Source organism: Novipirellula caenicola, assembly GCF_039545035.1.
Taxonomy (GTDB): domain Bacteria; phylum Planctomycetota; class Planctomycetia; order Pirellulales; family Pirellulaceae; genus Novipirellula; species Novipirellula caenicola.
This window is the reverse complement of the sequence record NZ_BAABRO010000002.1, coordinates 1-115,343: the sequence shown is the minus strand read 5'-3', so window position 1 is coordinate 115,343 and position 115,343 is coordinate 1. Positions and strand designations below refer to the sequence as shown.

At 54.7% G+C, this 115,343-nt stretch carries 90 protein-coding genes (1 of these 90 running past the window's edge); 42 read left to right on the top strand and 48 right to left on the bottom strand.

Annotated elements, in window-relative coordinates; genetic code table 11:
* The 20 genes from ABEA92_RS04590 to ABEA92_RS04495 form a co-directional block, all read right to left on the bottom strand.
* Window positions 1-507, bottom strand: the 5' portion of a protein-coding gene (locus ABEA92_RS04590; protein ID WP_345682626.1) for a hypothetical protein. Its footprint begins 276 nt before the window's first position; only the first 507 of its 783 coding nucleotides appear in the window; the start codon lies at window positions 505-507; the stop codon falls past the left edge of the window.
* Window positions 508-693: 186 nt separating this feature from the next.
* Window positions 694-1,416, bottom strand: a complete 723-nt coding sequence (locus ABEA92_RS04585) for a hypothetical protein (protein WP_345682625.1) — start codon at window positions 1,414-1,416, stop codon at window positions 694-696.
* Window positions 1,417-1,715: 299 nt separating this feature from the next.
* Window positions 1,716-2,204 (bottom strand): hypothetical protein, encoded by a 489-nt coding sequence (locus ABEA92_RS04580; protein ID WP_345682624.1) that lies wholly within the window; start codon window positions 2,202-2,204, stop codon window positions 1,716-1,718.
* Between the two features lie 846 nt (window positions 2,205-3,050).
* Window positions 3,051-3,605 carry a hypothetical protein gene (locus ABEA92_RS04575; protein ID WP_345682623.1) on the bottom strand — a complete coding sequence of 185 codons (555 nt, stop codon included), beginning with the start codon at window positions 3,603-3,605 and terminating at the stop codon, window positions 3,051-3,053.
* A gap of 493 nt (window positions 3,606-4,098) precedes the next feature.
* A complete protein-coding gene (locus ABEA92_RS04570) occupies window positions 4,099-4,524 on the bottom strand; it encodes a hypothetical protein (protein WP_345682622.1) in 426 nt (141 codons plus the stop codon).
* A 1,662-nt stretch (window positions 4,525-6,186) separates the two neighbouring features.
* Window positions 6,187-6,681, bottom strand: a complete 495-nt coding sequence (locus ABEA92_RS04565) for a DinB family protein (RefSeq protein ID WP_345682621.1) — start codon at window positions 6,679-6,681, stop codon at window positions 6,187-6,189.
* A 133-nt stretch (window positions 6,682-6,814) separates the two neighbouring features.
* Entirely contained in the window at window positions 6,815-7,306 is a 492-nt protein-coding gene (locus tag ABEA92_RS04560; RefSeq protein WP_345682620.1) for a DUF1569 domain-containing protein, read from the bottom strand.
* Window positions 7,307-8,056: 750 nt separating this feature from the next.
* Window positions 8,057-8,488, bottom strand: coding sequence for a four helix bundle protein (locus tag ABEA92_RS04555; RefSeq protein WP_345682619.1), 432 nt, complete (start codon window positions 8,486-8,488; stop codon window positions 8,057-8,059).
* 1,297 nt (window positions 8,489-9,785) lie between these two features.
* Window positions 9,786-10,280 carry a hypothetical protein gene (locus ABEA92_RS04550; RefSeq protein ID WP_345682618.1) on the bottom strand — a complete coding sequence of 165 codons (495 nt, stop codon included), beginning with the start codon at window positions 10,278-10,280 and terminating at the stop codon, window positions 9,786-9,788.
* A gap of 113 nt (window positions 10,281-10,393) precedes the next feature.
* Window positions 10,394-10,888: a hypothetical protein gene (locus tag ABEA92_RS04545; protein ID WP_345682617.1), complete on the bottom strand. Its 495-nt coding sequence runs from the start codon at window positions 10,886-10,888 to the stop codon at window positions 10,394-10,396.
* A gap of 103 nt (window positions 10,889-10,991) precedes the next feature.
* The gene (locus ABEA92_RS04540; protein WP_345682616.1) at window positions 10,992-11,378 is read right to left on the bottom strand and encodes a hypothetical protein; all 387 of its coding nucleotides are present in this window, start codon (window positions 11,376-11,378) and stop codon (window positions 10,992-10,994) included.
* A 127-nt stretch (window positions 11,379-11,505) separates the two neighbouring features.
* The gene (locus tag ABEA92_RS04535; RefSeq protein ID WP_345682615.1) at window positions 11,506-11,973 is read right to left on the bottom strand and encodes a hypothetical protein; all 468 of its coding nucleotides are present in this window, start codon (window positions 11,971-11,973) and stop codon (window positions 11,506-11,508) included.
* Between the two features lie 106 nt (window positions 11,974-12,079).
* Window positions 12,080-12,592, bottom strand: a complete 513-nt coding sequence (locus tag ABEA92_RS04530) for a hypothetical protein (protein WP_345682614.1) — start codon at window positions 12,590-12,592, stop codon at window positions 12,080-12,082.
* Between the two features lie 78 nt (window positions 12,593-12,670).
* Window positions 12,671-13,324, bottom strand: coding sequence for a hypothetical protein (locus ABEA92_RS04525; protein WP_345682613.1), 654 nt, complete (start codon window positions 13,322-13,324; stop codon window positions 12,671-12,673).
* Between the two features lie 118 nt (window positions 13,325-13,442).
* The gene (locus ABEA92_RS04520; RefSeq protein ID WP_345682612.1) at window positions 13,443-13,781 is read right to left on the bottom strand and encodes a hypothetical protein; all 339 of its coding nucleotides are present in this window, start codon (window positions 13,779-13,781) and stop codon (window positions 13,443-13,445) included.
* A 113-nt stretch (window positions 13,782-13,894) separates the two neighbouring features.
* Entirely contained in the window at window positions 13,895-14,776 is an 882-nt protein-coding gene (locus ABEA92_RS04515) for a hypothetical protein (protein WP_345682611.1), read from the bottom strand.
* Between the two features lie 105 nt (window positions 14,777-14,881).
* Complete coding sequence (locus ABEA92_RS04510) at window positions 14,882-15,424, bottom strand: hypothetical protein (protein WP_345682610.1); 543 nt, start codon at window positions 15,422-15,424, stop codon at window positions 14,882-14,884.
* A gap of 2,608 nt (window positions 15,425-18,032) precedes the next feature.
* Window positions 18,033-19,523 carry a dicarboxylate/amino acid:cation symporter gene (locus ABEA92_RS04505; protein WP_345682609.1) on the bottom strand — a complete coding sequence of 497 codons (1,491 nt, stop codon included), beginning with the start codon at window positions 19,521-19,523 and terminating at the stop codon, window positions 18,033-18,035.
* A gap of 6 nt (window positions 19,524-19,529) precedes the next feature.
* Window positions 19,530-19,916, bottom strand: coding sequence for a holo-ACP synthase (gene acpS / locus ABEA92_RS04500; RefSeq protein WP_008689740.1), 387 nt, complete (start codon window positions 19,914-19,916; stop codon window positions 19,530-19,532).
* Window positions 19,917-19,974: 58 nt separating this feature from the next.
* On the bottom strand, window positions 19,975-20,790 hold the full coding sequence (locus tag ABEA92_RS04495; RefSeq protein ID WP_345682608.1) for a Dabb family protein: 816 nt from the start codon (window positions 20,788-20,790) through the stop codon (window positions 19,975-19,977).
* A gap of 229 nt (window positions 20,791-21,019) precedes the next feature.
* Here ABEA92_RS04495 and pyrF point away from each other — a divergent pair, with 229 nt between their 5' ends.
* The 4 genes from pyrF to pheS all read left to right on the top strand — a co-directional run bounded on the left by pyrF (window position 21,020) and on the right by pheS (window position 24,053).
* A complete protein-coding gene (gene pyrF, locus ABEA92_RS04490; protein ID WP_345682607.1) occupies window positions 21,020-21,958 on the top strand; it encodes an orotidine-5'-phosphate decarboxylase in 939 nt (312 codons plus the stop codon).
* 120 nt (window positions 21,959-22,078) lie between these two features.
* Window positions 22,079-22,285, top strand: a complete 207-nt coding sequence (rpmI, locus tag ABEA92_RS04485) for a 50S ribosomal protein L35 (RefSeq protein WP_339946387.1) — start codon at window positions 22,079-22,081, stop codon at window positions 22,283-22,285.
* A gap of 214 nt (window positions 22,286-22,499) precedes the next feature.
* Window positions 22,500-22,856 (top strand): 50S ribosomal protein L20, encoded by a 357-nt coding sequence (gene rplT, locus ABEA92_RS04480; RefSeq protein ID WP_008704621.1) that lies wholly within the window; start codon window positions 22,500-22,502, stop codon window positions 22,854-22,856.
* Window positions 22,857-23,027: 171 nt separating this feature from the next.
* Window positions 23,028-24,053, top strand: coding sequence for a phenylalanine--tRNA ligase subunit alpha (gene pheS / locus ABEA92_RS04475; protein WP_345682606.1), 1,026 nt, complete (start codon window positions 23,028-23,030; stop codon window positions 24,051-24,053).
* A gap of 442 nt (window positions 24,054-24,495) precedes the next feature.
* Here pheS and serB read toward each other — a convergent pair whose 3' ends face one another.
* Window positions 24,496-25,707 (bottom strand): phosphoserine phosphatase SerB, encoded by a 1,212-nt coding sequence (gene serB / locus ABEA92_RS04470; RefSeq protein ID WP_345682605.1) that lies wholly within the window; start codon window positions 25,705-25,707, stop codon window positions 24,496-24,498.
* Window positions 25,708-26,568: 861 nt separating this feature from the next.
* Here serB and rimO point away from each other — a divergent pair.
* From rimO to ABEA92_RS04455, 3 genes are all read left to right on the top strand, one after another.
* Window positions 26,569-27,990 (top strand): 30S ribosomal protein S12 methylthiotransferase RimO, encoded by a 1,422-nt coding sequence (gene rimO / locus ABEA92_RS04465; RefSeq protein WP_345682604.1) that lies wholly within the window; start codon window positions 26,569-26,571, stop codon window positions 27,988-27,990.
* A gap of 201 nt (window positions 27,991-28,191) precedes the next feature.
* Complete coding sequence (gene pgsA, locus ABEA92_RS04460) at window positions 28,192-28,773, top strand: CDP-diacylglycerol--glycerol-3-phosphate 3-phosphatidyltransferase (RefSeq protein ID WP_345682603.1); 582 nt, start codon at window positions 28,192-28,194, stop codon at window positions 28,771-28,773.
* Window positions 28,774-28,789: 16 nt separating this feature from the next.
* Window positions 28,790-29,716, top strand: coding sequence for a CPBP family intramembrane glutamic endopeptidase (locus ABEA92_RS04455; RefSeq protein WP_345682602.1), 927 nt, complete (start codon window positions 28,790-28,792; stop codon window positions 29,714-29,716).
* A gap of 333 nt (window positions 29,717-30,049) precedes the next feature.
* On the opposite strand, the gene ABEA92_RS04450 is transcribed toward ABEA92_RS04455, so the two are convergent.
* The 3 genes from ABEA92_RS04450 to ABEA92_RS04440 form a co-directional block, all read right to left on the bottom strand.
* On the bottom strand, window positions 30,050-30,988 hold the full coding sequence (locus ABEA92_RS04450; RefSeq protein ID WP_345682601.1) for a DUF1559 family PulG-like putative transporter: 939 nt from the start codon (window positions 30,986-30,988) through the stop codon (window positions 30,050-30,052).
* A 168-nt stretch (window positions 30,989-31,156) separates the two neighbouring features.
* Window positions 31,157-31,672 (bottom strand): hypothetical protein, encoded by a 516-nt coding sequence (locus tag ABEA92_RS04445; protein WP_345682600.1) that lies wholly within the window; start codon window positions 31,670-31,672, stop codon window positions 31,157-31,159.
* Between the two features lie 149 nt (window positions 31,673-31,821).
* Window positions 31,822-32,430, bottom strand: coding sequence for a lysophospholipid acyltransferase family protein (locus ABEA92_RS04440; protein WP_345682599.1), 609 nt, complete (start codon window positions 32,428-32,430; stop codon window positions 31,822-31,824).
* A 150-nt stretch (window positions 32,431-32,580) separates the two neighbouring features.
* On the opposite strand from ABEA92_RS04440, the gene ABEA92_RS04435 reads away from it, so the two are divergent.
* Both ABEA92_RS04435 and ABEA92_RS04430 read left to right on the top strand, forming a co-directional pair.
* Window positions 32,581-34,473, top strand: a complete 1,893-nt coding sequence (locus tag ABEA92_RS04435; RefSeq protein WP_345682598.1) for a protein kinase domain-containing protein — start codon at window positions 32,581-32,583, stop codon at window positions 34,471-34,473.
* 281 nt (window positions 34,474-34,754) lie between these two features.
* Window positions 34,755-35,234: a hypothetical protein gene (locus ABEA92_RS04430; protein ID WP_345682597.1), complete on the top strand. Its 480-nt coding sequence runs from the start codon at window positions 34,755-34,757 to the stop codon at window positions 35,232-35,234.
* A 485-nt stretch (window positions 35,235-35,719) separates the two neighbouring features.
* Here ABEA92_RS04430 and ABEA92_RS04425 read toward each other — a convergent pair whose 3' ends face one another.
* A complete protein-coding gene (locus ABEA92_RS04425) occupies window positions 35,720-36,877 on the bottom strand; it encodes a hypothetical protein (protein WP_345682596.1) in 1,158 nt (385 codons plus the stop codon).
* Between the two features lie 354 nt (window positions 36,878-37,231).
* Here ABEA92_RS04425 and ABEA92_RS04420 point away from each other — a divergent pair, with 354 nt between their 5' ends.
* Window positions 37,232-38,044 carry an EcsC family protein gene (locus ABEA92_RS04420; RefSeq protein ID WP_345682595.1) on the top strand — a complete coding sequence of 271 codons (813 nt, stop codon included), beginning with the start codon at window positions 37,232-37,234 and terminating at the stop codon, window positions 38,042-38,044.
* Window positions 38,045-38,148: 104 nt separating this feature from the next.
* Here ABEA92_RS04420 and ABEA92_RS04415 read toward each other — a convergent pair whose 3' ends face one another.
* Entirely contained in the window at window positions 38,149-38,415 is a 267-nt protein-coding gene (locus tag ABEA92_RS04415) for a putative signal transducing protein (protein WP_345682594.1), read from the bottom strand.
* Between the two features lie 640 nt (window positions 38,416-39,055).
* Here ABEA92_RS04415 and ABEA92_RS04410 point away from each other — a divergent pair.
* The gene (locus ABEA92_RS04410) at window positions 39,056-39,862 is read left to right on the top strand and encodes an MBL fold metallo-hydrolase (RefSeq protein ID WP_345682593.1); all 807 of its coding nucleotides are present in this window, start codon (window positions 39,056-39,058) and stop codon (window positions 39,860-39,862) included.
* 177 nt (window positions 39,863-40,039) lie between these two features.
* On the opposite strand, the gene ABEA92_RS04405 is transcribed toward ABEA92_RS04410, so the two are convergent.
* Both ABEA92_RS04405 and ABEA92_RS04400 read right to left on the bottom strand, forming a co-directional pair.
* On the bottom strand, window positions 40,040-40,996 hold the full coding sequence (locus tag ABEA92_RS04405; RefSeq protein WP_345682592.1) for an ion transporter: 957 nt from the start codon (window positions 40,994-40,996) through the stop codon (window positions 40,040-40,042).
* A 445-nt stretch (window positions 40,997-41,441) separates the two neighbouring features.
* Window positions 41,442-42,785, bottom strand: coding sequence for a Gfo/Idh/MocA family protein (locus ABEA92_RS04400; RefSeq protein ID WP_345682591.1), 1,344 nt, complete (start codon window positions 42,783-42,785; stop codon window positions 41,442-41,444).
* 348 nt (window positions 42,786-43,133) lie between these two features.
* Here ABEA92_RS04400 and ABEA92_RS04395 point away from each other — a divergent pair, with 348 nt between their 5' ends.
* The 8 genes from ABEA92_RS04395 to ABEA92_RS04360 all read left to right on the top strand — a co-directional run bounded on the left by ABEA92_RS04395 (window position 43,134) and on the right by ABEA92_RS04360 (window position 52,674).
* Complete coding sequence (locus ABEA92_RS04395) at window positions 43,134-44,081, top strand: polysaccharide deacetylase family protein (RefSeq protein ID WP_345682590.1); 948 nt, start codon at window positions 43,134-43,136, stop codon at window positions 44,079-44,081.
* 364 nt (window positions 44,082-44,445) lie between these two features.
* Entirely contained in the window at window positions 44,446-45,633 is a 1,188-nt protein-coding gene (locus tag ABEA92_RS04390) for a glycosyltransferase family 4 protein (protein WP_345683193.1), read from the top strand.
* Window positions 45,634-46,044: 411 nt separating this feature from the next.
* Window positions 46,045-47,073: a DUF1573 domain-containing protein gene (locus tag ABEA92_RS04385; protein WP_345682589.1), complete on the top strand. Its 1,029-nt coding sequence runs from the start codon at window positions 46,045-46,047 to the stop codon at window positions 47,071-47,073.
* 84 nt (window positions 47,074-47,157) lie between these two features.
* Entirely contained in the window at window positions 47,158-47,463 is a 306-nt protein-coding gene (locus ABEA92_RS04380) for a hypothetical protein (protein ID WP_345682588.1), read from the top strand.
* Between the two features lie 385 nt (window positions 47,464-47,848).
* Window positions 47,849-49,618 carry a BBP7 family outer membrane beta-barrel protein gene (locus ABEA92_RS04375; RefSeq protein ID WP_345682587.1) on the top strand — a complete coding sequence of 590 codons (1,770 nt, stop codon included), beginning with the start codon at window positions 47,849-47,851 and terminating at the stop codon, window positions 49,616-49,618.
* 249 nt (window positions 49,619-49,867) lie between these two features.
* Window positions 49,868-50,533 carry a DOMON domain-containing protein gene (locus tag ABEA92_RS04370; RefSeq protein ID WP_345683192.1) on the top strand — a complete coding sequence of 222 codons (666 nt, stop codon included), beginning with the start codon at window positions 49,868-49,870 and terminating at the stop codon, window positions 50,531-50,533.
* A gap of 76 nt (window positions 50,534-50,609) precedes the next feature.
* Window positions 50,610-51,713 carry an alanine racemase gene (locus tag ABEA92_RS04365; RefSeq protein WP_345682586.1) on the top strand — a complete coding sequence of 368 codons (1,104 nt, stop codon included), beginning with the start codon at window positions 50,610-50,612 and terminating at the stop codon, window positions 51,711-51,713.
* A 262-nt stretch (window positions 51,714-51,975) separates the two neighbouring features.
* A complete protein-coding gene (locus tag ABEA92_RS04360; RefSeq protein WP_345682585.1) occupies window positions 51,976-52,674 on the top strand; it encodes an AIM24 family protein in 699 nt (232 codons plus the stop codon).
* A gap of 285 nt (window positions 52,675-52,959) precedes the next feature.
* Here ABEA92_RS04360 and ABEA92_RS04355 read toward each other — a convergent pair whose 3' ends face one another.
* The 3 genes from ABEA92_RS04355 to ABEA92_RS04345 all read right to left on the bottom strand — a co-directional run bounded on the left by ABEA92_RS04355 (window position 52,960) and on the right by ABEA92_RS04345 (window position 61,295).
* Window positions 52,960-54,483 (bottom strand): Gfo/Idh/MocA family protein, encoded by a 1,524-nt coding sequence (locus ABEA92_RS04355; RefSeq protein ID WP_345682584.1) that lies wholly within the window; start codon window positions 54,481-54,483, stop codon window positions 52,960-52,962.
* 370 nt (window positions 54,484-54,853) lie between these two features.
* Complete coding sequence (locus ABEA92_RS04350; protein WP_345682583.1) at window positions 54,854-58,411, bottom strand: PPi-type phosphoenolpyruvate carboxykinase family protein; 3,558 nt, start codon at window positions 58,409-58,411, stop codon at window positions 54,854-54,856.
* Window positions 58,412-58,652: 241 nt separating this feature from the next.
* On the bottom strand, window positions 58,653-61,295 hold the full coding sequence (locus tag ABEA92_RS04345) for a PspC-like choline-binding domain-containing protein (protein WP_345682582.1): 2,643 nt from the start codon (window positions 61,293-61,295) through the stop codon (window positions 58,653-58,655).
* Window positions 61,296-61,663: 368 nt separating this feature from the next.
* On the opposite strand from ABEA92_RS04345, the gene topA reads away from it, so the two are divergent.
* On the top strand, window positions 61,664-64,387 hold the full coding sequence (gene topA / locus ABEA92_RS04340) for a type I DNA topoisomerase (RefSeq protein ID WP_345682581.1): 2,724 nt from the start codon (window positions 61,664-61,666) through the stop codon (window positions 64,385-64,387).
* 268 nt (window positions 64,388-64,655) lie between these two features.
* Here the strand turns inward: topA and ABEA92_RS04335 are convergent, their stop codons facing one another.
* Together ABEA92_RS04335 and ABEA92_RS04330 are read right to left on the bottom strand one after the other, a co-directional pair.
* Complete coding sequence (locus ABEA92_RS04335; protein WP_345682580.1) at window positions 64,656-65,264, bottom strand: hypothetical protein; 609 nt, start codon at window positions 65,262-65,264, stop codon at window positions 64,656-64,658.
* Window positions 65,265-65,412: 148 nt separating this feature from the next.
* Complete coding sequence (locus ABEA92_RS04330; protein WP_345682579.1) at window positions 65,413-65,643, bottom strand: hypothetical protein; 231 nt, start codon at window positions 65,641-65,643, stop codon at window positions 65,413-65,415.
* Window positions 65,644-66,126: 483 nt separating this feature from the next.
* Here ABEA92_RS04330 and ABEA92_RS04325 point away from each other — a divergent pair, with 483 nt between their 5' ends.
* Window positions 66,127-67,599, top strand: coding sequence for an oligosaccharide flippase family protein (locus ABEA92_RS04325; RefSeq protein ID WP_345682578.1), 1,473 nt, complete (start codon window positions 66,127-66,129; stop codon window positions 67,597-67,599).
* Between the two features lie 195 nt (window positions 67,600-67,794).
* Window positions 67,795-67,977 carry a DUF6800 family protein gene (locus ABEA92_RS04320; protein ID WP_008693550.1) on the top strand — a complete coding sequence of 61 codons (183 nt, stop codon included), beginning with the start codon at window positions 67,795-67,797 and terminating at the stop codon, window positions 67,975-67,977.
* 298 nt (window positions 67,978-68,275) lie between these two features.
* Here the strand turns inward: ABEA92_RS04320 and ABEA92_RS04315 are convergent, their stop codons facing one another.
* Entirely contained in the window at window positions 68,276-69,466 is a 1,191-nt protein-coding gene (locus ABEA92_RS04315) for a beta-ketoacyl-ACP synthase III (protein WP_345682577.1), read from the bottom strand.
* 261 nt (window positions 69,467-69,727) lie between these two features.
* Here ABEA92_RS04315 and ABEA92_RS04310 point away from each other — a divergent pair, with 261 nt between their 5' ends.
* From ABEA92_RS04310 to ilvA, 4 genes are all read left to right on the top strand, one after another.
* Window positions 69,728-70,879 carry a S26 family signal peptidase gene (locus ABEA92_RS04310; RefSeq protein WP_345682576.1) on the top strand — a complete coding sequence of 384 codons (1,152 nt, stop codon included), beginning with the start codon at window positions 69,728-69,730 and terminating at the stop codon, window positions 70,877-70,879.
* 170 nt (window positions 70,880-71,049) lie between these two features.
* Window positions 71,050-71,550 carry an FxsA family protein gene (locus ABEA92_RS04305; RefSeq protein WP_345682575.1) on the top strand — a complete coding sequence of 167 codons (501 nt, stop codon included), beginning with the start codon at window positions 71,050-71,052 and terminating at the stop codon, window positions 71,548-71,550.
* A gap of 82 nt (window positions 71,551-71,632) precedes the next feature.
* The gene (locus ABEA92_RS04300) at window positions 71,633-71,863 is read left to right on the top strand and encodes a DUF3565 domain-containing protein (protein WP_345682574.1); all 231 of its coding nucleotides are present in this window, start codon (window positions 71,633-71,635) and stop codon (window positions 71,861-71,863) included.
* 75 nt (window positions 71,864-71,938) lie between these two features.
* Window positions 71,939-73,198, top strand: coding sequence for a threonine ammonia-lyase (gene ilvA, locus ABEA92_RS04295; RefSeq protein ID WP_345682573.1), 1,260 nt, complete (start codon window positions 71,939-71,941; stop codon window positions 73,196-73,198).
* Window positions 73,199-74,435: 1,237 nt separating this feature from the next.
* On the opposite strand, the gene ABEA92_RS04290 is transcribed toward ilvA, so the two are convergent.
* From ABEA92_RS04290 to ABEA92_RS04280, 3 genes are all read right to left on the bottom strand, one after another.
* Window positions 74,436-75,701, bottom strand: coding sequence for a M48 family metallopeptidase (locus tag ABEA92_RS04290; RefSeq protein WP_345682572.1), 1,266 nt, complete (start codon window positions 75,699-75,701; stop codon window positions 74,436-74,438).
* A complete protein-coding gene (locus ABEA92_RS04285; protein ID WP_345682571.1) occupies window positions 75,701-76,474 on the bottom strand; it encodes a TIGR00266 family protein in 774 nt (257 codons plus the stop codon). Before ABEA92_RS04285 ends, ABEA92_RS04290 begins: the two co-directional genes overlap by 1 nt.
* Before the next feature lie 91 nt (window positions 76,475-76,565).
* Window positions 76,566-76,799 (bottom strand): hypothetical protein, encoded by a 234-nt coding sequence (locus tag ABEA92_RS04280; RefSeq protein ID WP_345682570.1) that lies wholly within the window; start codon window positions 76,797-76,799, stop codon window positions 76,566-76,568.
* A gap of 468 nt (window positions 76,800-77,267) precedes the next feature.
* Here ABEA92_RS04280 and ABEA92_RS04275 point away from each other — a divergent pair, with 468 nt between their 5' ends.
* From ABEA92_RS04275 to ABEA92_RS04260, 4 genes are all read left to right on the top strand, one after another.
* Window positions 77,268-77,777, top strand: a complete 510-nt coding sequence (locus ABEA92_RS04275; RefSeq protein ID WP_345682569.1) for a fasciclin domain-containing protein — start codon at window positions 77,268-77,270, stop codon at window positions 77,775-77,777.
* Between the two features lie 299 nt (window positions 77,778-78,076).
* The gene (locus tag ABEA92_RS04270; RefSeq protein ID WP_345682568.1) at window positions 78,077-78,508 is read left to right on the top strand and encodes a hypothetical protein; all 432 of its coding nucleotides are present in this window, start codon (window positions 78,077-78,079) and stop codon (window positions 78,506-78,508) included.
* A 314-nt stretch (window positions 78,509-78,822) separates the two neighbouring features.
* The gene (locus ABEA92_RS04265; RefSeq protein ID WP_345682567.1) at window positions 78,823-81,651 is read left to right on the top strand and encodes a tetratricopeptide repeat protein; all 2,829 of its coding nucleotides are present in this window, start codon (window positions 78,823-78,825) and stop codon (window positions 81,649-81,651) included.
* Window positions 81,652-81,747: 96 nt separating this feature from the next.
* Window positions 81,748-83,628, top strand: coding sequence for a CRTAC1 family protein (locus tag ABEA92_RS04260; RefSeq protein WP_345682566.1), 1,881 nt, complete (start codon window positions 81,748-81,750; stop codon window positions 83,626-83,628).
* A 170-nt stretch (window positions 83,629-83,798) separates the two neighbouring features.
* Here the strand turns inward: ABEA92_RS04260 and ABEA92_RS04255 are convergent, their stop codons facing one another.
* The 6 genes from ABEA92_RS04255 to ABEA92_RS04230 form a co-directional block, all read right to left on the bottom strand.
* Window positions 83,799-84,692, bottom strand: a complete 894-nt coding sequence (locus ABEA92_RS04255) for a PSP1 domain-containing protein (protein ID WP_345682565.1) — start codon at window positions 84,690-84,692, stop codon at window positions 83,799-83,801.
* 394 nt (window positions 84,693-85,086) lie between these two features.
* Window positions 85,087-86,298 (bottom strand): WD40 repeat domain-containing protein, encoded by a 1,212-nt coding sequence (locus tag ABEA92_RS04250; protein ID WP_345682564.1) that lies wholly within the window; start codon window positions 86,296-86,298, stop codon window positions 85,087-85,089.
* A gap of 99 nt (window positions 86,299-86,397) precedes the next feature.
* On the bottom strand, window positions 86,398-87,402 hold the full coding sequence (locus ABEA92_RS04245) for an AAA family ATPase (RefSeq protein ID WP_345682563.1): 1,005 nt from the start codon (window positions 87,400-87,402) through the stop codon (window positions 86,398-86,400).
* A gap of 192 nt (window positions 87,403-87,594) precedes the next feature.
* Entirely contained in the window at window positions 87,595-87,801 is a 207-nt protein-coding gene (locus ABEA92_RS04240) for a hypothetical protein (RefSeq protein ID WP_345682562.1), read from the bottom strand.
* 16 nt (window positions 87,802-87,817) lie between these two features.
* Entirely contained in the window at window positions 87,818-90,193 is a 2,376-nt protein-coding gene (feoB, locus tag ABEA92_RS04235) for a ferrous iron transport protein B (protein WP_345682561.1), read from the bottom strand.
* A 137-nt stretch (window positions 90,194-90,330) separates the two neighbouring features.
* Window positions 90,331-90,579 (bottom strand): FeoA family protein, encoded by a 249-nt coding sequence (locus ABEA92_RS04230; protein WP_345682560.1) that lies wholly within the window; start codon window positions 90,577-90,579, stop codon window positions 90,331-90,333.
* Between the two features lie 408 nt (window positions 90,580-90,987).
* Here ABEA92_RS04230 and ABEA92_RS04225 point away from each other — a divergent pair, with 408 nt between their 5' ends.
* The 3 genes from ABEA92_RS04225 (at window position 90,988) to ABEA92_RS04215 (ending at window position 92,932) form a co-directional block, all read left to right on the top strand.
* A complete protein-coding gene (locus ABEA92_RS04225) occupies window positions 90,988-91,734 on the top strand; it encodes an RluA family pseudouridine synthase (protein WP_345682559.1) in 747 nt (248 codons plus the stop codon).
* A 288-nt stretch (window positions 91,735-92,022) separates the two neighbouring features.
* Window positions 92,023-92,529, top strand: a complete 507-nt coding sequence (locus ABEA92_RS04220) for a putative molybdenum carrier protein (protein WP_345682558.1) — start codon at window positions 92,023-92,025, stop codon at window positions 92,527-92,529.
* Entirely contained in the window at window positions 92,516-92,932 is a 417-nt protein-coding gene (locus ABEA92_RS04215) for a hypothetical protein (protein ID WP_345682557.1), read from the top strand. The genes ABEA92_RS04220 and ABEA92_RS04215 overlap by 14 nt, the downstream gene beginning before the upstream one ends.
* A gap of 242 nt (window positions 92,933-93,174) precedes the next feature.
* Here ABEA92_RS04215 and ABEA92_RS04210 read toward each other — a convergent pair whose 3' ends face one another.
* Complete coding sequence (locus tag ABEA92_RS04210) at window positions 93,175-94,455, bottom strand: outer membrane protein assembly factor BamB family protein (RefSeq protein ID WP_345682556.1); 1,281 nt, start codon at window positions 94,453-94,455, stop codon at window positions 93,175-93,177.
* 214 nt (window positions 94,456-94,669) lie between these two features.
* Between ABEA92_RS04210 and ABEA92_RS04205 the strand changes: the two genes are divergently transcribed.
* Window positions 94,670-95,869 carry a tRNA-uridine aminocarboxypropyltransferase gene (locus ABEA92_RS04205; protein ID WP_345682555.1) on the top strand — a complete coding sequence of 400 codons (1,200 nt, stop codon included), beginning with the start codon at window positions 94,670-94,672 and terminating at the stop codon, window positions 95,867-95,869.
* 155 nt (window positions 95,870-96,024) lie between these two features.
* Here the strand turns inward: ABEA92_RS04205 and tnpA are convergent, their stop codons facing one another.
* Window positions 96,025-96,489, bottom strand: a complete 465-nt coding sequence (tnpA, locus tag ABEA92_RS04200; RefSeq protein ID WP_345682554.1) for an IS200/IS605 family transposase — start codon at window positions 96,487-96,489, stop codon at window positions 96,025-96,027.
* 839 nt (window positions 96,490-97,328) lie between these two features.
* On the opposite strand from tnpA, the gene ABEA92_RS04195 reads away from it, so the two are divergent.
* From ABEA92_RS04195 to ABEA92_RS04175, 5 genes are all read left to right on the top strand, one after another.
* Entirely contained in the window at window positions 97,329-98,456 is a 1,128-nt protein-coding gene (locus ABEA92_RS04195) for a type I restriction endonuclease (protein ID WP_345682553.1), read from the top strand.
* Between the two features lie 445 nt (window positions 98,457-98,901).
* Window positions 98,902-100,173: a serine hydrolase domain-containing protein gene (locus tag ABEA92_RS04190; RefSeq protein ID WP_345682552.1), complete on the top strand. Its 1,272-nt coding sequence runs from the start codon at window positions 98,902-98,904 to the stop codon at window positions 100,171-100,173.
* A gap of 890 nt (window positions 100,174-101,063) precedes the next feature.
* Window positions 101,064-101,852 carry an SDR family oxidoreductase gene (locus ABEA92_RS04185; protein ID WP_345682551.1) on the top strand — a complete coding sequence of 263 codons (789 nt, stop codon included), beginning with the start codon at window positions 101,064-101,066 and terminating at the stop codon, window positions 101,850-101,852.
* Between the two features lie 143 nt (window positions 101,853-101,995).
* On the top strand, window positions 101,996-102,121 hold the full coding sequence (locus tag ABEA92_RS04180; protein ID WP_345682550.1) for a hypothetical protein: 126 nt from the start codon (window positions 101,996-101,998) through the stop codon (window positions 102,119-102,121).
* A gap of 64 nt (window positions 102,122-102,185) precedes the next feature.
* Window positions 102,186-102,587, top strand: coding sequence for a hypothetical protein (locus ABEA92_RS04175; protein ID WP_345682549.1), 402 nt, complete (start codon window positions 102,186-102,188; stop codon window positions 102,585-102,587).
* A gap of 152 nt (window positions 102,588-102,739) precedes the next feature.
* On the opposite strand, the gene ABEA92_RS04170 is transcribed toward ABEA92_RS04175, so the two are convergent.
* The 3 genes from ABEA92_RS04170 to ybiA all read right to left on the bottom strand — a co-directional run bounded on the left by ABEA92_RS04170 (window position 102,740) and on the right by ybiA (window position 107,686).
* Window positions 102,740-104,164: an autotransporter domain-containing protein gene (locus ABEA92_RS04170; RefSeq protein ID WP_345682548.1), complete on the bottom strand. Its 1,425-nt coding sequence runs from the start codon at window positions 104,162-104,164 to the stop codon at window positions 102,740-102,742.
* A 449-nt stretch (window positions 104,165-104,613) separates the two neighbouring features.
* Window positions 104,614-107,085, bottom strand: a complete 2,472-nt coding sequence (locus ABEA92_RS04165) for an ankyrin repeat domain-containing protein (protein WP_345682547.1) — start codon at window positions 107,083-107,085, stop codon at window positions 104,614-104,616.
* Between the two features lie 151 nt (window positions 107,086-107,236).
* A complete protein-coding gene (gene ybiA / locus ABEA92_RS04160; RefSeq protein ID WP_345682546.1) occupies window positions 107,237-107,686 on the bottom strand; it encodes a riboflavin biosynthesis intermediates N-glycosidase in 450 nt (149 codons plus the stop codon).
* A 3,629-nt stretch (window positions 107,687-111,315) separates the two neighbouring features.
* Between ybiA and ABEA92_RS04155 the strand changes: the two genes are divergently transcribed.
* The 3 genes from ABEA92_RS04155 (at window position 111,316) to ABEA92_RS04145 (ending at window position 114,688) form a co-directional block, all read left to right on the top strand.
* Window positions 111,316-112,191, top strand: a complete 876-nt coding sequence (locus ABEA92_RS04155) for an MYG1 family protein (protein WP_345682545.1) — start codon at window positions 111,316-111,318, stop codon at window positions 112,189-112,191.
* Window positions 112,192-112,594: 403 nt separating this feature from the next.
* Window positions 112,595-113,476 carry a family 16 glycosylhydrolase gene (locus ABEA92_RS04150; protein WP_345683191.1) on the top strand — a complete coding sequence of 294 codons (882 nt, stop codon included), beginning with the start codon at window positions 112,595-112,597 and terminating at the stop codon, window positions 113,474-113,476.
* A 714-nt stretch (window positions 113,477-114,190) separates the two neighbouring features.
* Window positions 114,191-114,688 (top strand): hypothetical protein, encoded by a 498-nt coding sequence (locus tag ABEA92_RS04145; RefSeq protein WP_345682544.1) that lies wholly within the window; start codon window positions 114,191-114,193, stop codon window positions 114,686-114,688.
* Window positions 114,689-115,343 lie beyond the last annotated feature (655 nt).

Sequence of the window (115,343 nt, the reverse complement as noted above, 5' to 3'; positions counted from 1 at the left end):
TCTATCCATGATCATTTCGACGATCGAGTTCTGTATTCCGACACAAATGTAGGTAAGTGTCGTATCTGGCGAATAATCATGAACCACGTTTACATTCTCTTCGACAGGCTTGCCGAGCGAAGCAAACCAATCGGATGCGTTAAGTGTTTCAAGGTATAGAAAGACCGAGGGGCTCAATTCGGGCGACAAAAATGGGCTGTTGATTTCGATCCAAGAATCCAAATCAGTAAGTCGAATTTCTAATCCAGTTTCAGCGTCAGACATTTTGGATTGAATATCATGTTCATGAAGTTCGTTGGCCACGTCCCTGACAGCGATCAAGTTAGCCACATAATCCTCGATTGAGGATGAGGCTAGTAACCAGTTGGCAACCGGAGAGAAATCATTGCTACACTGTCGAATCTCAGGCAGTGTAATGTTCGGGTTCAAGTTCCGAACGATCTTAAATGCTCGAGCGATTTTCGCATCTGCCAAGTCGGCAAGCGAAAGAGTCAAATTCCGCGTCATGACGTTCAATTAAGGTAGATGAAGATACCAATCACGCGGCGGCGACGATGGATTGTCCATTTCAAAAACGCCCGACCTCGCCGCTCGGGTGCACGGGCGTGTAGTCCGTGGTTATGTATGCCGTCTCCGTTTCCGCGGTGCCAAATCGCAGCCCAACAGCTTTTTTTGCCCGGTGGACGGGATTGTTCAACGATTCTCAGCGTGCAGGAAATTGCGAATCTCTGGTGTTGTCGCAAGGTATTGATCGACAAGTTTGCTGGACTTTTCGTCTGTCAGAGAGATCATCCCGACGACTCTGCCATTGATCAATTCAGCGAGGCCCAGCGGCGGTGGCAATTCTCTTCCCTCAAAATAGTGAGAGAGATCAGGTTGCACAATGACTTTCATTGTATCCAAATCAAATAGAAACAAGCCGTCATCGGGGGCCCCCTCGGAAAATGTTCCGGCTGACAACGTTCCCTTGTAAAGACCTCCATGCGCCATCCATTGAAACTCCCCATTGCCTGAATAGCCTAAATAGCACATCGGGACCTTGTTGAAAGCCATTCCATCAGGATAGCGAACGAACCCGACTGTTCGGTCACTTGAAGAATCGACTATTACTTCAAATACTCCTTCTTTGTACTTAGCTGGTACATTGCCCTCGATAGGTGGGACCGAACCCATAACACGCGCCTCTAGAGGAAGTGCTTCAATTCCGTCCATTCCGATCGAGTAAGGGTGATAAAGCCATTGCGCAGAAACAGATTCATGAATGAACGGATCGCGTTGGGCACCGTTTTTTTCCACATCCATCCCGCCTACAAACAAATAGAAAAATAGATAGAGCAAAACAGCAATAGCAAAAGATGCGGATACAACGAGCCATTTGTCTCGTGGCGAATCCGTTCCTCGATTTTGTTCAATCAAAACATGTTGCGTGGTTCGAGAAGGCCGTTTTTCAGGAATACTGCATGTGTGAGCCCCGAAAAGGTCCCGGAGTTTCGAATTGGCGACCTCAGAAAACTCAAAGCACTGATTCGGCCAATCGGGTATCCGACACGCTCGTTTTGCCTTTGGATTTCATTTATCGCTTCAGTTGCGATAACGTCCGCGATGTTCGGGCGGCGAACGGTGGTTGAACCACTTTGAAAAAACGATGCCGCCACTCCGTCACCATCGCATCGTTACCCGACATGTTAGAGCCTTAGGGACCGGAGCAACATTGCCTAGCCACCATAGAATGAAATACTGCGAGACATGGAATAGGTAGTTGATCCATCATCACTTGCCGTTTCAACGGTATCGACGACCTTCCCGTTAGTGTCGATTTCAAATTCCTCACAGCACCCATGGGGCGACTCCCCGGTTTCACCGGTTTTGCTGTTGATCCACGGATCGAGCAGAAAAGTGTCGATGCATAAGATGGTTTGCGAGCCTTGATGTTGCTGACTCACGGTGTAGTGTGTGTAGGGGCCAACCGTCAAATGTGCATTGACCCATCGCGCAAGACCCGCGGTAAATCCGGCTCGGATCAACACGGCCTCCAAGTCAGGTTCAGGCAGGCGTCCAGAGACAGCAAGTGACAGTGAAGCCATATGAGTAAGCTCAGCAGTGGTTCTCGATTGCGTCTCAGACCGGTAACGTCGAGCATCACCGAGTACCGCGAGGCGATGCTTCATTTGAAAAAGCCCGGTGCCGCGCTGCGGCGAACGCAATGGTACGCCGCTTCTTAATCTGAGTAAGCAAGATTGTAGCTCGTTCCGTCATCCCGCTGCACTACCAGTGACTCGCCCATGCGCTTGCGCAGTCGCACTCTGCGAGCGTCGGCCATGTCGTCAGACGTTGCAACCAAAAGGTAACCATCTGAGTCAATTGTCCAGTACATCAGCGGAGCAACAGGTGGCTGCCCCTCAGTCAGTATTGTAATCGCAACGGTCCCGTTGGAATGATAACGTGATTTATCGACGCCATCAGGACGCTGGTAAACGAGGCATCGATTCTCGACGTCGGCTCGCATCCATCCACCTGGACCGGGTTGCGTAGTATATTGTGAACGACTGCACCCGGTCGCGAACACGATTGTGAAGACGGTGGCGGCTGAGAATAATAGTTTTGTCATATGTTGACGAACGACGACGACCAACCCAGTCGCCACCATTTTCGTTTGTGTTCACGAGACGATCTCGCCGGCGAATCGGGGGCTACATATTGTTACCCGTTGTTTTGCCGCTGGCCGCCCGTTGATTGTAGCGAGTTGATTGACGCGATCAAAATCCTCGTTCTTCGCCTCGCCTGCCCTCTGTTTATTTATCTTCACAGCACAGAAAACTGGCAACGAATGAAACCGCAGATGAACGCCGATGAACACAGATTACCTCCTGCCGCATCTGCGTGAATCCAAGTTCATCTGTGGTTCCCACTTCTCAAGTTCCTCGTTTTGCAATCCGACACTCGTTGCGTTTGCAGCACAAAAAGCATCTTCGGCCTTCATCCGCCAGACCACCGCAGACCGCCAAGTCTAATTCATCAAATACCAATTTCCCATCGGGTAATGTTACTAATCACCGAGAACCGGCATGAGATTTTTCATCGTCAATAGGCAACGCCCGGTCCTTAGGTGCATCGGATGGTTCGCCCCACGGGTGGCTGGTTCCGGGATCAAAGTCTTTGATCTCAAGCACGATTGCGACAACGTGCCCGTTAAGACCATGAGGTATTTCGGTGTTTGGGAACGTAAGTGAGCGTTCAGTATCAACGGCGGAAACGAACAAAAGCATTTGCTCGTTGTCACGAAGTGCTACCCGATCGTTCCATCCCCATGTCGCAGACAGTTTCCGCTCAGGAAGCAAGGCTTCGATTTCCTGGTCGGTAGACATGCCAAAGAACCTGATTGCAGCGTTGCCGCCGTTGAAAACTGGTATCGAGCATGCGAAGCTGGAGCCAGAACGCAGTCCGCAGCCTCCGCCACCAAGACGTGTTTCCTCCACCAATTCGTCGTTAGGGCCGAAGTGAAGTGCTAGCACCCGCCAATGGCATTTTCTGTCAGGGCCATCGTACTTGTACTTCACGCAATTCATGTTCAGTAACGATGCAAGCTCTGCACCGTCAAGTTCCACTCGCGAGAACCCGGGCTTAGGTTCGGCCCGTTCGGTGCAACCCAGAGTGAGAATTGCGATCAGGAATATAGTGAACCGTGGCATTTTGATTATAGGCGAACGGGAGCGATGTGCGAGCGGCGAACGGTGGTTGAACCACTTTGACAAAACGATGCCGCCGCTCACTCACTATCGCATGATTATTGCAGATCATAGCAAGCATTAATCGAGCGTGGTTGCAGTCGGCGTTCCGCCACGGGGGTAGCCCATCAAGCAGGCGACCGTTGGAATCGACCAGTAATGCTAGTGTAATGGACTGCGAGTACAAAATGTTGTACGACCATAACCGTAAATTTCACTTGTTACACCAGAGATGGAATGAAACGCACATCTGCACGGGGTCCGCCGCTAGTTGCGATAACAGCCAGGATCGCCCGGGTCGGGCGATTGAGCAGCCATTGCCCTGGAGGCACTCGAGTACTCGGATTGCATCCGTTGGTTCGTCGTGTTTGGTTTATGGATATAGCCCCGCACGTTGGATCGTGACCGACAGAATCATCCCACTGAATAAAGCGGTGACGATGCCCGTCAGTACAACCCCGCAACCCCAAAGCAAGAAGATTGACGCTCGTTCTGACGAACGCGTTGTTCGTTCGATCGCAAGGTCGGTCAGAATCAGCAGCGCGAGCAACGCCAAACTTGGAAGCAGCGAAGACATCACGTTGGTTGGGGCGACTTGCAGCAGCCATTCCGCTGAGATGAATAGCTCGCCTCGTTGTCGTAGTGCGTCGAACGCACCCTCGGACCGTGGAGTGGCAATCGCTACGATCAACCAAGCCGGAAACCAAGCCGCGACGTAAACCGCGAATCGCAAATGGGATGCAAACACTAGGCGAGAGAGGCCGCGTTTGGAACTGTGAGGAGTGACTTCGCCTGACACGCAATGCTCCTATTCAGTCGGGTAACGTTGGAATTCACGCGGTGGCGGGAGTTAATTGTCCAATTCAAAACGCACGCCACCGCCACTCGCGTGCAATTCACTGGTTACCCGCCGTGTTGGTTCGATTGGAAGTCAAGCACAAGTTTGGACCAAAAGCGGATAAACCGGCCGAATCAAACAGGCTGCGGGCGAGTAGAACGGAGTCTCTCGGATGTTAAGATACGCTTTGTGTCGACGGCTTGCTACAGACTTCTCCTTGTGGTGTCACAATATTTGATCCTTGTCCAATTGGTCACCGAGTTGCATCTGGACCGCCGACTGGATTGTGATGAAATGCCGTGAACACCCATTGTGATTCGTGAAAATGTCGCTGCTTCGTGGCCAACCCAGTTTGACAAACTTACCCGCGAATCACCGCGAATGATCATCGCACTGTCCAATTGACGATGCGACTAGACGACCGCAATCGCGACAGGACGCAACGTCTTCTGATGACCAACCCTCAGGCAGAAACATGGGTGACAAAAAGATGAAGGCAAAAGAAGGGGGGCTCTCAATACATCGCCTTTTCCATCTTTCTGTCGCAGCAATTTTTCTGTCCATCTATCGTCCGAGCAAGGACCGAACGAAATTCACCGAAAGTCGGGCGCGCGACGTCATTCCGAAAACTTGACCTTCGTTGGCTCGCGAATGAACGCCAATCGGCAACGCACAATAGCTGCAGCAGCGATTGCCGATCTTTCCAACGGACGAATTGAATTGACGACCACGAACCCATTCAGTCGCAATGTCCTCGAGTGGGTCATTGGTAAACAGGAAGATGGTCGACAGAAAAATGAAGACGGAACAACGATGTACTCTAGTCACTCTGTCGCACCAATTTTTCTGTCTATCGATCGTCCGAGCAAGGACGGAACGAAATTCACTAAAGTTCTGGCACGCGGCGAGCGCTGGCATCTCGCAATCCACGGCCTTGTCTTGCCCGTTGCGACTGCGTGTTTGACCATACCGCAAGTACCGACAAAAAGATTGGTGCGACAGAAAGTTTCAAAGGCTGGAAAACGGCCCATCTGTCCTGCGATCGCTCACGTAGATCCCGGCCAAACCTGCTCACCAGTCGCAACGCGACGAAATTCGATAGCCACGGACGCGAGTCCGTGGAACACCAACGCGTAGGCATGCAGTAGTCGCAACGCGACGGCAGGAGATCCCCGCCAACACTAGTTATTCTGCGAATCACGCGAATGATCATCGCTCTGTCCAATTGTCGATGGGGCTTGGCGACCGCAATAGGACGCAACGTCCCCTGATGACCACCCTTAAGGCAAAAACATGGGTGACAAAAAGATGAAGGCACTCAACACGCGGTCTTAAAATCTTTCTGACGTACATCCGCCATCATCTGAAGCGAACTCCCCACTCCCCACTCCTTGTCTCCATGTCTCCATGTCTCCATGTCTCGCTCCCGCTCCCGCTCCCGCCCGCTCGTCAATCATTTTGCCACCTAATCATTCTGCCAAGCGAACGACCGCGGGGGCCAGTTGCGACCGCGAGTTGACGATTGCCATGAAGTTAGCGTCGTCAGTTGGGGAATGGCAGCGATAACCGGGCCGCCGCCAAGAAACTATGTTTCCAACTCCCGCGTCATCGGAGGCTCCGGTTTTACCCCATTGGCGTGCCCTCGGTTTCCGCTTCCCAGCTAAATACGTCACCTTCAGGTAAGTCGCGCACGTCGCACAAACGAAGCATATAAAGTAACTGGGCACGGTGGTGCATGCTGTGGGTGATCACGTGCGCGATCGTCGTGCCGAACCGTTTTTCCCGTGGCGGGAAGTCCAAGTGATCGTACCATGTTTGGTTCCAAGCATTTGATTCCGCGACATCCTGAGCAACCTTTCGCAGTCGCGATTCCGCGTTGGCCAGCCGTTGAGCCATACCCGAAACGGTTTGATCCGTTGATCGTTCAAATTCTTGCTGTGCCATCAAAGCAGACCAAATCTCCATATTGTGGATGATGTGGTCCAACGTTCCCCGCAACGTTCGATGACCAATGTCAAAATCGCGATCGAGTTCGGCCACGGAAAGTTCCGCGCAGATGTCGAGGATTCGTTTGGTCGTCCACGCATCATGTCTTAGTAAACAGTTAACTAAATCCATGCGGCACTCTGGGGCATCACGACGAAATTCACCGAGTATGCGCGGTTGACGTGTCGGTGGCCATTTCACATTACTCGCGTAATTCCGTGCAATTCTTTGATTATCCGTAGTAATGATGGGTATAAAATGTGTGTCAGGCGGCCGGTACGACGAAGCTTAAGTGATGGGCGGCGTGCCATTGTTGCATCAAGAGCCATTGTTCACGATTGAGTCGACCCAGCATCGGATAGTGCGTGACGAATGGAGTCGAGGGATCCATTAAGGTTTCCGCGAGCGCGTAAAATCGGTTCGCACAGGCGTCTTCATCGAGATCGCAAGCGGGCTGAAGTTGTTTCGGCGCTTTGCCGCGAAGCTTGGATGGTTTTCCCTTCCGCATCGTAGGCATGAACATCAGTTTCATCACGGGGCGCAACAGGGCAGGAAACGCGAATTCCGCGCCGTCGATTGTCATTTGCATGGACATGTTCAGGTGATCGAGTATTTGGGCGAGGCTCCAAGTGCCAACTAGTTCGTAGCCGCCTTCACGCAATCGAGCGATGTCGGCGCAAGCAGCGTCCAAATCGGGGTAACGCAAATCCATTCGTCGTGCTGCGATTGTCGTTTTAGGATTGGGTTTCTGGAGCATGCTTAGAGAGTACGCTTATATTTGGTGTAAACGGTTTAAGTCGGATAACGCTGGTCGTCAGCGGGCACGCGCCAATGTGGTTTTCATTCGCAATCGCTTCATGCTGGGCGCCGATGCACGATATGGTTATCGGATGATTGACGCAGTGTGTAGCAGAAGCCAAGTACACAGAGAAGGGAAATCCCGGCGTATGTTGGCAGGAGGATCAATTCGCTCGTCCACGATATTGCCGTCGACAAACGATTGTGTGTGTTTTGGACGAAGTATTCAACGGCTTGCGAAATGAGCGTGAAAGTGAAAGCACCAATGGACCCCGTTGCGATTGGCATCGCAGTTCGAACGCGTCGGTTAAGCCGAATCAAGATTGCGTGAGGAAACCATGCGATCGAGGTAATGATCGTCAAGGACAGTAAGTCCGCTCCTGAAAAAGACGCAAGTTCATTGGCGGCCGTCCAACCCCAGCCGATGGCCAAACATAGATACAGGGTCGCAATGAACGCACTGGCGAAAGCCGCAAAATGCGCAGCGTAGATCAAACGCAACGGGGATTCAACCGTAGTCGCGTCAATGTCTTGCGACATTGAGGCTGCGGTTGGCGAGTATGGATTGGAGGATGCCACTAGAAATCCGTTTCAATCAATGTAGGTGCCGTAACGACGGCGATCAGCGGGACGGAAGAGTTGATTTTCCATTTGAAAAACCGCGCAAGCCGTCATCGGGTGCACGGTTGGGTTCTGGCTTCCTGCCTTTTTAGTACTCGTACTCAGCATCGCGGTACTCGTCCTCGGTCACTGCATTGTACTCACCTGCTGGCTCGGCCACGGTATCCGATCGTGCGATCAAGCGAGTCAACAATGACACAATCCCGAGGAGCGTTCGTTTGAGTTCGCAATGTCGATCAACACCCAACCCGTCAGTCGCAGCAAGAATGTCTTGCATCGCAACACATTCCAACGTCGAACCGCGAGCGATATCGAGAAACCGACTTCGATCCTTGAGGCTGCGTTTCCCGTTGCCCTCGGCGATATCGAGCGGAATTGATTGGGCTGAGCGGAGCCATTGGTCACGGGCATGGCGATGGCATCCGTTCAAATCTTTGGCAACGGCGAACGATGAAGCGACGTATTCGATTGAGAGACGATAAACGTCGAGTCGATCGTGGTCAAAGATGGGGTCGGTCATTAGGGCCCCGATTCGAGTAGGAGTACGAGTACCGGCTAACGCCTGAATAGGAGTACGAAATCACTTCGTGCCAGAACGTCGGACATTACGGGGCACGGAGTGTTGACTATCCATTGCGAGAAACGCTGCAAGACGTGCTCGCGTGCATGTCATTGTTCCCTGCGTTCTTCGTGTAGGTTTGGACACTCTATCAGGATGACGTCGATGCAACATTCAGCGTACCACAAGTATGGCAGGTTGTCGGTCGGGTCATCGTCACCATTTCGATTAGTGCCGCACACTGTGCATTTGAAGTGCAGGTGTATTCCACCGCATCCGCCTTCCGAGTTCCAGTCATGCGCTACAGCGGACACCACCGGAACGGCTTCGGATGTCGTGGCGAAATCCCAACAATCCGCATTCGATTCGTCGTACCACGGGCTGTCCCGTGTGACAGACGTGATAAGACGTTCGAGCGACTTGTCGATCTGTTTGTAGTCTCCATTCAGGAACGCTCGATGTACGTCAATCGTGGTTGTTTTCATGTGGGAGGAAGGTGTTCCGTTCGAGTGCAACCTCAGTCGGGGAACGACCGCAATCACCGATTGCAGCCAGTGTGGTTTCCAATCGCAAACGCGCCATGCCGCACTTCGGTTCACGACATGATTACCCGCCTTCTTCGTTCCGCGGATGAACAAAAGGTCTGCAAAAGCCTTTGCTGCTCAACAATTGAACGACATGGATGCGAGATGTCGGTGCACAGTCTTTCGTAAGCGAACCGGAAAATGTCACGAGTTGACCTTGTTCTCGTTCGGAAAACTGGACCTTGGATTGGAGCACTGCGACGAGCGCATCCTTGTCATCAATTACGATCAAACGGAGTTTCGAGCGATCAATGTTTGACTTCGTCCAAACGGAAAGTAAAAAGGGTGACGCTTTGCTGGTTTGATCAATCAATGTCAGCGTAATCGGGGCTTTTCCTCTTCGTACGGGGTTCGAGTCATCTGCGAGGTCCGTATCGCGTGTGACATCTGGTTGTATTAGAACCGAAGCGACGTAGTCCAATTCCAAGGTTACGCCGCACGCGATGCCACCACCGCCGTCTTGTGCGTCCAAGTTCGCACACCGAACGATGCCAAGCCCGATAACCAAAGGTAGTGCAAGTAAACGCAGCATCGTCGTTCCATTTAACGTTGTGTCGTTAAGCAAACTTAGTCGGGTAACGGTTGACGTCACCGCGATCCGGCGGTTGACGTTGTGATGGCCTAGTTTGGCAAGGCCGGATCTGCGGTGCAGGTTGTCGTTTGCCGTTCGTGGGTTACGTTGGGACGTTCGGTGGATGATACGGATTGTCGGAAAATCTAGCATCGATTTCGGTATGCGCCTGGTCGTCATCGGGGTCAGCAATCGTGTCTTTGCGTCTGGATATGATCAATGCACGAAGTATAGATAGCACGACCGCGATGCCCAAAAAAAGCAGAAAAGCCTGGAATCCATAAATCAATGGCCCGAGCGTCAAATTTGCGCCGTCAACGGTTAGAGCTTGGAAGCCGTCTTCTGTCATCTGCGCTGGGTGAAGTTCCGCCCATTCACGTCGTAGCCGCCATTTCTCCTGGATCTCTTGAGCTGAGAGCATAGTGGCCAACAGAGCGAACCCAACGATTGCAGCTAGTTTTCCAATTCGGCGCAACCAACGATTCTTTATGACGCTCAGCGCGACAAGAATGCCAGCGCCGCACCATGTTGCCGCAGGATACATCCATGACAGCGAGTTGGTCCGTGAGGACTCCCAGATTTGTTCAAAAGTTTCCATCAATGTGTTGAGTAATGCAATTCAGTCGGGGAACGGGACGCGTCACCCGGTACGCGGGAAAGATTTTCCAACTTCACAACCGCCCGGCACACGCACGCGGGTGCACGCGAATGCTACTCGCCGTTTCCTGCCGCTGGGACATCAATGTGCCTGGGGCCTCCATGCGGTCCGATCGGTGGATCGACCCGGTTCGGGGCTTCTCCGGTGCGGAGGTAGTTTCGAATCAGTTCGTTTGGATCTCCATTGAAGCTTACCTGTCGCCCGCTAGTCAAACGAAAAACCTCCTGAGGTGGATCTGCATTCCGTACGACATTGGGGTCGGCATCCCAATCAAACCAGACGCGTGTTTGTAGTTCCTCGAACGTCCAAGCGTAGTGACTTGCGGGTGCCAGTCGGTCGTATTCGTCACGCAGATCATCCCAGTCGCTCGGCCAATCACTCGACGTCCGAAGATGATCGATCACAAAAGTTGACGTCCAGTCCGACGCGTACGCATCCGAAAATGACGCCAAACCACGCAAGACGTTAACGACGTAGATGCATGGAATCGACAGAAGAACGACAACCGCTAACGTAACGATCAGACGTTTCGATCTTGTGTTGCTCATTTCGTCAAGTAACGTCAAAAATCTCCCGGTCGCGACGAGAGATTCTCCATTGTCAATACGCCCGACTTCGAGACGCGGGTGCACGGTTTTGTTATCCGGCGAATCACCAGAACCCTACGACGAACTTTGTCGGCCAAAATTTTGGGTTTGGTGGTTCGCGAATGGAAACATAGACGTCGAAGTAAGTGTAACCAAATTCATGGGGATTTTTGCGTGCTTCGAATGAGAACCGCACCAGACACGACGAACCGTCATCCTCATTGCTGGCGAGCACTTCCACATGATTCGGATGATATTCACCGTCAAACTTGATGAATGATCGAATCATGTTCTCCGTCTGTTCGAGCACGGTGCTTGAATTGGCCGCCAATTCACGAGCGATATCGAATCGCGAATCGTCGCCGTACACTTCGTATTCGAGTTCGTTTTCATCTTCGAAACGGATGTACCCATCTCGATGCTGCAAGTTTCGCGGCTTGAAATCAGACATTGGTGTGAGTGTGCGAAACGGTCAGTCGGGGAACGTTGGCCGTGACCGAGGACGGACGATTGATTTTCCATTTGTGAAACCGTGCAAGCCGTCCGCCGGTGCACGGCATTGGTATCGCTGCATACGGCTAAGCCGCCATCGGGACCGAAGCGACCAAATCGGTCAAAATTTCAGCATTGCCAAAAGTGACCGGCCCCCAAGCACTTTGCACCGTGTTGAAGTCACCTGTCGCGGTATTGATGTAGTGTACACCCTGCACAATCGTTGAGTGGAAGCCAGTTCGATCTGCACGCATTTCCGCGAGGCGATCTCTCCAGTCGTTGTTCGTGCCCAGTATGACCAAATAAAGGCCAACCTCGGCGAGCATCCATCGTGCGGCCAGTTCGCGAGTCACAACGCGACGGCGATCGGCCAGAAACTCGTTACCGTTGCAGCCATTGTCCCAAGCCGTCACGGCGAGGGCATACCGCGCCGTCTTCCGCTTGCTACGAGTGAGTAGCATTTGCAACTCCTTCGGAAGATCAACCTGCTCATGCGGGTATACCGCCGGATACAGCAGCAACCTAAGATCAGAGAGATAGCGGTGGTCGATCATGCAAACGAGTGCCTCAATTGATTGCGATAACGCCGGACATCACGGGGCACGGAGAGTTGAGTATCCATTGAGATAAACGCCGCAAGCCGCCGTGCGCCAGTGCATGTCATTGTTCCCCGCTGTTTTCGTATCTCACGGGATCAAGGTTTGATTCAAGTACCGTACCATCAGGACGTAGACGGATCGAGATGGGAAAACAGGGATCGTAGAATTCGCAGTCGTGAAATACGAACGAGTGCCCAGAAATCGGGTCGCAACACTCGTTGTCGTGAATTACGAATAGATCGTGACCGCCACATTTCAGGCATCGTGGAGCGGCTTTACGCGTAAAACGCCATTCGTAGTATCGCTTCCGTGTCATTGCAGCGTCGTACGCCATCGATTTGCGATTGCGAACGGCCTTGAGTGTGTACCGGTCTTCGTTCGTGAATGCCGCTTCGGCATCCGCTAGAGACGGAATGCGTTCTGCGGGTTGCAGGTCGCTGCACGTTCGGCAGTACACGGCCTCAGTGTCCGCCTGAAGAAGGTATCCGTCTTCAAGGACGTAGAAGGTGTCCAGCACCGACGGTGCAGCGAGCAGTGCTTTGCCGTCCATCAGGTAAACGATCGAAGACGCCATGGTTCAGTCGGGGAATAACAACCGTAACCGGGCGGCCGCCATGGACTCTGGCTTAAAAACACCGCTTCATCGGCATGGTTATTTTGCGTCGTTGTTTTTCTTCAGAATTGAAATGGTATTCTCTGCGGAGGATTTTACGTTGGGATACTTGGTGCTGGAGCCCAACCGTTGGAGAACCGGAATCGCAGGCGAAGCATCGGGACCGATCTTGATCAACGCATCGCAGAGAATCTCCTCGTCGTCACCGAATCCACCGTGATTCTCCATGTCCAGGTGGTAATCCAGTGATTTCGTGAACGGCGAAACAAGCCCTGACGTGTCAACAATTGAATCATGATGATTCAATTCCTCGGCCAAGCCTGAGATCGCCTCCCAGTCCTCAAAGCCACGGAGCAGACAAAGCGTGATTGATTCAATTTCGTAGATCCAGCGATCAAGTGTCTTCTTATCATCGTCAGAAATGAAGTTGCGACCGTGAAACATCGGTTCTCGCGGACCGCGGGTCCACAACCTCGCGCTGCGAGTGAGGTCCCATATCGTGTGTACGAGGTCACGATGGACTTCGGGCGTGTTCAAAAGCGGCGCCGCAAAGTACAACGCCTTGACGATCTCAGAGAAGTGAGCCGTGTCGATTTTCGAGTAAGGTCGAAGGCAATTAAGCAGAGTGTCCGTTTCATCGTCAAGTTCGCCATTGTGTTTGCGCAAGACACGAATGGCCTCATCGGTATCCATTGGGCTGATCTTCGTGGTAGCAAAATAGCGTCACGCGTCACGCGCGAAAGATTCTCAATTTCAAAACCGCACGACTCGCGTGCGCAGGTGCAATCAAATGTTCTCAGCTTTCGTAGAATCAGAGCGACGGACGCAGGCCAAGGATCAGTCGTTTAATTTCCGCAAACGTATCAACCGGCATCCAAACTCCAACGTCCCATGTGACATCGCCATGTCCCACCACTATGGCCATGACGTTGCCGTCGCAACGGGACCAGTGCGCGGCTGCGTTAAGACAAAGTCCGGCCGTGACAGCATGATCATCTGGCACAACTGGCAAATTCTCGCGATTGAGACGATCAATGTCATCACCGGATAACAGAACGTTGATTTCATAGTTGTCTCCTTGGATCTTCACACTGACAACGTTTTGGTTTCCAGCGAGTGTGAGTTCAGCGACTACGTCCGGACGTTTCACAAAGTTACAGCATTGGTTCGAAGTTCTAGGGACGAAGCGATCCCAGTCGGGGAACGTCTGACGTCACCGGGGACGGCGGTTTGATTTTCTGTTTGTAGAATCCCCATGTCGTCCTACTTCTTTTTGTGTCTCGCGGCGAAGTAATGAACACGCTCCATCATCTTGTCCCAACAGTCAGCCTTACCCTTGCGTTCGTAGAACATTGGGATATTCATGTGCCAATTTCCTTCGGCCACGTGAATGTCGAGCCCAGTACGTGTAGTCGGCGTATACCCAGCGTCACGAATTAGTCTCATAGCCTCCATGACAAAGTCACGTTGATCCGAGTTAAGACTGGCGAGTTGCAATCTTGCCGCGTCAGAATCATTTTCATTGAGACGCCTCTTTAGAGCATGCAAGCACTCGTTTGAATCCGGATGGAACTTGACAAAATGTTCCTCCACCTCAGAATTCGACAACATGCTAAGCGCAAGTTCAAACGCGAGTGAGTCCGCATCGCCATCCTTAGTCTTCTGGTCGAGGAGTTGATTCACGATTTGCAATCGTTGATCTGAGGAATTGTCCGAAAGGGAGAGCTCAATGGCGTCAAGGTAAAGTGGGGCGGCGGGCGTAACTGCGATTTGCGCAATCAATCCCTCAATGCATGTGGCGAGCACACGACATGGAAGGTCGTGGCATTGTTGGTAAACGTGTCCAACCAACGGGCCGGTCAACACAACACAAACGGGATCAGACTCCTCGTGATCGGCAACGAGAATGGGAAGCAAATCGAATGTTTCCAACCAGTCACGATACTCGTCGCGAATTTCAATTGCTTCATCCAGACGAAGGAAACGACATTGACGTTCGCGAAAAGTGCCTCCATTCGAAGATGTATAGAACGCTACGACGTCATTCGGCGGGTCAAACCCAGCGAGACTTGCTGCCGACGCGATCGCATCAGCCGAAAGCGATTCGTTGCGAGTGTAGTCGTCGATGTCAAGAAGTTGTTTCATTTGGCGCTAATTGAAGGCGTAACGGCGGATATCACGGGGCACGGAGAGTTGACTATCCATTGCAAAAAACGCCGCAAGCCCTGCTCCCGTGCACCCATGGTTACGTCATTCGTCTTCGAGTGTAGGTGTGCCTGAAGTTGCTGCTGTAAGTATGCCGATTTCTTTCATGTAACCGAAACCGGCTTGCGTCTGTACGTAACACGATCCATCCATCATGACGATTGTGGAAAGCGCGGGCATTGCACCAATCACGTCATGTGAGACCGGCTCTGCATCGAATTCGATGCGCCAACACCAAATCTGGTTTTTTGTGTCAAGCGGATGAAGCGTCAGCGACCTTAGCCCCCATTTCCAGTCTTTGTTGTCGCGGAGACGCTCCCTTCGGATTCGATCAGCGATCAAGAGAGCGCGCTTTGCGGAAAGTGGCGGATTAGCCGCGGCAGCATTCCAAGCGGGCATGGATTCAAGTGTTACTTGTTGAGTCGATTCAAGCTCAGCACCGATCCGTGACTCGTAGAGAACGGTATTTGATATGCCATGCGTGGCGCCTCGGTACGGGTGTTCAGCAAGGTAGCGACTCAGTACGTAGAATCCGATTCCGCACCACGTGACGATCAGGAGAACAGTTGCGATCGAAAATTGTTTCATAGTTGACGCAACGAAGTAATTATCGCTGGTTGTGGTGGCGATAAGCGGATCTTGGGGCTGTTATCGCCGTTTGGACCTTCGGCTCCCTCGGTGACACGTAGAGTGTTATCGCCGGTGCGAGGGAGTGTTATCGCCGGTTGTCGTTTGCTGAGTATGGGGGGACTCGATTCTTGGGTCAAGCAAAATTACAAACAATTCTTCTATCAGAGGCATTGACCTGTCATGCAGTCATGCAGTCATGCAGAAAATCAGCAAAGATCGTGCTGGGGCGATGCAGCGCGGCGGTAAAATCGATTCAGTACTCCGAAATGCCACACTGCTTTTAGTGGCCGTGGGTGTGGGCGATGACCTTTGCTGTGGGGCCACCGCAACCGGGACGCAATCTGCTCCACAGGATCGATTTGGCCAGCTTCTCTTTGCCGAACCGGGGGATTGCCGAAAGCACCGGAGCGAAAGTATCCCGGAGCCTCACGCGAGTTGACGTGGCAGTCCTCCAGGTGGAAATTCACAAGCACGTCAGTTCGCATGTTTTTTGCCATCGTTTTGCTATGCATTAACTGCGTGCGGGAACCGACATTTACACGATCCAAAAGTTGCTTAGTCACGCGGAGTGAAAGCTGGGAGAATTGAAAAAGTTAAATTGAAAATTGTAAAATTTAAAATGGATGAATCTGACGGCTGGACCCGAGTGGGGAAGAATTCATTGAACAGGAGGTAAGGGAGGTAACAGAGAAAAAGGCGACTTGTAACTCCGATGCCGCGGTTTGCTCCTGTTCAAATTGTCCGAGCAATCTGCGTTCAGGTCTGCAGGGTGGGCAACCACTGTGATTGAATGGGCTTGGCTGTGTGTGGTTGCCGGTCGTTTTGGGTCGGGATCTTTAGCAAGATCCACTACGGAGGGTGGGGCTAGACTGAGCGGACGCGGAATTGATGCTAGGTGGTGGAGATTGGAAAGGTGTTGTGGGGGCGGAAATTTGGCTTAGGTTGAGGGCGTTGAGACGGAGCAAGTATTCGCGTTGATTCGCGGGCCTGTTCTTTTTTTACGGCGCTGTGGTTGCGCGAGTGCAAGATAACGGGTCCGATCGCGGTAGACGTCGGTCTTTCCTGTCGCCCCTTCGGGGCTCTCATTCTTGGGTTGTTTTGTAACCCACGGCTCACGCCGTGGGCTTCGGCATGCCGTCTCTTTCGGGACTTGGGGATGATCGTTGAAACGCGTGCGTTGTTTGCTGTGCGTGCAGCAACGTTGAGGCCGGGGAGGAGAATTGAAAAAGTTAAATTGACAATTGTAAATTTTAAAATGGTTAGAGCTGACGGCTCGATGCGAGTGGGGGAAAAACATTGAACAGGAGGAAAGGGAGATAACAGAGAAAGAGGGGATTTGTGGCTCTGTTTCCTCTGTTTGCTTCTGTTCGAATTGTCCGCGCAATCTGCGTTCAGGTCTGCAGGGTGGGCATCTACAGTGATTCAATGAGCATGGCTGTGTGTGGTTGACGGTCCTCTTGGGGCGGGATCTTTAGCAAGATCCACTACGGGGAGTCGGGGTGAGTCGGGCAGGGTGCGAGTGAGCTGGAGACAAGCCCTCACCCGGACGAGGCCTTTAGGGCCCGTCCGACCTCTCCCGTGCTGCGCTCGGGAGAGGTGGCTAATGGAGAATACGTGACTTGTAACTCTGTTGCCTCCGTTTGCTCCTGTTCAAATTGTCCGAGCAATCTACGTTCAGGTTTGCGAGGTGGGCAACTGCTGTGATTGAATGAGCTCGGCTGTGTGTGGTTGGCGGTCGTTTTGGGGCGGGATCTTTAGCAAGATCCACTACGGGGAGTCGGGGTGAGTCGGGCAGGGTGCGAGTGAGCTGGAGACAAGCCCTCACCCGGACGAGGCCTTTAGGGCCCGTCCGACCTCTCCCGTGCTGCGCTCGGGAGAGGTGGCTGATGGAGAATACGTGACTTGTCACTCTGATGCCTCGGTTTGCTCCTGTTCAAATTGTCCGAGCAATCTGCGTTCAGGTTTGCAGGGTGGGCAACTACTGTGATTCAATGAGCTTGGCTGTGTGTGTTTGACCGTCGTCTTGGGGCGGGATCTTTAGCAAGATCCACTACGGGAGGGTGGGGCTAGACTGAGCGGACGCGGAATTGATGGGGGGGGGGGAGATTGGAAAGGTGTCGTGTGGCAGTATTTTGGCTTAGGCTGAGGCCGTTGAGACGGAGCAAGTATTCGCGTTGATTTGCGGGCCTGTGTTTTTTTACGGCGCTGCGTTTGCGCGAGTGCAAGATAACTGGTCCGATCGCGGTAGACGTCGGTCTTTCCTGTCGCCCCTTCAGGGCTCTCATTCTTGGGTTGTTTTGTAACCCACGGCTCACACCGTGGGCTTCAGCATGCCGTCTCTTTCGGGAATTGGGGATGATCGTTGAAACGCGTGCGTTGTTTGCTGTGCGTGCAGCGACGTTGAGGCCGGGGAGAAGAACTGAAGAAGTTAAATCGACAATGGCTATTTGGCAATTGTCGTTGGGAGTTTGATGACAGGCTGGGAGCCAATTCCACATTGACAGGCTGGAAGCCTGTCCCACGTTGACAGGCTGGAAGCCTATCCCACATTGATAGACTGAGAAGTCTATTCTGTACTTGGCTTGGGGGCGTCGGCGAGTTCGAGGGCTTCCACGACGGCGCAGCCGCAGGAGTCGCTCCAGACGTTGACCGAGGTGCGGCACATGTCCAATACGCGGTCGACCGCCAAGATGATGCCTTGCATCTCTAGCGGTAATCCGACGGCGTTCAATATGATCGCCATCATCACTAACCCGGCGTGCGGGATGCCCGCTGCACCGACACTGGCCAATAACGCCGTTAGCGCGACGACGATCTGCTCGCTCATTTCTAAATTGCGCTCAAAGTGTAACTGAGCAATGAATAACACCGCGACGGCTTCGTACAGCGCTGTGCCATCCATGTTGATTGTCGCTCCGAGCGGTAGCACAAACGATCCGGTGCGGTTGCTGATCCCGGCACGCTCTTCCACGCTCGACATCGTCAACGGCAAAGTCCCATTGCTGCTGGCACTGCTAAACGCGGTCAACAACGCTGGCGACATCGCTTTGAAAAATTCAACCGGACTTCGTTTGGCGATGAATTTTAAAATCAACGGCAACGTGATCAGCGAGTGGATCGCTAACGCGACTGCCACTGCGACGACGTACCACGCCAACGCCATGAACACACTGGTTCCCTGAGTCGCGGTGACCGCGGCGATCAAAAAGAAAACGCCGAGCGGCGCGAGTTTGATGATCGCCATCGTCATCGCCATCATCACGTCAAATCCGGCTTTGGCGGCGTCACCAATCCGCTCGGCCGTCTTGCCTCCGACCGAAATGGTGAACAACGCGAACGCGATCGTGAACGCGATCACCGACAAGAAATTCGAGTCGACGACGGCGGCAAACGGGTTCTTGGGGATCATCGCCTCGAGTTGCGCGAACAACACATTGATCAGCGATTCCGCCTCGTGCGCATCAGGATGGGCGCGAGCGACGACATTATCCTTCAGGCCGGGGCGAACAACGTTGACAACCAACAGCCCGGTGGTGATCGCCAACATGCTGGTGCAAATGTAATACGTCAGCGTGCGGCGAAACATTCGCCCGAGTCCTTGCGAAGACCCCAGCCCCAAGACTCCGGTCAACAGCGATGTGATAATCAGCGGGACGGCAACCATTTGCAACATTCGCAAAAACAGTCCCCCCAGCCGCTGCAGCCATCCGCCAACCTGTTTTGCGACGCTCATGCCATACGTTTCGTAGATCGCAACGGCGGCCGGGTCGACGGCAGCGAGCGTTTCGATCGAGCGAAATACGCCTGCTTGCGGGTCTACCGGATCGACGACCCGTTTGACTTGCTCGCCTTGGTCATTGACATACTGGATCACCGTCGAGCCCGAAGTGTCGTGAATCGTGGCGGAATCGATCCCGCGAGGCAGTTCGCTGGGCGTGCCCGGTTGGCGAACGACCGTGGTCGTGCGATTCGAGGCGGTGATGTTCAACGTCACACCCAGGATGGTGCCAAAAAACATCCCGATCAGGAGTTGCCAATGCAGAGCGAGCCGAAACATTCCAGGTTAATCCAATTCGTCAGTGGCGATGACATACGCGGTGGCATGGGTGCGGCAGGCACCTAGCGAAACATGAACTCTCTCGATCCCTCGTTGTTCGGCCCATTGGGACGCGGCACCGGAGAGCAACATGGTTGGTCCTTCGCCTACATGCACCACGATTTCGATGTCGGTCCAACGCACTCCTTGGTACCGACATCGCATCGCTTTCATCGCCGCCTCTTTCGCCGCCCAACGAGTGGCAAACAACTGAGTCGTGTTTGCCGTTTGAATACAATACTCGATTTCGTTGGCACTGTAGACACGTTCAAGAAATTGTTCCCCATGCGCTTCGATCATTTTGGCGATGCGAACACATTCAACAATTTCCGTTCCGAGTCCGAGGATTGCCATGAAGGGCCATGGGGTAAAAAGAAAAGAGGGGGAGAGAGGAGGAATCGCGGCTGCGAAACTATTTCGTCGTAAAGTCTAACACGCGAGCTTTATCGAGGACGGGCATCAGTATTTCGACAAACGCTTTGTGATCAGGATGCGGCAAGTACGCTTCGCGTCCCGCTTCGTCCGCGAACGTGACCATGAAGCAGTGGGTGAAGCCATCGTCGTGTTTTTCGGGACTGTTATTGGTGCCCCATTCAAAATCGGTGATCGAATCGATCTTGTTTGGCAGCTCTGCAAACGCTTGCTCGATTTTCGCGATGTCTTCTTGGGATGCGTCGTCCTTGAATTTGAAGAACACGGCGTGTTTCAGTTCGGTTTCATCGCCATCGTTGCGGTCGGCATCCGCATCTTCGTCGGCGACGCCCCAATAATCGATCACGAACACGTCTTTCATGTGCGGACGCAGCGTGTCGCCAAATTCTTTGTGAGCCGGGTGGGGCAGGTATTCCGCTCGGCCTGCTTCGTCGGCAAACGACAATAGGAAACAATGGGTGAATCCATCGTCGAGTCCTTCGGGGCTGTTGTTCACACCCCAATCGAAATCGACGATTGAATCAATTTTTGACTGCAACTGCTCGAACGCTTTGGCGACCGCATCGATCTGTTCGGGCGAAGAGGATTCTTTGAACGAGAAAAAGACGGCATGTCGCAGCACGCGTGATTCCTTAGTTGATTCGGATGCATCGGTTGATTCGGATGTGTCCGCAGAGGACGAAGTGGTTGGGTCGGTGGTCGTCGTGGCGGCTTCGTCAGCGGTGCAGCCCGCTACGACCGCGAGACAAGAAACGGTTAGCACGGCCAGTGATAGAAAATGGTTGGATTTTGACATGGGGGCTCAAAGCGGGAGTGAAGCACTGCGGCTCCGAAACGCAGGACTGGCGAGGCGGGGCGACCAAGACGTTCTGCGTTTCGGAGTTGCAGCACGTCTAATGACAATCGTAACGCTTCGCAGTGGCCGCTTCCATCCTTGACGAATCGGGGCTCAGGAATCAGAAAATGGGCTCACCTTTCAACCTCGTTCCCTTTTCTGTACCTCCATTTGATCGAGACGCGTTCCGATGAGTCAAAGCACCAGCCAAAACAAACCCACTGCGTTTGCGGATCGTCTTGCCCAGGCGGTGCGGCGAACGGGATCGGTCACCTGTGTCGGCCTGGATCCTCGCTTGGAGCAATTGCCGACCTCGATCCGGCAAATCGCCGAAAGTGGGGCTGCGGATGCAAAAGCCGCGGCGTACACGCAGTTTTGCTGTGACATCATCGACGTCGTCAAAGACAAAGTCGCCTGCGTCAAACCGCAAGCCGCCTTCTTTGAACAGCTCGGACCAGCCGGCATGGTCTCGCTCGGCCAAGTCATCGGGTATGCGTCGGATGCCGGGTTATTGGTGATCACCGATGGCAAGCGGAACGACATCGGCAGCACCGCGACCGCCTACGCTCAGGCCTATTTGGGGGCGGGAGACGCCAGCCCGTGGGGCAGCGACTCGTTGACGGTCAGCCCCTATTTGGGCCGCGATTCACTCGAACCGTTCGTCGAGGTCTGTGACGAGCGGGCTGCGGGCGTGTTTGTGCTGGTCAAAACATCTAACCCAGGCGGGGGGCTGCTGCAGGACCGCGTGACGGACGGGCAAACCATCTACGCTCGTGTGGCCGAATTGGTCCAGGAATTGAACCAGGGGCGTACGGGTGAGAGCGGCTATGGCCCGATCGGAGCGGTGGTGGGGGCGACTTATCCCGAGCAATTGGCCGAAATGCGGGCAGCGATGCCGACCAGTTGGATCTTGATTCCGGGCTTTGGCGCCCAGGGCGGGACGGCAAAAGACGTGATTGCGGGATTTGACGACGCCGGAATGGGGGCGATCGTCAACAACTCGCGAAACTTGATTTTTGCCCATCGTCGCGACGAATATTCGCAAAAATACGGTGAATCTCGTTGGCAGGATGCCGTTTCTGCGGCCACCGACGAAATGAATGCCGTCCTGGCCACGCGAATTTCCTAGCAGGACTTTCGGAAATAAACGCGATTCGGTAAGCTTCGCGGTTCGATCAGGACCCTAAAGGAAGTGTTCGATCGAACCGTTGTTTACCAAACCACCCTACCTATTACTTGCGGATCACAAATGGGTACCAAGATCAAGACCCACAAGGGCACCAAAAAGCGATTTCGCTTGTCAGCAACTGGCAAGGCAATGCATCGCTCCTCCGGCACGAGCCACCTGGCAAAAGGCCTGACCAAAAAGCGTCGTCGTAACCTGCGTGGCACCACCTCGCTGGATAGCGTGATGGAACCGACCATTCACGCAGCTCTAAACGGCTACAGCAACTAAGTACGAAAGCATTTATCGCTTTCGCATTTCAAACCTTCTATTTATTTTTTCACACAACCCCAAAGTCGAACCGTATCCATCTGGCTAGGCGAAACACCCGCAGCATCGAACTGACGGGGGCCTGAAGTCAGAAAGGCGACGAAAAGCTCGAACAACCCCTATCGCAACGACGATATCCTCGAGCATTCGATCCAACCATTAGGAAGTAAAAGCAATGCGTACCACCAAAGGTTCAGCACGTCGGCAATCTAAAAAGCGTCTGTTTAAACGAGCCAAAGGTTTCCGCGGCGGACGCGGTAAACTGACACGAAGCGTCAAGGAGACATTGCTTCGGGCTGGTGTGTATGCGTTCCGCGATCGTCGCGTCCGCAAGCGTGACTTTCGCCGCCTATGGATCGTTCGTATCAACGCTGCGGTTCGTCAGCACGGGATTCGCTACAGCCAATTCATCTACGGTCTGAACAAGGCCGGTATCCAATTGGATCGTAAGATGCTTTCGGAAATGGCGATCCACGACAAGGCTGGCTTCAAAGAGGTCTGCGACAAGGTCAAAGAAGTTCTCGCGGCCTAAGCCTCGGGTGTCTTTCCCTGTTTAGGGGTAAACCAATACGACCCAGAGTCGCGTTTAACGCACTCTGGGTTTATTTTTTGCTGGGTTTATTTTTGGGTAGCTCGCTGCTAACCAATGGTCCTCGTTTTCTCGCTCCTTCCCCACCCTCATTTGACTTAGTGTCCTGGCATCATGTCCCTCGATAAATTCATCAGCACGCTCGACCAACTCGAAAAAGACGCTCTCGATTCGTTCGAGAACGCTGCCGATGCTGACGCCGTGGAAGAAACCCGTGTGCGTTTTCTAGGTGCGAAAAAAGGGGCACTCAAAGACGTTCAAAAGATGATGGGTGGCATCGATCCAAGCGATCGCAAGGCTGCGGGGATGCGACTCAACGCATTCAAGGCAAAGTTGCAAGAATCGTTCGAGGCATCGCAATCGCGTTTGGGCGGCGGCGAAGCGTCGGGGATCGATCCGACATTCGATGCGACGCTGCCAGGAATCCGGCCCAACGTTGGGCACATTCACCCGATCACGCAAACCATCAATCATTTGATGGAGATCATGGGGCGAATGGGATTCGAGGCGGCCGAAGGGCCTGAGGTCGAAGATCCGTGGCACAATTTCGTCGCGCTGAACATTCCCGAAGATCATCCAGCACGTGACCCGCTGGACAATTTTTATCTGGCGACCGCGTCGGCTACTCAAGCCGGTAGCGAAGGATCGCAGTTGCTGCGAAGCCAAACCAGCACGGTGCAGATCCGCGTCATGGAGCAACATGAACCGCCGATCCGCGTGATCTCGCTGGGCCGTGTGTATCGACCTGATGCACCTGACGCGACGCATTATCCGATGTTCCATCAAATGGAAGGCTTGTACGTTGACAAGCACGTCACGATGGCGAATTTGAAGACGGTTCTTCGTGTGTTTGCGACCAACTATCTTGGCGGCGACGTTCAGATCCGCTTCCGGCCTTCGTTCTTTCCGTTCACCGAGCCGAGTGTGGAAGTCGATTTCCTGTGGAATGATACCTGGATCGAATTTGGCGGTGCGGGGATGGTCGATCCCGCGGTCTTTGAAGCGGTCGGTTACGACCCAGAAAAGGTCAGCGGATTCGCGTTCGGGTTGGGCGTCGAGCGGCTGTGCATGCGTCGACACGGGATCACCGACATCCGCGACCTGTACAGCGGCGACCTGCGATTTTTACGGCAGTTCTAGCAAGCAATCGAATTTGAGCTGCTGACGATACGACCAACCTATCGGATCTTGCCAAAGATCCTTTCCACGACCATCGTAGTGGATCTTGCTAAAGATCCCTTCCCGGCTAGGCCAAGCAATATCGCGAGCAGCTGCAAGATTCGTTGGAGTCGGCAGCGTTTGCTCGAATAAACGGCCGTAGCTACGTTCGCCAGAACGTGGTCCACCGTCTGGCGACGGCAGCTACATCAAAAGTGAAAAAGCTCTAGTAGCAAGCGAATAGGCCGGAGTCCGAGACATGACCTGCCGTTGGCGTGAGCCAACGGTTTAGGGGCGACCTGTTGTTTTAGTCGTACGATGGACTTCCTAGTCCGTCGAATACACCATTGACGGACTAGGAAGTCCATCATACCCCCTTGCCGCAGGAAACTTCACTAAATCAACAAGCCGTTCGCGAGTTTCGCTACACTTGCACTCGCTCGCGATCACGGACGCCTAGCAGGTATAGCACGGCGTCGAGTCCGAGATTGGAAACCGCGTGGCCGGCCTCTTGGCGGACGATCGGTTTGGCATGAAACGCGATGCCCAACCCGGCTCGGTTCAACATCGGCAAATCGTTCGCTCCGTCACCGACTGCGATGATTTGGCGACGGTTGATTCCTTCGCTCGAGGCGATCTGCTCGAGTAGCTCAGCTTTGCGTTGTCCGTTGACGATCGGATCGAGCACCTTGCCAGTCAGTTTACCGTCGATGATCTCGAGTTCGTTGGCGTGCACGTAGTTGAAGCCGAGTCGATCGCGAAGCATGTTGCCGAAGTAGCTAAATCCGCCCGACAGGATCGCGGTGCGGTAGCCGAGTTCGTGTAGATTTAGCAGCAAGGCTTCGGCGCCTTCGGTCAATTTCAATCGCTCGGCAACTTTCTGTAGCGACGATTCGGGAAGCCCTTTCAGCGTCGCGACACGGCGACGCAGCGACGTGTCAAAGTCCAGCTCGCCGCGCATCGCACTTTCGGTGATCGCAGCCACTTCGTCGCCACAGCCGGCTTCTTTGGCCAATTCGTCGATCACTTCGGCTTGGATCAGCGTTGAATCCATGTCGAACGCGACCAGCCGTCGCGATCTGCGGTAGGCGTCATCTTTTTGCCAAGCGATGTCGATTGCCAATTCGCGGCTGAGGTCCATGTAGAGGGCCTGCATCCGCGGTTTGTCGTGAGGCTCGCCGCGAAGCCAGAATTCGACACAGGCGCGGCGAAGCGTCTCGGGGTTTTCCAGTCGCTGAGGCCGACCGGACAGCCGGTGAATCACATCGATGTTGAGCCCTTCGTCCATGATGATCTTGGTCACCGCCGCGATATGCGACGCTTCGATGGATCGAGCCAACAGCGTCAGGATGTACCGCGGTTTGCCTTGGCGGTCGACCCAGTTGTCGTATTCGGTGTCTCCGATGCCGCGAATTTTGACGCGAAGTTCAAGCGATTCCGCCATCGCATTGATGGGCCGCTCGACTTCGACTCCTTCCTCGACGCGGATCATCATCCCCAACAACAGCGATTGGTGGATGACCGCTTGATTGATATCCAGCACCTCGGCGCCGAGCTGGGCCAGTGTGCGGGTCAATTCGGCCGTCAATCCGACGCGGTCTTCGCCGGTGAATCGCAGTAAAAAGATGTTGCCCATTGTTGGCTCTCCAATCGGCCATTTTTCGTTTGAGCGGTTCGCCGGGCGCTGCCCGAAAAGAAAGGGGGCCCGAAAAGAAAGACGAAAGCATAGACCGATCCGGCACCTCGATGAAGGGTAGGCACGGCGAGCGAAGCTGGGGAATCAGAGCACGCGGGGGTTCAGAATCGGGGCTCGGAATGTGGCGTGGCGGTGAATGCGGGAAGCCGCCTTCGTGAAATCGGCAGCAATGTTCGCGCGTGGCAGGGTGACACTGAATTTGCCCGTCGCTTTCTGTAAAACACCACACTTTCTCTAGAACCGATTGCCCCACCCCGAGCTGGCTACCGCCATCTCTGACCTTCGCAAAGGGGGGAACGCTGTGAAGCGATTTTTCTTATAAGGTTTGTGTGTTTTCAACGTAGCGGAAGTCGTCAAGACTTTCGATCCACGGCGAGTGTCCCCCGAAACTCTTGACGGCTTGTTGATTTAATGATGTTTCCTGCGGCAAGGGGTGCATGATGGACTTTCTATTCCATCAATGGCGCATTCGACGGACTAGGAAGTCCATCGTACGAATAATACAACAAGCCGCCCGCGAGTTCCGCTACGGAATGCTTCACAGCGTTACCCAAAGGGGAGCTGAACTCGCTCAACCGCGAGCTTCGCTCTGCTCGAAGCTGCGCGGCCTCGTCGCATTGGGGGGATAATCCTCACGCAGGGTCCTGCTAATGAGGATCGTGGCGGGGGCTGCGGCAAAATAACGGCGGGAATCCCGAGAAAGTCGGTAGCCAATTCGGCGATTCTTGGGTTTAATTCAGCTGTCGCTGCGAAAAATCGTGCTTGCTTAGCTTCCCCCCCGCCCATTTGTTTGTGCACTCCATGCAACTTCCTGTCGTTTCGGATACTCCTTCTCCTTTGCAAAACCGTCCAACGGGCGACGATTCGAGCAAGCGCGGCCGCTATGCGGTCATCAGCCTCGGCTGTCCCAAGAACCTGGTCGATACCGAGCAGATGCTCGGCCGGCTGGACGAAGATGGTTACGCGATGGTCGATTCGGTCGACAATGCGGACTTTGTCGTCGTCAATACGTGCGGCTTTATCGATTCGGCTCGCGACGAGTCGCTTGGGGCGATCGACGAGATGCTGGCGCTGAAGCGACAGGGGAAAATTCGCAACGTCGTCGTCACCGGATGTTTGGCCGAACGTCAGCAAGGAAAATTGCTCGAGGCGCGACCTGAGATCGATGCGATGATCGGCGTCTTTGGCCGTAACGAGATCGTCTCGGTGATCGATCGTTTGCAGTCGGGAATCGAAGAGCAGCAGAAAGTTTTCCGGCCTGCTCCGATCAAACCGCTTAGCGATGCGGTGCGAAGTGCGGTCACGCCGCGGCACTTTGCTTACTTGAAAATCAGCGAAGGCTGCGACCGGCTGTGTACGTTTTGTGCGATCCCGAAGATGCGGGGCAAACACTACAGCAAGCCGATGGAACAAGTCATCGACGAGGCTAAACGACTCGGCGACAGCGGTGTCAAGGAAATTGTCGTCGTGGCTCAAGACACAACCTATTACGGCAAAGATCTTTACGGCACTCCGCGTTTGACGGAATTGTTGACCGAGTTGGACAAGATCGATTCGGTCGAGTGGATCCGGCTGATGTATTTCTATCCGATGTACATTGACGACGCGTTGATCGATACGTTGGCAGGTGCCAAGCGAGTGCTGCCGTACATCGACATGCCGCTGCAACACGCCAGCGACACGATGCTGAAACGCATGGCACGCAAGACGACTCGTTCGTTGCAAGAAGAAATTCTTGGCAAGTTGCGTTCGCGAATCGACAATCTCGTGATGCGAACGACGATGATTGCGGGATTCCCCGGCGAAACCGACGAGGACTTTGCTGAGCTGATCGATTTCACCGAGCAGCAGCGTTTCGAACACCTTGGCGTGTTCACCTATTCAGTCGAAGAAGACACGCCAGCGGCCAAGTTGCCCAACCGGGTGCCCAAAGAAGTGGCCGAGCGTCGGCAAGGCGAGTTGATGGCGGTCCAGCAACAGATTGCATTTGAATGGGTGCAAAGCCGAATTGGCACAATTGACGACGTCATCATCGATTCGCCGCTGCCGGAACAGGAAGGCGTGTGGATTGGCCGAACACGCAGTGAGGCACCGGATATTGACGGCATCGTTTACGTATCTCCGTCGGACGACAACGAGTCGATCCAAGTCGGTGATATCAAGAAATGCGAGATCGTCGCATCGGACGGTTACGATTTGATCGCTGCATCACTCGGCGAGTAGTCTTCGGATGTTTTTCGGGGTGCCGCGCAGCGAATTTCCTGCGATGGGCTCTGAGATGATAGACCGCCACTAAGTGGTTTCCAACTTTGCCGGCTTAAGTTCAGGTCGTGCCGAGTTAGAAAACAGGGCCACTTCGCATTTGGGCGTGATCTGTTAGTCTTGGGACTTGTAACGGCACGATCAATGAGCACTAATTTGGCAATGACTTCAGCGACATCCACGTCGATCTACAATGTCCCCAACGCGTTGACGTCTGCGCGGTTCCTGCTGGCGATTGCCGTGGTGGTGTTGATCCCCATGGGCTATTTCGCCTCGGCAATGATCGTGTTTCTGATCGCCGCGTCGACCGATTGGATGGATGGCTATTGGGCGCGGAAATACGGGCAGGTCACCAAGCTTGGTCGTATTTTTGATCCGTTCGTGGACAAGATCATCATCTGTGGATCCTTCATCGCGTTGGTCGAACAAGCGGGGTCGGGGATCGCATCGTGGATGGCCACGGTGGTGGTCGGCCGCGAGTTGCTGGTGACCAGTTTGCGAGGGATCATCGAAGGGGGCGGTGGCGATTTTTCAGCGAGCTGGCTGGGCAAATGGAAGATGGTGTTGCAGTGTGCGGCGATCGTCGCATCCCTGTTGTGCTTGATGAGCACGCCGGTGGCCGCGTGGTTGTCGATCACGGCGACAATCCTGATTTGGTCTTCGATCGCATTGACCGTCTATTCAGGTTACGACTACACGATGGCGGCGGCACGCGTCATGCGTGGTGAGCAGGACGCCTCGTAGCACAGGACCCCACGGTATGCAATTTGTCGACGCGGTGTTCGCCAGCACGCTTCTGATGGTCGTGGTTGGATGTGTCGTCTTGTGGGGCAAAACGCTGTACCGGGTGCTGCGGTCCGAGCGACCTTGGACCGATACCATCTTGCCAGCGGAAGTTCGTGATCGACCGTTTTGGACCGTCGCCGATGCGATGTTGATGTTCGGGTTGAGCCTGGTGCTCACGTTGTTGACGGCCAAGTTGTTTGTCGCGATGGGCCAAATTCGTCCTACGCCCGAAGGAGCGGCTCCGAGTTCTGATCTGTTGTTGGCCGGATTGGCGGCCCAGTCCGTTGGCGGTTTGATCGCTTTCACCGGCACACTTGGGTTTTTGCGGCTGATCCGTTCCGACGCAGCCGAGCGACTTGGGTTGATTTGGAAATCCCGCGACGTCGTGGTCGGGCTGAAGGCGTCGTTGATGCTGATTCCTCCGACGTTACTGATTGCCCACTTTGCATCATTGCTTGTCGAGTACAAACATCCGGTGCTCGACGTGATGAAACAGCAACCGACGCCGGTGTTTTTCATCGTGTTGTTCGTGGGGACCGCGCTTGTGGCCCCGTGGGTCGAAGAATTTTTGTTCCGCGTGCTGTTGCAAGGCGGATTGCAGGCGTTTGCTGACCGGCCAGTGGAGAGTGACGTCCAAGAAGACCCGCTCAAAGAAGACGCGGTAGAGCTTTGGCGACCCAAGAGTGTGTGGCCGGTGTTCGTGACCAGTTTGATTTTCGCATTGATGCATGGCAACCAAGGTGCCGCGGCGATTCCGTTGTTCTTTTTCTCAGCCGGCCTTGGGTTTCTGTATCGTCAAACCGGACGCATCACACCTTCGTTGATCGTACACATTGTGTTAAACGGGTTCACAATGAGCGTCGAAATGTTGCGGTTGTGGTTCACGCAAACGCCCGGCTAAAACATCGTCGTTGATCGCTCTGCGATCTTACGTGGTTTCTAGTGGCCAGGGGCTCATGCTTGTCGGCGAGCGCAATTCACTGGTAACTACCTTCTTCGTCGTAGCTACCTTCGCCAGAAGGTGGTGAATCGTATTGGCACGCGGCCATCCCACGCTCTGGCGAGCGTCGCTACAAAACGGGTGGCTCTTATAGCGGTGCAGCGCGAGCCGCCCGGTAAAAGTCGCCCGGTAAAAGTCGAACGTTTAACTCGCTGCGATCAGACGGTTCGCGGCGCCAACGCTAATGATCACGGCGTTTGCGCGAGAGCCCCGCAACGAGGAGACGACACGACGCTACCACTCCGATGCGATCACTTCGTGGCCGTTGCGGGTCGATAGATCGAGATAGGTGTTGTAGTTCATGCTGTAGGTGGCAAAACGAACGCTGCCATCGGCGAACGTCAAATGACATCCGCCCTCGTGATAGCTCCAGTAGTGTTGCAGGTGCAGGTAGTATTCGTTGCGGTTGTGGTTGCCGAGCATCAACCCCATCTTTGCGGAAATGTAGTGTTCACATTCATTCCCACCACAAATGGGCCAGCCCCATCCTAGATCATCGGGCATCGTTCGCTCACCAAACAGGATCGTGGTGCTCGACCCATCCAGGATGTCGCGAAACCGCTTTTGGCTTTCGTTATAGAACATGCCGTTGCCGTCGCTGAAACCGGCACCGCTTGGGATGCCGCCGCATGCTTGGTAGGTATTGTTGATGTCGTCATCCAAGCTGCCGGCGTTGCCGAGATAGTTGATTGGGTTCAACACGCCACAGTCGCCCGAAAACGGCAGGGGGCCGAGCGGACCACTTAACAAGGATCGCCCCGAACTCGGATCGCTTGGGCACATCAGCATCGCGATCGGTTGTGACGATGGATCGTTGCCGCCGCGGGCCTGCAAATCTTTGATATGGTCGCCGCAGTGAGCTTGGGTGAAATCGATCGATTCGAAACTCGCCGATTGCTCCATGAACGGTAAGACCTGTGAAACCATTCCCCACGAGTAACCGTTGGGGCCTGAGACAATGCTGCCGGACGGAAACGTGTTGAACGCAGAATGGTAATTGTGCAGCGACAGTGCGAACTGTTTTGAATTATTCGAGCAGCTCATGCGTCGCGCCGCCGCTCGCGCGGCTTGCACCGCAGGCAATAGCAGACCAACCAACACTCCAATGATTGCGATCACGACCAGCAGTTCGACCAGGGTGAATGCGTTGCGGCGTGATGGGAAAGCGGTCATGACAGATTGGTAGATAAAATTCGGTCGGCGAAGCATGGTGCCGTGTGTTTGGCGACGCCACAGGTGAGTGCGGATGATGTGTTTTCGTTTTAGTGAGTTTTCGATGATGAGTGATGAATCGTGATGTGATTTTGTCGCGATCGAGTTCGTTGTTCGCCGCTACTTTTCTTATTCGTGCGTGGTCAGAGCAAAATTTTTGACGCTAGGGTCGTCGGTCGGAACGACAAATTCGAGTTCCCAGCGTCGTTTTTCGCTCGCCGAAGCATCGGCTGCGCGTTTACGGCGAAGCGAGGGTGACTTGTTAACGGATCGCTTTTTAGGATCGACCGCTTCGGCCGATTCCGACGACGGCGGATCATCGGATCCGGCGGTGTCGCTCGCCGTGCTCGCTACTGCCGGAGCTTTATCAAAACTAATCACAACCAGGTGTGCTCCAGCAAAAGGCCCATTGGAGTGGGTGAACTGATATTCCGCGTCGACTATCAGAGACGTTGCAGCGGGCCCCGAAGTTCCTCGAGCGGGCAGAAAGCTGATCGATCCTGACGGTGCAGGTTTGCCATCCACGGTGATCTGCCCCCGGATTGCCTTGCGTGGCGGCGGTTCACTCGAGCCACAACCAGTCGTCAAAATGACGGCAATGGTAAAAAGGGCAAGCGGCGTCTTTTGCGGGTCAGGAAGAAACACAGCGAGTCTCGCAACCGGGCATCGAAACATGGAGGGGAACCAGCGATCAAAGAATTGCGTCGCTGCATTGTACACCCACACGCCGCAACGATCGTCGATCGATACGGAGGCGATTTGGGAAAAGGGGCCGATGCCGAACCAGGCGGACGCTACAAGTCCTTTAATCGGCGCACCGCTTCACGGGCGCGTTTGAGGAACTCGGTTTTCGGTTCACCCGCTTCGAGAAAGATTGGCGGGCCGATCGTAATGCAGCTGAGCAGCGGAACCGGCAGGAACTCACCCCGCGGCAAAATTCGGTTGACGTTGTCGATATAGACGGGCACGAGCTCCAGGTCGGGCCGTTTTTTGCCCATGTAGTACAGGCCACTTTTAAAAGTGCCCATCTCATCGTCGCTCGAGGATCGGCCGCCTTCGGGGAACACGATCAGCGAATAGACGTCACCCATTTGGCGAAGCATCGAATCGATCGGGCTCTGATGCACCTTGATCTCTTTGCGATCGATCAGCATCGCATTGAACGCTTTGGCCATATGCGGTTTGACCCATCCAGTGGACCAGTAATCTTTGGCGGCCACGGGGCGGGTAACCGCTCGGATTTCGCGCGGCAACGCGGACCATAACACGACCGCGTCGAGATGGCTGGTGTGGTTAGCGAAATAAATGCGTTGGCAGGTATCCGGTTGGCAGTCGATCCACCGCACGGTGAAACCGCTGAACATCTTCGCTAACAGAACGATAACATGACTTGTGATTGCCATGGCAAGAAGTTTACTGGGCCGACCCGAAAACGCCCAGCGGTCAAGCGGCAATCGCCTGTGATGCCGAATTGACCACTTTTGGGGGGTGGGTTATGATAGGTTAGTGCGTTTGTTCCTCAGCGGATGGAGTAGGAAGGCTCCTTGTTGCGAATGACTAAGAGAGACTCGGTATCCTTAGACGTTTGCATCCTATTGCTTGGCGTTGGGTTTTCAACGATTGAGTTGCTGGACGTCTATCCATTCGGATTTTACGCCCCGATCGTGTTGACGGTGGCGATTGCATCGAGACGATCGAAGCTGGTGTTTTGGGCCGCCATGTCGATCGCGCTGCTGGCGATTGGATCCTCGTTGGTGATGCGAGGTTTCGACCCGCGGTTATCCGGCCCTTCGTATTTGGCACTTGGCTGCGTGGTCGTGTTGGGGTTGTTTCGCAGCTGGGATTCAGCTCTGCCAGCGGAGAGGCAAGACAGCGGGAATGGGCCGCGGGATCCAAAGCATGCGGATCGTCCCTACCGAAACGTGGCGGTCAAAATCGGGTCGTCCAAGGTGGATTATGAACGCTCGGTGGCTGCACCATCGAGTAATGGTGACAAGGCTGCCGCGTCGACGCCGACCCCGGCTTCTGCACCGCATGCTGCCGAAGACCCCTCGTTGACCAAGGTGATCTCTAAGTCGCTGTTGGAACGTATCGTGCTCGAGCGACTACGTTGCAGCGAACGATTTTCGCGTTCGCAGTTGGCGTTGGTTGAAAAGGAAATCGCGGATGCGATGGCCCAGGAATCGCAAATGGATTGGTCGATCAACGGGCTGCCTCGAGGAGCGGCTATCGGCGAATACATCATTGATGGGTTGTTAAGCGAAGGCGGCGCGGGGCAGGTCTATCGAGCGACGCCTGTCGCCGGAGGTGACTTTGTCGCGGTCAAAGTCCTTCGCGACATTCACCTCAGCGAGCGTTTTCGTCGCGAGATGGAATTGGTCGGCAAACTTGCTCATCCCAATATCGTGGTCGCGTACGAAGTCGGCGAGCATGATGGGATGTTGTACATCGTGATGGAACAACTCTCTGGGCCTGATTTAAGCGTTTTCGTGCGTTTAAACGGACCGCTTCGATGGCAGGACTCGGTCGACGTGATTTTGCAAGCGGCTCGGGCGTTAGAACACGCCCATCAACGAGGACTCGTGCATCGCGACGTGAAACCAGGGAATTTGGTGCGTGACGGTGACCAGCGAATCAAGGTAACCGACCTAGGGCTGGCGGTATTGACGGCGGATCGCGACCTAAAGAAGGCTCAAGATTTCCGCACCGGGATCGACATGGTCGCGGGAACGCTCGATTTTATGGCCCCCGAACAGGCACGGTCGCTGTCGTCGGCCACACCGCTGTCGGATATCTATAGTCTCGGTGCAACGTGGTTCTATTTGTTGACCGGACGATCGCGAGTGCTGGGAGAATCCGCGAACGAGAAATTGACAAGTTTATTGGTCGACAAATCGTTCGACCCGTTGCCGACCGAGGATCTGCCTGATTCGTTGCCGGCGATTTTTGACCGGGTTGTCGCTTATCGCCCCGAAGATCGGTATCAATCGATGTCCGACGTGATTGCGGCGCTCGAATTGCTGCGGCCGTCCGATGCTACCGCGTTGGCGAACCACGCCGTCCAAGTTTTGGTGGTTGAGGACAATCAAGACGATTTATTTTTGACGGTGGAAATGCTGCGTCGAATGAACAAGTCGATTGTTGTGCATAAGGCATTCACGCTCGAGCACGCCATCCGCGAGCGACAGTTGCACGAATCATTGGATTTGGTGCTGTTGGATCTACAGCTGCCCGATAGCAGCGGGGTCGAAACGGTTCGGCAATTCCGAGCTGCGGCGCCGGACGTTCCGATTGTCGTTTTGACGGGGCAAGAAGATGTGCAGGTGGGACGCGAATGCATCGAAGCCGGTGCGGATAATTTTGCTTCGAAAAATGATCTGAATGCCGCATTTCTTGAGCGGTTGATCTTTATCACGCTCAGCCGCTGTGATCGACACGAAGCGTGATGTCGTGACATTCCCCCCGGCCAGCTGTCACGTGGCATCTGAATTGTCGTGGCCGGCTCGATCCGCTATCGTTGCGATTAGAACCGCGACCGGACCGTCGTAGAGAGCGCAGTGGGAATCGCCGAAGCGGCAATGTGCCGAACGCAACGGAGTTGTTTGATGAGGCGTTAGGTCGAGGCCATCGATTTTGGGTAGTGCTCACGCCGCTTCAGAAATCGCATTGTTGGTGGCGGTGTCCGCGACGATCGAGTGTTTCGCAAAGTGTTAATTAGGAAATTGCCATGTTTGGAAAATGGGTTGAAATTGAATTCGATTGTTTGCCGCTTCGCACCGTCGCAAGGATCGATGCGCCCTTGGATGCGTCGCCGGTCTACGAGCAATTCGTATTGCGAGTCAAGGACGCGCTGCAGCGACACGGATCCCACAACACGTATTACTTGCATCGTGGGGTCTGTCGTTACCATCTGACCAACGATCCGCTGATTGGGATGCTCGAGTTTTCCTTTGAAGGCACGGTGATGACCGGCGAGCAAGACATGAAAACGAAGGCACTGGAGATCAGCACCGAGCTAAAACGCGAAACCTGTGAATGGTTAACCGAACCGATGGTCACCAGTTTCGCTGAAAGTGTGCAACAGGCATTGATGGTCGAATTTGATCGTTACATCGCAGCGGGCGACCTCAAGAAGACCGAAGAGCGGATCAAAGCGATCCAAGAACAAAATGAATCCGATGGCGGATTCATTGGGATGTATTTGTAGATATCGGGTTTGCTGAACACGGTTTTTAAATCGCGGGGATGTCAAATCAATCACGGTTGACCCACTCCGTCCGTAGTGGATTTTGATGATCGGGTGATCCGCCACGCGTAATCAAGCGTCCGGTTCGCAAAAATCACAACCCGACGCGTCTGTTTTGAAGTTGCGCGTTTGTATTTAGGGGCAAAGCCCCGGACGTTTACCTAGCTCAGTCCAACGGGCTGGGACCAAGAAAACCAATGAATTGTAGGGCCAACGGTCCAGACGTTTACCGGGACTTAATGAGGGCGGTAAGCAAATGGCCGGGCCTTTGGCCCGAAGAGCGTCTAAACACGCAACTTCTAAACGAGTCAGCGAGCGAAATCTTTATCTTGATTGGGTCCCTTGCTGACGCGTCGGGTTGTGATTTGCCGGGAAAAACGACCCTAGCGCCGATTTTAGAAATCACGCGTTAGGTTGTGATGGTGCTCGCGATGCGGCCACTTGAATCATGACGCGGCGACGTGCGAGACGGCGGCATAACCGATCACGTCGTTGTGTTTTCGGCAGTAATCGAGAATCGGAGTGTAGACCGATTTGTCGTCGCTGCGGCCGGCAATCTCTAGTAGTAGCGGCACGATACGCTGCGACGGGACTGCGTCGGGAACCAAGCTGACGGCGGCCTCGATCGCTTCGCCGTGGCGTCCCAGTCGATCCAGCAGTTCCACGTACGTTTCGATCGCAGCGGTGCCGTGTTGAGTCGGGTCGACGCTTTTGGCTTTTCGCTCAAACACCTTCAATCCCGCTTCGACGTTCTCGCCGAGCAGGACCTGGTAATAGGCCGAGTAGGCGGGGTAAAAATCGACAAACGGTTCTTCGCCGGGGTATTGGAATTGGTGATCCAAACGGCGGCCATACTGAGCCAATTCCCATGCCTTACGCAATTGACTCGGTTCAGTCAGCACCGCGGCGATACGAACGGTTGATGCCAAATGGGTCGTGTCCAGATGATAGCCGCCTTCGTTTAAAATCCACTTTCGTTTTTCGATCATCTCGAAAAGTGATTCGGACTCATCTGCGGGGGCTTCGCGTCGTGCGATGTCGCCGCGTACCAAGACGACCAATTCGTGATACAGATGATTTAGCAAACAGGCGGCTGCGGCGCGGCGGTCGGCCTTGCTCCGCTGTTGCAGTGCTTGTTCGAATAGCGTGATGCTGTTGCAGGTGCCTTGATGATCAATCACCGCCTGATAGCCTCGTGCGATGTCCACTCCCTCGTGCAGCAGCACTTGGATCATGGCGTCGTAGTTGTCGTCGGTCACCGGAATCTTCGCGGTCAATTTGCGAGCCAATTCCATGTCGCCGGTAGGACGCAAGTACATCCATCCCTCGGCAATTCGACCATCTTCGATCAACATCACGCCAGCTTCGCGGCACGCGTCGAGCAGTCCCGATTCCAATTGTCGCTCGACCGCTTCGGGGTTCGACTTTTCCGTCTCGCTGCTCAGAACCGGCAACCCCAATCGGTGGCGAACTTGCATCTTCAGCGCTTCGAACAACTCCATCGGCTGCCGCTTTTCGCGAAAGTAGGCAACCATTTGCTCAATCATTTCGCCGGGGTTAGAGCGTTGTTCGTCGAGACGGCTAAAGATTTCAGGGGAGGTCATAAGGCTTGGTCAGGCGGTACGAATTAGCGGGGTACGATTGTGATCAGGCAGGATTGGGGGACATGACGCACAAGTCCCACGTTTCGTGCCGCATCTTAACGGATTCCGCGGTGCGACGGCAGGGATTGAATCCCGCAGCGTGAAACGTTCGCACGGGATGGCCAAGTTGTGCTGACATGGTTTCGAAACGAGCAGGGATCGTGCCGGTTGGTGGTTTCTCAAGTCATTGCTTGGTAACGACTTACGCCGCTGTCGTCGCCGCGGCACGATCCAGCTAGCCACGGCAAGCGGGATGCTGCATATTAAACCGACATTTGTTCAACGTTTGCGGGATTAACACACAAGGCGAATCTGATGATACGAACTCATAGCGACGACGACCGTCCGCTACCGGCCGATGTGATTGCCGAATTGCGGGAAGCCAAACAGACGCTTGAGCATCACGGACTTGCCGATCGCTTGACCGAATTGGTGGGAACCCCGATCACCGCATCGATGAAAATGTTGCCCAGCGTCGCAGAGGACACGATCCACGCAGCGATCGACAAATCGCTTGCCGCGGCGTTGGATGTCGCGTTGCGAACGCTTGGTCATGACACCAAGGATGGCAAACCGAAGCTGCTAACGCACAAATTGTTAGCGGGAATCTCCGGGGCTGCCGGTGGCGCGTTTGGGATGGCCACCGTAGCGATTGAATTGCCGGTTTCGACGGTCTTGATTTTGCGGAGCATCGCGGACATCGCACGAAGCCAGGGTGAAGATTTGACCGACGTGCGTACGCGGTTGGCATGCTTGGAGGTGTTCGCCATCGACGGCGGCGAATCGGATGTCGACGATAAAACCGAGGTAGGCTACTTTGCCGTTCGCGCGGCGATGTCAAAACAGGTGGCCGACGCGTCGAAGTACGTGCTGAAGTTTGGTGTCGCGGACACCGCCGCTCCGCCGCTCGTGAAATTGATGGGGATGATTGCCAAACGGTTTGGCGTCGTGGTCAGTGAAAAAATTGCCGCCCAAGCGATCCCGGTGATCGGTGCGGTCGGCGGTGCGTTGATCAACAGTTATTTCATCGACCATTACCAAGACCTCGCACGTGCTCATTTCACGATCCGTCGACTCGAGCGTGAGTACGGCGAAGCCGAGATCCGCGCGGCGTACGCGCGTTTGTAACTGGATCAATGTGCCCGTTAAATCAACGCGTTCTTCAAGTTAACGCGTCGTTGAAATCAACGTGCCCGTCGAATTTATGAGCCCTTCAACGTCAAAGTGCTCGGTTACTCGTCGACGGGGTCGCCGACATCGACCTTGGACCAATCGACTGGTCGATGTTCGATTTCGGAAAGGACCGCACGAGCCTTTTTCAAATCTTCGTGCCGGACCAGGACATCGACATGGCCCGGAGTCTCGGTGCGAAAGCCCGCGGTGAAGCCGCCGGTCGCGGTCGCTTTGATGTTCTGAGATTCCAGCGCCGCAATGATCACCGCTGCTTCGACGTCATCCGCAACGCTGGTCAGAACTTCAGGATTTTCGTGATCAGTCATCGAAGCCAATCCAAAGAGAAGAGAGTTGATGTGCCGGTGTGGATGCCGTGTGGCGTGTCAGCCCTGAGACGTGAGTTTGGCAAGGCCACATGTTTATTGTATCAGCCCCCGATTACCGCTGCCAAACCTCGGCGATTCCCTTTTGCAAATGCACGCCGGCCAACTTCACTGGCGGACTACACAAGAAGACCGGGCGTCATTGTCAAGCCAAGGTCATCGCCGCGTGGCTAGTTTAACACGACGACCTAAATCCCGATGATCGGCCATACACAACCTTCCAGAAACGGCCGATGAAACAGCAGAGGCAGCGGAAGCAACACCCAGGTCGCCGTCCACAGGCGACCGGCCACGGGAGATTCTAGAAACGTCAGTCTTCTCTCAAGCAAAATCCCAACGAAAGTCTTGACGGCTTGTTGATTTAGTGAAGGTTCCTGCGGCAAGGGGTGAAGGATGGACTTCCTAGTCCGTCAATGGTGGATTCGACGGACTAGGAAGTCCATCGTACGACTAAAACAACAAGCCGTTGACGGCTTCCGCTACGGGGGGCGCACGGATAAATCTTTATAGGAAAAAGTGCGGCAGCGAGTTGCAAAACATCGGGGGGACTGGAACTCGGACTCTGCCACGTTAGAATGCCGGCATGGAAGTCATCACATTGCAATCGGGAAGCAACGGAAATTGCGTCTACGTCAAAGCCGACGGAGTCCAATTGCTCTTTGATGCCGGCATTAGTGGGACGCAGGCCGAAAAACGGCTCGCCGCTCATGGCAAAGACATTCGCGACATCGACGCGTTGATCATCTCTCACGAACACAGCGATCACATTCGCTGCATGGGCGTGTTTCAGCGTAAATTTGGACTGCCGATTCATGTCTCGACGCCGACGCTGAAGGCGACGCAAAAGAAGGCGAAGATCGGCCGCGTTGACGAAATCCACCACTTTGACTCGGGCAGCACGCTGGCGTTTGGCCGTGTTCGTGTCGAAACGCTATGCACGCCGCATGACGCGTGCGACAGCGTTGCCTTTGTTGTCGATGATGGATCGAGCCGGCTGGGGATTTTGACTGACATCGGGCATGTCGATGGTGATTTGGATGATGTCGTCGGGACACTCGATGCCGTGATCTTGGAAAGCAACTATGATCCCGCGATGCTGCACAATGGGCCTTATCCTGAACCGCTAAAGAACCGGATTCGCGGATCGCGAGGCCATTTGTCCAACGAAGAGTCTGCCGACTTGTTAAGCCGTAAAGCGAGTTCACGGTTGCAGTGGGCGTGTCTGGGGCACTTATCCGAGCACAACAATCGTCCCGACTTGGTGTTGCAAACGCACCGCAAAATGATCGCTCGTGACTTGCGATTGCATGTGGCCGATCGCTATGACGCCGGAGCCGTGTTGCAGGTGGCTGCGACAACGGACTCGGCAAACCCGCAGAAACCGCGATAGCGATAGCTTTCACGCTCCCGCCGTAGTGGATCTTGCTAAAGATCCCGGTGTGGCAGGGGGTTTTAGCAAACGCAATTGCGTGGGCAGCGAGCTTTAGCAAGCTCCACTACGGGGGTGGGGAGCTTTAGCGAGCTCAAGTACGAGGGATGGGCGGTTTGGCGTGATTTTGGTGCTGGATTATTGCAGCAGATTGCCGCAGCGATAGCAGTACTTGGCGTCTTTCAAGTGGCTGGTGACCTCGCAAACCGAACAGGGGTGCTGTTCGCGATTCTGGTTTTCCTCTGACCTCAGCCCCACCAATTCCGCGCTCACAAAACCGCTGGGCACAATGATCAAACTGTAACCCAGCAGGATTAGGACTGCGGAGATGATTTTACCGATCGACGTTTTCGGCACGACGTCGCCGTAGCCGACGGTGGTCATGGTCACAATAGCCCAATACATCGATTGCGGGATCGAGGTAAAGTGGCTGTCGGGATTGACATGCGTGACTTCGTCCACGTTAAACAGCAGTGTTTCGACGTGATACATCAGAGCCCCGCTGATCGTCACAGCGACGAGTACGACTGCCAAAAAGACAACGATCTTGTTGCGAGCACTCCAAATTGCATACGAAAGCTCGTCGGCCTCGTTCATCATCCGCCACAGTTTCAATACGCGGAAGACACGTAGCAGCCGGATACTGCGGAGCGTCAATAGCGAACGCGACGAGCTGCCGATGACAAACGTCAAATAGCTAGGCACGACACTCAATAGATCGATGATGCCCCAAAAACTGAAGGCATAACGAAGCGGATGCCGTGAACAGAGCAGTCGCATTATGTATTCGATCGTAAACAGAAACGTCAGAAACCATTCCGCGGCGGTGAACGTATTGAGAAGCTGCTCGTATCCGGGTTGGCGAAAATCGGGAACCGTTTCCAACGCGACAAACAGAACACTGGCTAGAATCGCGATCAACAAACCGATGTCGAACCAGCGTCCCGCCGGTGTATCGGCTTCGAAAATGATGTCGTACATCGTTTGACGCCAGGGCGGCGATTCAGGCCGCTGGATCAATCGCCGTCGCAGCGTTTTTAGCTCGGTCCGCTTTGCCGGCCGGGGCGTCATGGGGTCAGATGGAGAAGTCGCCATGACCTTGTTTACGTCAGAAAAGGAAGGGAATCAGATTCGTCAGGCTTCCATCGTAGCGGAACACCGTCAATCGCACAGCGTGCACTTGGCGGATTGCGTTGCGGCCAAGTCCAGGAGACTTCGGACGCCCGCCGGGTGCGGCGGGGCCGTCCGAAAGTTTCGTCCGCAAATTCGGTTCGGGGGTTCCGAAGCGGACGTCGCAGAAACCGGTGGCGGCTTGTTGATTGATTGAAGTTTCCTTCGGCAAGGGGTGTAGGATGGACTTTCTAGTCCGTCAATGACTTATTCGACGGACTAGGAAGTCCATCGTACGACTAAATCAACAAGCCGATAACGACGGTCGTCATCTCCTGTGTCTCTCGAGACGAAACTCGCAGAACAAGTTTCGTCTTCAACCATTCCTGCTGCGTCACGCCGCAGACGAACAGGGCAAGCTTTTGCAATCCTAGGTCAACTTTTCGATCCCAGGCACTGCAAACCCACGCGGTGCCCCTGGCCCTTTGATGTCCAGATCGCGAGGAACGAGATCCAATTCGGATTCGTTAGCGACAAAGTCCCAGCTTACCGCTTGGCCGGTATACGCGGCCATGCGTCCGAGCACGGCGGTCAACGAGCTGGCAGCGGTTTCCGCAAACTCGACGATCGGTTTGTTTTGACGAATCGAATCAATCAAATCCTTATGCTCCTGTTTGTAGGCCGCACCGATGTCGCCGGACATCTCCCAAGTGGTTTTGCCGTCGCGGGTTTTGATCGACGCTCCGCTGTTGCCGCCGAGGATCGTGCACGTTCCTTTGGTGCCGTAAATCACGTTGCTGTTGTCTGACTTCGTGTTTGGGATTTGCCGACACATGAACGACACGACTCGGTTGCCGGGATAGACATAATCCACGGCAACGTTGTCCCACATCTCGCTATCGTTGGGCCGAGTGAAGCGTCCGCCACCGCCGTACGCGGATTCGGGTGGGCCGCCCATGATCCAATTGATCGTGTCGATATTATGGACCGCTTGTTCGGCGATTTGGTCGCCCGAGAGCCAAACGAAGTGCATCCAATTGTAGAGCTGGTACTCCGCGTCGCTCATCCCTGCTTTGCGTTGGCGATACCAAATGCCGTTGGAACAGTAGCGAGCGGTCCCGCTGATGATGTCGCCGATTTCGCCTTCGTGGATCCGCTTGATCGCTTCGACGTAATTGGTTTGTCGGCGATACTGGGTCCCCGTGACGATGGCGGTCTTGTTCGATCGTGCCTTGGCGTCCGCTTCCAGACATTGGCGGTAACCCGCTGGATCGACGCACGTTGGCTTTTCTGCAAAGACATGTTTGCCCGCATCGACGGCATCCAGCACATACGGAGCGCGGAAGCCCGGCGGGGTTGCAAACAACACGACGTCGACGTCCTGTTTGTCGAGCACTCGTTTGTAGGCATCCAAGCCGTGGTACATGTCGCTCGGTTTGACGTCCAGTTTGTCGGCATAACGCGATGCCAACGATTTGCAGATGTTTTGGCATTTCTGTTCCACCAGATCCGCGACCGCAACCAATTTGACGTTGTCATTGATCGATAACGAATCGTTGATCGCTCCGCTACCACGTCCGCCTGCGCCGACGAGCGCCAAACGAATGGGCTCGGGTTTCGACTCCGCGGCTTCGCTACCGCGAAGCACTCGCGTGGTGGCCAGCGTCGATGCCACTCCGGCTGAGACCACGCCGCTGTGTCGTAGGAATTGTCGCCGAGACGGAGGTGCTGCTTCGCGGGAAGCGTTTGGGGTGGGGGGTGTGGGTTGGGTCATCAGAGTCTGTGGCCTCGGTGATGGTGGATAGGTAGGAATGACAGTTCGGTAAAGGTGGGCTTGGGCGATCGGGGCGAGTCAGATTGCAACACAGGTTGCCAACTGAGATCGCGAGTCGTTCGCCGTGGGAGACCACAAATTCCGGCTCTCCAATAGAATACAGCAAACATCACCGTGGTGTTGGGATTGACGCATTCGCTATGATTGTTATGGGCGTTACAATCGCTTCGATGCGTCAACTTCCCGCCGACCTCGCCGGCGGTTTATTGGATCATCGCGCGGTCCATAAGGTAAACCTCTGTAGAGGGACCACTGTTTCTCGACCGACCCCCCAGGGAACCCATCGAGATGAACTTGCTAAAATCCGCCGCTTTGTTGGCGCGAACTGAATTGACCGCGCCAGTGCGAGCGATCCGTAATCGCGTGCTCTCCCGCCACGGCCTTTCGCCGCTGTGTGTTTCGTTCTATCACCGCGTCGCGGACACGCATCCGAACGATTGGTCCATCTCGCGACGAGAGTTTTTGCGACACGTCGATTACTGCCAACGATCGTTCGATCTGATTGGTTTGGACGAACTACAAAAACGAGTCAACGAAAACTACTGCTCACGCCCCACGTTGACGTTTACCTTTGACGATGGCTACGCGGAAAATTGTGAGTTCGCGTTGCCGTTGTTGGCCGAACGCAACATCCCTTGCGTCTATTTTGTGGCGATTGGGCATGTCCAACAGCAACGCCCTTTTCCGCATGATGTCCAGGCCGGAGTGCCACTGTCACCGAACACGTTGCAACAGCTTCGTGATATCTCGGACTCGGGGATCGAGATTGGATTGCACACTCGCAACCATGTCGATTTTTCGAAGGTGTCGGATCCTCGCGTCGTGCACCACGAAGTCACCACGGCAAAAGACGAGTTGGAACAGTGGATCGGTCGACCGGTTCGCTATTTTGCGGTGCCCTATGGGTTGCCCTCTCAATTGACGTCGATGGTGATCAGTGCGGTTTATCGATGCGGCATGCTCGGGTTTTGTAGCGCGTTTGGGGCCTACAACACCGTCGGACGTGACTCGTTTCACATTCGCCGCTTTCACGGAGATCCCTGCTTCTCGCGAATGAAAAATTGGCTCAGCTTTGATCCGCGTAAACTGCGACGCGAGCCCACAGTTGACTATGTCTTGCCAAGACGTCGATCTTCGGATCGCCCGGCGGGTCCGATCGAATCACGCACGAACCTGGTCGGGGCCAACATGCCACAAATCTCGATGCCGATGTCCAATTTTCCCGCGGCTAGTTAAACGGCGGGATCGACGCAGCCGTGTTTGAGGGTTGGCGATTCGCGAATCACCGATCGTGAACGCTGATCTTGCGGTGGATCCGACGCGTATCGTGCAACCTCGAATGCATCATCGATCGGCCTGACTGTTAATCGATCGTCGCGATTCTTACTCGATCGACCCTACTCTTGATCGATCGCCCCGACCTGTCATCGATCCTGAGGTATGTTTCTTTGTCCTTGTTCCAGAATTCAACTGCCGCGCTGCCATCCGCAGTCCCAGCGAAAACCTATAGCGATACCCCCTAGCGAATACCATGTTCAATCGCATTCAACAGATTTATCGTCCCGTGCCGCCGCGTCACAAAGAGGGGCCGCTTCGCTGTTTGTTTGTGATCACCAGCATGCCGGTGGGAGGAGCTGAGACGTTGTTGGTCAATCTGATGCGACGGATGGACCCGAAAGTCATGATTCCCGAAGTGGTTTGTTTGAAAGAGGCCGGTCCGCTTGGCGAGCAAATCGCAAGCGAGTTCAAGGTTCATACCCATCTGTTGTCCAGCAAATACGACCTGCGAGTTCTGCCTCGCTTGGTGCAATTGATGTATCGCCGCTGGGTCGACGTCGTCATCACGGTCGGCGCAGGCGACAAGATGTTTTGGGGACGTGTTGCCGCAAAATTGGCAGGGGTGCCAGTGATCGCTTCGGCACTGCATTCGACCGGATGGCCTGATGGCGTTGGCCGTCTGAACCGCAAACTCACCTGCATCACCGATGCCTTTATCGCAGTCGCTGATTCGCATGGCGAATTTTTGACTTCGTTTGAACGGTTTCCCGCTGCCAAAGTGAACGTCATTCGCAACGGAGTGGATTGCGACCGATTTCGCCCGCTGCCCACCGCGCGACAATCGCTGCGAGATCAGTTGGGGGTTCCCAGCGATGCGCCGGTGGTTGGGTTGGTGGCCGCGCTACGCAGCGAAAAAAATCATGCCATGTTCTTGGACACCGCCGCGATGATCCGCGATCGAAATCGCGATTCACGACTCGGTGAAACGCATTGGGTGTTGGTTGGCGATGGCCCCGAACGCGCAGCGATCGAACAACAGCGGGATGAATTGGGGCTCGCATCGCACGTTCATCTGTTGGGAACCCGCCACGATACGCCTGAATTGGTAGCCGGAATGGACGTATTCGCACTCACCTCGCTCAACGAAGCCTCGCCGGTGTCGATTTTGGAATCGTTGGCGTGTGGGGTTCCCGTCGTTGCCACCGACGTGGGTTCCATTTCCGAATCGGTGATCGAAGGGGTCACGGGGCATTTGGTGCCTTCGCAAGACGTGCCGGCGATGGCCGCTGCGGTCACACGGTTGTTGAGCGATCCTGCGGCCGCCCGAAGCATGGGCGAAAACGGACGCGACCGCGTCGTTGCGACCGGGTCGCTGGATTCGATGGTGCGAGGTTACGAATCGCTTGCCACTCGGCTGTACGACTCGAAAGTCGGTTGCCGGTCGAATCCGGCAACGCGGGGGGGCGTTGTGACGCCCAAGCGTCAAGCGTCGGAAAGTATTTCGTGTTAAAAAATGCGAATCGGCACTGTCTGTCCCCCTTTTAAAGCTACCGTTTGGTAGTTCGGCCAAGAGAAGCATTCGCGTTCATCGGCGCTCAATGAAAATTAAGAGTGCTGGCGACGAAAACGCTGCCACGACGGCCCCGCTAACATCGCTAGTAGAGTCACTTTGAATTGACCCAAAGTGCCATTCTTAGCCATTGTTCCTATGCTGCCGTCGCGTGCATAACTGTTACGTCTTATTCCCACCAAATGAGGGTAGAATATGACGAGTTTCCCTTGTCTGAATGAAAAACACCGTTAATCTGACAAAGATTGGCCCGATGCTCCAACATCAAAGAATCTTTCTGCAACCCCTCTGAGAAGTGTGTCGCGTCCGATTCTTACCCCTCACCGCGGTTGCTATCACAGGTAGAAGTAAATGTTCCCACACCTTCAACGAATTTCTCGCAAGGCGATCGTATTGGCGGCGATCAGCAGTTGTGTTTTCACGATTTCAACGCTTCCTTGTCGCTCGGCGCAATCGCAAGATTGGTCCGAGAAAGTGTTCCCCGTCAAAGCACACGACTTCGGTACGGTTGCCGTAGCGGCGAAGACCGAATTTCGGTTCCCGGTGCACAACCCTTACTCTCAACCGCTACACATTCAATCGGTGCGGGCGAGTTGTGGCTGCACGACGCCGATCATTGAAAGCCAGTACGTTCAACCGGGTGAAACCGGGGCGATCTTGGCGCGATTCAACACCGGCACGTTCCGTGGCAAACGCGGTGCGACGTTGACCGTCGTAGTGGACCAACCGTTTTATGCCGAAACTCGATTGGTCGTGGATGGCTACATTCGCAGCGATATGGTGTTTCACCCAGGTGAAATCAGCTTCGGCCGGACCACGCAGGGTGAAACCAGTTCGAAGACCACCAAAATTTTGTATGCCGGACGCAGCGATTGGCAGGTGACCGACGTGGTCAGCAACAAACCATGGTTGTTGCCGTCGTTTCAACAGCTGACTCGCGGCAGCGGCCGAGTGGACTATGAAATCTCGGTCACGATCCAAGAAGACGCCCCGCAAGGGTTCTTTCAGGACGAATTGACGGTAATCACCAATGATCGCTCGATGCCTCGCGTTCCATTGCGGGTCAGCGGCCAAGTCGAAAGTTTGCTCAGCATTTCGCCGCAATCGATCGCACTCGGAAGCGTCAAACCTGGGCAAACCGTCTCGAAACGTCTGGTGATTCGCAGCCAAGAACCTGTCTTGATCGACTCGATCGAGTGCGAAGGATGGGACGTCAAGTTTGATCGCCCGACTGCCGAAAGCACCACGTTCTTGTTGGACGTCAGCTTCACGCCCACCGAAGCGACCGGAAGCGATCGAAAGCCCGTCGTGATCTCGACCTCCGGCACCAAATCGATTCAGGCCAAGGCGTTGCTAACCGCCGATGTTCGTTCGGAATAATAAAACGGCGTATCGCACCCTGCTTCCAATCCAACGCTGATTCCAATCCAACGCTTCTCGAGTGATTCGAGGAGCGTTTTTTTTTTGCATTTGACCGCGCTTCACGAGCCGTTCGTCGCGAAGGGACGCCAAGGCGAATTCGAATCGCAACGCGATGACGAGCAAGCGTTTGCGTTTCGTAGCGAAAATCGCCCGATCGTCGATGAGAACCGCACTAATGCGAGTCACCCCCTGATGAGCGAAGGTGGTGACCGGGGAATGCTTCACCACGCCGCGACGCAAAATGGATGGATTTGGGTTTGCGCTGCGGACGCCACCGATGGCGATGGCAAACTTTGCCGACTAGGAAGACTCGTCTGCGTACGGGGGCTGGTCGCGTCAGGGGGGTAGCAACCAATTTGCGTGTCTTGATGTCGTCACGACCGGTATTGGTGGTCGTAATCCGTTTTAGATGCACAGTACGACCCACCCACATGACGATTCCTTACAACATGGCAAAGTCGTCATTTCGATGATTCACGACAAAACCGCTCAACATGGATCGTTGCAGCGGATTTGACGTTCCATCAACGCAAGGACTGGTTTCCGGGCTCGTGCGATTGGGTGACGACTTTGTTTCGCTGTTTTGGGGTAACGGACCACACGCCGATCTTCGGTTCGCACAACGAATCACGAAGGCGATGCTGGTTAGCGAAATAGTCTGACAAATTGAGGTCAACGTTTTTCGTTGGACCGGCAAGTTGATTCGGTGAAAGTTATAAAAAGGAGTTTATAGATGAGAACCAATTTTATGCGGTGCGTTGCGATTGCCCTAGGCATCAGCGTGTGTCACGTCGCATCGGCACAAAATCCTGCCACGATGGGGCAATACCAAGCGCCGTCGAAGTGGAATAATTTTAATATCGTTCCTCCGCAACAACCGGTCATGCCGCAGCAGGCTGCGATGCCGCAACCGAGCATGCAGCCAAACGGTTACCTGCATACGGTTTCCACCGGCGGGCCCGTGAATGCACCACAACAAAACGATGCAGAGATTCTGCCTGCACCCAAGGGCGTGCCAACCAACGCGCAGCCTAAGAAGCCAACGCCGCCTCAGGTGCAACCACAGCAGCCACAGCCTCATGCGGGGCCGCAACTCAATTCACCCGGCCACCCTGCGCCGCAGCCGCAACCACAACCCGCGCAGCCAAACGGTTCGGTGCCCTATCCGACCACTGGCGGGCACCCAGGAATGGCTTGCCCACCCGGGACGCCCCAAGGTTACTCGCAAGCGGGCGTTCACCAACCGCCGGCGCAGTGGACCGCTCCTCAACCGGCTGCAGCGATGCCGTTGGTTGATGGATCGTCGCCCTACACGGGGGCTCATCCGCATTTTAGCAATGGCTATACAGCCCAAGGTTTCGCAGGACCAAGCTGTGACACCGGCGTCTGTGCGACTCCGAACACCCGTCCCAATCTGGCACCATGGTACGGAAGTTTCAATCTGCTGTTTTGGCAAATGGAAACCAACCATGCTCGCCGTCTGATCGCATTCGACACAGGCTATGACACGCTTGCCACGACCAGCATTGTCGATCCAGGTTCGAGCTTGGGTTATGACGTGACCTTTGGTCGCTATTTGGATTGCGGCCGCTATGGGCTCAGTGCCACCTACATGAACTTCGATCCAAGTCAATCGGAAACGATCGTGACGGCGGGATCCTACTACGCTCCGATGGCATCGTGGAACAACATCTCGATCGACCCCAATGGTGCGGGTGTTGATACCGTGTACGACCTGTACGACAACGCGGCTGCATATCGCATCCGCCGCAATGTGGAAATGCAAGGCATCGAAGTCAATTTGACCAGCTTTGGTTTGATGGGAGCTCAGCGGGCCGCAGCAATGTGCAGTCAAGGAGCGTGCGGTGGCATCGGAGCCAACTTGGGGCTCGGTCTCGTCGACCCCTGTAACGGTTACGGTGGAGCCACCGGCCCACTGGTACGTGCCTGCAGCGGTCGGGTTCGTGTCCAAACCAGCCACGGATTCCGTTGGTTCCAATTCAAAGATGAATTCGAGTTTGCTGCGAACATCGACGGCACCGGTGGCTACCAAGCAACCGACTTGTATTACAACATCGACGTTGAAAACAATTTGTTCGGTTACCAATACGGTTCGATGTTGACCTATTGCCTGAACGATCGATGCAACCTTGGCATCGGCGGCAAATTCGGTATCTACGGCAACCGAGCGGAAATGACACAGCGTATCGGTACCGCTTCGGGTTACGCCTACGAAACGACGATGCCATCGGACTTCGTCAACACCACCTCAAGTGATACCGTTTTGGCCGGGCTTGGTGAAATCGACCTCGGACTGGGTTACCGATTGAACAATGCGTGGACCGTTCGCGGTGGCTATCGCTTGCTCGGTGCCGCAGGGGTTGCAACGTCGACCGACTCGTTAGACCAAGATTACAGCTCGGTTTCGACTACCGGCGGGGTTTACGCCAACGACTCGCTGTTGTTGCACGGTGCCTACGTCGGAATGAACTTCAACTGGTAGTTTTGCCGCAGCCTCGTTCTAAAACAGCGATGCAAGACAGTGGACTGTGACGATTGCTCGTCCGGTCGGGAACGACTCACCCTGGCGGGGAAACCTGCCAGGGTGTTTTTTCGTTTTGAGAGGGGGCATATCGCTGGATTGACGACCAATTTCGCCCCGGATGGATGGTGATGGTGATAAAGATTAGGCTGATACGTGTTGCGTCCCCATGGAATTTTTCTCCATCAAAGTGATACCGTTTTGAGCGATATGCCCCCCCCGACGAAACCGGCATCTTTGATCGACCCCTCGTTTTTGTTTCGGTTCGAGATCCGTTTGCTGCAGGACGAGATGAAGTGGTCAAGCAAAGGGTTGACGCTTCCCGAGACGTGCCGGTTGCCATCCTTTGGCGCTCTCGGCGATCGGCCGGTGTTTGCCGATGTACGGATGGCATGGAACGCGAGCGGAATTGGTTTGACCGTCCATGTCACCGGAAAACGCCAGTTGCCATGGTGCCGCGATTCACGGCTCGACGACAGCGACGGGTTCCATTTTTGGATTGATACGCGGTGTAGCCCCGGGATCCACCGGGCGACCCAGTATTGCCACCGCTTTCTGTGGATGCCGGCGGGCGGCGGTCCGAAACGCGAACATCCTGTCGCCGCCTGGATTCCGATCAACCGTGCTCGCGCTAATCCGAAACCGGTGTCGTCGACAGAGTTAAAGATCGCTGCCTACCCTCGCCACGACGGCTATCAAATGTCCGGGTTTGTCCCTGCCAGCGGGTTGACGGGGTTCGATCCTGCGAGCCAACCTCGAATCAGTCTGTATTATGCGGTGGTCGACCGCGAACTCGGGTGGCAAACGCTGACCCTCGGTCCCGAGTACCCGGTGCTAGAGGATCCTAGTTTGTGGGCCGAAGCTGTGCTCGCATAACCATCGCTCACCGCTACCAAAGTAGCTTGCACTCCCACCACTCCCACCACTCCCTCCTTCCCACAGGTGTGTTCCCATGGCATCTTCATCGATCGAAGCCTTTCCGACTCCGCTATTAAATGTCGATTTGCCAACGGTGCGAAACAATTTGCGGTCGATGGCGGACTATACCGCCAAGCACAGCCTGGGATTGCGGCCGCACATCAAGACCCACAAAACGCGTCTGTTTTCGCAGATGCAGCTTGAATACGGGGCGATCGGATTGACGTCGGCCAAGCCGTCCGAGGCGCTCGCCGCGGCGGTGGATGCCAACGATATTCTGCTAGCGTATCCATGCTTCACTCCGTCGCGGATGCAGCTGTTAGCGTCGCTGTGCCGTGACCACCAAGTCCGGATGGCGATCGACAGCCCTGATGCGGCCGAACGTGTTTCAACTCTGTTACGCGATCATCCCGATTGCACGATTGGCTTGCTCGTGGATTTGGATGTTGGACATCATCGCACCGGAATCGGTGCACCCGAAGCGGTGGTTGATTTGGCTCGCCGGATCGAGATGCTGCCCCGCGTGCGTTTTGACGGCGTGATGTTCTTTCCCGGTCACGTGGTGCCTCGCGGTGACGGGGTGGGCGAAGGGATGGAAAATGTTCGCGCTGCACTGGTTCGCGTGTTGGACGCACTGCGATCAGCGGGATTGGAACCCGAGATTGTCTCGGGCGGTTCGACCCCGACCGCCAAGCACACGCATCTGATTCCCGAAATCAACGAGATTCGCCCGGGCACCTATATTTTTAACGATCTCAACAGCGTGCGGTGGCAATGTGCGACGCTCGATGATTGTGCCGCGATCGTTCACGCCACCGTGATCAGCACCGCGGTCAAAGGCAAAGCGGTGGTCGATGCAGGCAGCAAGATGTTATCGAGCGATTTGTGTGGTGCCGATCCGCAATCGGGGTTCGGGCTGTTGGTCGATCATCCAGGAGCCAAGATCGCTCGGCTAAGTGAAGAGCACGGGGAAATCGAATTGGGCGAGAGCGATTGGAGTCCACGGATCGGCGACCGCGTTCGAATTTTGCCAAACCATATTTGCCCCTGCGTCAATCTGCAGAACGAACTCATTGTTGTCGATGGTGACGAACCACCGCGGCGGTTGGCGATTGACGCACGCGGAATGGTTCACTGATCGCACCGTAATTAATCGTTCTGTCACTGATCGTGCCGTCACGGGTGGCACGTTGCGGATCGTTGCAATGAACCCAAGCGGCCGCAGTGACGTCTCGAAGCGACACTGTCTTTAACCGCGTTTGCTCTAAGCAACATTGGCTCTAGACAACGTGATCGCTGTTCAACGTGTTCTTTGGGCAACATGATCGCGGAGTGATTCGTTATAGTTTTTGTTGACGGATCGTTTCGCTTCACTCCCTTGTTGCCCAAGAGAATGCCCTGTGTCTGACAATCGTTATTCGCTTCAAGCTTTTTTAGAAAAGACCAAAGATCGCGACTTGAACCAAGGGCTGTTCGAGCTTGAGTCCGAGCGGATGCTCGACATCAATCTGAACGGAGAGGTTTGGATCAAGATGGGCGCAATGGTTGCCTACACGGGCCAAGTGAAATTTGAACGCGAAGGCGTGTTGTCTCGGGGAGTCGGCAATCTGTTAAAAAAAGCAATGTCGGGCGAAGGGACGTCGCTGACGAAGGTCACCGGGCAAGGTTCGGTGTTTTGCGCCGATGCGGGGAAAAAGATCACCATCTTGCAGTTGGACAATGAAGCGGTGTCGGTCAATGGCAACGATTTGTTAGCGTTTGAAATGTCGCTGAATTACAACATCCGCATGATGAAAAAGATGACGGCGATGTTGGCGGGCGGATTGTTCAATATTCGGCTCGAAGGCACCGGGATGGTAGCCGTCACGACACATTACGATCCGTTGACGTTGCCGGTGTCCCCATCGAACCCAGTAATCACCGATCCCAATGCGACGGTGTTATGGTCCGGCAACATCGAACCGGAATTGAAGACCGACGTCCAGTGGAAAACGTTTCTCGGTCGCGGTTCAGGCGAATCGTTGCAGCTGCGTTTCCAAGGCAACGGATTCGTGGTCGTCCAGCCGTATGAAGAAGTTTATTTTCAGAGCGGCAGCTAAATCGCAGAACGTTGGCAGGCGAATCGGTTGGACTCATTTTCCTTGTGGATTTAACCCGTTGCTTCGCCATCAACAAAGAAGACTGCGGATTTTGGTTAGCCGTATCGGCTAACGCTGTGAAGCATTTTAGAACCCGCAAATGACGGCCATTCCACTGCGTCGCGACACTCGCCCCTAGCGTGGATGGTTGGCACCCAATTACGAATCACCACCTTCTGGCGAAGGTGGCTACAAGATGCTTCACAGCGTTGCATTTTAACGCTGGCTGCGGTCTGCCCGATCCGTTTAGACGTTTTCCGCTGCAGGGACTTCGAAGCCGCTGCGGTACTCGCGAGTCAACATCGCGTTGGCTTCGTCGTTGTCGATGAAACGTTCGGCTTCGGGGTCAAACTTCAAGTGAGGCCCTAACGACAGCGGTGTCTTTTCTAGATTGACACCGTTGGCGGTTAGGTGTTCGACCGTACGCTGCAGCGTTTCTTGGTTGTTGTCCAAGCTTTTGATCTTCTCGAGTGCTTTGCTGATCTCGGCCGGTGACACTCGGTTTTCCTCGCCCACGTAGTACGAGATGTTCCCCAAGTGGCTAACCGCGGCGGACAGGTGTCCGGTCTTTGCATCGGCATTCAATTGGGACGCGTCACGCGATTGGCAGGCGTCAATGAAATTGGCAAAGTGGGCATCGCCGACGTTGCGTGTTTTGAATTCTTTGATCAGCTTCTTGTTCTTGTCAAACGCCGCACAGTAATCATAGGACGTCTGCGCGAGATAGCCTTCGCTGCCATAGAAGATCACGCCGATCTTATTGCCTTTGCCTTTGCCAAAGAAACTTTCGATCTCATCGCCCGAGGTGGTCGAGCAATCCAGACCACGAGTTTCGAAGACGAGGCATTTGTCGCCGTAGTCGTAGATCGAAATCTCGGTGTTTCCGGTGTCTCCGGCGTCGACGTAATTAGGGTCCTTGCGTTCGGCTTGATACCCCAGACGTCCACCGTAGGTCAGCACCGAATTGGGGTGGCGATCAACGCCCAATCCCCAACGCGCGATGTCGGTTTGGTGCGGGCCTTGATTGCCCAAGTCGCCATTGCCGTAGTGCCGTTGCCAGTGCCAATCGTAGTGGAATTGTTTCCGCGTGACCTTCGGGTCGGTGTAGGTCGCCGGTCCGCTCCACAAATCAAAGTTTACTTTTTCAGGGATAGGATAATCGCCCAACGCCCCGATCGATTTACGTCGTTTGTAACACAACCCGCGAGCAAAATTGACCTCTCCAATGCCACCGTCGGCAATGAACTTGACGGCGTCTTGGCAGGCGCTGCTGCTGCGTGATTGAGTTCCGGTTTGGAACATCCGGCCGTATTTCTTGGCCGCTGCCACCAACGCGCGGCCTTCGTGGATGTTATGGCTGATCGGTTTCTCGATATAGACATCTTTACCGGCCTGCATCGCCCATACGCCCATCAATGCATGCCAATGATTCGGCGTCGCACAGGTCAGGATATCCAGCCCGTTCATTTCCAGTGCGTCACGCACGTCGGTAAAGAATTCGGGCTTGCTGCCCTGCATCTCGCTGACCCTGGCAACCCGCTGCTTTCCGACGCTTTCGTCGATGTCGACGATCGCGCGAATCTCGGTGCGAGGGTCATGATTGAAACCGCGAATGTGCTCGTTGCCGCGGCTATTGACTCCGACGATGCACACGCCAAGTTTGTCGTTGGGGCCGGCGGCGCGGGCGAACCGCTGAACACCGGGGAGCGATGCGGCTGCGATTGTGGCGGCTGCGGCCGAGCCGAACTGACGTCGAGATAGTTTTGGCATACTCATTCTATTCCAGGTAGGATGCAAAAAAGGTAGGACAGAGGCCTCCATTTTAACTGGAATAAAAAGAGCAGTGGTGCATGGGAGCACGAAAATTCGCGATAACGACCCGATCGTCCCCATCGCGATCCAAAGTCGATGGACATAGCGAATGGCGTCTACTACTTGTTGATTGAGTGAAGTTTCCTGCGGCAAGGGGGCAGGATGGACTTCCTCGTCCGTCAATGGTGTATCCGACGGACTAGGAAGTCCATCGTACGACTATATCCACAGCCCGTTGACAAGTTTCGCTACGTGATGTGTGCCTCCACCGGCGAAACTCTTGGCGAGTTTCGCATGCGAAATGCTTTACCGCTTTGGGACGCGACCATTAATGACTGGTCGCCAAACGGTTGATCATCGAAGGATCGGTCAAGCTGGGCTGCATCGGGTCCGCTCCGGTGGTGCCGACCAACTCTTCCAAATAGCTGTCCGATTCGACATGAGCACGCATTTCCGATGCATAGGCGAGTCGTTCGTCCAACTCCAAATCTTGCATCGAATCGTTTTGCTTTGAATGCTCGATCATCGATTGCAGTCGCGCTTCGAACGCTTTCCAGTGGTCGATGTCGCGAATTTGCTTCTTCTTCAATCGCGCGGCGTACCAGTCGCTCTTCAGCAACGACTCGCGGGTAAACAACTCGCGAATTTCAGGGTCACTGACGGTTTTGCCTTCGTGTTCGCCATAGGCCATGATGTTCAAAATGGCTTTCAGCGGAGGACAGGCCAATTCATAGCCACCGTCTTCCATGTACGCCAACGCGACTCGTTGCTGAGCCTCGGTGATGTGCATGATGCCGTCGACGTACGATTCCATGTCTTGCAGTTCTGGTTGCAAAATCTCGGGGGTAAAGACCTTTGACGGGTTGTCAAACACGCGAGCCAGATAGGTGCGAACGAAACGAGTCGTGATACGGTAACCCAACCGGCTGGCGGGAACTCGCAAATTGCCGTGGTCGAAATCTTCGACTTTCTCGAGCATCTTGTTGCGAATCATCTCTGCCGGATCGCGTTCTTCGGGACCGAGTCGGCACCACACCTCGGGGATCAACAACGAGATATCGTGACCGACTTCGAAACGAGGTCCGACGTGGCCTGCCGCGGTGCTGAATCCGCCTAAACCCGTCAGGATCAGCGACACCACGGTCGAGTTCAAATCGACCGAAGGCATCAGCGCGTTAAACGGTCCTTTGGTCAGTGCCCCTTCGCTACCTGCACCGGTCGTGCTCGGGCTTTTGCCGGTCAACGAACAAACGTAGTCCATCAACAACTCGGGCAGTTCTTGGTAGTGCAGCGGCGAGTAGACGGCAAGCGAACGGAATCCGGCTTTCGGGTCTGGCGGGTTGTTTCGACGTCCCGACAATACAGCGCCAACCGGAGCATGAATCGGAGCGTCTTCGGCTAACCCGCGATGCAATTGCATGCCACGCATCGCGACGTAGGTGTCACGCGAATTGACCATGTCCGGGCGGTCTTGCAAGTAACGTGGGTTCTTCGTCGGTGCTCCGTTGACGATCCGTGGGTTGGCGGTGCTGACCACGTAACCTTCCTTGGCTTTGGCTGCCTTTGCCAGCATCGCAGCCATGGGAGCGGTGAATTTGTCGAACTCAATCGCATCTTCGACAATTTCGCGGGCCTGCGCCGTGGTCAATGGTTCAAAGTTGCTGATGAAGCTGCCGGGACGCGACAGATCAAGTTCGGTTTGTTTGTCCAACCCGCGATGCACGGCGTCATCAGGACGTTGGAACAATCGGTATTCGCAATTTTCGACAAACTTGTAGCTGCCTGACGGCGTGACGGCTTTGCCGACGTCACCAAGCACATCGGACGGCACGACCACGCTGGCGCTGATGTCGTCTTCTCGTTGGACTTTATCGGCGGCGATGAAGTCTTGCCGTAATTTGAACGTACGCCATCGATTGTTGTCCCAACCGACACGCAGATACGTACCAACCAACGATCGATCGCCGATCTTCAGTTCATGACCCGCCGATCCGTTGACGATATCGACGCCAAAGTGCTCGTGCCAATTCTGTTCCATCCCCGAACGGATGAAGCGTTTGATGATCAAGGCCATCGAATAGACGTGTTCGGGAATCTCACGCAGCCATTGGTTGTATTCGTCATTGTAATCCGGCGAAGGGGTTAGCAACTGGATCACGCTGCCGAGACTACGGCTTGGGTCGAGCACGGGGCGACTTTGTTTTTCGGTGTAGTCCGTTCGTCCGGTGTACTCTTTGGACCAACGATCGTGATAATCACGCGAAAAAATCTCGTCTAGCTTTGCAAAGTCTTTTTCACGGTCGGTGACGAAGATCGGACCATACAACATATAGTCACGCAGACTCTTGCTGATCTCGCTCTTTCCGCCGCCGCTGACCGTGCACGGTTTGTGACAGAAAATTCCTTCGCCGACCGATCCAATCAGCCGCCACGAGGGGGCAGCGGGGTGTTTTTCCAATCGAATCTTGTAGCCGCTTGGTGCGATATAGACATTCGCCGGCGACAGCGGGATCTTTTCGACTTTGCCGTTATTGGTCCACGTGACACAGCGTTCGATCAGCGTGACCTTGGCATTTTCAGGAATATAGACGATCGTCGGGTCGAACCGGTCAATGCCATAGCCTTCGGGTTTGACGTCGACAAACGAGGTGTATTCACGCGCCACGTCGGCAAACCGGCGACCGTTGTAGCGGCGGCTGTTGACTTGGAATTCATCGCCCAATGAATACGAGGCAAATGCCAACGCGCCACCGGCATGCTCTTCCTCGCATCCGCCCATCAAATTGGTGGCGTAGCTAAGTTGTGTTTTGACTTCCTTTTTGCAGTAACCGTAGTAGTTATCGGCGATCAGCGTGACGACCACTCCCGACTCGTCGCGGCACGTCAGTTTGAACGCGCCTCCGTCGTTGTATTTTTCTTCGGGGTCTTTCCAGCACATCGAATCGCGACGTTGTCGTTCGCTGGCATCGTCGTAATGTGGCAGGCCAAGTTCTTTCTTGGTCATGTTGGTCAAATGCGTCGCCAGGATCACGCAGCCGGTGTGACCGCTCCAGTGCAACACGTCCAAGCCGGCGTCGTTACGGCTGCTGAGCGGATCGCCGGCATTTCCGAAAATCGTTTCCACGAAATCGAGGTTACTGATCAATGAACCTGGAGCGAAGAAACGAGTCTCCATCGTTTTTTGGGCACCAAACCCAGGGACTTCGGGGCACACGATTGGACGCAGCAGCAGTGAAACCCAAGTCAACGCGGGCTTGGACGACGTCGACGTGTAGGGCAGCAACATCATGTCGTCCGGAGGCGACATGGCAGCTCGGAAAAGCTTGACAAACACACCTTTGGGAACAACCCGTTTGTCGCTTGGGGCCGGCAATCCGCCTTCGACCACATGAAACGTTCCGGCGGTGGTGCGACGATCGGCGCGAGGATTATTCAGCACACCGTTGACGCAGCGATACGAGCTGACCAGATCGTTTTGGAATTCGTGGCCACCCGCCGGAAGACTCAACTCACGTGCCATGCCATGGCGATCGAGCGTCAACGTCCGGCCTGGCAACCGCAATGGTTCGCCATCGACGACGTCCGCGAAGTAGCCGTTTAAAAAGTTTTCGATTCGCGAATCCACCGGAGCACGATACTCGGCTAGCAAGCGATTCTTTTCGCGCAGACTGTCTAGAATTCCCGCCGAGAAAGTCGTCATCGACTGGTCTTGTTCGCTGTCGGGCGGCAATAGTCCAGCCGAAGCGAGTTGGAGCGTGATGTAATTCCTTAGATTTTCTTTTGCGGCAGGGGTGTTTGATAGATCTCGATCCCACCCCAAAGCTCGTTGAAGTTCTTCCTTTTCGGACTCGCCACTGTGTAACGTGGGGATTTGTGATGACAACATTGCCTAACTCCTGAGCTTAGGGGACTGGAATTCCGCCTTCTGAATTCACACGGTCATGACGCGGTATCACCAAGGAAACCGTCGCAACGGTTGTTATACACCACTGGGCCAACTCGCGAACAGCACGCAATGCTGGTGGTTGATGGCACACCAAAAAAGAAACCCTCGCCGGTGCATTGCACCGACAAGGGTTTCTGGATTGACAGTTCAACGTATCCGTCGACGGATCGTCGAGATCGAATTAGTAATCGTCGTTGGATTCTTCTTCGCGAGCGTACGAGAAATCGGTTCGTTCGTCGACCGATTCGTAGAAACCTTGGATCACATCGTTCGTTGATCCTCCGCCGGCAAGCATCGCCATCATGCGATCACGCGGGTTTTGAAACAACACCTTCAACTCGTCCATGCTGGGTTGGAAGTTGGTTGGCTTGACCACGTACGCCACGCTTTCGGGCATGTTCATCGCCGCGGCGTATTGGCCTACTTCGGAATTGAACACGGCTTTCATGAATTCTTCGCCAACCGAGTTCAGTTCAGGAACGTTACCAATTGACGCACCCTGGAACCCAAACGAATCGAGCCAGCTGAATGGGCCCAGTCCGGTTTTCACTTCGTCTTTGTTTTCTTCGGGAACGAGTTCGGTCAATTCAGCTCCGCTCTTGTTCGCCTTGGCGGCAAGTTCCGCTGCAGCGTCCATCGCCAATTTGCGAGCTTCGCTCAATCGCACGGCTGCAATCACTTCCTCTCGGACTTCTTCGAGCTTGGGTGTGTAGGCTTTTCGTTCGTCGATCTTCCACGAAATGTAGGTCTTACCACCACGGTCATCGACCGTGCGAAGTGGCGAGTAAAGCACCTGGCGAGGAACCTCGCCCATTTGGGTTTGGCCGCCGTACATGAACGTGGTGAAGGCGGGGCCACGTCGCATTTGCTGCGTGCCGACTTCGACCGTTTGTGCGATCGGTTCAGCCTGGATCGACGTCTCGGTGTACGGACCGATCTTTTGGTAACGGAATCCGTATTTCTCGCCCAGCTTCTTCAAATCAAACGGAGCAAGCTCTTCGACCTCAAGCCCGTTCTTGACGTCGCTACTATAGATCGCGTGCTGATTGAAGTAGCGTCGCATTTGCGAGAACATTTCTGCTGTCGCTTTGCCCATGCGTTCTTCGGCGATTGGACGTGCCAACGAATCGGCAATCTCTTCGCGGACCGCCTCGAACGATTCGGTTTCCGGTTGCTTCGTCTCAGGCTCGCTTGGTTTATCAGCAGGCTTTTCGTCAGCTGGTTTTTCCTCGCCGGAGGCTTCGTTCATTTCGGGCTTGGCTTCGTCCGCCGCTTTGTCTTCTTTTTCAGCCTCTTCGGTTTTCTCGTCAGCCTTCTTCTCGTCGGGCTTTTTCTCGTCAGCAGGCTTTTCGGCTGGCTCTTCGCTGGCAGGTTCGCTGTCGGATTCCGGTTCATCGGATTCCGCTTCGTCGCTGGTGTCTTGGAACGCGACAAGACGGATGCCGTTGTCGGTGTTCATGGACTTGCTGCGGCGCGAGGTCTTGTCGGAATCGTCCGCCGATTCGTCGCTGGACTCTTCACCTTCGGCATCTTCGCTGGCAGGTTTTTCGTCCTCAGCCGATTCGCTCGTCGCATCCGTTTCCGCTTCGGGTTTAGCGTCGTCCTCGTTCGCGTCACCCTCTGTCGCTTCGTCAGCGGGTTTTGCTTCCTCGGTTTCAGCCGATTCCTCAGCCGTCATCTCTTCTTCGTCGGTCTGGGCCGCTGGTTTTTCTTCCTTGGGCTGTTCTGCCTTTGGCTCTGGTTCGCTTGTCGATTCTTCTTTAGGCGATTCTTCTGCAGGCGACTCAGTGGCCGTTTCGGTTTCCATCACCTCGGTTTCGACGAGTTCGGTTTCCAGCCCATCGGCCATTGCTGCGTCGTCGGCAGCTTGGGTCGCCGGATCTTCGGGCAACTGGAAATCGCCGCCAGCGAGTCGGCGCTCGTATTCGGCACGTAGTTCTTCTTCGCTGAATTTGACCGCTTCCTCGTCAATGAATGACTGCAGATCCGCGACCAGGTATTCAAATTCGGCGGTGTATTGACGATGAAACGCAGGTTCTGGCGACTGGTCGTTGGGGTCGCGATCCTTGCCCCGCTCGTACATTGCCTTGATTGCCGATTCGCTCGGTTTCGGATCGGTCTTGCTGACGAAGGATTCGACAGGAATGCCATAGGCCGTCGCGGTCGCTTCGCGGTTGAGTTTCAGAAAGTTGGTCCACTCTTCGGCGGGTGTCATGATCGGCATTTGGCCGGCCGCGACCACGGCAAAGCCCGCTCGGTTATACAAATCGGCCAACAAGTGGCTGCGGAGCTGTTCGTACAGATGCACGCGTCCCATTTGGTTACGAGTGCTTTCCATCAGCAACGCGTCGATCTGTTTGTCGGTGAAACGATCGTCAACAAACAGATTCAACCAGGCGCCAATCGCTGCATCGTCGAGTTCGAACCCGGCTTTATTGGCTTCCGAGGCGAATTGCATTGTTTTCAGCGACAGCTGTTCGCTGGGCATTTCGCTGATCCCGATGGACGCGACGCGATTGTTTTGGTCGTCGTAGCGGAACCCTGGGGTTTTGGGGGATCCCCCCGCTGCAATCGTTTTTTCCGCTAACTCACGCAGAAACCGCACGGTCGAATGGTGGTTTTGCGTCATGTAGGAAATGCGATTCTGCGAAATTTCGATTCCGTCGAAACTGGCTAGCTTCGCGTCTCCCCCACCTCCCGTATTTTGACGCAGGTAAGTATCGAGTGCGGGCAGCACGACAAACGAGAACATCGCCAACATGATCAGAAAGACCATCATCGGCTTGAGGTTCTTGCGAAAGATTTCGAACGGACTGTTGTTCATAGCAGACTCTTTCTGGCTTCTTTTTCTGGCGAGGACGCAAAACAGGAAGATTTTTCCGTGCTTTGGGGGAATGTCCGATGGGGTTTTCCGTAAATTTTCTAAAAAAATCGCTCGGTCGATGATTACAAATTTATCGCAATCGTCGTTGGAGTGATCTTGACAACAAGCCGCGATCGACCAACTCTCTGTCAGAAGCAACTGCTCATGACCAAGTGTGCCAACCGAGATGCAAAGCGTATCGCCCCTCAATTTAGAGGGTCAAGCCGAGTATCGCATCCACATCCATGGCGTACTGTTTATTTGCGTACTGTGTTGTTGTACTGACTTTCGGTCCATTTCGTCTAACCCTAACCACGTCGTTTTTTTGTATGGCTAAAAGCACGGGCAAAAGTTTGGTGATCGTCGAATCACCAGCCAAAGCACGCACGATCTCGAAATACTTGGGCAAAGGCTATCAAGTCGAGGCAAGTATTGGACACATTCGGGATCTGCCCGGCGGCGCCAAAGAGATGCCGGAAAAGTACAAAAAAGAGCCTTGGGCCTATCTGGGGGTGAACACCGAGAACGATTTCGAGCCGATCTACATCGTCCCCGATGACAAAAAAAAGCAAGTCAGCAAGCTGAAAGCCGCACTAAAAGACGCCGACAACCTCTATCTCGCGACGGACGAAGACCGCGAAGGAGAAGCGATCAGTTGGCATCTTTTCGAGATTCTCAAGCCGAAAGTGCCTGTCCATCGGTTGGTTTTTCACGAGATCACCAAGGATGCGATTCAAAAAGCGATCGAGAATCCTCGTGACATCGACGGGGGATTGGTCGACGCGCAAGAAACTCGCCGCATCTTGGACCGTTTATACGGTTACGACGTTTCGCAGTTGCTTTGGAAAAAAGTGGGCCGCGGATTGAGTGCCGGTCGCGTGCAGAGCGTCGCGGTTCGCTTGATCGTCCAACGCGAACGCGAACGGATCGCGTTTGTCGATTCGACCTACTGGGACCTCGAAGCCACCTTTGACACCGCGTCCAAAGAATCGTTCAATGCGACGCTCGCCTCGGTCGATGGCCGCAAAATTCCGACCGGAAAAGATTTTGACTCCGAAAACGGCAAGCTAAAAAATCCAGAATTGCTGCAAATGGACGAGACGCAAGCCACGGCGCTCGCCGAGCGGCTTCGCGGAGTCGATTTCAAAGTCACCAAGGTCGAAGTCAAACCGTTCACTGAACGCCCCAAGGCACCGTTTACCACCAGTACGCTGCAGCAGGAAGCGAACCGCAAGTTGGGCTTTACCGCGCGGCGGACCATGCAGGCGGCTCAGCGGTTGTACGAAAACGGTTACATCACTTACATGCGAACCGATAGCACGACGCTCAGCAAAGAAGCGATCGATGCATCACGCAACTTGGTGCGTAGCGAGTACGGCGATACGTTCTTGCACCCCAGCGTTCGGGTGTATGCCAACAAAGTCAAAAACGCACAAGAGGCTCACGAGGCGATTCGTCCTGCGGGGACCCCGTTCCGGCTGCCCGAAGCGGTTCGCGGCGAACTCGATTCGGACCAATTCCGCATCTTTGAATTGATTTGGAAGCGGACGATTGCTTGCCAGATGGCGGACGCCAAGAAACAACGCATCGGTGTGACCATCGAAGGCGGCGGAGCGACCTTTACCGCTAGCGGGACAAGCATCTTGTTCGAAGGATTCTTGCGAGCCTATGTCGAAGGCAGTGACGACCCCGAAGCGGAATTGGCCAACAAAGAACGATTGTTGCCCGCGTTGTCCGAGCAAGACCGGCTCGACGCCGTCAACTTGGACGCAAAGAGCCACACGACCCAGCCTCCGGCGCGGTACAGCGAAGCATCGTTGACTCGCACGCTCGAAGAAAAAGGGATCGGTCGACCGAGTACGTTTGCGTCGATTATCGACACCATCCAAAAACGGGACTACGTCTACAAAAAAGGCAACGCGTTGGTCCCAAGCTGGACCGCATTCAGTGTGATTCGCCTGTTGGAAACCCATTTTGGCGCGTTGGTGGATTACGAATTCACCGCCCAGATGGAAGATTTTCTCGACACGATCAGCCGCAAAGAAGCCGAGCGGCTCGAGTACCTGCGAAGCTTCTATTTCGGCGACACCGACAACCCTGCGACCGAAGATCATCAAGCGATCGGATTGAAGAGACGACTCGAAGAAAAGGTCGAAGAGATCGATCCACGAGTCACCGCGATGTTTTCACTTGGCACGCCCACCGAAGGCGAGCATCGTGAAGAGGTGTTCGTTCGTGTCGGCAAGTACGGTCCGTTCCTCGAACAGGGCGAGCGTCGTGGTTCGATTCCCGATGGTTTGGCGCCCGACGAAATCGATCTGCCCAAAGCGCTCGAACTACTTGAACAGAGTCAAGTCGAAGACGAACCGATCGGAATTCACCCTGAAACCGGCAAGCCAATCTACGTCAAAGTGGGCCGCTTTGGCGCCTACATCCAATTAGGCGAAAACGACGACGAAGAGAAACGCAATCAGTCGCTGCTGAGGGGGATGGAGGTTTCCGATTTGACGCTCGAAATGGCGTGCAAACTGTTGACCTTGCCGCGAACGCTGGGCGATCATCCGGAAAGTGGTGCTCCGATCCAAGCATTTGATGGTCGCTATGGACCGTACATCAAGTGTGAAAAGGACACCCGTTCGCTGCCTGCCGGAGTGTCTCCGTTGGAGGTCACATTGGAAGAGGCGATTGCGCTGCTGAAACAGCCCAAAACGCGTGGTCGTGCGGCACCCAAAGAACCGATCAAAAAGTTCGAGAAACCGTCGCCGGTCACCGAAGGCGAGGTCAAGATTCTTGAAGGTCGCTTTGGGCCCTACGTCACCGATGGCGAAACCAACGCCTCGCTACGCAAGGGCATGGATGCAGCCGAAATGACTTTCGAAGCCGCATTGGACTTGTTGGCTGAACGCGCCGCGAAGGGGCCGAGCAAGAAGAAAAAGAAGGCCAGCAAGAAGAAGGGGGCAACGAAAAAGAAGGCCGCCAAAAAGAAGACGACCAAGAAAAAGGCCGCTAAAAAGACGGCCAAAAAGAAGGGCGTCGTCAAAAAGAAAGCCTAACGGCGCCGGAGCCTCACACCTGGTCGTAGCGAAACTCGTCAACGGCTTGTTGATTTAGTCGTACGATGGACTTCCTAGTCCGTCGAATCCACCATTGACGGACTAGGACGTCCATCCTACACCGCTTGCCGCATGAAACTTCACTAAATCAACAAGCCGTCAAAAGTTTCGGCGGTCTTGCATTCGCAACCACTCGCCACGTCGCCAAGTCTCTTGGCGGCTTTTTTGGGGTTCCAATCGAATGCGATCTCCGCTGCAACTCAATTCGCTAGCTGCGAATCATCGGCCGCGCGGCTTGCCAATGCTGGAGCAGCATTTCGGGCCAATACAGTGCCGGCAAAACGAAGGCGAAATGGGGGGCTCGGGGCGACACGACTAAGGGCATCAAACCATCGCTGATCAGTTGATTGGGAAGATGATGGCGGACAAAATAAACCGTGGATATCATGCACGGTTTCGCTGAAATCGCTTGTGGAACCGGCAGACCAAAAACGCGGATGTATTCGTCGGTCAAGTAGTTCGCAATCGGAGCGAGTGCGGGAGATGCGGGGCGTGTGCCCTTGAGCGATCCGAGTCCCGCAGCAACCTGACCAAGTTCTTCCGGCATGATGTTGGGTGAATTTAACGCGTAGACCATTTCGCCGGGGAGGTCTCTTTTGCCCGGTTGGAATAATTGATTGTTGGCCTGGATCAGATGCCCCCAGACGATCACCCCGTCGCGAAAAACCGATTCTTGAGCAGCCAATGGTTGGCACAGCTTATCCGCAGAGCTGAGTAGCCGTGTCAAAAACGAAAATTTGACGCGCAGGTGAGCTTTCTCTTCGTTGCTGAACGTCCTCGGCGCATTTCCGAACCGCTGGCGGGATTCATTCAACATGCCTGGCCATGTCGTTTGAGGTTGCACCGTAGCGGCGCGAGGTGACGGTGACGACGGCTGTGGAGTGTTTATCGTTCGCGGCCGCGGCTGAGCTGCGATGCTGGCACCTGTGGATTCGCTTGGCGACGGCTTAGCCAAGCGAAGCTGCCTACTGCATTTGGGACACTGCACGATCTCGGCCGAATCCATTTTGACCGACAACATGGTTCCACAGGGACATTTGATACGGCGCATTCAGGTACACTCCCAACGTAAAAGCGACGGAGATTTCAGTTGCAACGCGAAGGATGAAATCAGCATAACGTGCCGAATCTGTTCGCTGGGTTGGTAACGTCCGCGTCAGCAGGTTTTTCTTGCCGCCCGATTTTTTTCGTTGCACTCGATTTTTTCTTGCCGCTCGATCGCAAACGCCGCCGAGATCGAGACCTCTAGCATCGTGGGGACGACACACACGATGGCTCGGTTTCCGCTAACTTGTCGTTTGACGCAGTAATCCAAACGTGACGCCAAAGCGAGATCGCAATCATCGAGATCGCAATCATCGAGATCGCAATCCTATTGCAACCGAGTATGCAAAGCTTGCATCCGAATACGATTCGCGATGGTCGTCCTCGATCCAAATAACGACCGATGCGACCTTGGCTCGGATACCGAGTGAGCTCGGCGATGTTTTGGATGTAGGCGGATGACAGCGTCCGCCACCCAATTGTCCGTTGCTGCGGTTGGGGAAGTTTCCTTAACCTCCTGTTTCGCTCGCCGGTGTCGATTCTGGCAGGATCTGGGGCCACGCGAGGACTGGACGTTTGCGATAGAGTTATTACGCTCATGACTGCGGTGGCCCCCCTTTCTACCTGCGGCCGCAGTGAACTCACGCTTGGTTGACGATGCGATCGTGTTACGTCCCTTTATCCAACAACGTCTGCGGCCCGCTTTGCGAAACCCCGCGACGTTCGCATCGCTGACCACGGTCGGATTGTTTGGAGCCAGTCTTGCATTGAAACTGGTCGGCAACCTTGTGCTTTCGCGGTTGGTGTTGCCCGATGTGTTTGGATTGATGGCGTTGGTCACGATTGCGGTGATGGGGCTGACCCTACTTTCGGATGTAGGGCTCGCACCTGCGGTGGTCCAACATTCCAAGGGCAGCAACCCCGATTTTCTACGCACCGCATGGACTGTTCAAGCGATTCGAGGGATCGCGATTTGGGTTGGTTGCTGGATGGCCGCACCGCTGGTCGCGAAATTCTATAGCGAACCCATCCTCATCGTCCTGATCCCGATCGTCGGATTCACCGCGGCAATCGAAGGTTTCGCTTCGACGGGGATCATGACCGTTCAGCGGCGACTCAAACCGACTGCAATGATCACCTACAACGTGCTCAGCCAATTTTTGGGGACGGTCGTGACTTGCGTGATCGCTTATTTCTACCCCACGGTGTGGGCGTTGGTGGCCGGCGGGTTGGTGGCGTCCGCGAGTCGAATGCTAAGTAGCTATCTGTTGCCCTGCGAAATACGTCATCGATTCGGATGGAACCCCGAGTTCGCTCGCGATTTGTTTCACTTTGGCAAATGGATTTTTCTCAGCACGGCGGCGACATTTTTCGCGATGCAGGTCGACCGCATGGTGCTGGGGCGAATTGGCAGTTTAGAAACGCTTGGCTTGTACACGTTGGCGACCACCATCGCGATGTTGCCAGTGCTGTTGATCACGCATATCGGCGACTACGTGATGTTTCCGTTGTTGGCGCGGTCGGCGCGTGAGACTCCCGAAAAATTGGCAGCCGAAGTTGCACCGGTTCGTGGGCGGATGCTCGGGTTTGGCTTGATCATGAACGTTGGCGTGTTCGCAGTAGCGCCGATCTTCTTTGGTCGATTGTATGGCGCCCAATACGCCGACGCCGGACGGTTGTGTCAGTGGATGGTTTTCGCAGGCTGGGGTAGTGTCGTTTCGGGATTGGCCGTGCAGACGCTGAAGGCGGTTGGCGACGTGCGGTCGATGGCGACCGGAAAAATGATACGTTTCATTGCCACAATCCCCTGTACGTTGATCGGATTTACCCAATTTGGACTCGAAGGGTTTATCGTTGGCTACACCTTGGGGATCGTCCCCGAGCATCTGTGGAACGTGGGCAAGCTGTGGAAGACGCGATTGTCATTTCCGCTGCAAGATTTGGCATACACGTTGGCCTTCACCGCCGCGATCATTGTTTTGCATCAGTTTGGAACCACGGTCGTCTCGTCCGCAGTGCTGGTTTGTCTGGTCAGCGGCGTCACGCTTGCGGCGGTCTACTGGATCGAAAATCGAGCTCGCGGGAATCTCGCCACCCAATCGGTCTAAGGATCGTTGGCGGCAGCGACGACTTGGCCAATAGGGCGTTTTCACTGCGGCACCATCCTCGGCGGCCGTTTTGGGCCGATCCAGGCGGGAAAAAGGCAGCGCTCTCGCCTTGGCGTGGATTGCACGCTAAAATCCTCCACTTCGAACTTAAATCGACAAAACCAACCCACTTAACTGATTGCTGGAGTACCCCGAATGCCATCTGGTATTGAACGCGTCCGAGAGATCCGTCGACTTCGTAAACGTCGCAAAAAGACCCGTCACTTGCTCGACCGAGCTAAGAAGGGAACGATGGAAAAAGCGGAAGTGATTCGCAAACTTCGTCTGCTCACGCCTGGTGCTGACGTGATCATCGAGCGCGAAGGCCTGAAGGGCTAAATCGTTCCTGCTTTGGAACGAGATCGATTTTTCATTCCCCTTTGCCACCGCCATGGCTGCGGGCAAAGGGCTCGGCACCTGCGGGAACCTTCTTCTGCGATGATTCCCAACGCGATGCTTTCCCGTCTGATGTTCTAGCGTCGTTGCGAAAACTCGCTAAGCGTTTGCTCGCACCCACGTCCTGCTGTGACGTGGATTTGGCAGCGATGCGGATTTAGCGGCAAAGATAAAGCGACTGGATTTAGCGTTTGTTCGCGGCTGCCCGGGTGGGAATGGGCAACGTAGACGCCACCCATGCTTACCAACGCAGCAATGCGGTTCCCCAGGCCAATCCGGCACCGAAACCGCATAGCAGCACCAATTCGCCTCGTTGGATTCGCCCTGCTCGCACCGCTTCGTCCAGCGCCAACGGGATGCTGGCGGCCGAAGTGTTGCCATAGCGATCCAGGTTGACGAAAACGTCTTTGGGGGCGATGTCCAGATCGGCAACCGCCGAGTCGATGATCCGTTGGTTGGCTTGATGCAGAACGACCAACGACAATTGGTCCGACGTCACTCCGGCGTGCTGCAGTACTTGTTTCGCACTCTCGTCAAACACGCGGACGGCCCATTTGAACACGCCTCGGCCGTCCATCGTCATGTATTGAGCACCTTCGGCAAACGCTTCGGGGGTCAAAGCACGCCGCGTGCCACCGGCCGGAATGCACAACATCGACCCTCCGCAACCTTCGCTACCGAGTTGGTAGGACAATAATCCTTGTTCGTGTAACCGGCTCGCCGAATCGGTTGCTTCTGCATCGCTCTCTGGTTCCGCCGGGGTCATGATCACCGCACCCGCTCCGTCACCAAACAGGGGGTAGGTCTTTACATCCTCGGGGTTCACTGTGCGGCTCATCATGTCAGCACCAACGACCAGGACACGGCGACTATTTCCCATTCCAACGAATTGGGCCGCCGTGATCATGGCGTAGGTAAATCCTGCACACGCCGCGTTGATATCCATCGCCGGCGCCACCGATCCGAGCATGCGTTGCAATTGGCATGCGGTGGAGGGTGTCGGGTAATCGGGGGTCATCGTCGCGACGATGATCAAATCAATCTCGCTGGCGTCCATGTTCGCGGCTTCCAAGCATCGCAGTGCAGCTTGGTAACACATCTCGCTGGTGGATTGATCATCCGCCGCACGGCGACGTTCGCGGATGCCGGTCCGCCGCACAATCCACTCGCTATCGCATCCCAGCGAGGCAAGATCCTCGTTGGTGACAATTTGCTCGGGGACGTAAGATCCCGTCGCCGCCACGCGAACGCCTGCCACCTTTCCCATCCGGCCACGATAATTCAGCTCGCCACTCGGGCTGGCTGCTGCCTTTGAGGCACACGAAGCGTCGGCACTCGGTGGTTCCGCAGACGAAACGTTGGTGTCCGCAGAGGTTTTGCAAGTGGCTTGGTTTTCGGTCGCAGAACGATTGGGCGAGTTCGACTGGGTCATTGCAGCTTGATAAGAGTGAGGAAGCTCGCAAAATGGAGAGCGAAGAGGTTAAAATAGAGACTCAGGTGTTCGCATGGCGATACCAATCGCTGGCTCCAAAGAGGCGGCCCAAAATATAGCTTTTCAGACCCGATTGCGTTAGACGTGCACTCAATTGCACACCCCAGCTGAATTCTCGTGGTCATCCTCTCTGTGGGTGGATCCCGTTTCGTTTCTCGATTCTCAAGCAAATTGTCGCAAATTCCCTCCCGCAACGATTTCGTGTCACGGCTGCGGGTTGGCCGCGCCCGGACCGCAATCCTGGCGGGAATCGTCGTTTTTACCGCCGCCGGATGGATCGCCGCTTGGAGCGGTTTCACCACGCACTCAAAAAAGCAGATTTTTCGCGTCAGTGGGTTTTCCATGGCGCCGACGCTCTGTGGCGATCACCAGATCATCCGCTGCCCTGGTTGCCGTATCGAGATGAAAGTCGCTGCGGAGTCGGCTTCGACGCTGATCGCGTCGGGACGCCAGGTGACGTGTTGGCATTGTGGCGAAAAAAGGAAGTACGACAGCGCCGCGGTCCAGGGCGATTGGGTTGCGGGAGATCTCGTCGAGGTCACGCCGATCGAATCAAACGCCGAGAACCCGCTTCGCATCGGTGACATGATTGCCGTCGATCTCGAGGGGCAATTGCGGGTCAAACGAATCCTGGCATTGCCGGGTGATGTGGTTTCGCTTGACGAGCGGCGTTTGTGTGTGAATGGCAAGCGGCTCGAGTTGCAGCTGGCGGAATCGGCGGACAACCGCAGCGGGACACTGATCGATGTCGACATCGATCGCCACCGGTCGATATCACGCTGGGCTCGTGCGACCGATCCCGAATTTTCGGATTGGCTGGTTTATCACCCCCAATCGGTTTACGAACATTCGCGGCCGAGCGAGATCTATGACGATTACCCCTGTAACGTCGATGTGATTCGCCGGCTCGATCCTGTGGATCAATTGGCGGTTTCACTGTCGCTGAGCGTTGCCGCCACGATCGATGTCGCGTTTTATTCAGCTGATGGAACGCGTGTCGCGACGCGGAATCTCGCGGCCAACGAATTGGCAACGTTCTCTGTGGGAACGTCTAGCATGGTGGGGACGGATGAACCGCAGAGTACGATTTCGCTGACTTCGAAAACCCCGCTAGCGATCCGAGTTCGGGGGGCCGCTGCGGCGCGTGACATCGTGGAAGATCTGCGGGTTCGCAGGTCGATCGAATATCGCTTGCGGAGTCGAGATTCCGTTGCCGCGTATCCGCTGACGTTGAAGCAAGATGAATGTTTTATCGTTGGCGACAACGTGCCGATCTCGGTGGATAGCCGCGACTTTGGCCCGCTGCCCATCAAAAGTATCGTCGGCGTCGCCCGCCGTTTGACGCCGCAGTAGCGTGGTCATCGCGACTTGGCACGGAAGCTGCAATATGTTGGGGGTATCGGCGATTTGTGCCAGAATGACCGGCCGGCATTGCTGACGATTTTTTGGGGGGCCGCAACCTGTCGGACGAGGCTCCTGATTCGGGTGGCAGTGTTCCACCGACCGCGTGTTAGGTAATAAAGATGTTTGTTCGGCTTCTCGCTGCGTTTATCATCATCCCGCTGGTAGAGCTCTATTTGTTGCTGCAATTGGCAGACGCCACCAGTGGTTTGACGGCGTTTGCAGTGGTCATCGGTACCGGAGTGCTTGGCTCGTTTCTGGCTCGCCGCGAAGGCGCTAACGCTTGGTTTCGTTTTCAAACCGCGTTGGCCGAAGGCCGGATGCCGAGTCGCGAGATCCAAGATGGATTGATGATCGTCTTTGCCGCCGCGATGTTGCTGACTCCGGGGCTGCTGACCGATACGCTGGGTTTTGTTTTGTTGGTTCCTGCCGGACGTGCGTTGGTTCGCCGTTACGTGCTGAGCCGCTATATCGGATCGGTGCGCGTTCATGTCCAAGGCCAGCGAGGCACCAGCGGCTTTTCGGCTGATGACACCGACGTCGAATCACCCCTTTACCCACCCCGCCGTCCGAGTTCATCCAAAACGATCGACGCCACCTCGTATCATAAAACCCACGAATAAGTGCCCGGGTAAACCAGTGCCCGGGTAAACCAGTGCCCGCGTCTAAACCAATGCCCGCGTCGTCCACTGGTCGCCCCTATCAATGCAGCAGCCCATTGTCGGATACCACCGAGACGAAGAAGGCCATTGGGTCGCCCAGCTCCGGTGTGGACACTACCAACACGTCCGACATGATCCTCCGTGGATGAATCGTCTGTGGGTGACGACAGCGGCGGGTCGCGAGTCTCGGTTGGGCGTGAAATTGGAATGCAAGAAGTGCGACGAAGGGGCGCCCAGTGATCCCCCGCTGCCAAGCTGCCAATCGGACTGCTAGCCGATGTGAGTGCCGGATGTTCCAATAAGGCTAGCGGTTTCCACCCTTTGTTCCTTTCCAACATCCGATACGTCGATGGTTCACGATTCCACGGTGCTCGCCAGCGTCCAGTCCATTCATGAGGCCGAAACGCGAATTCGCGACAACGTCCGCCATACGCCGTTGTTGCCTAGCGCGCGGTTATCGCTTGCGTTTGATGCCAATGTGCTGCTGAAACGCGAAGATCTACAAGACGTTCGCAGCTACAAGATTCGTGGTGCGTACAACCGGATGACGCAATTGACGCCCGCGCAGCGAGCTGCCGGCGTGGTCTGCGCCTCCGCTGGCAACCACGCTCAAGGGTTCGCCTATGCGTGCAACGCGATGCAGATCAATGGCCGCATCTATATGCCTGCGGTGACACCCAAGCAGAAAGTTGACAAGGTTCGCATGTTCGGCAAAGAACACGTGGATGTGTTTTTGGTGGGCGATACGTTTGATGACGCTGCGGCCGAAGCGCACAAAGCGACCGCCGAAGGATTGACCTACGTGCCGCCGTTTGACGATCCTGCGATCGTGGCGGGTCAAGGCACCGTCGGGCTCGAGATCCTTGCCGACTACACCGAGCCGATCGACTATGTCTTGGTCGCCGTCGGCGGCGGCGGATTGATCTCGGGATTGGGAAGCTATTTTCACCATCAATCACCGGCGACGAAGATCATCGGAGTGGAACCGACCGGGGCACCGGCGATGTATGAAAGTTTGCGTCAAGGCAAAGTGGTCACCCTGGAGACGATCGACAACTTCGTCGATGGGGCGGCGGTGAAACGCGTGGGGGATTTGAATTTTGCTATCGCGCAACAAGTCGTTGACCGGATGCTGCTTGTTCCCGAAGGCAAAGTCTGCAGCGAGATGCTGCGGCTGTACAACGACGAAGGTCTGGTGGTCGAACCGGCCGGCGCGCTGGCGATTGCGGCACTCGAGCAAATCAAGGACGAGATCCAAGGCAAAACCGTTGTCTGTATCGTCAGCGGCAGCAACAACGACATCAACCGTACCGAAGAAATTCGCGATCGAGCGTTACTGTACGAAGGGCTCCAGCATTACTTTATCATCAAGTTCCCACAGCGCGCCGGAGCGCTGCGAGACTTCTTGAACAATGTGCTCGGCCCCACCGACGACATTACCCACTTCGAGTACACCAAGAAACACAATCGTGAAACCGGTCCCGCGCTGGTCGGATTGCAGATCGCCAAAGCCGATGACTACGCCGGGTTGATCGAGCGGATGAACGCCAGCCATATCGAATACCAAGTCGTCAACGAGCAGCGAATGCTGTTTGATCTGCTTGTCTAAATGTGGGATAGGCTTCCATCCTTTCACGTCACATCGATGCATTTTCAGCGTAGCGGAAGTCGTCAAGACTTTCGTTGGATTGAGGGATGCACCCCGAAACTCTTGACGAGTTTCGCTACGAAAACGTTCGCAGCGTTATCCGTTTCGGCTAACTCAGCGTAGCGGAAGTCGTCAAGACTTTCGTTTGTATTAAGGGATGCACCCCGAAACTCTTGACGAGTTTCGCTACGAAAGCATTCGCAGCGCTATCCGTTTTGGCTAACTCAGCGTAGCGGAAGTCGTCAAGACTTTCGTTGGATTGAGGGATGCATCCCGAAACTCTTGACGAGTCTCGCTACGAAAACCGTCGTAGTGTTATCCGTTTCGGCTAACTCGGCGTAGCGGAAGTCGTCAAGACTTTCGTTGGATTGACGGATGCACCCCGAAACTCTTGACGAGTCTCGCTACGAAAACCGTCGCAGCGCTATCCGTTTTGGCTAACTCAGCGTAGCGGAAGTCGTCAAGACTTTCGTTGGATTGAGGGATGCACCCCGAAACTCTTGACGAGTTTCGCTACGGAAACGTTCGCAACGCTATCCGTTTCGGCTAACTCAGCGTAGCGGAAGTCGTCAAGACTTTCGTTGGATTGAGGGATGCATCCCGAGACTCTTGACGAGTCTCGATACGAAAACGTTCGCAGCATTATCCGTTTTGGTTAACTCGGCGTAGCGGAAGTCGTCAAGACTTTCGTTGGATTGAGGGATGCATCCCAAGACTCTTGACGAGTCTCGATACGAAAACGTTCGCAGCATTATCCGTTTTGGCTAACTCGGCGTAGCGGAAGTCGTCAAGACTTTCGTTGGATTGACGGATGCATCCCGAAACTCTTGACGAGTCTCGCTACGAAAACGTTCGCAACGCTATACGTTTCGGCTAACTCAGCGTAGCGGAAGTCGTCAAGACTTTCGTTTGTATTAAGGGATGCACCCCGAAACTCTTGACGAGTTTCGCTACGAAAACGTTCGCAGCGTTATCCGTTTTGGCTAACTCGGCGTAGCGGAAGTCGTCAAGACTTTCGTTGGATTAAGGGATGCACCCCCGAAACTCTTGACAAGTTTTGATTTAGTGATGTTTCCTGCGGCAAGGGCCGTATGATGGACTTCCTAGTCCGTCAATGATGTATTCGACGGACTAGGAAGTCCATCGTACGACTAAATCAACGAAACTTTTGACAAGTTCCGCTACGTGGCGCTAGACTCTACACCACCAACTCGGACGCACTATCGCGATTCTTCCAAAGATACAAAATTCGCATCGACGTTGCGGGGTGGATTCCATCGCCTTCGCCCAGGATACGAAACAGCGATTTTTCAGGTGCCGCCAGGATCATTTGCACCAATTGTTCGATTTGACGTTGGTTCAAACGGACATCCTGAGGGTCATCCAGGATCGATTCCCATTCCAATCGATCGATGTTGTTGATCTGTTTGGCCTGCAACTCGAGTTGTTCTTTGAGGTCGTCCTCGTCGATGTCGTTTTCCCAGACGTATTTGATAAAACCGGATACCGAGGCACTGCGATTGGCCTGCGTTCGTTGCTTCAGTTCACGCGTGACCGATTCGAACAATTCGGGTTCGGCCGCGTGGCCGTAGGGGATCGCTTTTTCGACTGCGGCCGCCATTTCACTTGGGGTTAGCAGTTCGTTGCCGGCGTTAAGCGCCATGACTTCGAGTTGAATCAGAAAACGCATCTCGGCATCCAAACCGACTTTTAGCAAACCGCTAATCGAGGCCTCGATTCCGTTGACCTGCGCCCCAAAGTCATCGCATAGGTATTCGATCGTTCGTCCGTGTCGCACCCTGCCGATTCCGCTAACGAACCAAAAGGCTGTACTGATTGCCGAGACGATGATGAAACCGAGATAGCCAACCGCCTGCAGCCACTGGACGGCGAGAATGCCGACCAACGCCCCGAGCACAATCGTCAGCAAGCGAAATCGCTCACCTGCCAAGTTGAATCGGTAGTAATGGCCAAGTTCATGCCCCATCACCGCTTGGACTTCATCGCCTCGCAATTTGTGCAGGACTTGGCGGTGCAGGTAGATCCCGTTTAGCCCACCAAAGATGCGGCCCAAACGCATGGCACCGGCGTTTAGTGATTTGTCGCTGGTGACGTAAACCGGCAGCCGCTCGTCGGGCAGTTTCAACCGCTGAAGTGTTTCACGATAGAGCGTTTGCAGTTTGTATTTATCGAGCTCGCCGAACCGTGTGGTTTCTTTGATGTCCTCGATTCGTTTCTTCTTTTGACCCCATGTACGCGCCAATTCCATCGCAAACGGACCGAGGATCACCAAACATGCTGTGACCGAGACGATCGGAGCGAACACGACTTGTTCCCATCGAATCAACGCGATCAGCGCGATGATGCCGATCACGTGTACGGTGATCCATAGCCATGTGAACTGATTCGCGCGACGCAGTTGTTCGAGCAACGCTTCGCGATCGGGAACCGCTTGTAAATTCATCAAAATGCTGCGTCAATCAAGGCTGTGAGAATTCCGCCAGTCGGTTTGCCACGCGTCTGGAAATAGACATCGCCTGGGCCGGTGTAGCGGTTGATCAAACCTTCGCCGGACATCAGCGAATCTTTCAGCGACTCGGATGCTTTGACGAGTTTGTAAGTGACGGTGTCCGAAAATGCGACCATAAATCGATTGTCCACGTACAGTGTCTCGTTCACAGCGAGTTGACGATGTTCGATCGCGCCAAAGGCTTGGCAAAAGACATGTCCGCGTCCCGTCGCGTGCATCAGAAACAATCCCTTCTTGCTCATCAATCCCTTTAGCCCACCGTACTTGATTCGCACGTGAGTCGTGCCGATGTTGGCCAAATAGGATCCGCGTGTCAGGTAGTAGCCCGATTCGGCGTCCAGGCTCAGCACGACGATGTCGCCGTAACTTTCCGGAGCCAGTACGACGGTTTGCTCGTCGGATTTGGCGCGAAATTCGGCGGTGAAGAAACTTTCGCCCCCAAGCATACTCTTGATGCCGCCAAACCACGAATTGCGTGGCCGCCGCCGTGCCGATGGCGTCTCCGCTGCAGACGACGGCTGCTCGTTGGAAGATTCAGAGGAAGATTCAGTTTCGTCGTCCGAATCCAACCGGCCGACGTGGGCCGAGATCGAAATCCCAGCCGACATCGTCAGCATGCTGTTCGGCTGCGCTACCACGTACTCGTGCTGGGCAAGCGAGAATTCGAGCGTGGAGAAAACAGGAGCGTGGTTGACGCGGAATTCCATGGGTTTTGGTGGAGCGATCTGAACGCTCGTGTTTCAGAGGCTTCAACAAGAAATGGAAAACACTTGGCGACGTCCTGTCAACGCAAACAAATCAGAAATCGTCAGCGGTATCGGCCGCATACTTGTTACGCAACAAGTAACCGGCGAACGCAATCACCGCAAGGATCCCAAGAAAAATAAACAGGGCAACCATCCGCGATACACCCAAGACATCGGAGATGCCAGTGATGCAAATGTCATAAATGACAATGCGAATGAACCAGCCAACCAGTCCACCAAGCCCGCCGCCGCGGCGTGCCAATAATGACGAATGAAGAGATAGCACTAAATTATCCTGCTCACAATGGTCAACAAATGATGTAACTTTGGATCAACGTTTTGACCACCAGAGCGAAGCCGAGCTTCCATGTGCCAAATCGTTTCACACAACGATGGGACTGGTATAAGAGGAATTGATCCCTCTGTCAATCTTTTTCAGGGCCACCCGGCGGAGGCGGCCGACCAGCATGCTGATTAATCCGTAGAAAACGGATAATTCTTTCAAAATGCCATTGACCCACCGCTAACATCTCGTTGTGCAAAGGACGCACTCTGCTTGCCGGCAGCAGACCTCGCAAAATGCGAAACGAGTTCCAAGTCACTGGAACCCGTTTGTCTCTGTTTCTTTCTGAATCCAACTCGATTCGTGTTGCGACAGTGTTGTCGCGCTGACCTCGCAGCCATTAGCTCGGGTGCATTTTTTCGCGATTTCGTATTGGATCGAAGCCAAAAACAAATTTGAGAGAATCGTAAGATGAGAAATTTCGTTGTAATGGTTGCCGTCGCCGCCGCAATGTCGGTCCCCGCCTTCAGCTCCGCAGAGGAAAAGGAGTCGCACACGTCCTCGGGCAAAACGATTGTTGAGATCGCCGCTGGCAACGAGGACTTTAGTACGTTGGTCGCTGCGGTCAAAGCCGCTGGTTTGGCCGAGACGCTTAGCAGCAAAGGGCCGTTCACTGTCTTCGCTCCGACCAATGAAGCGTTCGATAAGCTGCCCAAAGGAACGGTCGAGTCGTTGCTGAAACCCGAAAACAAAGACAAGTTGGTTTCGATTTTGAAGTACCACGTTGTCTCGGGCAAAGTCATGGCCGCCGATGTCGTCAAGCTAGACGAGGCCAAGACGGTACAGGGACAGTCGGTCCAAATCAGCACTGGCAGCGAAGGTGTGTCGGTCAATAAGTCAAAGGTCGTTAAAACGGACATCAAGGCATCCAATGGAGTGATCCACGTGATCGACTCGGTTTTGATCCCGTCGGACAAATAAACTTCAAAAACGATCGGATCGCACCGATCACGACCACCGTGAATTCTTAGCCTCGGCAGTCCCCAATGGAGATCGCCGAGGTTTTTTCGTTCTCTGTCTAGCATCTCGCTCAGCACAGCATCTCGTTGCAACGTGCTTTACATCCTGAAACGCTTCCGCATGGAGTTCGGATGGGCGAAAGTCTTCACCGCTGCGATGAGGCAGAAATCAAGTGCAGGGGCGTTTGCGGCCCCCTTGCTTTGACAGTAGAGGGCTTTCTCGTTACTCTGATGTGCAGCCTCTTTTTTGTGTCGTTATCGATGTCGCGTATCTCGCTTCTACTTTTCGCTGTTTTTTTGTCGGCCGGCGCCGTGGCGTCGTCGTCGGCCCAAGGAAGTTGCGGTGATTGGTTGGCGCATTCCGGCGACACGGCAACAACGACTGACGGCGTCCAAAATGACGTTTCGGTTGAAAAGAGCGAACGAGTGTCGGACCAATCGAATTCTCATGAATCGCGAGCACGTCGCTGTCGCGGGTTGCACTGTGAACAGGCTCCGCTTGGCCCGGCCCCGCTGCCTGCTTCGCCGATCAACGACCAGCGACTTCCCGATTTAGCCTGCCTGATGGCGTTGCCCAACTCGGACGATTTCGAGATTGTTGGCGGCATGGCCGAATCGAAAATCGGTTTGCTTGTTGGCAATGCGATCACGATCGAGCGTCCTCCCAAGCACCGTCCGCTTTGTCACGGATAAAACACCGGGACCGGCCGAAGCGAAGATCGCCTCGATTTTCGTTGCTCTGAAGCCGCCGTAGCGGAAGTCGCCTAGACTTTCGTCTCGCCAACGGATTCGCCCCTAACGTTCGCTCCTGCGATTTTATCTGCGCTCAAAGCTCTCTCTTTGACGATGGCTCGACCCCATTGTCGAGTGAACGATTTCGCTGCACGCCCTCGCCTCGCCGATCTCGGTCAGCGGGCATGCGCGAAACGGGTAATCCTAAGTGTGAGACCCTAGCGGGTGCGCACTGGGACGTTACGAATCAGCCAATCCATCGAGCGAACCGTTTTATGTTTAGTGTCACGGCAAGCAGCGGCCCAGTTGCCGCTGCGAAAAAGAAGAAATATGTACGCGCGGTCGGGCCGCGGTTACGCAAACTGTTGTACGTCGTTTTTGCGCTCGTCGCACTGCTGTACGCCAACTCGGGATACCTTTCGCTAATCACGTTCCTCGAGTGGAAGAACAACGAAACGTACCAAGATTATTACTACCAATACATGTTCCTCGCCCATTTGGTGATGGGGCTGCTGTTGATTGTTCCGCTAGTCGTGTTCGGGTTGGTCCACATGTGGAACACTCGCACGCGGCGAAACCGTCGAGCTTTGAGGATCGGGTATGCGCTGTTTGCCACCAGTCTACTGATTCTGATCAGCGGCTTATTGCTGATGCGAGTCAGTGGGTTTGACCTGAAACAGCCCATCGCCCGCAGCACCGTGTACTGGTTGCATGTGGTGTGTCCGCTGATCGTGATTTGGCTGTATTGGCTGCATCGTTTGGTGGGACCAAAAATCAAATGGCGAGTCGGGCTGGGGTTTGCGGCCGCCGCGGCGGTTTCCATCCTGGCACTTGCGATTGCGCAAATGCAAGATCCGCGAAACTGGAATGCGGTTGGACCAAGTTCGGGGACGCAATACTTCGAGCCATCGTTGGCCCGCACTGCAAGCGGTAATTTCATCCCTGCGAACACGATGATGCAGGACGAATACTGCTTGAAATGCCATGCCGATGTGCACAAAGCGTGGAGCGACAGCGTTCACCGGTTCAGCTCGTTCAACAATCCGCCCTATTTGGCAAGCGTCACAGGTACCCGCGCCCTTTCGATGCAGCGAGACGGTTCGGTCCAAGCATCACGTTGGTGTGCCGGTTGTCACGACCCGGTGCCGTTTTTCTCGGGGGCGTTTGACGATCCCGACTTTGACATGCTCGGACACGCGACATCGCAGGCAGGGATCACGTGTACGGTTTGTCACGCGATCACGCACGTCAATAGCGTCAAAGGCAATGCCGACTATACGATCGAAGAACCGCTGCACTACCCGTTTGCGTTCAGCGACAACGCGGCGCTGCAGTGGGTCAACAACCAATTAGTCAAAGCCAAACCGTCGTTTCATAAGAAGACATTCTTGAAACCGTTTCACAAGACCGCCGAGTTTTGTTCGACATGTCACAAAGTGCATTTGCCGTTGGCACTGAATCACTACAAAGACTTTCTTCGCGGACAAAACCACTACGATTCGTACTTGTTCAGCGGCGTTTCAGGCCACGGTGCTCGCAGTTTCTATTACCCACCGAAAGCTCAGCACAATTGCAATGAATGTCACATGCCGCGGGTCGCTTCGGACGATTTTGGAGCACAAGTTGATCCGGCCACCGGACTGATGAGTGTTCACGACCACATGTTTCCATCGGCCAACACCGGCATCGCATGGCTTCGCGGCGCGGATGATGTGATCGAAGCGCATCGCGAATTTCTCAAGGACAATGTTCGGGTCGATTGGTTCGCTCTTCGCGAGGATGGCGAGATTGATGGCAAATTGACCGCTCCGCTGCGTCCCCATGTTCCGGCGTTATCGCCAGGCAAGACCTATCTGTTGGACGCTGTCGTGCGAACGTTAAAGCTCGGGCATTTGTTCACTCAAGGAACGGTGGATTCGAATGAAGTTTGGCTCGAGGTCACCGTCACCAGCGGCGATCGTGTGATCGGTCGCAGCGGCGCGGTCAATCCAGACAAGTTCAACGAAGTGGATCCGTGGGCCCATTTCTTGAACGTGTTCATGCTGGACAAAGACGGAAATCGAATCGACCGCCGCAACGCGGAAGACATTTTTACGCCTCTGTACAACCATCAAATTCCGCCTGGTGCGGCCCAGACGGTTCACTACGAATTGCAGTTGCCCGACGATTTGGACGCGCCGGTGACCGTCGAAGTCAAGGTCCAGTACCGGAAATTTGACCAACGCTACATGAACATCGTGGCAAACGTCAACGAAGAATTAGGGCAGATCATTCGCGGTCATGAACCAGGCAAAGAGTACCGCAACGATCTGCCCATCGTGACGATGGCATCCGATTCGATCACCTTTCCGGTCGCAGGCGTGCAGGCCGAAGTGAGCAATCCCAAACGCGATATCCCCGAGTGGCAACGCTGGAACGATTATGGCATCGGACTGCTGCTGAAAGGGAAGGCCGAGTTGAGGCAGGCCGAAGAAGCGTTCAAAGAAGTCGAGAAACTTGATCGTTACGATGGACCTCTGAATCTGGCTCGTGTGCTCAACACCGAAGGGCGCCTGGACGAAGCGGTCCAGGCACTCAACCGAGCCAATCAGTATGCGGACCAGCCGGACTTTCCACGTTGGACTTGGGCGTGGCTGTCCGGCGAAATCAATGCGCAACAAGGCCGTTTGGAAGAGGCGGTGCAGAACCTTCGCAGCGTGCTCGAAGACAATACCGAAGAAATGCAGCGACGCGGATTTGATTTCAGTCTGGATATCGAAGTCATCAATCTGCTTGGACAAACGCTGTTTGATCTCAGCAAGGTTCGCGAACGGCAAGGACGCCAAGAAGAGTCACGGCAATTTGTCAACGACGCGATTCAGCAATTCAAGACGACCCTAGAGATCGATCCTGAAAACGTATCGGCTCATCACAATCTGCAGCAGCTATACGAAAAGATTGGCGACGAAACGCTGTCCGAAAAACACAGCAAACTGCATCTGCGATACAAACTCGATGACAATGCGCAAAGTCGAGCGATTCGATTGGCCCGCGAAAAATATCCCGCTGCCAATCATGCTGCCGAAGCCGTGGTGAAGTACTCGCTGACGCGTGCTACGGAATGAGGGGCGTTGATCGCTCCGCGATCTCACGTCGGCGCTGAAACCGTGTTTTGATCACGGACAACGTCAAATCAATTACAAACCCAACTTTGACTCAATATGAATAAGAACACTTTGGACAACCATCCTTCGGAAAGCCAAGACGAAACCGAGCATCTTGATGATGCCGCGATTGGACACGCATTTCGAATTTCGCTGGTCGCAATCGCAATCTTGATTGTCGTTGGCGGCGTTGCCGTTTACCTGTTTTCACGACCTGAACCGCCCCCGGAAGTTCGTGAGACCAAATTGGCACCGGTGAAAATTCGCGAGGCGTCCCCGCTACAGCTACCGAAGGTAATGTTTACCGATGTGACGGAACAGGCGGGCATCGACTTTGTTCACAACAACGGAGCGACGGGCGACAAATTGCTTCCCGAAACGATGGGCGGCGGTTGCGCGGTGTTCGATTTTGATGCCGATGGTGATCAAGACCTGTTGTTCGTCAATTCGATGAATTGGCAATGGGATCTGGACGACGGCGATGCGGATGGTCGAGCGGAAAGCACGATGGCATTGTACCGCAACGATGGCGGCACGTTTTCTGATGTCACCGAGGGATCGGGGCTGGACGTTTCCGCGTACGGAATGGGTGCCGCCGTGGGCGACTATAACAACGACGGAAAGGTGGATGTGTTTATCACCGCGTTGGGAAGCAATCGGTTGTTCCGCAATCAAGGCGAGGGTAAGTTCGAAGAGGTGACACAGTCTGCGGGCGTTGCGGGAGACGATGACCGCTGGAGCACCGGGGCCGGTTGGTTTGACTACGACAACGATGGCGACTTGGATTTATTCGTCGCCAATTATGTCCAGTGGACTCGGCAATACGATCAAGCTCAAAACTTTCAACTGGTCGGTGGTGGGCGTGCTTACGGACGACCCCAGAATTTCGAAGGCACGTTCCCTTACTTGTATCGCAATGATGGCGATGGTCGATTCACCGACGTTTCCGCCGACGCAGGCGTCCAGGTGCGTAATCCGGCAACAGGGGTGCAGTTGGCCAAATCATTGGGGGTCGCCATCTGTGACCTCGATGAAAACGGTGCGCTTGATCTGATCGTGTCCAATGACACCGTTCAGAATTTGCTGTTCCGCAATACCGGCGACGGCAAGTTTCAAGAGTTTGGGGTGTTGTCGGGGATTGCGTTTGATTCGGGCGGGAACGCGCGTGGGGCGATGGGGATCGACATTGCGCCACTGCGCAATGACAAAGCAATGGCGGTGGCGATCGGAAACTTTTCCAACGAGATGACCGCGTTGTACGTTTCCAAACGAGGTCGAATGCAATTTTTTGATGAAGCCATCTCCACCGGGCTCGGGCCGAGCACTCGATTGGAGTTGACCTTTGGGATTTTCTACTTTGACTATGATTTGGATGGCCGCTTGGATCTATTTTGTGCCAACGGGCACCTGGAAGAGGATATCAACCGAGTGCAACCGAGTCAGCACTACGAACAGCCGCCGCAACTGTTTTGGAACGCCGGTTCGACACAGGGGACGGAGTTTGTCAAAGTCGATGCGGGGCACTGTGGTGAAGACTTGCTCAAGCCGATGGTCGGGCGAGGTGCCGCCTATCTCGATTTTGACAATGACGGCGATTTGGATGTGTTGGTGACGGCGACCGGACGCAAGCCACGGTTATTACGAAACGACCTCGATCTGCAGCACCATTATGTTCGCTTTGAATTGCACGGCGATGGCATCCACTGCAATCGCGATGCGATCGGGGCTTGGGTCGAATTGACTGTCGCCGACAAGGTGTTTCGTAAACAAGTGATGCCGACTCGCAGCTATTTGTCCCAAGTCGAGTTGCCGGTCACGTTTGGATTGGCGGACGCCGAGTCGATCGATAACGTGACGATCCAGTGGCCCGATGGACAGCGGCAAGAAATAGGATCGGTCGACATCGATCAAACGCATACGGTGCACCGAACCCCATAAGGTTGTTCGGTTGCGATACGGCTTTCGATCCGAATCAGGCGGTGACGTCGTTCAGCACCACGAAAGATTCTTCCGCCGGAGCTAGTCTCGGCGGTGAGAACACTTGGTAACGTCTTAGGGCAAGTCCAATTCCTCGTTCCTATCGGACAAACCGGACGGAAGCGAATCCGCTACTTCTTCTTTTTGCCGCGAGGCTTCTTTTCGTTGTTGCCACGTTTGGTGATCGAGATGACGTCGGAGCCTGCCAGCATGATGCGGCGGCCATCTTCGGTTTTGATCGCCAGCTGCTGTGATAGAATGTCTTGTCCAAGTACCGTTGCACTGCCGTCACGAGTCAAGATTTGGCTGCCCACCGGTGGCAGCTCGGCAGCCATTTCTTCGTAGGTATCAAATTCGTATCGCAGACAACATTTCAAGCGACCACAACGGCCTGAGATTTTTGTGGGGTCCAGCGTCGCTTTCTGTAGTTTCGCCATCCGCATCGAAACCGGTGGCATTTTGCTGAGGTGGTTTGCACAACAGATCGGTTGTCCGCAATCTCCATAATCGGCCAACAATTTCGCTTCGTCACGTACGCCGATCTGCCGCATTTCGATGCGGGTTTGGAAATGACCCGCCAAATCACGAACCAGCTGACGGAAATCGATCCGCTGCTCGGCCAAATAGTAGACCACCATCCGCTCGCCACCCAAAATGCGTTCGGCGTCGACGACGTCCATCTGCAAGTTCAAGCGGTTCGCCAACTTTTGGCAGATTTCGATGTCCTCGTGCGTCTTCGACTCGAGGTGCTTCCACTGATTTTGATCATCGGCGGTCAAGGCACGCACAATCGACCCTTCCGTCGGTTCGGCCAGATGATCTACCGCCGCGGGCGTGGCCTCGCAAAGCACCGTCCCGATCTCGGTGCCTCGCGTGGTTCGTACCACCACCTGATCCCCGTAACGAAACGACTGCTTCGCCCGCATCACGCCCAGCAAACGCATCGACCCACAACGGACAACGTATTCGAGTCGTCCAGAGTTCGCGTTGGGCTGGGTTTCGGTTTCGGAAGGGGCGTTGGACATATTGAGAGAAAATCGAATGCGTTAGACGCGTATTGGACGAGGTGAGAGAAGAGGCACAGTTTAATCGCGATGGTTTGATTGTAGCCGAAGCGAGTGTAGCTGCATTTGATTTTTCAGCGAAGTACGTCAGACCGGAGACTGGATCACCCTCTGCCGGTGGCGTGAGCCACCGGCTAGTGGAGGTGGAGAAACATAGCCCAGCGGGCGACACACTCGCGGTTGGTGTGCCGGCCTCCGGCCTGACGGCGACACAGGTCGCCTCTAAACCGTTGGCTCGCGTCAACGGCATGTCATGATTCGGCCTTCCGCCCAAGTCGAACGCGTTGCTGCAATCCGGTTCAGCCGCGCCGCAAAATTGTTTTCGCGGGCCGAAAGTCTTGGCGACTTTCGCTACCTATTTCTTTTCGGCAGGTTTGCTTTCTTCGGGCTTCTTGTCCGCAGGCTTCTTGTCTTCCGCCTTTTTATCCGCTGCTTTCTTTTTCGCTTTGGGTTTTTCAGCCTTCGGTTTCTCTGCCTTCTTCTCTTCTTTGGCCATTTCCTTCTTTTCTTCAGGCTTGGCTTCTTCCTCAGGCTTCACCTCTTCCTCGGCTGGCTTGTCGACGACCGGTGGTAGTGGTTTACTCCAGCTTTCGGATTCCTTGACCACGACAATGCCGTCTTTGCGAGTTCCCACCAACAGCGTCTTGTCGTCGTGGAAAGACAACGCCCATGCGCCGCTCTTCGCTGGACTGGCATCCGATCCGACCTCGTTTGCTTCGTTTTGCATCGGAAGGAAAATTTTTCCACTTAGATCCGCCGCAGCGACTCGTCCGTCTTTCGAGACGGCCATCTCGGTGATCCAGTCGCCTGCTCGCGTCAATCGCGTCGGCTTGGCATCCGCTTTGGCTTCGCATTGATACAAGTTGCGATCGCCGCTGCCGACCAACAGTTTTTCGCCTGCATAAACGACGCTCCACGCCGGTTGGTCGCTAATTTTGATCTTGCCGCTGACCGTCAACTCGGGCCACTGGATCAAATGAACTTCGCCCCCGCCATCGGCTGCCGCAATCTGCTTGCCGTCCGCCGAAAACGCCAACGCGGTCACCGCTTGTCCAGCCAACTCGAGGGTCTTGGTGACTTTGTTTTCTGCCAGATCCCAAACCATCACCTTGCCCGCTTCGTTGCCCGCGACAATTGATTTGTCATCCGGAGCAAACGTCAACGATTGGCACCATCGCTCGAGTGCTTTTTCGTGGGTCTTGGCTTCCTTTGACTCGACATCGTAAACCACCAGATTGCCACGGTAATCAACACTGGCAATCGTCTTGCCGTCCGCGGTCGCGTCGACACACCACACCGCCGCAGGGTGGCTGTACAGATCCGTCAGACTTTTCGGATCCGAAGCCGAGAACGATTTCACCTTGGCTTCACGCAACAACAGCCCATCGGCAGTCGCGGCAACGTAAGTATCGCCCGCCAGCGGCGCGATCGAAGTCACCCACAACGAAGCTGCGTCGTCCTTGGCGTTTTCTTTCTTTTCCGCAGGGTCTTCCGCGTTGCCCACGGAAACGCCGAGGACAATCAGTAGTGTCGTCAGACAAACCAAGTCAACAAGTCGTTTGTTCATCAAATTCGCTCGTGTTAGGTAGGAAGGGAGAGAGGAGATAGGGAGGGAGACGAATTGGTTTGCAAGGTTCCGAGACGCGAACCGTCGACGCGTCGAGCATCAATCGGCTTTGTCCGGCACCTTTTCCAAGATGTCCAGCAAGACTTGGTCCGGCTGAACCCCTTCGGCCTGCGCTTCAAAGTTCAACAGCACGCGGTGCCGCATCGCGGGCAAATAGACGCGGCGGATGTCTTCAAAGCTGACATTGTATCGGCCGTCTAGCAGCGCTCGGACTTTTGATGCCAGTGCCAATGTTTGGGCACCCCGGGGGCTACTGCCCCAGCGAATATAGTCGTTGGTCGCCTTGACGCTGTGTGCTCCGTCGGGATGCGTCGCCAACGTCAATCGCACCAAGTAATCTTGCACATGAGGGGCAAGGATCACCTCGCGGACCAGCGATTGCCACTTCATGATCTCGGCACCATCCATCACCTTTTCGATTTCCGTTTTCACTCGGCGAGTGGTGCGATCAACGATTTCGTTCAAATCTTCGCGAGAACTGTAACCGACCACCAATTTGAACAGAAAGCGGTCCATTTGAGCTTCCGGCAACGGGTACGTACCTTCTTGTTCGATTGGGTTTTGGGTTGCCAGGACGAAGAAGGGTTTGTCGAGCGTGAATCGCTGGCCCGCCGCCGTCACGGTTCCTTCTTGCATCGTTTCGAGCATCGCGGATTGCGTTTTGGGTGTCGCTCGGTTGATTTCGTCTGCTAACAAGATTTGAGTGAACACCGGCCCGCGTTGAAACTCGAACTGGCGACGGCCATGTTCGTCCTCGTTGATCATGTTCGTGCCCAAAATATCGGCGGGCATCAAGTCGGGGGTGAATTGGATACGGTTAAAGTCCAATTCGAGGACTTCGGCAAGCGTTCGCACCAACATCGTTTTACCGAGACCGGGAACGCCTTCGAGCAGACAGTGACCGCCACACAACATCGCCGTCAACACGCCGTGAACGATGTCGTCGTGACCGACGATCACGCGGCCGATCATGTCACGCACGGCTCCGTAACGACTACGAAACTCATCCGCTTGGCTCTGCATCGACTCGACAGTGGTGCTCATGTTGCGTTTGGCAATGTGTGGAGAAACGAAATGACCGGACACTCGGTGCCCGATTCTAACGAAATTCCACGCCGCGTGGGGCAACCCACCCCATCATTTTTGTAAGGGCAAGATGGGGGCTAGGCTTCGAGGTTGTCATCAAACCAAACCTCAAAAGTTCCCAAAATCCCCAGAACACAACCTCCGCATCCGCTATCGCGAATCGCGTTTAGGGCGGCTCAACTGAACCAAGTTGTTTTCGGCTTTGGTCGCAGGATTTTTGGGGCAATGACCACATCCTACCGAGTCGGCGGGATTGCGGCTGAGCCCCTTGCGAATGGTTGAAACCATCGCTCGCAATAACCATGCGGCGGCAGCCAAGACGATGCCGATCGAAATGATGGTTTGCCAATCGATCACGATGCCATGCTCTCCCCTAGAAAAAACGCGTGCCGACTTGATAAGTCAACATGGCACCAAAATACGCCAGCACGGTCATGTAAGAAAAACTGAGCACCGGCCAGAACCACGAATTGGTTTCTCGTTTGATCACCAACAGCGTGCTGACACATTGCGCACACAACGCAAAGAAGACCATGATCGAAAGCGCCACCGGCACCGTGAACACCGGTCGGCCATCGGGCCATTTCGAGGCTCGTAGTGCCGACATCAATCCTTCGTCCTCTTCGTCGACGTCGCCGCCAAGACTGTAGATCGTTCCTAGCGTCGCGATGATCACCTCGCGTGCCGGGAAACTGGCGACCGCGCCGACTCCAATTCGCCAGTCCCATCCGAGCGGCTTGACCACCGGTGCGATCACATGACCGATATGTCCGAGCGCACTGTTCTCCAATAGCGACGCACTCAACACGCGATGCTCGGCTTCGAGCGTTTCTATTTTCGCTGCGATCTCGTCAAGTTCGGGCGATTCGGTGACGATCTCCGGCTCCGCTGCCAATTCACTTGCCGGCGATTCACTTGCGGCGACCTGGATCGATTCGAGCCGTTCGAGTTCTCGTTCGATTTCAAATTGTCGCGAATGGTCTCCTGGCCAAAAACCAGCGAACCAGATCACGATCGACGCCGCAAAGATCATCGTGCCCGCACGGACCACAAACGCCTTGCTCGCTTCCCAAACGCGCGAAAACAATACGCTCGCCGAAGGAACTTTGTACTCAGGTAGCTCCAACACAAACGGAGCGACTTCGCCTCGCAGCAGTGTTCGTTTCAGTAACCAAGCCACTGGAATCGCCACCACAACGCCGACCAAATACATTGCCATCAACACGAGCGCCTGAGTCGACATGAATCCGCCGACGTAGCTGGCGCTTGGAATGAAGGCGCCGATCAACAGCAGATAAACGGGCAATCGAGCGCTACAGCTCATCAGCGGCGCGACCATGATCGTGGCAAATCGGTCGCGGCGGTTTTCGATCACGCGAGTCGCCATCACGCCCGGCACCGCACACGCAAACGAACTCATCATCGGCAAAAACGACTTGCCGCTCAAACCGAACAACGTCATCACGCGGTCGACCAAAAAGGCGGCCCGCGCCATGTAGCCGCAATCTTCCAGCAGTGCCAAGAAAAAGAACAGTAGCGCGATTTGCGGCAGAAAGATCAAAACGCCACCGACGCCTGCGATCACCCCGTCCACCAACAAGCTTCGCAGCATTCCTGGCGGCACGATCGCCGTCACCCAATCCGATACCAGTCCGGTGCCATATTCGATCGCATCCATCGGATAGGACGAAAACGAATAGATGCACTGGAAAATCAGGAACATCATCGCAAAGAAGCAAACCAGTCCGACCACGCGATGCGTCAACACCGCATCTAACCAATCGGTCGCGTTTCGTGGTTTTGCGAGTTTGGTCGAAACGACATCCTGCAGACTACGGGCTGCCCACGAGTAGCGAGCGCTGCATTCCATGTCGATGGGATCGCCCACCTTTTCAGCCAATTTTTCTCGTGCCGCGCTGATCGCTGGCAACACCGCAGCACCTAGACTGCGGACCGCTCGTCGTTCCGCTTCGCCACCGCGATCCAACAGCATCCGCTCGATCAAATACTGGTCCGGCAAAACCGATTCGGCTGCCGCCCGCTGCGAAAGCGATTCGGTGGTGCAGGCACGCGAAACCAGTTCGCTCCGCAATTCATCGCAGACTTCGTAAAACTCGCTGGGCAGCGGACGGTCACGCTTGCTCATCTGTACCGATTCGCTGTCGGCTTGTTCAAGTTCTCCGCGGATCGCGGACTTTAAATCGGCGATGCCAGTTCGCCGCGATGCGCTGGTGCAAACGACCGGAACGCCAAGGTTTTTGGACAATTGATCGACGTCGATCACAAAGCCACGGGCGTCGGCCGTGTCGATCATGTTCAATGCGATGATCGTCGGTTTGCCAAGCTCGAGCACCTGGCTGACCAAGAACAAATTTCGCTGCAGCACGGTCGCGTTGACAACGCAAACAATCACGTCGATCGGCGATTCGGATTCGACATCCCCGGTCAACACTTCGACCGCAACCAATTCGTCGGGGGATCGAGGAGCCAAGCTGTACGTGCCCGGCAGGTCAACCAGATCGATCACGCGGCGGTCGCCGCTGGAATCGGAGCCGCCTAGATCGCAGCGTCCAATTTTCTTTTCAATCGTGACGCCGGCGTAGTTGCCCGTGCGGACATTCATCCCCGCGAGTGCATTGAACAGGGTGCTCTTGCCAGTGTTGGGATTGCCAACGAGCGCGACGCGGGAGGTTACCTTTGCAACCGTCGTTCCCGCCGAGGGCAAAGTAGGATTGGCGGAACTCGCCATTGATTTATTCTACGTCCAAGAAAGGTCGTGCCGAGTGAAAGAAATACTCAGGCACTGAGGAAGGAAAGCGGGCAGAGGGCGTGGTCATCGGGGTCTGACGCAATGCGAAACAAAGCAATGCGAAATGAACGAGGTCACTACGATACCAATGCGGGTTCGGCAATCGGTTCAATATAGACACGACGAGCTTCGCCACAACGAACAGCAATCCGGCTGCCCTGGACCGAGCATTTCAACGGATCGCCCAGCGGCGCGGAGCGAAGGAATTGAACCGATTGACCAGGGACAAATCCCATCTCTCGCAATCGGGATGCAATGCCATCAAATCCGTCGATGCGGACAATTTTGGCCATTTGCCCCGGTTGCAGCTGATCAAGTGTCGTCACAGTCACGCCTTATCCTTTTATTGAGAATCAGTCTCAGTAAGCCTGATTGTGAACATCTCGCATGGGGTTGTCAAGACAGCCGAAGCATCCCGCGTGCGTGCACCCCGGAACGATGGCCGTAAAAATCGTCCACGAATTGCGTAGCAGCCGGGGAGTGCGGAAGCGACGTGAGCGTTTTGGATCGTTGGGTGCATTTATCGAAACTCTTGACGACCTGTCGCGACGATTCTCTCGCCGCCGATTCGAACCGGAAGCGAAGAATCCACCCGGAATCGCCTGCATGCCCTACGTTTCCTCGCGACGGGACACTACAACCAATGGGATTGCGGTAGGTGGTCTTACGACCGGTACCGTTGCCTTGGTTGCCCAAAATCCCAAAATCCAAAAATCCCCAATCACTTTTCACTTATGTCCGATCTCGACATCCTTTTCGAAGACAACCACCTGCTGGTCATCAATAAACCAGCCGAACTGATCACGATGGGGGCAGAGACGGGGCCCACGCTGCACATTTACGCCACCGAATACCTTCGCAAACGCTACAACAAGCCGGGCCGAGCGTATTTGGGGATCGTCAGCCGATTGGATTCGATGACCAGCGGCGTGATCGTGATGGCGAAAACCAGCAAGGCAGCATCGCGGTTGACACCCCAGTTTTCAGGTCAAGGCAAGGATCTCGCCTCGAAAACCTACCTCGCCGTACTCGAGGGATGTTTGGACGCCGAGTATGGCGAGCTGGTTGACCATGTTGCCAAGAACGACGCGGCCCGTCGCATGGAAATTGTGCCGAAACAGCGTGATGGGGCGCAGCTCGCTCGGCTGCGATACGTCTGTCTCGCCGCCACGCCCGATGCATCGCTCGTCGCGGTGCGGTTGTTGACCGGACGCAAACATCAAATTCGGCTGCAATTCGCCCATCTCGGTTTCCCTGTTTGGGGCGACCGGAAATACGACGCCAGCAACCCATTCGAATCGGGGATCGCGCTGCATAGCTGGAAACTCGAAATCACCCATCCGACCCTCCGCGAACGAGTCGGCTGGTCCGCGCCGCTTCCCGAATCGTGGCAGAAATTTGGTAAGCTAATTCCATCGCGACGAAATCTTGTATTGGACAATTCGATGGAAGCGAAACTGGGAACGCCCGAACAGCGGTAGTCAAAGTTGCCATAGATGTAGCGGAACTCGTCAACGGCTTGTTGATTTAGTCGTACGATGGACTTCCTAGTCCGTCGAATACACCATTGACGGACTAGAAAGTCCATCCTACACCCTTTGCCGCAGGAAACTTCATTTAATCAACAAGCCGTCAAGAGTTTCGATTGGCTCCGGGGAGACTAATGCTTCCCGAAAAAACTGGCAAAACACGAACGCCCGTGAAGCGGCCTCATTGGCAGAGCGAAAGCCGACGGTGCGGCTTGAAGTGAGTAGGCGAAAGCGGTAGTTATGACCAAAAAGAAGTCGTCACAAATCAAACACGCCGCCAAACCACAACTTTGGCCATCCATGATCATCTCTGGAGGCCAAACCGGGGTCGATCGAGCCGGGTTGGACGTCGCGATCGCGTTGGGGATTGGTCATGGCGGTTGGTGCCCGGCAGGCCGCTTGTCCGAAGACGGCAGCATCCCCAGTCGCTATGAGTTGCAAGAGATGCCATCGAGCGACTATCCCGCACGGACCGAGCAAAACGTGATCGACAGTGACGCGACCTTGATCTTGTACGAAACGAAACTAGGTAGCGGCACGCGATTGACGCGGCGGATTTGCGATCGGCTTGGCAAAGCGTATTTGTTGGTGCGGTTACCGGTTGACCAACCCGCAATGATTGCCAGCTGGCTTGCCAAGCAAAAGCCTGCGACGCTGAACATCGCCGGACCGCGTGAAAGCACGTCCCCCGGCATCTACGAACGTTCGTTTGCTTTTCTGATCGACGTTTTCAATGAACATCCCTGACACTGTCCTGCAGCTCAAACCGCTTGTCGACACAGGACTTTGTGTGCTGATTTGGTTGGTCCAGTGGATCATTTATCCCTCGTTTGAATACTGTGATCCCGATCGATTCCAATCGTGGCACCGGCGCTACACCCAATTGATCTCGTTCTTTGTGATCCCGCTGATGTTCGCACAACTCGGGCTGCACGGTTGGGCGATCGTGTCGAATCCAAGTATCGCCGCTGGGTTCGCGATCTTCGGTATCGTTATCGCCTGGGTATCAACGTTCACGCTCAGCGTCCCCTGCCACAATCGCTTGCAGCAACACGGTTACGACGTTGCCACGATTCGCCGTTTGGTCCACACCAATTGGATTCGCACCGTCGCCTGGACCGCCGTCCTTGCAAGTAACCTTTTCTCGTAGCTGCCTTCGCCAGCAGGTGGTGGTTCGTATTGGCCGGCCACCCTCCACGCTCTGGCGAGCGTAGCTACCTTTGCCAGAAGGTGGTGATTCACATTTGGCCGGCAACCCTCCACGCTCTGGCAAGCGTCGCTACGAAAAGCAAATGCCGTTGCCTGCCGCCTGCACATGCGTCACGCCGCGATCCTATATCGCGATCCCTACTTCGCGATCCCTATTTCACGATCTTAATTCGCGATGCAAAACTACTTCGCAATGCAAAACAGATGTTCTTCGCCACGGATGAACATCTCGTTGTCAACGATCGCGGGCGTAGCATCTACGGTCTCGCCCATCGAACTCGTCGCCACCACCTTTAGCGTCGGCGAATCTTCGATCACCACGACCGACCCGCTGCGATCGAACAGATAGACATAGCCTCCTGCGGCAACGGGGGATGCATAGATGTTCTGCAGTCCTGGCAATCGCTGCGTGCTGTAAAACAGTTTCCCCGTCTTGGCGTCGACGCACGACAACAATCCCGATTTGCCTTTGTAGAAATAGATGCGTCCAGACGACAGCAACGGTGAAGCGATATCAGGCGTGTCGCGATCCAAGTGCCACACCACGTTGCGGGTTCCTGCGATGTCGCCGCGGCCGTCCAGCTCGAATGCGCCCAAGAACGCACCACGAAATCCGCTGCCAATGTAAACGATTCCATCGGCGTACACCGGACTCGCTGCAGGACGCTCGGTTTGACCCCCGCACGACCACAACTCGTTGCCGGTTTCCAAGTCATAGCTGCGAGCGGTGGTATCACCATTCATGATCACTTGTTTTTTGCCATCTGACGGAACCACCAGCGGCGTGGCCCAGCCGGTGGGTTCGTCGCGTTCGGTTTTCCAAATCGTCTTGCCCGTTCGCTTGTCCAACGCGTACAGCGCCGAGTCACCTTCGTGGTCCCACGGCAACAAGATCATCTCGCCTTCGATCGTGGGCGAGCTGCCTTCGCCAAACGAATTCCGCGTTTGCATCTTGCCAAAATCGTCACGCTTCCACACCAGCTGGCCGTCCATTGTGTAGCAGTACAGGCCGCGCGAACCAAAATGCGCGTGAACGTGCTCGCCGTCGGTACAGGGCGACGCGGATGCAAAACTGTTGGTTGCATGCGTCGGTTCATGAGGCGTCGACGTGGTGGCGACCGCGTCCCAAACCAAGTTGCCGGTCCCGCGATCAAAACACAGCAGTTTGAAACTCAAACGAGGCAGTCCGCCTGCGCGATTCGCATTGCTCGCCGGTTCGCTGGTGACGACAAAGACACGATCCTCCCACACCACCGGCGAACCCGAGCTGCGACCTGGAATTTTGACTTTCCATTTCACGTTTTTGTGGCTATCGAATTCAACCGGCGGATTGGCACCGGGCGCGACTCCGTTACCCGTTGGCCCACGCCAATGAGCCCAATTGTCGGCGTGGACATCCGCGGTCATCCACTGCGAAAGACATAGCAAGCTTGCCAGTCCGGCAATCCAAATAGAACGATTCATAATAATTACACTCAGTGATAATGGGGCCGAGGACTTCGACGCGCGATGAAGATGGCCATCGAGGATTGGAGGATGACGCCGTCTTGTCGGCGGACTGCGATCGGATTGGGGGAAGGCAGGGCGGCATTTTACAGTACACTACGGCCAAGGTCATCAAGGTCTCCTTGCTCGGCCGATCCTCAATTCACCTATTTTTCCCGTTTCACCGTCATCGATGCCTGCTCTGCAAACCCGACCCTCCAAGGACGCTGAACCACGTTGCTATCGCTGTTTCCGGCCCGCCGAGGCCTGTTTCTGCGACGTGATTCCCGAGGTCGATAACCAAACCGACGTGTTGATTTTGCAGCATCGCCGCGAGCGGTTTCACCCGTTCAACACCGCCCGCATTGTCAATCAATCGCTCCGCCGCTGTGATTTGATGACCGAGCACAACGTCGACCTCAACCGGCGGTTCGATTCACTGCCGCTGTCTGATCGCGTCGGTGTGTTGTACCCCGGCAACGATGCGAAATTGTTGAGCGAACTTTCGCCTTCCGAACGTCCCGAGCAATTGATCGTGATCGACGGCACATGGCATCACGCCAAAACGTTGATGCGGGATATCCCTCGACTGCAAACATTGCCGCGGTACCGATTGGCACCGGCAACCCCTGGCCGCTATCGAATCCGCCGCGAGCCGAACGAACATGCGCTATCGACGCTCGAAGCCACCGTGTCAGCATTGCGGGCGATCGAGCCCGAGACCGAGGGGCTTGATCGGTTGCTTGGTGCGTTCGAGCGGATGGTCGATGACCAACTCAATCACACCCCGTCAGCCACCAATTGGCGAGCCAACCAATCGCGGCGTCGCGGTTCGGCCAACGTGCCACGCGTTTTGACACGCGAGCTCGAGAATGTCGTCGTCGCCTACGGCGAGCAAGAGAAGGGAGAGCGGCTGGATCGCGGAGCACGCCGAGGAGTGCGCAATCGTTTCCGCGCCAAACCGATCCTGTGGACTGCCGAGCGGCTGGTCAGTGGCGAGCGATTTGAGTGCATGATCGAAACCGACTCGGGGCTCGACAGTGATTTTCTCGGTCGTCTGCAGTTGACCGAGCATGACTTCGCCAATGCCGTCTCGGTCGATACCTTTCGCGAGCAGTGGCGAGCATTCTTGCGACCGACCGACCACGTTGCTGTGTATCATTCGAACACTGCAAAGTTGCTGAGGAACGTCGATGCCGAGTTTTCCGACACCTTGATCCTAAAGTCGATACATATGAAGTCGCACACCAAATCCGATTCACTCGAGTCGTTCTTGGTCGACCAAGCGATCCAGGCTCAAGTGGACGGCAGTTCCCGAGCATCGCTACGGCTCGCCAACGCCGTCGCCTTCGCAAAGCACCTCAGCCAACACGAGACCACCCCGCAACCCTAGCAGCAAAGCACACGCAATCACGAAGGGTTAGCACGCGAACACAAATCCTTGGTTGGTCGAAAACCGCGAAGCGATGGCATGTGGTAGACACCGTCGTCAGTCGGTGGTTATTCCGCGCTCATTCTAGACCAGTCGCAACGCGACGACAGGCGTTTTCACCCAACGATTTCCTGTTCGAAGACGTAGCGTGGATCAAATTCGATTGCATGTTTCTTGAGCATTGCTAGGTACTCATCGCGGAAGGTCCGTTTGCGATGATGTTCCCGTTGACCCGCAATGTACGCCTTGACTTCATTCGCCATCGATTGACTGACTGAGAATGCACCGTAACCAAGTTGCCATTGGAATTTGTTTTTCAACCATTTTTGCTCGTTGATCCACTTCGATGAGTTTGCTTTTAGCAATTGAATGGTCGCAGCGATTGCAAACGTGGGATGGATCTTAAGCAACAAATGAACGTGATCTTCAATTCCGCCCGACTTCAGTAGTACGGCTTTGTGCTCCTTTATTGTTCCTCCGATGTAAGCGAAGAGGTCGTCTAACCAATCTGAGTGAAGAAGTGGCTTACGATATTTGGTTGAAAAAACGACATGCACAAGAATACCGTGATGAGATGACATCGTCCGTTCTCCTGTCGTTGGATTACGACAACTTGTGTTGGAGGGCTTTTCCCCGAAATGTATTCTGGGACTATTGTCTATCCTCGCGTTGCGACTGCTTGATTGCAAATCGCAGGGCGAGGGCAAGTTGCGAAGTCGCGTGCTATCATTAGTTGGCCACCAATCTGACAACCGGGGGCAAGTCATCATGCCGTCGCTTCGCGACTCGGCAAATTAAGTGCAACGTTTTCCCCGGACTGACGTCCGGGGCTACAGCCTGTCGTCGCGTTGCGACTTGCGGACAACAAAATCGCGAAGCGATGGCATGTGAAAGCCACGGACGCAAGTCCGTGGTTCGCAAACGATCGATTCAATCCAGTCGCAACGCGACGACAGGCGTGCCTTTCGAGGTCCGCGGGCAACGACCCCACGTATCGGCAAACCATGCGATTCGACACTTCAACGGAGACTGCATTTCTGTGCGATCTCATGCCGTCGCTTCGCGACTCGCAGACAACAAAATCGCGAAGCGATGGTATGTGATAGCCACGGACGCAAGTCCGTGGTCGGCAAAGGACCGACTCAATCCAGTCGCAACGCGACGACAGGTTAACGTCTTCAAGTTCTTGCGATTTGATGTGGCGCATGTGGCTACCGATAAGGCTGTTGCCTGTCGCTGCGTATGATACAATGCCTGTCGTCAGGGCCGTGTTTATCACTACGTTTAGCCTGCATGTTCGGTGGCCAGCGAATGTGATACTCAACAAATTCCTCGGCATAAGTGTTACGCCGCTACGATTCCAAGTAGATGGAATTTGGGGCAGTTGCGTGTTAAGTCCTTTCTGCATCGGAGTCCTCAAATGGATCTATTAGATTCGCTGCAATTGTTGTCTTCGCGTCTAGAACAGTTGTTGCCCAGCATCAAGACGGAAGAAGCAACCAAAAACGCGTTAATTATGCCGTTGCTAAATTCGCTTGGTTACAACGTGTTTGATCCAACGGAAGTGGTTCCAGAATTTGTTGCCGATGTCGGAACCAAGAAGGGCGAGAAAGTTGACTACGCGATCTTTATCGATGGCAAAGTGACTCTGTTGGTTGAATGTAAGCCTGTCGGGGCACCGTTGAGTCTTAATCACGCAAGCCAGCTATATCGCTATTTCTCAGTGACCGATGCGAGGTTTGCTGTTTTGACGGATGGTTTGCGGTATTTGTTTTACAGCGATTTGGAATCGCCAAATCGTATGGACGAGAAACCTTTTTTCGAGTTCGATGTCCGTGAGTTTGACGAGCGATCGGTTTCGGAGTTGAAGAAATTCTCGAAGCCGCTATTTAACCTTGAAAATATCCTCAGTACGGCGAGTGAGCTTAAATATGCACAGCAAATTCAGAACTTAATCGCCAACGAGTTTGAAAATCCAACGGATGAGTTTGTGCGATTGTTTGCGTCGCAGGTCTACACGGGGCGCATTACATCGAGTGTGCAAGATCAATTTCGTTTGCTCGTCAAATCGGCGCTCCGAGAGTTCCTGCGTGAGCGTCTGACGACGCGGCTTCGTTCTGCTATTGATGGAGTGTCATCGGAAGCGATTGTTGCTGGAATATCGAGTCCGGCTACCGAAGAATCCGACGATAATGCAGATGGGATCGAGACCACGGTCGAAGAAATCGAGGCGTTTCATATCGTGCGAGCGATCCTTGCAAAAGTGATCGACCCGGGGCGAGTGGTGATGCGCGATACGAAAAGCTATTGTGGTGTTTTGCTCGATGACAACAACCGCAAGCCGATTTGTCGGTTGAGGTTTAACTACTCGCAGAAATATATTGGCTTATTCGGTTCGGATAAATCAGAGACTCGCGAAAGCATTGAATGTTTGACTGACATCTATCAATTTGCGGATCACCTTATCGAGACCGTGCAAGCTTACGACCAGCGACTTAGTAAGGTTTCCGAGGCAACCAGCCTGCAAGAACAAGAAGCCGCCGAGTGAAGCAAAGTTTGACATTCGGCGCGGTTCGCCAAAACGATCTACCCGCAATTAACGCGACTCGACGCGAACGTTTTTACCTACGAACCTATTCGCGTTTATTCGCGTGATTCGCGGGCCCACCGGCGGTCGACCTTTTTCCCCGGACGGACGTCCGGGGGGACAGCCTACCGTCGCGTTGCGACTCGCAGACAACATCGTGGCGAAGCGATTGCAGGCGAGAACCACGGATGAAAGCCCGTGGTTAGCTGCGATTTTTTGAGGAGGCTCGCGGGGATATTGCCTTCTAACCGAGCTCAAACCGAACCATTTGTCTTAAATAAGCGGGCGGGTATGATCGCCTGTGCACTGTTTGGGGGGCTGAGCGAGGCGTACTAGGAGCCACGGAGGGATCTCGCTACGCTATCGCTCTGAAATTCGTTCCCGGCGTCTCCTACCGTGGTGTTGCATGAAGACTGTGAGCTATTTTGCGGGCGTGCTGTGCTGTTTCTTGGTGGCTGCTGGCCCGTTGCCAGCCGAACACAATGCGGCAGCGAAGAAAACACCCCACATCCTGGCTCCTCAAGATCACAACATGCTCCGTAAACATTTGGACGAAAGCGTGCTGCGTGGCGAAGTTCCTGGGGGCGCCTTGTTGCTGGTGCACGAGGGCCAGACGGTTTTCAAAGACGGATTCGGGTTTCGCCATATCAAACACGGCAAACCCTTTACCGCGGACACGCCGTTTCACGTCGCTTCGATTTCTAAACCGATCATCGCCACGCTTGTCGTGAAGCTTGCCGCGGAGCGGCGATTGGATTTGGACCGTCCGATCGATGCGTATCTACATGAAATGAGTGACCTGGTGCTCGAGTCCGGCGAGCGACCCGTAACCATACCGACGCTGCGTCAATGTCTCAGTCACACCGCTGGCTTTCGCTCGGACTATGACGAGGGAGGACGTCCGTGGCTGCGACTTCGAGGTCAAGGGATGACGCTGGCCGATGCGGTCACCGACGAAGCCAAGATACCGATGCCGATCCATCCCGGTACCGAATTTGCCTACAGCGGGATTGGATACGATATCGCGGGCCGAATCGTCGAATTGTCGACCGGCAGTTCACTTGAAACCGCGATTCAAACGGAGTTGTTCGAGCCGCTGGGGATGACGCAGACGACGTACTATCCCGACGAAGAGACTGCCGAACAGATGGCCGATTTTTACTGGCTCTGGCGATCGGACGGAAAGTTTCGCCGCAAGCTGCCTCCGCCGCCCATTCCAGCGGGGAAATACAAGTCCGTCGGTGGCGGGATTGTTTCGACACTCGACGATTTGAGCAAGTTCATGTTGTTGCACCAGAATCATGGGGTGCATGATGGCAAAACGTTCATCCCACGTGATGCGATCGAACAGATGTATCGCGGCGATCGACCGGGCAAGTTCTATGGACTTGGCTTTATGCTCAAATCCACCGGCAAAGATGGGCTGGCGAACCAGATTTCGCATTCGGGATCGAGCGGGACGTTGATGTGGCTGGACCGACAACGGCAGAGTATCGGCGTGTTGGCGACTCAGCATCGTTTCAGCGATGGAAAGAAAATGCCTGAGTCGCAAAAACGAATCCCTGCCGATGCACCGACATGGCAAGCGACCACCAAGAAAGAGGTTCTGGACCCGTTGATGGATCGACTGCAAAAGTCGAACGAGCGTCTAGTGGGTGCCCCGCAACGAAAACCGTAACAGACGCGAGTGTCCCTCACCCCGCGCAGTGCAACGCACTCGCAAGATCGCGTGTGATCTCTTAATCAAAATCATCCTCTTGATCTTAATCCCGCCAGCGTTGTCAAACGGTCGGCAAAATCCTGGGCTGCTAAAAACTTCGGTGTTGATATCGGGGGTTCATGGTGATTGTCTTCGGCGTATGTGGATGTCACCTCCCCACCGACGAAAGAGTGTGTTGGTTTGGTGGCATTGATTACAGGCTGGAGGCCGACACACCCTCTGCCGGCGGCGTGAGCCGCCGGCTACCGGAGACGGGGAAACATAGCCCAGCGGGCGGCACACTCTCGGTCAGTGTGTCGGCCTCCGGCCTTACGGCGACAGGTCGCCCCTAAACCGTTGGCTCACGCCAACGGCAGGACATGTTTCGGACTCCGGCCTATGCGATTGCTGCGAAATCAGCATCGGCGAAGTTGATAAAGCGCTGGCAGGAACCATCCCGAACGCAAATCACAGCAGACGTAATGTTCTAGCTGGCGACCCGCACCTCAACCGGCACGACGTGGGGGCACCTTAAAAAAACTCTTCGCGATACCAGCGGATCGCCACTCACCACCGAATCCTCCAACTCTATCATTACGGATCATCGCTGCGTCGGTTGCCCACAGAAGATTCAGGCACGCAATGTGCTCAAAAGGGCAACGCTGTGAAGAATTTAGAGACGGCAAATTACGGCATTTGCATTCCGTAGCTACGCTCGCCAGAGCGTGGATGGTTGCCAGCCAAAACGAAACACCACCTTCTGGCGAAGGTAGCTACGAAAAAACGCTTCACAGCGTTGTCAAAAAGGGGCTCAATGCGAAGCCGATTCGCCCCCCCCAAAAAACAATCCAGAACATTCGAGGTCGACGATGAACATTGATTTGAGCGAGAAGGTGGTCGTGATCACCGGTGGTAGTGAAGGGATTGGAAAGGGAATTGCGGTCGAAACTGCCAAGTGCGGCGCGAAAGTCGCCGTGATCGCTCGAGACAAAGATGAGTTGCAAGATGTCGTTGATGCGATCGAATCCGATGGCGGAACGGCGTTTTTGGCAACAGCCGATGTGACGAACTCATCGGAAATGAAAGCGGCTATCGAAAAGATCGTGGACCACTTTGGACGACTTGACGGTTTGGTCGCCAATGCAGGCACCAATGGGAAATGGGCGCCGATTGATGAGCTAACACCGGAGGAGTGGCGGAGTACGATTGATGTCAATCTGACCGGTACCTATCTCGCGGTTCATCATTGTGTTCCCCACCTGCGGCGACAAGGCAGCGGCAGCATCGTTATCATGTCATCAATCAATGGCACCCGTACGTTCAGCAACGAAGGGGCGTCGGCGTATGCGGCAAGCAAAGCGGGTCAGTTTGCCCTCGCCAAAATGCTGGCATTGGAATTGGCGCCGGCAAAAATTCGCGTCAACGTGATCTGTCCGGGAGCGATTGAATCGGAGATCCATGATAAAACCGAACGCCAACATCTGGAGAAAATCGAAACCCCTGTCGAGTTTCCCGAGGGCAACATTCCGCTGACGGGTGGCGAATTTGGAACACCCACCCAGGTCGCCTACCTCGCCGCGTTCCTATTGAGTAATCTCTCCGATCATATCACCGGCACGCCTGTATGGATTGACGGAGGCCAATCGTTAATCGTTTAGTTAGAGAAGCAACACATGAATCCATTTCCACTGCACACGCAGCGTCTCGAGCTGGTTCTTCCGTCAGTCGAAGAAATGTTGACGAAATGTGGCTTCCCGCACATCGGCGAGGTGATGGACCCTGACAACGGCTTGGTCTGGAGATGGGAGAAACACCCAATCGCGGTCTGATTCCAGCCGAACTCAAACCGGTCTGCTTTGGCTGGTATCGAGTCGCCTGCGAGGTGGTGATCGGAACACAGATGGCGAGCGGATTGCTTGGCGGTTAAGCTGGTTTGTTCATCTACGGAACCTCCGGTCCACTCGGACAGGTTCGCATCGAGGAGTGCATCCATGCAGCATTACGACTTCATTGACGATGACGGCCAATCGTCATTGAGACTGCTGCAACGCAATCCATCGGATCGACTGCAACCGCTAGTCGGACTGCGTGTTCACATCCGTTGCTCTGACTGTGTTGCCGGCCTGGATGTCGACGCCGAGTCTTGGAGCGGATTGACTCGATTGTTCACGCACCACTACGATGAATGCCATTCGGCCGCATGGATCTCGCCGGCAGGAGAATGGAAGCTATCTGTCGAGCGGGATAATGGTGGTGTTTTTAAAATCACATCCGAACTGGATTCGCTTCTTGACCACCACCGCTGGCAACTGCGTACTCAGTTCACAATGTCGGCAGACCGTTTTCAGCTGACTTGCACCGAGATACTGGCATTCCTTGGGACTTGTCGGTGAGAACGTCGATTCAATGGCTGCGGCGTTGGTGACGTAGCCTAGGCTTCCAGCCTGGGAACCACTGCAAACCCAGGCTGGAAGCCTAGGCTACGTTAAATTCAATGTCCTTCAGCAATGCAATCGACGTCCCTTAGGCACTCGGCACGGCGGCCTTAGCGAGTCCAGATGATGTGGAAGCTGCCGGTGTGGAACGCTTGTCGCTCGTTGATCTGCAGATCGTAGTTTGCGCCCACTGTCGTGTTGCGATGTCGGTACGCGTTACCGCCGAAACCCACCAGAGCCCAGTCACGGCCTAAGTCCAGACCATCGAGGGCAAAACTTGTTCCGTTGAAACTGCCAGTAACCGTGGTCGCAGGATCAAGGAACTCGTGCATCCAGTGAACGCGAGTGGTCGGCTGCCAGTTCCAAGACGAATGCATCAAGTTCCGACTTTCGCCGTAGCAATGAGCTCCCAGGATGCTACGGAATGAATTCGCATCGATATCATCGACCTTGACACCTCCCGTCCCCGTTTCGGTGAAATCGTCCTGGTGTACCCAAATGTGTTGCAGGCTACTGGTAGGCTGGATCGTCAATGATTGCCACGATCGCGTCCAGCCACGTTCCAGAAAGACGCCGGTCTGGACGCCGCCGAATTCGCCTTCTACACCTCCCGAACGCAAGGTTTCGTGGTCGTTGTAGCCCGCGGTTCCGGCCAAGATATAGTAGTTACCTTGATCGTCTTGCCGATGCAGGAAGACGCCGGCCTGTGTCCCGTTGATGTCCGCACGAGTGCCGTCATCGGAACGAATCGCCTGGTAGCCATAGTTGCCAAACAGTCCGCATAACGTTTGCGGGTCGATGCGTCGGAACACTCCGAACTGTGTGCCGCCAGCGGCATAGTCGAAACCGGCCGCCATCCCGCGTCCGTCCGCCTGTCCTCCAACGCCGTAACCTTCGATCCAACCACTTGCTTTGCCGTTGGTTCGATAGCCGTGGGATGAATGTGATGTATCGCCAGTGGTTGGATAATGCCCCGCGGGGCCTAGCATCTCAGCATCGACGTAGCTGACCAACTGTAAATCATCTGTTTGGTGCGCGGCGTCTAAGGCGACGAATTGGATGCCGCCGCTGTTGGGTTCGCCCGGAGCGTTAAGGATATTGTGAAGTTGATTTCGCAGCAATTGGAACTGGAATCCACCGGTTTGAATCAAGACATGAGTGGTGTTGCCCAGCAGATTGGCTAGGGATGATTCAGCGGAAGCGGATCCTGGGGCCGGCGTCGGGTCAGGCGTTGATAACACCAAGTGCAGCGTCGATTCTTTTTGGATGTTGTAGTCGGAAAGCGTGCGACCATCTTCGAGTTGTTTACCCGCAAAAATCAGTCGTTGCTGGTCTGGGGGGATGCCAGCTCGATCTTGGATCTTTTGTTTCACATTTTCGATGCTGTCCGATGCTTCGACGTCCAGCGTGATGGTTTTACCGGTAAGCGTCTTGACGAAAATCTGCATCGCCGAAGCCTCCGACGCCATGGTCGCACCGACGAAAAACAGCATTCCAAGGAAGAAGGAACGGGCGGTTTGATAACCCATCGACATAAGAGAATTCGAGGTTGCAAGAGGAGCGGTTCGCACATGAACGCGATGTGCACGAGCCCCGTTCATCGGATCGTCACCAACGCCAATTCAAATAGATTTGCCACAAACCTAATAACCGGATTGACCGGTCTCACCGAGCACCCGGATGGCGAATTCTCACCCCACTAACGTAAAGACAAAGTGGAACATAGAAAGTAGTGGACAAGGCAACGAGTCCCAGCTTTGAAGTAATGGACCAGGCAACGAATCCCAGCGTTAGAAGTAGTGGACGAGGCTACAAGTCCCAGCGTTAGAAGTAGTGGATGAGGCTACGAATCCCAGCATTAGAAGTAATGGACGAGGCAACGAATCCCAGCGACCGACTGGCGCGACGGGACTCGCAACCTTGTCCACAACAGAGAATACGCTTCCCCCCCCGCGTGATTGGTCACAGAACTCGAATGACGAAGTTATTTCCGAACAGCGCCTCGCTTTGTTTGCAATGCTTCGCGAAATGATTGCGGCATATTTTGGAAAACCTCCTCGACCGTGCCGCTGAGCGAGGTGTAGGTGGTGCTGTTGGTTTTGATCTCAGGATCCGCTCCGTGCTCGAGCAACAACCTCAGCACAGCAAACGCCTTGGTCTGTGTCTCTTTATTTTGTAGCGGCTCGGTGTGGATGGCCCAGCGATCAAACAGTTCAAACAGCGGCGTTTGCCCCCGCTGGTCTCGCGCATTGACGTCGGCACCGTTGGCGATCAGCCGTTCGCACATCTCGAGGTGGTGAAAGCGGGCCGCTTGATGAAGTGCGGTCGATTTTTCGAAATCTTCCGCGTTGATGTCGGCACCCCAGTCCAAAAGTTGCTCGATCCGATCTGGCTGATCAAATTTTGCAGCGGAACACATCAAATGGCCTGCGTTCTGCGCCAAATTTGGCTCGGCGTTCTGTTCCAGCAATGCATCGTAAACTTCGTAAAGGTTCTTCGCCGCAGCTTGGCAAAGGTAGTGCCGAGACGCAGACGCATCGGGTTGAGTGATGTCGATTCCATTGTTTAGTAGCGTCATGCAAGTGGCAATGTAACGGGCTTCTTCTTCGGCAGATCGATACTCGTTTGTGCCGTAAAATGCATGGTGAAGCGGTGTGCTGCCGCGTTTGTCGACGGCATTGACGTCCGCGCCTAGCTCGATCAACTTCTGGCAAATCTTTGCATGTCCGGCTCGAGCATGACGGTGCAGAATCGTTTCTCCGTTGTCGTTCTTGCGACTGGTCCACTGGTCGTCTGCACTCGTCATCGTTGCAGCGGCCAGCATCGGAAACATTGTCGACATTGCTTCGGGCATCGGGATGTCCGAATGATGATGGGGAATCAGGTGTCGCCGCATGGCAATGTGCAGCGGTGTGCAGCCGTCGTTTCTTGCAATCGTCGGGTCGGCGCCTGCCGCTAGCAACAATTCAGTGCACCGTGGGGCTCCGAAGTTCACCGCTTCGTGCAGCGCCGTATGGCCAACGTCGTTCTGAGCATTGATGTCGACAATCGGCTGTTGCCCAGGACGCTGCGTGTATCTCAAAAGCAATTCGAGTGCTTCGACATGATCTTCAAAGACGGCCGCAAACAGGATCGTGTTGCCTTTTTGGAAGAATTCAATGTTGGATTCGTACTCATAAGGCTCGTAAATGAGTGAACCCCAAAGATTGGGATCGTCCGAGAATTCGCGAATCAGGTAGCTGCATAGCTTCAAATCGTTTGCCATTGCGGCATGATACAGCGGATGTGCAAAGTCGCGGCGGTTGCAATACGAGGTGGCCGCGTCACTCTGGACGCAGTACTTTTTTTGCTCTCCCGCCTTGACCGCGAGTTCTGCCAATTCGGGCGAACGATGGTCAATCAGGGCGATCCGCAGCAATTCGTTGCCGAGCGTGGGATCCGGCTTTGCCCGCACTCCCTTGGACAGCAGATGCCGGCACAGATCGAGGTCGCCCGACTGGACCGCCGCCCGCAGATGAGGCTCGCCATAGCTGACCGGCAATTTCGCTTCCAAAATCTGCAGCAATCTCAAATCGCCAGTTGCGATGGCTGGGGCAAACAGGTCGAGGGCATTCGGTTCGATGTCCTCGGCGGCGCCGGCGGCGATCAGTCGCTCGACGAATTGCCGCCGCAGCGCTGGCTTCATGAACTGCACGATCGCTTGATGAAGGAACTTGACGTCATCGGCAGGCTCACCTTGATTGATGATGAAGTTCAGCATGTCCAGATTTCCAGAGGAAATCGCGAGCGACACTGGCGACGGCGCAGGCCCGTCACGCTGGTTGTTCACGTCCGCCGGCGCCAGTTCCGCGCCGTGGGCGAGTAATAGCTCGACCGTCTCGATGGATCCCGAAAGGATCGCCGCCTGAAGCGGTGTTTGTGCGGGGCTTGGCTCTTCATCACTTGTCCCGTGAACATCGAGTCCCGCGTCCAGCAACAGTTCACAAATCTCGGTTTGGCCGCGTCTGGCGGCGACGTGCAGCAAATTTTGACCATGGTAGGTTTCATCGGAGGGATGGCCCGACTGCAGTAGTTGACGTGTTCGTTCGACTTCGCCGTTGATCACTGCCTCGGCAAGCGGCTTTGCGCTGAGCTCGATGTAAGGTTGTGAATCCGTTTGGATCAGTGACGGAACCGATTTGTCACGCGGCGTGGAACGCGGTAGCGTGTAACCAGGAAAATGTTCCCGCAGCGACTGGAGTGTTTGAGGTGAGAGGTCCGGCGAAAATTCGTCCGGTTTACTTGGCACGCGTTGGACGGTTGCAGGTTCAGCTGGCAAAGGCTGTGACGCGGTTTGCGATAGCGACGTTTTTTGCGAATCGCGCGGTTCCTGGCATCCAACGACAGCCACCGCGATCACGATCATGGCAATCTTGAAATCGTGGCAGCCACGTAGGAAATGAACGCGAGACATCATTGTGCTGCAAAACGGACGAAGAGACTGCGAATGTCGAGGCCTTTCTAGTTTAGCAGACAGGCATCACGGACGCGGGGCGATTTCCCGAAGCAGCTGTCCGGCGGCAAGGCAATTTGAATGTTCTCACGGCGTGCTGCCGCTGTTGCTGCGTTTACAGTTTTCGCAGTTTTTCCCGTACTTCCATCAAGATTCGTCCGAGCATATTTTTGCCACTGCCGTCGCCGCCGTCACCCCAGTAGTCGTCATTCGCGGTGCGCTCGACCAGTTTCGCATTGCCGGTCGCCAGCAACCTTTCACGCAGGTCATCGTGCTGAGTGAACTTTGCCATGACCGCATCCCGCATCACGTTGTCTTTGATTGACTCCCAGTCACGGCGAAGCTTCTTTTTGCGATCTCGCCCAAGCCGAGCGGCAATCATCGGCGTCTTGGCCTTTCGCACTTCTTCTCGGTGACCATCGTGTTGGAATTTCTGCGCTTGAAAGTAGTGCTCGGAAGTTGGCCAGCGTTTTCCTTTCAGTTTGATCGAGTAGGCAGCAAAATTAGAAAACTCGCCATACTCGTCGTTCACGCTGTAGAAGTGGATGACGTTCGGTTCTGGCATGTCCCTGTCCTGGAGTTCCGTTTGGTGTAGGCGGATGTCAACAAGAGACAAAACCACGCCGAAAAGGTTCGGAAGATGTGAACCATTCCACGAGTTGTCCCGCGTCCCTCGCGTCCGTAGCCGGCGGATTCCGTTACATTATGACGCACGGACAAGACAATCGCGAAGCGATGGCAGACGCTAGCCACGGACGTCAGTCCGTGGTGTCGAACGAAACGTGACCGGAACAGTCGCAACGCGACGACAGGCTTTCTGTCGTTACATACGGTGTGAGCTTTTTTGCCACCGTTGCGAAAGTCGGTCTCGGACGGGTGCGGAAGAGTGCGATGCGAGGGGGCGTTCCGCAGATCCCGTTCGGCGATCGTCGTGCGTATTACATCGACAGAAAGATTGGTGCGACAGAAAAATGAGACGGCCACGGCGATTCGTGATTGAGTCTGATCGGCCAGTTCTTCCCCATTTTCTAACCCTTCATCTTTTAACCTATCGCAGCATCCCTGTTGCACGGCATCCGATTGGCGAAGGCACCCCCTGCCGTCGCTTCGCGACTCTGTGCGATGGGGGTGTGAATTTCCACGGACTCACGTCCCGTGGCTACCGCCTGTCGTCGCGTTGCGACTGGTCAGGCTGCATGGAGCGGTTAACTCTGGTGGCCGCAATAAAGACTGCCAAGTCGCCCGGTCTCAAAATTTTCCTGCCCCTCCCATCTTCCTGCCCAACCTCTGGTTGCTCAGAGCGAATCCGCCATCGCGCGGCGAGTTCGATGCGTTTTCGAGATGAGCTGTCCAGCATCCCGTCCTAAAATCTTTCTGTCGCACCAATCTTTCTGTCGTTACATACGGTGTGAGTGTCTTTGTCAAACGGGAATAGGTCGCCTCTGCATTTTGCGGTTGAGCGTGATACGACGCGATACTCTACCGATCACGTTCGGCTCCCATCGTGGATATGCATCGACAGAAAGATTGGTGCGACAGAAAAATGATAGTGCCACGGCGATTCGCGCTTGAGTTTGAACGTTCATCTCCACCCCATTTTCTAATCCTTCATCTTTTAACCTATCACAGCATCCCAGCGGCACGGCATCGAGTTGTCGAAGGCAATCGTTCCACGGACTCTCGTCGGTGGCTACAACCTGTCGTCGCGTTGCGACTGGTAGGACTGATGGGAATAGTTGGCTCCGATGACCGCAGCAGAGACCATACAGTTGTCCCGGGCTTTAATTTTCCTGCCCCTTTCTATCTTTCTGCCCAACCTCCGGTTGCACAGAGCGAACCCGCCATCGCGCGGCGAGTTCGATGCGTTTTCGAGATGAGCTGTCCAGTATCCCGTCTTTGAAATCTTTCTGTCGCACCAATTTTTCTGTCGTTACATACGGTGTGAGTGTCTTTGTCAAACGGGAACAGGTCGCCTCTGCATTTTGCGGATGAGCGTGATGCGACGCGATACTCTACCGTTCACGTTCGGCTCCCATCGTGGATTTACATCGACAGAAAGATTGGTGCGACAGAAGAATGAGACGGCCACGGCGATTCGCGATTGAGATTGAACGGCCAGTTCTTCCCCATTTTCTAACCCTTCATCTTTTAACCTTTCACGGCATCCCTGCGGCACGGCATCGAGTTGTCGAAGGCAATCGTTCCACGGACGCACGTACGTGGCTACCGCCTGTCGTCGCATTGCGACTGGTAGGACTGAGGGAAATGGTTGGCACAGATGACCGCAGTAGAGACCATACAGTTATCCCGGGCTCTAATTTTCCTGCTCCTTCCCATTTTCCTGCCCAACCTCCGGTTGCACAGAGCGAACCCGCCATCGCGCGGCGAGTTCGATGCGTTTTCGAGATAGGTTATCCAGTATCCCGTGTTTGAAATCTTTCTGTCGCACCAATCTTTCTGTCGTTACATACGGTGTGAGTGTCTTTGCCACCGTGCGAAAGTCGGTCTCGGACGGGTGCGGAAGAGTGCGATGCGAGGGGGCTTCCACAGATCTCGTTCGGCTCCCGTCGTGGATTTGCATCGACAGAAAGATTGGTGCGACAGAAAAATGATAGTGCCACGGCGATTCGAGATTGAGTCTGATCGGCCAGTTCTTCCTCATTTTCTAATCCTTCATCTTTTAACCTTTCAGGCATCCCTGCGGCACGGCATCGAGTTGTCGAAGGCAATCGTTCCACGGACGCACGTACGTGGCTACCGCCTGTGGTCGCGTTGCGACTGGTAGGACTGAGGGGAATAGTTGGCACCGATGACCGCAGTAGAGACCATACAGTTATCCCGGGCTCTAATTTTCCTGCCCCTTCCCATTTTCCTGCCCAACCTCTGGTTGCAAAGAGCGAGCCCGCCATCGCGCGGCGAGTTCGATGCGTTTTCGAGATGAGCTGTCCAGCATCCCGTCCTAAAATCTTTCTGTCGCACCAATTTTTCTGTCGTTACATACGGTGTGAGTGTCTTTGTCAAACGGGAACAGGTCGCCTCTGCATTTTGCGGATGAGCGTGATACGACGCGATACTCTACCGATCTCGTTCGGCTCCCCTTCGTGGATTTGCATCGACAGAAAGATTGGTGCGACAGAGAAATGATAGCGCCACGGCGATTCGTGATTGAGTCTGATCGGCCAGTTCTTCCCCATCTTCTAACCCTTTATCTTTTAACCTATCGCAGCATCCCTGTTGCACGGCATCCGATTGGGGGCAGCACTCCCTGCCGTCGCTTCGCGACTCTATGCGATGGGGGTGTGAATTTCCACGGCCTCACGTCCCTTGGCTACCGCCTGTCGTCGCGTTGCGACTGGTAGGACTGAGGTGAATGGTTGGCACCGATGGCCGCAGCAGAGACAGTACACTTGTCCGGGCTCTAATTTTCCTGCCCTTTCCCATCTTCCTGCCCAACCTCTGGTTGCACAGAGCGAACCGCCATTGAGAAGCGAGTTCAGTGCGATTTCGAAATAGGTTATCCAGTATCCCGTGTTTGAAATCTTTCTGTCGCACCAATTTTTCTGTCGTTACATACGGTGTGAGTGTCTTTGCCACCGTTGCGAAAGTCGGTCTCGGACGGCTGCGGAAGAGCGCGATGCGAGGGGGCGTTCCAAAGATCACGTTCGGCTCCCATCGTGGATTTGCATCGACAGAAAGATTGGTGCGACAGAAAAATGATAGCGTCACGGCGATTCGCGATTGAGATTGAACGGCCAGTTCTTCCCCATTTTCTAACCCTTCTTCTTTTAACCTCTCACTGCGTCCCAGCGGCACGACGCCGGGTGGGCGACAGCATCACCTGCCGTCACGTCGCGACTCTGTGCGATGGGGGTGTGACTTTCCACGGACTCACGTCCCGTGGCTACAACCTGTCGTCGCATTGCGACTGGTAGGACTGAGGGGAATGGTTGGCTCCAGTGGCCGCAGCAGAGACTGTACAGTTGTCCTGGACACTAATTTTCCTGCCCTTTCCCATCTTCCTGCCCACCTCTGGTTGCAAAGAGCGAATCCGCGAACCGATCGCGAATTAAGGGCTGCCTCCAGTCACGCTCCTCTGGGCTTCGCTGGGCGACAGCTTCCATCTTGGCGGTTTGTCGGTATCTTTTGTGCTTCCTGATCCCCCGACTCGCAGCCGCCCCAAAACAACGTGCCATTATGACTATGCAGCTAATCGTGACCCATCCGGGCGGAGCCCATAAAGACGATTTCCTCGCTTGCAGTCTGCTGGCGCACCTGCATCGCGTCCCGATCCAGCGTCGCGAACCAACGGATGAAGATCTATCCAATCCATCGATCTGTGTCGTCGACGTCGGCGGCGTGCACGATCCCGAACAAAACAACTTTGATCACCACCAATTTCCTCGCGACGCACCACCACTTTGTGCCTTGTCGCTTGTCCTGCAAAGCATGGGACTGTACGAAGACGCGTTGTCGTTCTGCGCTTGGCTTCGCCCGGCTGAATGGCTCGATACGTTGGGGCCAAACGAAACAGCCAAGTTGATGAACATCCCTCGATCGGCGCTCGGTGAGTTGAATTCTCCGCTCGACATCACGCTGCTGAACCGATTCGCAAAGCACACCGAACTTGGACCGCAAGACGCGCTGTATCAAGTCATGTGCATGGTCGGCGAAGACATCGTCGACTACTTGAAATCGTTGCGAGAACGATTGGACTTCCTGGCACAACATGGGCAATACTGGACCATCGAAACCGATGGAGAACCGATCGAAGCGTTGTTCCTCGAGAAAAGTGACGCGATTGCCGAGGATCCTTCGTTTGGCGTTTACGCATTCATCGAGAGCGAAGGGAAAGAAGACGAAGTGCATGCGTTGGTCTATCCCGATCGCCGCGGCGACGGATACGGGCTGACTCGATACAACGACAGTCCGCGTTTGGATTTTTCAAAAATCGAGTCCCATGACGACGTTCGCTTTGCCCACAAACGTGGTTTTGTCGCAAAAGTCACGACGACCGACCCCGCGAAATTGAAACAATTACTGAAAGACGCGATTGTCGAAAACGAACGCTAATCGCGACCAGCCATAGTCCAAAGCGTGCGGACGCACCATGACTATTTCACGAACGCTGTCTGCGTACAGGGGCCAATCAACAGTCGCTTCGCCGTTTGTTCATTTTCCGAAAGAAGGTCAAGCGTCATTGTTGGAAGCCGGACGTCGTAACGCGGCACATGGCGGATCGAAGCGGAGGCCAAGGTGGGGGAGGCTGCGTTGGGATTTTGTGAGACCACGCCAGCAAAACTGGTGGCCAACCGGGGATACAAAGCTTAACCTAAACATGCTGACCTCGGTTTACTCACCGCAGTGCGGGCCGCGATCCGGGGCTCACTCCGCTCCTCAGAATTAAACTCCGGTCCAGTTTTCTTAGTCGCTATCTAGCAGAATTCAAATGACGATTCGTACCTTGTGTGTGTTGGTGACGCTTAGCTGCGGCAGCTTGTTCGCAGCAGACCGGGATTGGGGCTCGCTAGAAATCCCGGCGAAAGCTGGAGAGGGGCGAACTTGGAAACTGCAATCTGTCTCCGATGATTTCAGCTACACAGCCAAGCCCACTGAGAAGCCAAGTGAATTCACCGATCGCTGGCGCGATTCATTCATCAATAAATGGCTTGGTCCTGGACTGACAGAGTTCAACTCAGGGCATTCGTATGTCACCAATGGCCATTTAGGAATTCACGCCAGCCGCAAACCGGATACGAAAAAAGTTTATACTGGCGCGATTTCGTCGAAGGAAACCTTCACCTATCCGCTGTTCGTCGAGGCGCGGGTTAAGATCAGTGGCCTTGTACTTGCCTCGAACGTTTGGATGCTCAGCTCGGATTCCACTCAAGAGATTGATATTTTGGAAGCCTACGGCAGCCAACGCGACAGTGAGACCTGGACTGCACATCGGCTGCACCTCAGTCACCATGTTTTCATCCGTGATCCGTTTCAGGACTACCAGCCCACTGACGAGGAATCGTGGTATTTCAATGGCACGAACTGGCGAAAAGACTTCCATCGGATCGGTGTCCACTGGCGCGACCCGTGGCACCTCGAATACTTCGTGGACGGCAAACGGGTTAGAACGGTGTCTGGTCGTGAGATGATTGATCCAAAGGGGTTTACGCGTGGCACCGGATTGAGCAAGCCAATGCACATTATCATTAATGCCGAAGACCAAGATTGGCGTTCTGATCAGGGGATCACGCCGACGGACGAGGAACTATCGGATGTCGAGAACGGCATTATGTGGGTGGATTGGATACGCGTCTACAAAGCCGAAAAAATGACCGGCGACGAACCATTGCCCCCGTGATAGGCGGGCCGCTTGAGCATGGGCTTCACGTTTTGGTTTAGAAATGGGGCGAAGGTAAACTGGGAGACACGGAGTGAGGAGTGAGGAGTGAGGAGTGAGGAGTGAGGAGTGAGGAGTGAGGAGTGAGGAGTGAGGAGTGAGGAGTGAGGAGTGAGGCTCGGGTGATAGCGGTTGCTGTTAGAAGGATTGGAGAGCCGGGTTGATGCATGCCTTGTTTACGGGCTTCATCTTTTTGCCAACCATTTTTTTGCCGGTGTTTGATCCTTGGCCGTGGTCTCGTTCGATTGGTCTCGCGGTCGTCGATTGGACAGTACGATAGTTATTCGTGTTGATTAGCGTGATTCGCGGGCAACAAAGTACGGCCAGGCAGCCTTGATCGCGATTCGAGCGTGCGAAGTGATGCCAAGCAAAGCAATATCGACTGAGAGCCGATTGCGGCCGTGACACTCTGGATCAATCAAGTAGACGACTCAGAGACGATTCGCTGATCCACTAGCCTGTCAGCCACTGGATAAGGATCAACGAGAGTGACGCCATTCGAGAAGTTGGTGGCAATTTGCGAACACAAAGCGTATCCTGACATCCGAGCGACACCGTGCTACTGGAACTTAGCCCGGCACGCTACGGTTGCCAGTGGAAACTGCGGTGGCCGGGACCGCTGGCGACGGCCGTTCTCTTACAAAATGCTGCGTTTTCACCTTACTTAGGATACCAATGACCGCGGATGAATTCGTTGAGTCGCTCGCTGCACTCTGCCCGACGGATGCGGAATTGCAATCGCACGGTTTGGATGAGAGCGACATCCAAGACATCAAGTCGACCTTCACGTGTGTGCCAAGGCGAGTCCCCTCTGAAGATGTTCACGCCACCAATCCGATTTTTGACCTGCTCAATCGCTATGATTGCACTTCAGTGCAACTGCCAAACTTTCGCTTCGCAGAACGCCCGCAGCACACCGAGAATGGAGTGTTGATCGGTTGGTCGGAGGCTGACCCGGTTTTGTTAGGCAACGGTTCAATTGCATGTCACGATCACGCCGCGCTGAACTATATAATCACGGCGTGTGCACAAGACTCCAGTCGGTTTCTGGCGGCATTGATACACTTTGCAGCCCATTACAGGAGTTCGGTATGGCGCGAACGGCGAGGAGAGCTCGGTCATGAATGTGCTTCCATCGCAGGTGCCCCATCAAGTTGGAAGTTCTATGTTTGAATCATTTATCAAATGATAGGCAGAACTACTTGATGCGCCGGCGTCGTACTTGCATTTTTCACCAATGGAAACTCAACTCTCTCGCCCCGTAACATCCCACCTGCGAGTAAGAAAACGACGTTGGAAGTCTTTTTCTATTCCAATAATCGATCATTCAAAGCCACGCCCCGATAGTTCGAGAACTGGATTATGGGGCGACAACAGGAGAGCAGATGTTTGTAAGAGGTGTCCCATCGAAAGAGAGATTCAATGCATGCCGGTTGATGCTGCCTAAACGGGGGCTACTGAACGAGAATGCCTTGGACACTATCGCCAATGAGTCCCACGCTGTTAATCGGTTGAAAGAACGAGGCTATACGTTACCATTGAGTGTTTTTTTTCGACCAAATCACTCAATGATTGGATTCGGCGAAGGCAATCATTACACCGGATTCAGTTTGATCAAAGAGCAGGTGGTATCAGACCAGTGCCGGTCAGACATCAAGTCATTATTCCAGCTGGACGGACTGTCTGTAGCCTTGGAGGCCCGGGCTTGTCTTTACCCACGTTTCGGTCGGGTGCCGTGAAACATTTTTGTGGAGAATGCAACGAATCCTCGGGGCAGTCGGGCCGTGGAACTGACAGCCGTTTGACTGATCCGAGGCTGATGCAATGA

Coding starts and splice junctions, on each gene's coding strand:
- ABEA92_RS04565 (WP_345682621.1), bottom strand. CDS start 6,681: ATGGATTTAGTTAACTGTTTACTAAGACATGATGCGTGGACGACCAAA.
- ABEA92_RS04560 (WP_345682620.1), bottom strand. CDS start 7,306: ATGCTCCAGAAACCCAATCCTAAAACGACAATCGCAGCACGACGAATG.
- ABEA92_RS04555 (WP_345682619.1), bottom strand. CDS start 8,488: ATGACCGACCCCATCTTTGACCACGATCGACTCGACGTTTATCGTCTC.
- ABEA92_RS04550 (WP_345682618.1), bottom strand. CDS start 10,280: ATGGAAACTTTTGAACAAATCTGGGAGTCCTCACGGACCAACTCGCTG.
- ABEA92_RS04545 (WP_345682617.1), bottom strand. CDS start 10,888: ATGAGCAACACAAGATCGAAACGTCTGATCGTTACGTTAGCGGTTGTC.
- ABEA92_RS04540 (WP_345682616.1), bottom strand. CDS start 11,378: ATGTCTGATTTCAAGCCGCGAAACTTGCAGCATCGAGATGGGTACATC.
- ABEA92_RS04535 (WP_345682615.1), bottom strand. CDS start 11,973: ATGATCGACCACCGCTATCTCTCTGATCTTAGGTTGCTGCTGTATCCG.
- ABEA92_RS04530 (WP_345682614.1), bottom strand. CDS start 12,592: ATGGCGTCTTCGATCGTTTACCTGATGGACGGCAAAGCACTGCTCGCT.
- ABEA92_RS04525 (WP_345682613.1), bottom strand. CDS start 13,324: ATGGATACCGATGAGGCCATTCGTGTCTTGCGCAAACACAATGGCGAA.
- ABEA92_RS04515 (WP_345682611.1), bottom strand. CDS start 14,776: ATGAAACAACTTCTTGACATCGACGACTACACTCGCAACGAATCGCTT.
- ABEA92_RS04510 (WP_345682610.1), bottom strand. CDS start 15,424: ATGAAACAATTTTCGATCGCAACTGTTCTCCTGATCGTCACGTGGTGC.
- ABEA92_RS04505 (WP_345682609.1), bottom strand. CDS start 19,523: ATGTTTCGGCTCGCTCTGCATTGGCAACTCCTGATCGGGATGTTTTTT.
- acpS (WP_008689740.1), bottom strand. CDS start 19,916: ATGGCAATCCTCGGACTCGGAACGGAAATTGTTGAATGTGTTCGCATC.
- ABEA92_RS04495 (WP_345682608.1), bottom strand. CDS start 20,790: ATGTCAAAATCCAACCATTTTCTATCACTGGCCGTGCTAACCGTTTCT.
- pyrF (WP_345682607.1), top strand. CDS start 21,020: ATGAGTCAAAGCACCAGCCAAAACAAACCCACTGCGTTTGCGGATCGT.
- rpmI (WP_339946387.1), top strand. CDS start 22,079: ATGGGTACCAAGATCAAGACCCACAAGGGCACCAAAAAGCGATTTCGC.
- rplT (WP_008704621.1), top strand. CDS start 22,500: ATGCGTACCACCAAAGGTTCAGCACGTCGGCAATCTAAAAAGCGTCTG.
- pheS (WP_345682606.1), top strand. CDS start 23,028: ATGTCCCTCGATAAATTCATCAGCACGCTCGACCAACTCGAAAAAGAC.
- serB (WP_345682605.1), bottom strand. CDS start 25,707: ATGGGCAACATCTTTTTACTGCGATTCACCGGCGAAGACCGCGTCGGA.
- rimO (WP_345682604.1), top strand. CDS start 26,569: ATGCAACTTCCTGTCGTTTCGGATACTCCTTCTCCTTTGCAAAACCGT.
- pgsA (WP_345682603.1), top strand. CDS start 28,192: ATGACTTCAGCGACATCCACGTCGATCTACAATGTCCCCAACGCGTTG.
- ABEA92_RS04455 (WP_345682602.1), top strand. CDS start 28,790: ATGCAATTTGTCGACGCGGTGTTCGCCAGCACGCTTCTGATGGTCGTG.
- ABEA92_RS04450 (WP_345682601.1), bottom strand. CDS start 30,988: ATGACCGCTTTCCCATCACGCCGCAACGCATTCACCCTGGTCGAACTG.
- ABEA92_RS04440 (WP_345682599.1), bottom strand. CDS start 32,430: ATGGCAATCACAAGTCATGTTATCGTTCTGTTAGCGAAGATGTTCAGC.
- ABEA92_RS04435 (WP_345682598.1), top strand. CDS start 32,581: ATGACTAAGAGAGACTCGGTATCCTTAGACGTTTGCATCCTATTGCTT.
- ABEA92_RS04430 (WP_345682597.1), top strand. CDS start 34,755: ATGTTTGGAAAATGGGTTGAAATTGAATTCGATTGTTTGCCGCTTCGC.
- ABEA92_RS04425 (WP_345682596.1), bottom strand. CDS start 36,877: ATGACCTCCCCTGAAATCTTTAGCCGTCTCGACGAACAACGCTCTAAC.
- ABEA92_RS04420 (WP_345682595.1), top strand. CDS start 37,232: ATGATACGAACTCATAGCGACGACGACCGTCCGCTACCGGCCGATGTG.
- ABEA92_RS04415 (WP_345682594.1), bottom strand. CDS start 38,415: ATGACTGATCACGAAAATCCTGAAGTTCTGACCAGCGTTGCGGATGAC.
- ABEA92_RS04410 (WP_345682593.1), top strand. CDS start 39,056: ATGGAAGTCATCACATTGCAATCGGGAAGCAACGGAAATTGCGTCTAC.
- ABEA92_RS04405 (WP_345682592.1), bottom strand. CDS start 40,996: ATGGCGACTTCTCCATCTGACCCCATGACGCCCCGGCCGGCAAAGCGG.
- ABEA92_RS04400 (WP_345682591.1), bottom strand. CDS start 42,785: ATGACCCAACCCACACCCCCCACCCCAAACGCTTCCCGCGAAGCAGCA.
- ABEA92_RS04395 (WP_345682590.1), top strand. CDS start 43,134: ATGAACTTGCTAAAATCCGCCGCTTTGTTGGCGCGAACTGAATTGACC.
- ABEA92_RS04385 (WP_345682589.1), top strand. CDS start 46,045: ATGTTCCCACACCTTCAACGAATTTCTCGCAAGGCGATCGTATTGGCG.
- ABEA92_RS04375 (WP_345682587.1), top strand. CDS start 47,849: ATGAGAACCAATTTTATGCGGTGCGTTGCGATTGCCCTAGGCATCAGC.
- ABEA92_RS04370 (WP_345683192.1), top strand. CDS start 49,868: ATGCCCCCCCCGACGAAACCGGCATCTTTGATCGACCCCTCGTTTTTG.
- ABEA92_RS04365 (WP_345682586.1), top strand. CDS start 50,610: ATGGCATCTTCATCGATCGAAGCCTTTCCGACTCCGCTATTAAATGTC.
- ABEA92_RS04355 (WP_345682584.1), bottom strand. CDS start 54,483: ATGCCAAAACTATCTCGACGTCAGTTCGGCTCGGCCGCAGCCGCCACA.
- ABEA92_RS04350 (WP_345682583.1), bottom strand. CDS start 58,411: ATGTTGTCATCACAAATCCCCACGTTACACAGTGGCGAGTCCGAAAAG.
- ABEA92_RS04345 (WP_345682582.1), bottom strand. CDS start 61,295: ATGAACAACAGTCCGTTCGAAATCTTTCGCAAGAACCTCAAGCCGATG.
- topA (WP_345682581.1), top strand. CDS start 61,664: ATGGCTAAAAGCACGGGCAAAAGTTTGGTGATCGTCGAATCACCAGCC.
- ABEA92_RS04335 (WP_345682580.1), bottom strand. CDS start 65,264: ATGTTGAATGAATCCCGCCAGCGGTTCGGAAATGCGCCGAGGACGTTC.
- ABEA92_RS04320 (WP_008693550.1), top strand. CDS start 67,795: ATGCCATCTGGTATTGAACGCGTCCGAGAGATCCGTCGACTTCGTAAA.
- ABEA92_RS04315 (WP_345682577.1), bottom strand. CDS start 69,466: ATGACCCAGTCGAACTCGCCCAATCGTTCTGCGACCGAAAACCAAGCC.
- ABEA92_RS04305 (WP_345682575.1), top strand. CDS start 71,050: ATGTTTGTTCGGCTTCTCGCTGCGTTTATCATCATCCCGCTGGTAGAG.
- ABEA92_RS04300 (WP_345682574.1), top strand. CDS start 71,633: ATGCAGCAGCCCATTGTCGGATACCACCGAGACGAAGAAGGCCATTGG.
- ilvA (WP_345682573.1), top strand. CDS start 71,939: ATGGTTCACGATTCCACGGTGCTCGCCAGCGTCCAGTCCATTCATGAG.
- ABEA92_RS04290 (WP_345682572.1), bottom strand. CDS start 75,701: ATGAATTTACAAGCGGTTCCCGATCGCGAAGCGTTGCTCGAACAACTG.
- ABEA92_RS04285 (WP_345682571.1), bottom strand. CDS start 76,474: ATGGAATTCCGCGTCAACCACGCTCCTGTTTTCTCCACGCTCGAATTC.
- ABEA92_RS04275 (WP_345682569.1), top strand. CDS start 77,268: ATGAGAAATTTCGTTGTAATGGTTGCCGTCGCCGCCGCAATGTCGGTC.
- ABEA92_RS04270 (WP_345682568.1), top strand. CDS start 78,077: ATGTCGCGTATCTCGCTTCTACTTTTCGCTGTTTTTTTGTCGGCCGGC.
- ABEA92_RS04265 (WP_345682567.1), top strand. CDS start 78,823: ATGTTTAGTGTCACGGCAAGCAGCGGCCCAGTTGCCGCTGCGAAAAAG.
- ABEA92_RS04260 (WP_345682566.1), top strand. CDS start 81,748: ATGAATAAGAACACTTTGGACAACCATCCTTCGGAAAGCCAAGACGAA.
- ABEA92_RS04255 (WP_345682565.1), bottom strand. CDS start 84,692: ATGTCCAACGCCCCTTCCGAAACCGAAACCCAGCCCAACGCGAACTCT.
- ABEA92_RS04250 (WP_345682564.1), bottom strand. CDS start 86,298: ATGAACAAACGACTTGTTGACTTGGTTTGTCTGACGACACTACTGATT.
- ABEA92_RS04245 (WP_345682563.1), bottom strand. CDS start 87,402: ATGAGCACCACTGTCGAGTCGATGCAGAGCCAAGCGGATGAGTTTCGT.
- feoB (WP_345682561.1), bottom strand. CDS start 90,193: ATGGCGAGTTCCGCCAATCCTACTTTGCCCTCGGCGGGAACGACGGTT.
- ABEA92_RS04225 (WP_345682559.1), top strand. CDS start 90,988: ATGTCCGATCTCGACATCCTTTTCGAAGACAACCACCTGCTGGTCATC.
- ABEA92_RS04220 (WP_345682558.1), top strand. CDS start 92,023: ATGACCAAAAAGAAGTCGTCACAAATCAAACACGCCGCCAAACCACAA.
- ABEA92_RS04215 (WP_345682557.1), top strand. CDS start 92,516: ATGAACATCCCTGACACTGTCCTGCAGCTCAAACCGCTTGTCGACACA.
- ABEA92_RS04210 (WP_345682556.1), bottom strand. CDS start 94,455: ATGAATCGTTCTATTTGGATTGCCGGACTGGCAAGCTTGCTATGTCTT.
- ABEA92_RS04205 (WP_345682555.1), top strand. CDS start 94,670: ATGCCTGCTCTGCAAACCCGACCCTCCAAGGACGCTGAACCACGTTGC.
- tnpA (WP_345682554.1), bottom strand. CDS start 96,489: ATGTCATCTCATCACGGTATTCTTGTGCATGTCGTTTTTTCAACCAAA.
- ABEA92_RS04195 (WP_345682553.1), top strand. CDS start 97,329: ATGGATCTATTAGATTCGCTGCAATTGTTGTCTTCGCGTCTAGAACAG.
- ABEA92_RS04190 (WP_345682552.1), top strand. CDS start 98,902: ATGAAGACTGTGAGCTATTTTGCGGGCGTGCTGTGCTGTTTCTTGGTG.
- ABEA92_RS04185 (WP_345682551.1), top strand. CDS start 101,064: ATGAACATTGATTTGAGCGAGAAGGTGGTCGTGATCACCGGTGGTAGT.
- ABEA92_RS04180 (WP_345682550.1), top strand. CDS start 101,996: ATGGGAGAAACACCCAATCGCGGTCTGATTCCAGCCGAACTCAAACCG.
- ABEA92_RS04175 (WP_345682549.1), top strand. CDS start 102,186: ATGCAGCATTACGACTTCATTGACGATGACGGCCAATCGTCATTGAGA.
- ABEA92_RS04170 (WP_345682548.1), bottom strand. CDS start 104,164: ATGTCGATGGGTTATCAAACCGCCCGTTCCTTCTTCCTTGGAATGCTG.
- ABEA92_RS04165 (WP_345682547.1), bottom strand. CDS start 107,085: ATGATGTCTCGCGTTCATTTCCTACGTGGCTGCCACGATTTCAAGATT.
- ybiA (WP_345682546.1), bottom strand. CDS start 107,686: ATGCCAGAACCGAACGTCATCCACTTCTACAGCGTGAACGACGAGTAT.
- ABEA92_RS04155 (WP_345682545.1), top strand. CDS start 111,316: ATGACTATGCAGCTAATCGTGACCCATCCGGGCGGAGCCCATAAAGAC.
- ABEA92_RS04145 (WP_345682544.1), top strand. CDS start 114,191: ATGACCGCGGATGAATTCGTTGAGTCGCTCGCTGCACTCTGCCCGACG.